The organism is Mucilaginibacter sp., from assembly GCF_035492695.1.
In the GTDB taxonomy this organism is placed as follows: domain Bacteria; phylum Bacteroidota; class Bacteroidia; order Sphingobacteriales; family Sphingobacteriaceae; genus Mucilaginibacter.
Window position 1 is genome coordinate 1 of record NZ_DATJJC010000015.1, and the last position, 115343, is coordinate 115343.

At 44.9% G+C, this 115343-nt stretch carries 108 protein-coding genes, 1 tRNA gene, 1 other RNA gene and 1 pseudogene (1 of these 111 running past the window's edge); 47 read left to right on the plus strand and 64 right to left on the minus strand.

The genetic code is table 11. The features are described 5' to 3' along the window. The 5 genes from VL525_RS09815 to VL525_RS09835 all read right to left on the minus strand — a co-directional run. The coding region (locus VL525_RS09815; RefSeq protein ID WP_325386321.1) for a hypothetical protein at positions 1-113 on the minus strand (113 nt) is incomplete at its 3' end. Between the two features lie 249 nt (positions 114-362). Further along, positions 363-730, minus strand: a transfer-messenger RNA (tmRNA) gene (ssrA, locus tag VL525_RS09820). Positions 731-821: 91 nt separating this feature from the next. Further along, complete coding sequence (locus tag VL525_RS09825; RefSeq protein ID WP_325385916.1) at positions 822-2051, minus strand: pyridoxal phosphate-dependent aminotransferase; 1230 nt, start codon at positions 2049-2051, stop codon at positions 822-824. Between the two features lie 69 nt (positions 2052-2120). After that, positions 2121-2552: a DUF1801 domain-containing protein gene (locus tag VL525_RS09830; RefSeq protein ID WP_325385918.1), complete on the minus strand. Its 432-nt coding sequence runs from the start codon at positions 2550-2552 to the stop codon at positions 2121-2123. Positions 2553-2770: 218 nt separating this feature from the next. Then, positions 2771-3187, minus strand: coding sequence for a DUF1573 domain-containing protein (locus tag VL525_RS09835; RefSeq protein WP_325385920.1), 417 nt, complete (start codon positions 3185-3187; stop codon positions 2771-2773). Between the two features lie 137 nt (positions 3188-3324). Here VL525_RS09835 and VL525_RS09840 point away from each other — a divergent pair, with 137 nt between their 5' ends. From VL525_RS09840 to VL525_RS09850, 3 genes are all read left to right on the plus strand, one after another. Continuing rightward, on the plus strand, positions 3325-5757 hold the full coding sequence (locus VL525_RS09840; RefSeq protein ID WP_325385922.1) for an alpha-ketoacid dehydrogenase subunit alpha/beta: 2433 nt from the start codon (positions 3325-3327) through the stop codon (positions 5755-5757). A gap of 100 nt (positions 5758-5857) precedes the next feature. Continuing rightward, on the plus strand, positions 5858-6436 hold the full coding sequence (locus tag VL525_RS09845; RefSeq protein WP_325385924.1) for a nitroreductase: 579 nt from the start codon (positions 5858-5860) through the stop codon (positions 6434-6436). A gap of 186 nt (positions 6437-6622) precedes the next feature. Then, a complete protein-coding gene (locus VL525_RS09850) occupies positions 6623-7462 on the plus strand; it encodes a murein L,D-transpeptidase catalytic domain family protein (RefSeq protein ID WP_325385926.1) in 840 nt (279 codons plus the stop codon). 78 nt (positions 7463-7540) lie between these two features. Here the strand turns inward: VL525_RS09850 and VL525_RS09855 are convergent, their stop codons facing one another. Beyond that, the gene (locus VL525_RS09855; protein WP_325385928.1) at positions 7541-9139 is read right to left on the minus strand and encodes a L,D-transpeptidase family protein; all 1599 of its coding nucleotides are present in this window, start codon (positions 9137-9139) and stop codon (positions 7541-7543) included. Between the two features lie 127 nt (positions 9140-9266). On the opposite strand from VL525_RS09855, the gene VL525_RS09860 reads away from it, so the two are divergent. Beyond that, the gene (locus VL525_RS09860) at positions 9267-9779 is read left to right on the plus strand and encodes a DinB family protein (RefSeq protein ID WP_325385930.1); all 513 of its coding nucleotides are present in this window, start codon (positions 9267-9269) and stop codon (positions 9777-9779) included. Positions 9780-9816: 37 nt separating this feature from the next. Next, entirely contained in the window at positions 9817-12594 is a 2778-nt protein-coding gene (locus VL525_RS09865) for a hypothetical protein (protein ID WP_325385932.1), read from the plus strand. On the opposite strand, the gene VL525_RS09870 is transcribed toward VL525_RS09865, so the two are convergent. The 9 genes from VL525_RS09870 to VL525_RS09910 all read right to left on the minus strand — a co-directional run bounded on the left by VL525_RS09870 (position 12586) and on the right by VL525_RS09910 (position 21330). Further along, positions 12586-13227, minus strand: coding sequence for an HAD family hydrolase (locus tag VL525_RS09870; RefSeq protein ID WP_325385934.1), 642 nt, complete (start codon positions 13225-13227; stop codon positions 12586-12588). The two genes, VL525_RS09865 and VL525_RS09870, sit on opposite strands and share 9 nt — an antisense overlap. Next, positions 13227-14459, minus strand: a complete 1233-nt coding sequence (locus VL525_RS09875; protein WP_325385936.1) for an MFS transporter — start codon at positions 14457-14459, stop codon at positions 13227-13229. Before VL525_RS09875 ends, VL525_RS09870 begins: the two co-directional genes overlap by 1 nt. 122 nt (positions 14460-14581) lie before the next feature. Beyond that, on the minus strand, positions 14582-15685 hold the full coding sequence (gene aroC / locus VL525_RS09880) for a chorismate synthase (RefSeq protein WP_325385938.1): 1104 nt from the start codon (positions 15683-15685) through the stop codon (positions 14582-14584). A 147-nt stretch (positions 15686-15832) separates the two neighbouring features. Beyond that, positions 15833-17119, minus strand: coding sequence for a 3-phosphoshikimate 1-carboxyvinyltransferase (gene aroA / locus VL525_RS09885; protein ID WP_325385940.1), 1287 nt, complete (start codon positions 17117-17119; stop codon positions 15833-15835). Between the two features lie 5 nt (positions 17120-17124). Beyond that, positions 17125-18249 (minus strand): chorismate mutase, encoded by a 1125-nt coding sequence (locus tag VL525_RS09890; RefSeq protein ID WP_325385942.1) that lies wholly within the window; start codon positions 18247-18249, stop codon positions 17125-17127. A 119-nt stretch (positions 18250-18368) separates the two neighbouring features. After that, on the minus strand, positions 18369-19289 hold the full coding sequence (locus VL525_RS09895) for a prephenate dehydratase (protein ID WP_325385944.1): 921 nt from the start codon (positions 19287-19289) through the stop codon (positions 18369-18371). 312 nt (positions 19290-19601) lie between these two features. Further along, positions 19602-20060: a DinB family protein gene (locus VL525_RS09900; protein ID WP_325385946.1), complete on the minus strand. Its 459-nt coding sequence runs from the start codon at positions 20058-20060 to the stop codon at positions 19602-19604. A gap of 2 nt (positions 20061-20062) precedes the next feature. Beyond that, complete coding sequence (gene aroB / locus VL525_RS09905; RefSeq protein WP_325385948.1) at positions 20063-21124, minus strand: 3-dehydroquinate synthase; 1062 nt, start codon at positions 21122-21124, stop codon at positions 20063-20065. After that, complete coding sequence (locus tag VL525_RS09910) at positions 21124-21330, minus strand: RNA-binding S4 domain-containing protein (protein ID WP_325385950.1); 207 nt, start codon at positions 21328-21330, stop codon at positions 21124-21126. Before VL525_RS09910 ends, aroB begins: the two co-directional genes overlap by 1 nt. 67 nt (positions 21331-21397) lie before the next feature. Between VL525_RS09910 and VL525_RS09915 the strand changes: the two genes are divergently transcribed. Beyond that, positions 21398-22600, plus strand: a complete 1203-nt coding sequence (locus VL525_RS09915; RefSeq protein WP_325385952.1) for a proline dehydrogenase family protein — start codon at positions 21398-21400, stop codon at positions 22598-22600. On the opposite strand, the gene VL525_RS09920 is transcribed toward VL525_RS09915, so the two are convergent. Together VL525_RS09920 and VL525_RS09925 are read right to left on the minus strand one after the other, a co-directional pair. Then, positions 22597-23076, minus strand: coding sequence for a DinB family protein (locus VL525_RS09920; RefSeq protein ID WP_325385954.1), 480 nt, complete (start codon positions 23074-23076; stop codon positions 22597-22599). The genes VL525_RS09915 and VL525_RS09920 overlap by 4 nt on opposite strands. Further along, positions 23076-23708, minus strand: coding sequence for an HAD family phosphatase (locus tag VL525_RS09925; protein ID WP_325385956.1), 633 nt, complete (start codon positions 23706-23708; stop codon positions 23076-23078). Before VL525_RS09925 ends, VL525_RS09920 begins: the two co-directional genes overlap by 1 nt. Before the next feature lie 112 nt (positions 23709-23820). Between VL525_RS09925 and VL525_RS09930 the strand changes: the two genes are divergently transcribed. Both VL525_RS09930 and VL525_RS09935 read left to right on the plus strand, forming a co-directional pair. Continuing rightward, complete coding sequence (locus VL525_RS09930) at positions 23821-24861, plus strand: YncE family protein (RefSeq protein ID WP_325385958.1); 1041 nt, start codon at positions 23821-23823, stop codon at positions 24859-24861. 194 nt (positions 24862-25055) lie between these two features. Further along, positions 25056-25129 (plus strand) — tRNA-Ile (locus VL525_RS09935). A gap of 221 nt (positions 25130-25350) precedes the next feature. Here VL525_RS09935 and VL525_RS09940 read toward each other — a convergent pair. Continuing rightward, on the minus strand, positions 25351-25716 hold the full coding sequence (locus VL525_RS09940) for a helix-turn-helix domain-containing protein (RefSeq protein ID WP_325385960.1): 366 nt from the start codon (positions 25714-25716) through the stop codon (positions 25351-25353). Between the two features lie 130 nt (positions 25717-25846). Here VL525_RS09940 and VL525_RS09945 point away from each other — a divergent pair, with 130 nt between their 5' ends. Together VL525_RS09945 and VL525_RS09950 are read left to right on the plus strand one after the other, a co-directional pair. Then, positions 25847-26221: a DoxX family protein gene (locus tag VL525_RS09945; protein ID WP_325385962.1), complete on the plus strand. Its 375-nt coding sequence runs from the start codon at positions 25847-25849 to the stop codon at positions 26219-26221. Positions 26222-26224: 3 nt separating this feature from the next. Next, positions 26225-26875 carry a DsbA family oxidoreductase gene (locus VL525_RS09950; protein ID WP_325385964.1) on the plus strand — a complete coding sequence of 217 codons (651 nt, stop codon included), beginning with the start codon at positions 26225-26227 and terminating at the stop codon, positions 26873-26875. Positions 26876-27207: 332 nt separating this feature from the next. On the opposite strand, the gene VL525_RS09955 is transcribed toward VL525_RS09950, so the two are convergent. Beyond that, entirely contained in the window at positions 27208-27657 is a 450-nt protein-coding gene (locus VL525_RS09955; protein ID WP_325385966.1) for a GNAT family N-acetyltransferase, read from the minus strand. Between the two features lie 77 nt (positions 27658-27734). Next, entirely contained in the window at positions 27735-28739 is a 1005-nt protein-coding gene (locus VL525_RS09960; protein ID WP_325385968.1) for an SMP-30/gluconolactonase/LRE family protein, read from the minus strand. Positions 28740-28898: 159 nt separating this feature from the next. Between VL525_RS09960 and VL525_RS09965 the strand changes: the two genes are divergently transcribed. From VL525_RS09965 to VL525_RS22875, 4 genes are all read left to right on the plus strand, one after another. Beyond that, complete coding sequence (locus VL525_RS09965) at positions 28899-29228, plus strand: Bor/Iss family lipoprotein (RefSeq protein WP_325385970.1); 330 nt, start codon at positions 28899-28901, stop codon at positions 29226-29228. Positions 29229-29239: 11 nt separating this feature from the next. Then, entirely contained in the window at positions 29240-30763 is a 1524-nt protein-coding gene (locus tag VL525_RS09970; protein ID WP_325385972.1) for an FAD-binding protein, read from the plus strand. Then, on the plus strand, positions 30736-32070 hold the full coding sequence (locus VL525_RS09975) for a hypothetical protein (RefSeq protein ID WP_325385974.1): 1335 nt from the start codon (positions 30736-30738) through the stop codon (positions 32068-32070). Before VL525_RS09970 ends, VL525_RS09975 begins: the two co-directional genes overlap by 28 nt. A 286-nt stretch (positions 32071-32356) precedes the next feature. After that, complete coding sequence (locus VL525_RS22875; RefSeq protein WP_325385976.1) at positions 32357-32878, plus strand: PRC-barrel domain-containing protein; 522 nt, start codon at positions 32357-32359, stop codon at positions 32876-32878. A 54-nt stretch (positions 32879-32932) separates the two neighbouring features. Here VL525_RS22875 and VL525_RS09985 read toward each other — a convergent pair whose 3' ends face one another. The 6 genes from VL525_RS09985 to VL525_RS10010 form a co-directional block, all read right to left on the minus strand. Continuing rightward, positions 32933-33586 carry a hypothetical protein gene (locus VL525_RS09985; RefSeq protein ID WP_325385978.1) on the minus strand — a complete coding sequence of 218 codons (654 nt, stop codon included), beginning with the start codon at positions 33584-33586 and terminating at the stop codon, positions 32933-32935. 47 nt (positions 33587-33633) lie between these two features. Then, positions 33634-35097 (minus strand): flavin monoamine oxidase family protein, encoded by a 1464-nt coding sequence (locus VL525_RS09990; protein WP_325385980.1) that lies wholly within the window; start codon positions 35095-35097, stop codon positions 33634-33636. Between the two features lie 48 nt (positions 35098-35145). Then, positions 35146-36753: a Na+/H+ antiporter gene (locus VL525_RS09995; RefSeq protein ID WP_325385982.1), complete on the minus strand. Its 1608-nt coding sequence runs from the start codon at positions 36751-36753 to the stop codon at positions 35146-35148. Positions 36754-36797: 44 nt separating this feature from the next. Further along, positions 36798-37985 carry a metallophosphoesterase gene (locus VL525_RS10000; protein WP_325385984.1) on the minus strand — a complete coding sequence of 396 codons (1188 nt, stop codon included), beginning with the start codon at positions 37983-37985 and terminating at the stop codon, positions 36798-36800. A 468-nt stretch (positions 37986-38453) separates the two neighbouring features. Continuing rightward, positions 38454-39365: a hypothetical protein gene (locus VL525_RS10005; protein ID WP_325385986.1), complete on the minus strand. Its 912-nt coding sequence runs from the start codon at positions 39363-39365 to the stop codon at positions 38454-38456. Continuing rightward, positions 39365-39805 (minus strand): DM13 domain-containing protein, encoded by a 441-nt coding sequence (locus VL525_RS10010; protein ID WP_325385988.1) that lies wholly within the window; start codon positions 39803-39805, stop codon positions 39365-39367. Before VL525_RS10010 ends, VL525_RS10005 begins: the two co-directional genes overlap by 1 nt. A gap of 225 nt (positions 39806-40030) precedes the next feature. Between VL525_RS10010 and VL525_RS10015 the strand changes: the two genes are divergently transcribed. Further along, on the plus strand, positions 40031-40387 hold the full coding sequence (locus VL525_RS10015) for a response regulator (protein ID WP_325385990.1): 357 nt from the start codon (positions 40031-40033) through the stop codon (positions 40385-40387). Positions 40388-40391: 4 nt separating this feature from the next. Here the strand turns inward: VL525_RS10015 and VL525_RS10020 are convergent, their stop codons facing one another. The 7 genes and pseudogenes from VL525_RS10020 to VL525_RS10045 all read right to left on the minus strand — a co-directional run bounded on the left by VL525_RS10020 (position 40392) and on the right by VL525_RS10045 (position 48519). Continuing rightward, positions 40392-42755 carry an ABC transporter permease gene (locus VL525_RS10020; RefSeq protein WP_325385991.1) on the minus strand — a complete coding sequence of 788 codons (2364 nt, stop codon included), beginning with the start codon at positions 42753-42755 and terminating at the stop codon, positions 40392-40394. A gap of 438 nt (positions 42756-43193) precedes the next feature. Further along, on the minus strand, positions 43194-43820 hold the full coding sequence (locus VL525_RS22825; protein WP_414684751.1) for a prolyl oligopeptidase family serine peptidase: 627 nt from the start codon (positions 43818-43820) through the stop codon (positions 43194-43196). A 300-nt stretch (positions 43821-44120) separates the two neighbouring features. Further along, positions 44121-45533: pseudogene (locus VL525_RS22830) on the minus strand (DPP IV N-terminal domain-containing protein); the annotation flags it as partial. Positions 45534-45806: 273 nt separating this feature from the next. Further along, entirely contained in the window at positions 45807-46202 is a 396-nt protein-coding gene (locus tag VL525_RS10030) for a VOC family protein (protein WP_325385995.1), read from the minus strand. Between the two features lie 102 nt (positions 46203-46304). Further along, positions 46305-47669: an alpha-amylase family glycosyl hydrolase gene (locus VL525_RS10035; RefSeq protein ID WP_325385997.1), complete on the minus strand. Its 1365-nt coding sequence runs from the start codon at positions 47667-47669 to the stop codon at positions 46305-46307. A 71-nt stretch (positions 47670-47740) separates the two neighbouring features. Further along, complete coding sequence (locus tag VL525_RS10040) at positions 47741-48172, minus strand: SRPBCC domain-containing protein (RefSeq protein WP_325385999.1); 432 nt, start codon at positions 48170-48172, stop codon at positions 47741-47743. Continuing rightward, complete coding sequence (locus VL525_RS10045) at positions 48169-48519, minus strand: metalloregulator ArsR/SmtB family transcription factor (RefSeq protein WP_325386001.1); 351 nt, start codon at positions 48517-48519, stop codon at positions 48169-48171. The genes VL525_RS10040 and VL525_RS10045 overlap by 4 nt, the downstream gene beginning before the upstream one ends. A 172-nt stretch (positions 48520-48691) precedes the next feature. Between VL525_RS10045 and VL525_RS10050 the strand changes: the two genes are divergently transcribed. The 6 genes from VL525_RS10050 (at position 48692) to VL525_RS10075 (ending at position 56091) form a co-directional block, all read left to right on the plus strand. Further along, positions 48692-49228, plus strand: a complete 537-nt coding sequence (locus VL525_RS10050) for a hypothetical protein (RefSeq protein ID WP_325386003.1) — start codon at positions 48692-48694, stop codon at positions 49226-49228. Positions 49229-49298: 70 nt separating this feature from the next. Continuing rightward, positions 49299-49523, plus strand: a complete 225-nt coding sequence (locus VL525_RS10055) for a VF530 family protein (RefSeq protein ID WP_325386005.1) — start codon at positions 49299-49301, stop codon at positions 49521-49523. Between the two features lie 98 nt (positions 49524-49621). Further along, complete coding sequence (locus tag VL525_RS10060) at positions 49622-51340, plus strand: GMC family oxidoreductase (RefSeq protein WP_325386007.1); 1719 nt, start codon at positions 49622-49624, stop codon at positions 51338-51340. A gap of 327 nt (positions 51341-51667) precedes the next feature. Next, on the plus strand, positions 51668-52786 hold the full coding sequence (locus VL525_RS10065; RefSeq protein WP_325386009.1) for a hypothetical protein: 1119 nt from the start codon (positions 51668-51670) through the stop codon (positions 52784-52786). Between the two features lie 2 nt (positions 52787-52788). Further along, entirely contained in the window at positions 52789-54015 is a 1227-nt protein-coding gene (locus VL525_RS10070) for a S8 family peptidase (protein ID WP_325386011.1), read from the plus strand. A gap of 27 nt (positions 54016-54042) precedes the next feature. Further along, positions 54043-56091: a hypothetical protein gene (locus VL525_RS10075; protein WP_325386013.1), complete on the plus strand. Its 2049-nt coding sequence runs from the start codon at positions 54043-54045 to the stop codon at positions 56089-56091. On the opposite strand, the gene VL525_RS10080 is transcribed toward VL525_RS10075, so the two are convergent. Both VL525_RS10080 and VL525_RS10085 read right to left on the minus strand, forming a co-directional pair. After that, entirely contained in the window at positions 56088-56312 is a 225-nt protein-coding gene (locus VL525_RS10080; protein ID WP_325386015.1) for a CDGSH iron-sulfur domain-containing protein, read from the minus strand. The two genes, VL525_RS10075 and VL525_RS10080, sit on opposite strands and share 4 nt — an antisense overlap. A gap of 122 nt (positions 56313-56434) precedes the next feature. After that, entirely contained in the window at positions 56435-57784 is a 1350-nt protein-coding gene (locus tag VL525_RS10085) for a Gfo/Idh/MocA family protein (RefSeq protein WP_325386017.1), read from the minus strand. Positions 57785-57905: 121 nt separating this feature from the next. On the opposite strand from VL525_RS10085, the gene VL525_RS10090 reads away from it, so the two are divergent. Both VL525_RS10090 and VL525_RS10095 read left to right on the plus strand, forming a co-directional pair. Then, complete coding sequence (locus tag VL525_RS10090; RefSeq protein WP_325386019.1) at positions 57906-58550, plus strand: carbohydrate-binding family 9-like protein; 645 nt, start codon at positions 57906-57908, stop codon at positions 58548-58550. 228 nt (positions 58551-58778) lie between these two features. Beyond that, complete coding sequence (locus VL525_RS10095; RefSeq protein ID WP_325386021.1) at positions 58779-59891, plus strand: DUF5009 domain-containing protein; 1113 nt, start codon at positions 58779-58781, stop codon at positions 59889-59891. 289 nt (positions 59892-60180) lie between these two features. Here the strand turns inward: VL525_RS10095 and VL525_RS10100 are convergent, their stop codons facing one another. Continuing rightward, positions 60181-60780 (minus strand): GNAT family protein, encoded by a 600-nt coding sequence (locus VL525_RS10100; protein ID WP_325386023.1) that lies wholly within the window; start codon positions 60778-60780, stop codon positions 60181-60183. 134 nt (positions 60781-60914) lie between these two features. On the opposite strand from VL525_RS10100, the gene VL525_RS10105 reads away from it, so the two are divergent. Together VL525_RS10105 and VL525_RS10110 are read left to right on the plus strand one after the other, a co-directional pair. Continuing rightward, on the plus strand, positions 60915-62675 hold the full coding sequence (locus tag VL525_RS10105) for an ABC transporter ATP-binding protein (RefSeq protein WP_325386025.1): 1761 nt from the start codon (positions 60915-60917) through the stop codon (positions 62673-62675). Continuing rightward, positions 62656-64416, plus strand: coding sequence for an ABC transporter ATP-binding protein (locus VL525_RS10110; protein ID WP_325386026.1), 1761 nt, complete (start codon positions 62656-62658; stop codon positions 64414-64416). Before VL525_RS10105 ends, VL525_RS10110 begins: the two co-directional genes overlap by 20 nt. 202 nt (positions 64417-64618) lie before the next feature. Here the strand turns inward: VL525_RS10110 and VL525_RS10115 are convergent, their stop codons facing one another. Next, on the minus strand, positions 64619-65806 hold the full coding sequence (locus tag VL525_RS10115) for a Gfo/Idh/MocA family oxidoreductase (RefSeq protein ID WP_325386028.1): 1188 nt from the start codon (positions 65804-65806) through the stop codon (positions 64619-64621). 123 nt (positions 65807-65929) lie between these two features. Next, a complete protein-coding gene (locus VL525_RS10120) occupies positions 65930-66766 on the minus strand; it encodes a phytanoyl-CoA dioxygenase family protein (RefSeq protein WP_325386030.1) in 837 nt (278 codons plus the stop codon). Between the two features lie 167 nt (positions 66767-66933). Between VL525_RS10120 and VL525_RS10125 the strand changes: the two genes are divergently transcribed. Next, positions 66934-67638: an NUDIX hydrolase gene (locus VL525_RS10125; protein WP_325386032.1), complete on the plus strand. Its 705-nt coding sequence runs from the start codon at positions 66934-66936 to the stop codon at positions 67636-67638. Position 67639: 1 nt separating this feature from the next. Here the strand turns inward: VL525_RS10125 and VL525_RS10130 are convergent, their stop codons facing one another. After that, on the minus strand, positions 67640-69781 hold the full coding sequence (locus tag VL525_RS10130; RefSeq protein WP_325386034.1) for a sensor histidine kinase: 2142 nt from the start codon (positions 69779-69781) through the stop codon (positions 67640-67642). 126 nt (positions 69782-69907) lie between these two features. Here VL525_RS10130 and VL525_RS10135 point away from each other — a divergent pair, with 126 nt between their 5' ends. Continuing rightward, the gene (locus tag VL525_RS10135; RefSeq protein WP_325386036.1) at positions 69908-70357 is read left to right on the plus strand and encodes a response regulator; all 450 of its coding nucleotides are present in this window, start codon (positions 69908-69910) and stop codon (positions 70355-70357) included. A gap of 166 nt (positions 70358-70523) precedes the next feature. Then, on the plus strand, positions 70524-71540 hold the full coding sequence (locus tag VL525_RS10140) for a type IX secretion system membrane protein PorP/SprF (RefSeq protein ID WP_325386038.1): 1017 nt from the start codon (positions 70524-70526) through the stop codon (positions 71538-71540). Between the two features lie 13 nt (positions 71541-71553). Here the strand turns inward: VL525_RS10140 and rpoN are convergent, their stop codons facing one another. Continuing rightward, positions 71554-73029, minus strand: a complete 1476-nt coding sequence (gene rpoN, locus VL525_RS10145; RefSeq protein ID WP_325386040.1) for an RNA polymerase factor sigma-54 — start codon at positions 73027-73029, stop codon at positions 71554-71556. Positions 73030-73227: 198 nt separating this feature from the next. Between rpoN and mscL the strand changes: the two genes are divergently transcribed. After that, a complete protein-coding gene (gene mscL / locus VL525_RS10150) occupies positions 73228-73641 on the plus strand; it encodes a large-conductance mechanosensitive channel protein MscL (protein WP_325386042.1) in 414 nt (137 codons plus the stop codon). A gap of 544 nt (positions 73642-74185) precedes the next feature. On the opposite strand, the gene VL525_RS10155 is transcribed toward mscL, so the two are convergent. Then, complete coding sequence (locus tag VL525_RS10155) at positions 74186-75058, minus strand: ChaN family lipoprotein (RefSeq protein WP_325386044.1); 873 nt, start codon at positions 75056-75058, stop codon at positions 74186-74188. A gap of 157 nt (positions 75059-75215) precedes the next feature. Here VL525_RS10155 and rpmH point away from each other — a divergent pair, with 157 nt between their 5' ends. From rpmH to tsaB, 4 genes are all read left to right on the plus strand, one after another. Next, positions 75216-75374, plus strand: a complete 159-nt coding sequence (gene rpmH, locus VL525_RS10160) for a 50S ribosomal protein L34 (RefSeq protein WP_325386046.1) — start codon at positions 75216-75218, stop codon at positions 75372-75374. Positions 75375-75425: 51 nt separating this feature from the next. After that, the gene (locus VL525_RS10165; protein WP_325386048.1) at positions 75426-75818 is read left to right on the plus strand and encodes a ribonuclease P protein component; all 393 of its coding nucleotides are present in this window, start codon (positions 75426-75428) and stop codon (positions 75816-75818) included. After that, positions 75815-76057: a membrane protein insertion efficiency factor YidD gene (gene yidD, locus VL525_RS10170; protein ID WP_325386050.1), complete on the plus strand. Its 243-nt coding sequence runs from the start codon at positions 75815-75817 to the stop codon at positions 76055-76057. Before VL525_RS10165 ends, yidD begins: the two co-directional genes overlap by 4 nt. 97 nt (positions 76058-76154) lie before the next feature. Further along, a complete protein-coding gene (tsaB, locus tag VL525_RS10175) occupies positions 76155-76844 on the plus strand; it encodes a tRNA (adenosine(37)-N6)-threonylcarbamoyltransferase complex dimerization subunit type 1 TsaB (RefSeq protein ID WP_325386052.1) in 690 nt (229 codons plus the stop codon). On the opposite strand, the gene VL525_RS10180 is transcribed toward tsaB, so the two are convergent. Both VL525_RS10180 and VL525_RS10185 read right to left on the minus strand, forming a co-directional pair. Continuing rightward, a complete protein-coding gene (locus VL525_RS10180) occupies positions 76828-78252 on the minus strand; it encodes a DUF5723 family protein (protein WP_325386054.1) in 1425 nt (474 codons plus the stop codon). The genes tsaB and VL525_RS10180 overlap by 17 nt on opposite strands. Positions 78253-78398: 146 nt before the next feature. Continuing rightward, positions 78399-79994, minus strand: a complete 1596-nt coding sequence (locus VL525_RS10185; RefSeq protein WP_325386056.1) for a hypothetical protein — start codon at positions 79992-79994, stop codon at positions 78399-78401. A gap of 85 nt (positions 79995-80079) precedes the next feature. Between VL525_RS10185 and VL525_RS10190 the strand changes: the two genes are divergently transcribed. The 3 genes from VL525_RS10190 to VL525_RS10200 all read left to right on the plus strand — a co-directional run bounded on the left by VL525_RS10190 (position 80080) and on the right by VL525_RS10200 (position 83710). After that, the gene (locus VL525_RS10190) at positions 80080-80463 is read left to right on the plus strand and encodes a DUF423 domain-containing protein (protein ID WP_325386058.1); all 384 of its coding nucleotides are present in this window, start codon (positions 80080-80082) and stop codon (positions 80461-80463) included. A gap of 3 nt (positions 80464-80466) precedes the next feature. Beyond that, positions 80467-82953, plus strand: a complete 2487-nt coding sequence (priA, locus tag VL525_RS10195; protein ID WP_325386060.1) for a replication restart helicase PriA — start codon at positions 80467-80469, stop codon at positions 82951-82953. A gap of 100 nt (positions 82954-83053) precedes the next feature. Continuing rightward, positions 83054-83710, plus strand: coding sequence for a protein-L-isoaspartate(D-aspartate) O-methyltransferase (locus VL525_RS10200; protein ID WP_325386062.1), 657 nt, complete (start codon positions 83054-83056; stop codon positions 83708-83710). 65 nt (positions 83711-83775) lie between these two features. Here the strand turns inward: VL525_RS10200 and smpB are convergent, their stop codons facing one another. The 3 genes from smpB to VL525_RS10215 are packed head-to-tail and all read right to left on the minus strand — an operon-like array spanning position 83776 to position 86790. Further along, a complete protein-coding gene (smpB, locus tag VL525_RS10205) occupies positions 83776-84225 on the minus strand; it encodes an SsrA-binding protein SmpB (RefSeq protein WP_325386064.1) in 450 nt (149 codons plus the stop codon). 19 nt (positions 84226-84244) lie between these two features. Continuing rightward, positions 84245-86143, minus strand: a complete 1899-nt coding sequence (locus tag VL525_RS10210; RefSeq protein ID WP_325386066.1) for an Nramp family divalent metal transporter — start codon at positions 86141-86143, stop codon at positions 84245-84247. Then, on the minus strand, positions 86140-86790 hold the full coding sequence (locus VL525_RS10215) for a metal-dependent transcriptional regulator (protein ID WP_325386068.1): 651 nt from the start codon (positions 86788-86790) through the stop codon (positions 86140-86142). Before VL525_RS10215 ends, VL525_RS10210 begins: the two co-directional genes overlap by 4 nt. A 123-nt stretch (positions 86791-86913) precedes the next feature. Here VL525_RS10215 and VL525_RS10220 point away from each other — a divergent pair, with 123 nt between their 5' ends. Further along, complete coding sequence (locus VL525_RS10220) at positions 86914-87384, plus strand: Lrp/AsnC family transcriptional regulator (protein ID WP_325386070.1); 471 nt, start codon at positions 86914-86916, stop codon at positions 87382-87384. 68 nt (positions 87385-87452) lie between these two features. Here VL525_RS10220 and ung read toward each other — a convergent pair whose 3' ends face one another. Then, positions 87453-88130 carry a uracil-DNA glycosylase gene (ung, locus tag VL525_RS10225; RefSeq protein ID WP_325386072.1) on the minus strand — a complete coding sequence of 226 codons (678 nt, stop codon included), beginning with the start codon at positions 88128-88130 and terminating at the stop codon, positions 87453-87455. 74 nt (positions 88131-88204) lie between these two features. Between ung and VL525_RS10230 the strand changes: the two genes are divergently transcribed. Continuing rightward, a complete protein-coding gene (locus tag VL525_RS10230) occupies positions 88205-88756 on the plus strand; it encodes a DUF2892 domain-containing protein (protein WP_325386074.1) in 552 nt (183 codons plus the stop codon). Between the two features lie 37 nt (positions 88757-88793). On the opposite strand, the gene VL525_RS10235 is transcribed toward VL525_RS10230, so the two are convergent. From VL525_RS10235 to VL525_RS10265, 7 genes are all read right to left on the minus strand, one after another. Then, positions 88794-89006, minus strand: a complete 213-nt coding sequence (locus VL525_RS10235) for a hypothetical protein (RefSeq protein ID WP_325386076.1) — start codon at positions 89004-89006, stop codon at positions 88794-88796. A 161-nt stretch (positions 89007-89167) separates the two neighbouring features. After that, entirely contained in the window at positions 89168-90889 is a 1722-nt protein-coding gene (gene lysS / locus VL525_RS10240) for a lysine--tRNA ligase (protein ID WP_325386078.1), read from the minus strand. Positions 90890-91006: 117 nt separating this feature from the next. Further along, complete coding sequence (locus VL525_RS10245) at positions 91007-91948, minus strand: hypothetical protein (protein WP_325386080.1); 942 nt, start codon at positions 91946-91948, stop codon at positions 91007-91009. Between the two features lie 33 nt (positions 91949-91981). After that, the gene (locus VL525_RS10250) at positions 91982-93898 is read right to left on the minus strand and encodes a long-chain fatty acid--CoA ligase (protein WP_325386082.1); all 1917 of its coding nucleotides are present in this window, start codon (positions 93896-93898) and stop codon (positions 91982-91984) included. Positions 93899-94006: 108 nt separating this feature from the next. Further along, the gene (locus VL525_RS10255) at positions 94007-94333 is read right to left on the minus strand and encodes an iron-sulfur cluster assembly accessory protein (protein WP_325386084.1); all 327 of its coding nucleotides are present in this window, start codon (positions 94331-94333) and stop codon (positions 94007-94009) included. Positions 94334-94404: 71 nt separating this feature from the next. Next, on the minus strand, positions 94405-94818 hold the full coding sequence (gene iscU, locus VL525_RS10260) for a Fe-S cluster assembly scaffold IscU (RefSeq protein WP_325386086.1): 414 nt from the start codon (positions 94816-94818) through the stop codon (positions 94405-94407). A 105-nt stretch (positions 94819-94923) separates the two neighbouring features. After that, positions 94924-96135 (minus strand): IscS subfamily cysteine desulfurase, encoded by a 1212-nt coding sequence (locus VL525_RS10265; protein WP_325386088.1) that lies wholly within the window; start codon positions 96133-96135, stop codon positions 94924-94926. 105 nt (positions 96136-96240) lie between these two features. Here VL525_RS10265 and mce point away from each other — a divergent pair, with 105 nt between their 5' ends. Beyond that, positions 96241-96642 (plus strand): methylmalonyl-CoA epimerase, encoded by a 402-nt coding sequence (gene mce, locus VL525_RS10270; RefSeq protein ID WP_325386090.1) that lies wholly within the window; start codon positions 96241-96243, stop codon positions 96640-96642. A gap of 10 nt (positions 96643-96652) precedes the next feature. Here mce and VL525_RS10275 read toward each other — a convergent pair whose 3' ends face one another. Both VL525_RS10275 and VL525_RS10280 read right to left on the minus strand, forming a co-directional pair. Further along, the gene (locus tag VL525_RS10275) at positions 96653-97741 is read right to left on the minus strand and encodes an SBBP repeat-containing protein (protein ID WP_325386092.1); all 1089 of its coding nucleotides are present in this window, start codon (positions 97739-97741) and stop codon (positions 96653-96655) included. Positions 97742-97808: 67 nt separating this feature from the next. Beyond that, on the minus strand, positions 97809-98777 hold the full coding sequence (locus VL525_RS10280) for an ion channel (RefSeq protein WP_325386096.1): 969 nt from the start codon (positions 98775-98777) through the stop codon (positions 97809-97811). A gap of 286 nt (positions 98778-99063) precedes the next feature. On the opposite strand from VL525_RS10280, the gene trpD reads away from it, so the two are divergent. The 4 genes from trpD (at position 99064) to trpA (ending at position 102712) form a co-directional block, all read left to right on the plus strand. Beyond that, positions 99064-100056, plus strand: a complete 993-nt coding sequence (gene trpD, locus VL525_RS10285) for an anthranilate phosphoribosyltransferase (RefSeq protein ID WP_325386098.1) — start codon at positions 99064-99066, stop codon at positions 100054-100056. A gap of 3 nt (positions 100057-100059) precedes the next feature. Continuing rightward, positions 100060-100674 (plus strand): phosphoribosylanthranilate isomerase, encoded by a 615-nt coding sequence (locus VL525_RS10290; RefSeq protein ID WP_325386100.1) that lies wholly within the window; start codon positions 100060-100062, stop codon positions 100672-100674. Next, positions 100671-101852, plus strand: a complete 1182-nt coding sequence (gene trpB, locus VL525_RS10295; protein ID WP_325386102.1) for a tryptophan synthase subunit beta — start codon at positions 100671-100673, stop codon at positions 101850-101852. The genes VL525_RS10290 and trpB overlap by 4 nt, the downstream gene beginning before the upstream one ends. Before the next feature lie 89 nt (positions 101853-101941). Then, positions 101942-102712: a tryptophan synthase subunit alpha gene (gene trpA / locus VL525_RS10300; RefSeq protein ID WP_325386104.1), complete on the plus strand. Its 771-nt coding sequence runs from the start codon at positions 101942-101944 to the stop codon at positions 102710-102712. Here trpA and VL525_RS10305 read toward each other — a convergent pair. The 4 genes from VL525_RS10305 to sucC all read right to left on the minus strand — a co-directional run bounded on the left by VL525_RS10305 (position 102709) and on the right by sucC (position 105844). Next, positions 102709-103134 (minus strand): hypothetical protein, encoded by a 426-nt coding sequence (locus VL525_RS10305; protein ID WP_325386106.1) that lies wholly within the window; start codon positions 103132-103134, stop codon positions 102709-102711. The genes trpA and VL525_RS10305 overlap by 4 nt on opposite strands. Positions 103135-103171: 37 nt before the next feature. Next, the gene (locus tag VL525_RS10310) at positions 103172-103792 is read right to left on the minus strand and encodes an L-threonylcarbamoyladenylate synthase (protein WP_325386108.1); all 621 of its coding nucleotides are present in this window, start codon (positions 103790-103792) and stop codon (positions 103172-103174) included. 121 nt (positions 103793-103913) lie between these two features. Further along, a complete protein-coding gene (locus tag VL525_RS10315) occupies positions 103914-104450 on the minus strand; it encodes a YceI family protein (RefSeq protein ID WP_325386110.1) in 537 nt (178 codons plus the stop codon). Between the two features lie 200 nt (positions 104451-104650). Continuing rightward, positions 104651-105844 carry an ADP-forming succinate--CoA ligase subunit beta gene (gene sucC / locus VL525_RS10320; RefSeq protein WP_325386112.1) on the minus strand — a complete coding sequence of 398 codons (1194 nt, stop codon included), beginning with the start codon at positions 105842-105844 and terminating at the stop codon, positions 104651-104653. Between the two features lie 135 nt (positions 105845-105979). Here sucC and VL525_RS10325 point away from each other — a divergent pair, with 135 nt between their 5' ends. From VL525_RS10325 to VL525_RS10340, 4 genes are all read left to right on the plus strand, one after another. Continuing rightward, entirely contained in the window at positions 105980-106630 is a 651-nt protein-coding gene (locus VL525_RS10325; protein WP_325386114.1) for an ABC transporter ATP-binding protein, read from the plus strand. An 8-nt stretch (positions 106631-106638) separates the two neighbouring features. After that, the gene (locus VL525_RS10330; RefSeq protein WP_325386116.1) at positions 106639-106935 is read left to right on the plus strand and encodes a hypothetical protein; all 297 of its coding nucleotides are present in this window, start codon (positions 106639-106641) and stop codon (positions 106933-106935) included. Beyond that, positions 106932-107540 carry an HAD family hydrolase gene (locus VL525_RS10335; RefSeq protein ID WP_325386118.1) on the plus strand — a complete coding sequence of 203 codons (609 nt, stop codon included), beginning with the start codon at positions 106932-106934 and terminating at the stop codon, positions 107538-107540. The genes VL525_RS10330 and VL525_RS10335 overlap by 4 nt, the downstream gene beginning before the upstream one ends. 80 nt (positions 107541-107620) lie before the next feature. Then, on the plus strand, positions 107621-109192 hold the full coding sequence (locus VL525_RS10340) for a S41 family peptidase (RefSeq protein ID WP_325386120.1): 1572 nt from the start codon (positions 107621-107623) through the stop codon (positions 109190-109192). A 61-nt stretch (positions 109193-109253) separates the two neighbouring features. Here VL525_RS10340 and smc read toward each other — a convergent pair whose 3' ends face one another. The 4 genes from smc to VL525_RS10360 all read right to left on the minus strand — a co-directional run. Then, the gene (gene smc, locus VL525_RS10345; RefSeq protein ID WP_325386122.1) at positions 109254-112790 is read right to left on the minus strand and encodes a chromosome segregation protein SMC; all 3537 of its coding nucleotides are present in this window, start codon (positions 112788-112790) and stop codon (positions 109254-109256) included. An 84-nt stretch (positions 112791-112874) separates the two neighbouring features. After that, positions 112875-113660 (minus strand): PhzF family phenazine biosynthesis protein, encoded by a 786-nt coding sequence (locus VL525_RS10350; protein WP_325386124.1) that lies wholly within the window; start codon positions 113658-113660, stop codon positions 112875-112877. Between the two features lie 6 nt (positions 113661-113666). Further along, positions 113667-114326: an ATP-binding cassette domain-containing protein gene (locus tag VL525_RS10355; protein ID WP_325386126.1), complete on the minus strand. Its 660-nt coding sequence runs from the start codon at positions 114324-114326 to the stop codon at positions 113667-113669. Between the two features lie 359 nt (positions 114327-114685). After that, on the minus strand, positions 114686-115343 hold the 3' portion of the coding sequence (locus VL525_RS10360) for a gliding motility-associated C-terminal domain-containing protein (RefSeq protein ID WP_325386128.1). The gene runs 1322 nt beyond the window's last position; the window shows 658 of its 1980 coding nt (coding positions 1323-1980); its start codon lies off the right edge, out of view; the stop codon is at positions 114686-114688.

Genomic DNA, 115343 nt, shown 5'->3' on the forward strand with positions numbered 1-115343 from the left:
GTAGTTTCGGAACGTTTACCGTTTACGGTAATACGTAGATAAATCGGCACCAGGCCGGCTTGATAGTTTTTTGGCTTTTTTAAATAAAAAAGCAAGCTGAAATTAGTTTTCATAATGTTTTAAGCATTAAAAAGTGAAACAAAATTAAGCTTGCAATCACATCTGTACAAGATGTTCAAAATTTGAACATATTGATTATCAAATAGATATGTCGTTTTGGTGAGTAAGGAACTTTTAAAACTTACTCACCGAATTACGCTCCTTTTTATTGCGAATTGGTGAATAATATAGCCATTTGACTAAAAAACAAAAGCCTGCAATCATTTGATTTGCAGGCTTTTAGTCTGTTTTAACATTGAACTTAGTGGAGCCGGAGGGATTCGAACCCTCGTCCAAACATGGTATAAGGTAAGCTTTCTACATGCTTAGCCCTGTTAGGTTGTCGGGAAGGGGAAGGTCAGTGGCTCACCTGTACCGTCTTCCTTAGGTGCTTTATCTTACCCGCTTATCGCACCGCCAGCGGGCCAGTTCCATTTTTCGATGCCCCGGTTGCCGGTCCAATGAAACGGAGAACCGGCGGGACAAAGGCTATGCTAATTCTAAATTAGGCAGCCAAGGCGTAGTTATTTTCGCCATTTGTAAGTTTGAGCGTTCAGATTATAGCGCTAATTCACCCAACGCGCTGCATGCTTACCTACTTATCTCCATCCTGTCAATTCCGGTCGACCCCATTATTGGAGTTGGCAGTTTTGAGTTGCCAGTTTGCAGTTAAGGTTACAAATTTACTTAAATAATGCCAACTACGCACTGAAAACCGCGAACTATTTACTGCTCACTGCTAACTGTGAACTGCCTACTGTTCTTCCCGGGTAAACTTTCAAGGCTTCGTCCAAACAAGCCATCGCTTTCTCCAGGTCTTCGTTATTCAATACGTAAGCCATACGCACTTCGTTTTGCCCTGCGCCGGGCGTACTGTAAAACCCGGTTGCCGGCGCCATCATTACGGTTTGATTATTATAGCTGAAATCCTCCAGCATCCATTGGCAAAACTTATCGGCGTTGTCTATCGGCAGTTGCGCCACCACATAGAAAGCGCCGCCCGGGTTAGGGCAAAAAACACCTTCCATTTTATTCAGCGCACTTACCAAAGTATCCCGGCGATGGGTATATTCCTTATTTACAGCTTCGAAATAACTGTCTGGAGTATCTACTGCAGCAGCGCCGGCAATTTGCTCTACCATACCCGGGCTAAGCCTTGCCTGGGCAAATTTCAGCCCGGCATTCCATATCTCCTTGTTTTTGGTTATCAGGCAGCCCAGCCGTGCACCGCAGGCGCTGTAACGCTTGCTTACCGTGTCCATCACTACCACATTCTGTTCCAGGCCATCCAGGTGCATCGGTGATATGAATGACCGCCCATCATAACAAAACTCGCGATATGCCTCGTCCGAGAATATATAAAGATCATGCTTCAGCGCCAGTTCCTTTAGCTCATCCAGCTCTTCTTTCGAATACAGGTAACCCGTCGGGTTATTCGGGTTGCAGATGATGATGGCTTTGGTCCGGTCCGTTATCAGCTTTTCAAATTCGCTGATAGGGGGGAGCGCAAACCCGTTTTCGATATAGGAAAGGATAGGTTTTACCACGATATCGCTCTGGCAGGCAAACCCGTTATAGTTGGCATAAAATGGTTCGGGAATGATCACCTCGTCACCCGGGTCTAGGCAAGTCATCATGGCTATGGTAATAGCTTCGGAACCGCCGGTGGTTACCAGGATGTTATCAGGCGTAATATTATAGCCCAGTTTATTGTAGTATTCGGTTAGTTTTTTACGATAAACCAAAGTGCCTTCCGAAGCCGTGTAGGCCCAAACCTTAAAGTCGATGTTTTTGATGGCATTCAGCATACCTTCAGGTGTCTCAATATCCGGCTGACCAATATTAAGATGGTACACTTTTTTACCGTCCAGCTTAGCCTTATCGGCAAACGGCGTTAGCTTACGTATAGGCGAGGCCGGCATGTGCAGCCCCTTTTTTGAAATTTTTGGCATGCTGCAAAATTAGTAAAGATATTTTGAAGTCTGCCTTTTTGCAGAAGGGTTAATCTAACAGTCAGCGTTTTAATTTCCACCGGTGATCTTCACCCCGTCTTGTATCGCATTTTCCAGCACATCGACGTTTATATCTTTTAAACTTTTGAACTTAATGCAATACCCTGTCACGCTGGCTTTGCCCAGTTCTTTTCCATAGGTTTGGGCTAAGTATGTTTTATCGGGGATACCAAGAACATAAACAGAGATGCCGGTTGTGTTGGCACTCAGCCCTATTTGGAAAAACTCCCTGGTTTTCCCATCAGCATATTTTATTGTGTATGAACCATAACCAGCATTAGGGTTGCTAACAACTTTGCCTTCGCTGTTTTTTCCATCTTCAAACCATAATTTACATCCGGGCAGCGCTTGCAATATGCGTTTGTGTAATGCCTGCATATCGATGCGCTTTGGCTCAGGCTGACTGTTAATATAGGTTTCGATTTGTTGTTGTGCATCCATATTGCATATTGATGTATAGGTTACTTATCGTGTCTTTTCGAATTTCGCTATATTTTTAATCATACCCTAACACTTTTTTGAGTTCGTCATTCAAAATCGGGCATCATCTGCAATTGATCAGCAACTGCTCAAAAATAAAAAGAGCCCCGGTTACCCGAAGCTCTGTAAATATTCTTTTCAAATACCATCTTTTCAGAATGGTTAGGTCCTCCAGCCCCTTAATTGGTGCCCGTACCTGTCGTCGCTTTCGCGATAACTTCGCCCACGATATTCAAATATTTTTCGGGCGTTTTCGCATTCGATTTTACGACAATGGTTTTATTGAACGGCATTGCTGCTGCAGCGTTGTAAGTGATCTTGATAACCCCTTTTTCACCGGGCTTTACCGGTGTCTTAGTGTAATCAGCTATCGTACAGCCACATGTTGGTCGCACTTCGGCTAAAATGAGCGGTGCGGTGCCAACATTGGTAAACACAAACTCGGTAGTAACAGGGGTGCCCTGCGGAATTTTACCAAAATCATGTTTTTCCTCGTTGAATTTAAATTCAGCCTTTTCATTATCTTGCGCCGAAGCGGTACCCGATGTAAGGGCGAAACCCATTACAACGGCACATAGTAATATTAATCTTTTCATATAGTTGTATTGATTATTACAAATATAAAAGGTTTAATGTAAATATAAAACTATTAGTTAAACGACGGGTTTTGTGTGCGGGGTATGACAAATACAAAATAGAATTTTATAATTTTGCCTTCTAATCCAAATATTATATGCCAGAAACTGCAATAAGCACTACCAGCAAATTCAATGCGGCTGAACTCAGTTTTGATGATTTTCAGAAGATCGTTATCAACGATTACCGCATAGGGTACGAAAGCCGTCAGGCCAGTTTACTGGGCAGGCGCGAAGTACTTACAGGTAAGGCGAAATTTGGCATTTTTGGCGATGGTAAAGAGGTTGCGCAACTGGCTATGGCTAAGGCATTTCGGCCGGGTGACTGGCGCGCGGGTTATTACCGCGACCAAACCTTTATGTTTGCTACGGGGATGAGTAACCTGAAGGAATTTTTTGCTCAGTTGTATGCGCATCCTGACATCGAAAAGGATCCTGCTTCGGCAGGGCGACAAATGAATTGCCACTATGCCACCCGCTATGTGAACGACGATGGCACCTGGGCAAACCAGGCTGGGACACTGAACTGCGCGGCTGACATTTCAACCACCGGCGGTCATATGCCCCGCTTGCTTGGTTTGGCTTATGCGTCAAAACTATACCGCCAAAATAAGGAACTGGAATACCTGAAACAGTTTTCTGTCAATGGTAACGAGGTTGCTTTTGGTACCATAGGCAACGGGGCGACCTCGGAGGGCCTGTTTTTTGAAACCTTTAATGCCGCCGGCGTATTGCAGGTACCTATGGCCATTTCCATTTGGGACGATGCTTATGCTATCTCCGTACCGGCCAGTTTGCAAACGACTAAGGAGGACATATCTGAAATATTAAAAGGTTTCCAGCGCGAGCAGGGTACTAACGGCTACGAGATATTTAAAGTGCGCGGATGGGATTATGTGGCCCTTTGCGAAACTTATGAGCGCGCTGTGGAGTTATGCCGGACCGAACATGTGCCGGTGTTGATCCACGTTACTGAAATGACTCAGCCCCAGGGACATTCCACGTCAGGGTCGCATGAACGTTATAAGTCAAAAGCGCGCCTGGGGTGGGAACATGAACACGATTGCCTGCTGCAAATGCGCAGGTGGATGATCGAATCGGCTATAACAACCGAAGAGGAAATGGCCGAACTGGAAGCCGCGGCAAAAAAATATGTTCGCGAATGCCAAAAGGAAGCCTGGAACGACTTGCTGGCTGAGGTAAATATTGAACTGAACCAGGTAGCCGGCCTGATACAGGAACTTGCAAATGAAAGCCTGGCAGGTGATGTGCTTAAAACAATAGTTTCCGAACTAAAATCAGTGGTCGACCCGGGGCGAAAAGATGTAATCGCTGCAGGGCGGAAAGCCTTGCGGCTGACCGTGAAAGAAAAGCTATACGCCAGGCAGGCTTTGATAAACTGGCTTAAACTGGAAGACGATCGGAACAACGAGCGTTTCAACTCAAAACTATTTACCGGCACGCTGCAATCGCCGCTGAATATTCCGGCAGTGCCTGCGCAATATGAAACTGATGCGAAGTCGATTGACGGACGTGAAGTGCTGAATGCTTGTTTCGACGCTAATTTCGAACGGGATAAAAGCATAGTAGCTTTTGGCGAGGATGTAGGCGCCATAGGCGATGTAAACCAGGGGTTCGCCGGGTTGCAAAGTAAGTACGGCGACCTGCGTATTTCAGATACCGGCATACGCGAAGCAACCATTATAGGGCAGGGCGTGGGCCTGGCAATGCGCGGTCTGCGGCCGATCGCCGAGATACAATACCTCGACTACCTTTTATATTCCATAACTGTTTTAAGTGATGACCTGGCAACCCTAAGCTACCGCACACGCGGCGGCCAAAAGGCGCCCGTTATAGTACGCACCCGCGGTCACAGGCTTGAAGGGATATGGCACTCTGGTTCGCCATTGGGTATGATACTGAACTCGATGCGTGGTATGCACATTTGTGTGCCACGAAACATGACACAGGCCGCCGGTTTGTATAATACGCTACTCCGCGGCGACGAGCCGGCTTTGGTGATCGAATCACTGAATGGCTACCGCCTGAAGGAAAAATTGCCGGCCAATGTCGGCGAGTTTACTGTTCCCCTCGGGCATGCTGAAGTATTGCGCGAAGGCGCCGATGTAACAGTGGTATCTTACGGCTCAACCCTCCGTATAGTGCAGGAAGCAGCCGATGAACTGGAAAGCATCGGTATTGACATCGAAGTGATCGACCCTCAAACATTATATCCTTTCGATAGCCAGAAGGTTTGCCTTACTTCGCTAAAGAAAACCAACAAGCTGCTGGTGGTGGATGAGGACGTGCCCGGTGGAGGCTCAGCTTACATTTTGCAAAAGATACTGGAACATCAGCAAGGCTATTATTCACTTGATGCCCAGCCACGCACACTCTCGGCCAAAGAGCACCGCCCGCCGTACGGCACCGACGGAGACTATTTTAGCAAACCATCTGCCGACGATATCGTGGAAGCAGTTTACGCTATTATGCACGAGGCGAACCCCGCGAAATATCCGGAGCTGTATTAATTATTGAATTAGTGATTTAACGAATTATTGATCTTTGTTTCAATAGGGCATTATTTTTCTAATTTCGCCATTCTTTTGAAACACCCTGTTCTTCTTCTCTATGGACAATATTTTCGCTATCATATCCAATATCATCACATCCCGCCGCAGCACCAAGCCGGCCGTGATGAATGGCAAAAAAGCCTCTGACGAACAGGTAAAGTCGTTGTTAGAGTTAGCCGACTGGGCGCCTACCCACGGATACACCGAACCGTGGCGTTTTACGGTTTATTCTAACCCGCCTGCGTTTTGCCACCAGCACGCTGAACTTTATAAGCAAAGCATTGAGCCGGAGAATTTTGCTGAAGGGGTTTACAACAACCTGTATACCCAGGGCGACAAAGCATCTCACATTATTATCGTTACCATGAAGCGCGGCGGTTTGCCCAAAATACCGGTTATTGAAGAAATGGAAGCAGCTGCATGTGCTGTGCAAAATATCCTGCTTGGCGCTACTGCCCTGGGTATGGCCTCGTTCTGGAGTACTGGCGGTATGGCGCTAAGGCCACCGATGAAAGATTTTCTTCATTTGGGCCAGGATGACCACGTAGTTGGGGTTATCTATCTCGGCTATACCGATCAGCATACAGAAGGCAGCAGGAACACGCCTCTTGACGAAAAAATCATTTGGTTCAAATAATTCCCCAACAAAAGCGTTTCTTTTTCGTACAAGCTATTAAACGGGCTAAAGTTAATATTAATGTAAATTAATTAACTAAAAGTTGAAATAATCTTAAATAAAGATTTTGTTTTCTTAGTTAATTTTTTACATTTGTGATAACTGTTGTTTATAACCTGATTAATTACAGCCGGTTAGCCGTTTTAATTGATTAAACGTAAAGCAAAGGAAAAGGAAAAGATGAAGAAACGTTTCTCGTGGGTGACCTGTATCTTGTTACTACTCTCAATTACTATTATTAGCTGGAAGGCTGAATCGATTACCAAACACCGCGACAGAACGCACCTGGTTAAGTTTCACAAAGGCAGATCGGCAAGGGAGCTGTTCTCACAATATGTTGAAGACATTTACAACACAGCAGAGTTACACCAGGCTGGTTTGGATTACAGCGTTTTTCAAAAAGCCATAACCGGCTATTTTAACCTCAAAGCTTCGGACGATGTGCCCCAAACCAGTACGGTGCTTACTATTGTCGACCTGGCAAAATCAAGCACTACCAAACGTATGTGGATAATCGACCTGTTGGATAAGGATCTTTTGTTGCATACCTGGGTTGCCCACGGTAATGGAAGCGGCGATGATATGCCACAATATTTCTCCAATCAGAACGACTCGCATGCCAGCAGCCTTGGTTTTTATATCACCAACGGCATTTACAATGGCAAACACGGCCAGTCGCTTAAACTGGATGGCATGGATGCTGGTTTTAATGATAACGCCCGTTCGCGAGGCATTGTAGTTCACGGCGCAAAGTATGTTTCGGAAGGTACCATCAACGCGCTTGGCCGTTTGGGCAGGAGCGAAGGCTGCCCCGCAGTATCCAGCAAACTCATCAAAAAAGTTATAGCCAATATAAAAGGTAAAACGGTGTTTTTCATCAACGGCAACGACGACTCGTATAACTCAAAGTACCTGGATGAAACGGCTGCGGCCAGGTATGTTTACCCGGGAATAGACGGTAACCAGGCAGAGAACGCGAGTTTGTAATCCGATAGTGAATGGTGAATAGTCAATATTGAGCGGTTATCAATTAATTCACCATTCACTACTAACCATTCACCATCTTCACATATTCCCGTAAAGAAATTTCTTCATGTGGTCGTACAGCACAATATCCTGCCCATACACATCGCGCCTGAATTGAAGTTTGCCATCCTGGTCGGCCCAGCAGGTTACGTAGGTAATATAAACCGGCACCTTTGGCCTTAATCCAATATCCTGCGGGGTAGGGTCATCCTCCTGCATATCTTTGGCTATCAGGTTATAGCGTGTAGTATCGCGAAACAGGCTGTGCGCCAGGTCGAGTGGTTTTTCCAGCCGGACACAGCCGTGGCTTACGGCTCTCATCGAATAATGGAAAGCGTCTTTAGCGGGGGTGTCGTGCAGGTAAACACTGCTGCGGTTATCAAACAGGAATTTGATCTTTCCCAGGGAGTTTTGCTCACCCGGCTGCTGCTTAAACTCGTACTCATCCTTTCTCGGGTCAACTTTTGACCAGTCGATGGTTTCAGGATCTTTTACAAGCTTATCGTTATGGTACACATTGATCCCTTTATTGCTTAGATAATAAGGGTCGTCGGCGGCCTGCACGATGATTTCTTTGGTTGCTATGCTGCGCGGGATGTTCCAAACAGGGTTCACTTCAACGCTATGTATAACGCTGTATAGTAAAGGCGTTTCGTGCGGAAAGGGTTTATCCTCTTTGCAGGTATCGTTATAGTTTTCGAGCGAATTAAGGTATTGTTTGTTGCGCCCCTCGCCAACGCAAACCTTCATACCCAAAACCGATTTTCCGCTGTCCATCACATCTAAATGAAAGTCGGGAATATTCACATAAACGTAACGGCTCTCCGCTGGTTTGTTCTTCCAGCGCAGGCGCTCCATGTTTACCAGCAATATACGGCGGGTTTCTTCTTTACTCATTTTGTTTGCCACGAAACCATCCAGGTAGGCTTTCTGCAGTGCCACGTACTCAGGGCTCTTTGGCTGTATGCTGTCCAGGTAAGCGTGCATATCTTCGATATGAAAAACCCTGCCCATGGAAAGGCTGTCCGGCCTGGCTGTTTTGATAAAATAGCGCGAATAGAGTTTTTTAGGGTTCATAACGCCAAACTGCAGGTCGCCGGAGTAATTGATAAGCGAGTTTGCCAGCGCTATTTCCAGCTTTGCCATAGCATAATACGCTTCGCGGGTGGTTTTTATCGAACTTTTCGCCGCTTTGAAGCGGCTAACCATCGCCGTAAGATGATCGGGCTTAAATAGTTTTGGATCGAGGCCGTGTTCGTTCACCTTCCTGTAGTAGTTCACCATTGTTTCCACATCGCCGTTCCACAGGTGGTTCAGCACGAAGACCGGTTCATACCCATTGGATGCATAATATTGGCTCATAAAGTCGGGGTTCGACATTTTTGAGCGGTTTACAACCAACACTTTTTTAAATACTGCCGCAAACTCCTCAGGGTTAGCATCTTTAAACGCCGGGTTATGGGTGTGCTTATACAGCGCTTGCCCCATTTCGCTGCGTTTCTTTTTACAACTGTTGATAGTGACTATCAAAAAACCGGACAGCAATGCCAATGCGAAGAATAAGGTTTTGGGGGATCGGCCCGGTATTGTCATATATAATATTCTCTCTTTAAGCTTTTGTTGTTCGTTATTAACCATTACAATATAACAATTTTACGGTAATTTTGATGGCAGCAAGTGAACATTTAAGCGGCGCGAATTTAGTTATATTGAATTTGCGCGGAAAGTTTTACCTGTTATTTTTTTATTAAGACATCAGCAACTATTGGAAACAGAAAAGAAACCCGAAGTTTGGTTACGTGGCCCAGTACCGGGTATCCCGGCATTATTGCAGCCCGTTGCCCACACATTGCTGCAATCCCGCGAGGAAGTTAATGCGATGATGGTGGATTTTCCAGAAGTGTTCCTTTGGATAAAACCGTCGGGTATGGCGTGCCCTGCTTTTCATTTGCAGCATCTTGCCGGTGTGCTTGACCGGCTTTTTACCTATGCACGCGGCGAGGCGCTGACCGACGAACAGCGTGGCGACCTGATAACCGAGGGCAAGGAAGCCGCCAATAACCTGGATATGGAGGGGTTGCTCGACCGCTTTAACAAACAGGTTGATAAAGCATTGGCACAACTCGCCGGTACGGACGAGAGCACGCTGACCGAAGTACGCGGAGTAGGGCGTATGCAGATACCGTCCACGGTTATCGGCCTGCTTACACACGCTGCCGAACACACCATGCGGCACACCGGCCAGCTTTTAGTTACAGTTAGAGTTTTGCAAAACTAAAATATTCGTTATCTTAGTTTTATAAACCTGTAATCCTTTGAAAAAGCATCTGTATTTATACAGTTATGTGTTGTCGTACCTGGTGGTGTTTTCGCTCCTTTGTGTGCATATCCGCGCCTTTGCCCAGGCAACGCCTTCACAATCACGATTGGTTACACTGACGGCGCATTCGGATAGCGTCGCCAAAATATCACAAGCCGAAAAGCTCTACCTGCAAACCGATAAGCCGGATTACGTTACAGGGGATACACTCTGGTTCAAAGCTTATATATTCAATGCACCTACTTTTTTACTGTCGGCCCAAAGCGGCATCCTGCATATCGACATCGCCGCCGACAGCAACCGGGTTGTGAAGCAATATATTTTCGCTGTTGGCAGCGGCCTTGGGTGGGGCGATATACCTTTAAACGAAAAAGACTATAAAGCCGGGGACTATACCCTGCGGGCCTACACCAACTGGATGCGTAATTTTTCGGAAGATGTATTTTTTTATCAGCATTTCAGGGTAGCCGGCATCGGTGAAAATAACTGGCTGATCAACAGTAAAATAAGCGTGAATACAACCGCTCACGTACGGGCCCAGCTGCAATTAACAGATGTAAACAAAAACCCTGTCGCCGATTCGTTGCTTCAGTTGAAGATCATTGCGGGTAAAAAGACGCTTTATAAACAAGTCTTAAAAACGGATAACACCGGGCTGCTCGATGTGAATTTTCTGTTGCCGGATAAGGCGGTAAACCCGCAAATACAGATCGAAAACCCGGGTAAAACGCATAAAGCCTTTGTCCCCGTCACAACCGGGGCGACGGGCAACATCGACCTGCAATTTATGCCGGAAAGCGGAAGCCTTATCGCCGGACTGAATACGAAAGTTGCTTTTAAGGGGGTAGGTGAAGACGGAAGAGAAAAAGATGTGACAGGTATGATAGTAGACAAGACGGGTAAACAGGTTGCCTCCTTTGCCTCAACCCATAACGGAATGGGTAGTTTCGAAATGCTTCCAAAGGATGGGGAGACCTATACGGCCCGAATTACCCAGTCACCGGGATTAACAAAAGATTATGCCTTGCCTGTAGTAACATCTTCGGGAACTTCCCTGCACCTTGAAAACCCGATGGACAGTGATTCGATTGAAGTAGCGATTTCTGCAACCGGCGACCTTGCCCGGTCCGGCAATCAATATTTTTTAATAGCGAAAGCAAGGGGAGTAGTATGCTATGCAGCAGCTTTCAATTTCGAAAAGGGAACGATTATAAGGCACCGCATATCCAAAAATTTGTTTCCGTCGGGCATCACGCACTTTATCCTCACTAAATCCGAAGGACAGCCGCTGAACGAGCGGCTTGTTTTTATCGACCATCACGACGGTCTGCACATAGAGATAGAACCGGGACAGGAAACCTATGCACCCAAAGACAGCATCGCCCTGCATCTTAAGATCACTAACACACTTGGCCAACCCGTTTCCGGGAATTTCTCAATGGCAGTAACCGACAACGCCCAGGTAAAAGCAGACACCTCGAACAACATCCTTACCCGGATGCTGCTGACTTCCGATCTGAAGGGATATGTGGAAAATGCGAATTGGTACTTTAAAAATGATACATCGAATTGGGAAGCGCTCGATAACCTGCTGCTTACGCAGGGTTGGGTAAGTTATGAGCCGGTTAACACAGCAATGCCTTTCGCGGCAGAAAAAGAATATACCATAAGCGGGAAAGTAAAGAACGTTCTTGGCGCGGCGCTGAAGAAATCCCCTGTGGTATTGCTTTCTAAATCGCCCGCCATAGTGATGGACACGGTGACAGATAACCAGGGCCGGTTTTTATTTAACAAATTCCCCCGGGTCGATACAGCTATTTTTATCCTACAGGCCCGTACCAGGCACGGTAAAAGTTTTAATGTGAATATTGATATGGATGAGTTTGTGCCGCCTGTTTTTGCCGCGCCAAAAACACCATTGCTAATACCCTGGTATGTGAATGCCGATACCACATGGTTAACGCGGTTTAAGAATACCATCCAAATGCGGCAGCAGGAGTTTAACCCGGGTGGCGGTAAAATGCTGAAGGAAGTAAAGATCGTCGCCAAAAAAACAGTAAAAGGTTCACAAAACCTCAATGGCTCTGGTAATGCTGATATTGTGGTGGATGAAAAAGAACTGGAAGCTGCGGGTAAGAAAACCTGGCTTCAATTGTGCGAAGAAAAAATACCGGGTTTTTATGGAGTTATTGTTCTTGACAAGAATTATAGTCCTGTTTGGGTTTACCGGGTAAATTATAAGAATGTTGTCCTTGTTGTTAACGGCGTAATGTTATCACGTGTTTTGCCGCCGGGTTACCGGATTAAAGACTTCCTGAATGTCCATAATGCTGAAGATATTAAAGGTATTGAAGTAAACGCATCGCCCAAATACGTCGGAAATTATATGAGGAGATTTTATCCTTCTGATATTATAGATCCTGATATGCTGGCCTTTGTCGAGATCACTACGCGGTCGGGCGACTTTAAAATGGAATTCACCCCCGGAACTTACTTGTGTAAGCCACTTGCCCTAAGCTGGCCCAGGCAATTTTATAAGCCGAAATACAAGTTGAACGATACATCACGCATGGCCGATCTGCGGTCAACTATAGACTGGGAGCCTAATATCCACACTGATACCCAAGGTGAAGCAACCGTTACTTTTTACGCTGGGACCGAGCCACGTACCTATACCATTATTGCCGAGGGAACGGATATGAACGGTAATATAGGTACGGTGAGGCGAAAATTGACTATTGTAAAGCGGGAAGCTAGTGCCAAATCAAAATAAGCTAAGCACGTTCAGCGCATCTTTTAAATTGTTGGAACGATGGGTAGATGCTTCCCCGTGATATCTGCCCGTTGGGTCAAATAAAAAAGTATCGATACCCAAACTTAAAGCTGCTTTGATCTCCGAGTCCGGGTCGTCGCCAATGATCAGCAGGTCCTGCGGTGTGTAACCATATTTCTCCATGATTCCGGCAAACACGTCCTTTTTGGTTTTATTGCTCACATCCGGGTCCACGACGACAATCTCCGTGAAATCATTTTCGATCCCCAATTGCCGCACCTTGCTGTATTGTAATTTCAGATACCCGGTTGTTACCAGGTATTTGTCGAACGATATTTTCCTCAGGTGATGATAGTCGTCAAATGGCCGCATCGGTTCGTTGTAGGTCATGTTACGCAGCACTCCGGTCATTTCATTACGAATATCCTCATCCAAACCATATTTATCGGCGATGTACTGGAATGGCCGGCGGGTCATTTCTTCTTTAATTTTGCTTACAGCATCGTTATCGGTTTGATTGATGGAGTGCGCGTTTTGGTCGAGCACGGCAAACAGGCCGTTAAACAAGTTACCCGCGATAGAGTTCACCGGGTAAATGGTATTGTCAAGATCAAATATGACAGCTTTTTTCATCAGAATACAGTTTCTTCAAGGGGTACGAGCTTGTTTTTGAAATTTGTACGGTAAAGCAATATACATCCGGCAGAAGCGCACAGGCATATTCCGCCGGTTATCCACCAAAGTAAATCAAAGCTCACGAATGATATCGCCAGACCGCCTATTATGGGAGCCATTATCTGGGCTATCGACCAGGCGGTTGTGTATAAGGCCGCATAGCTTCCGCGGTTACCCGATGTGGTGCGCATGATCCAGAACGTATTCATGAACGGCATGGCTAACATTTCGCCAATGGTTATAAAAAACAATACGATGAGCGCCGAATATTTTGCTGAAGGTAAAAAATTCTGCAACACAAAAGCCAGGCCTACAAATAACACGCCTACGCAAATATAATTCAGCGGGTGCCTTTTATTTTCGAGACTATGAACGATGACCATTTCAAACATCACGATAAGTAAACCATTGATGCCCATTAATAAACCGATGTATGATTCATTAAAATGCCATTGCGTTTTGTAAAACAAAGGCTGCATGGTAAATATCTGAAAAAAACAAGTCGCAAATAAAATAACCAGGACTATAAATGCGATGTAAATACGATCCTTATGTGCGGGATCACTTACGGTATTGAAAGTATTTTTTATCGTTTTGGCTATTGTAGATGCCGGGATCAGCTTCAATAAAAGTAATGCGGCTAAAATATTGGTAAAGCCGTCCACCCAAAACAATATATGATAATTGATACCCGCCAAAAGACCGCCTATCATGCCGCCGAATATCCAGCCCAGGTTAACAGCGAGGCGGTTGAGCGAATTGGAGCGAGTTTTATTCTCGGGAGTACTGTAATGCACTATTGCCGCTGAATTAGCCGGCCGGAACGACTCGTTACACATACTCAGGATGAACGAACAAATTGCAACTGAAAGGAACGTGTTTTGAAACCCCAGTAAAATAAATAACACGCCTCCCGAAAGCAACGCAAATATCTGGACATAGTAGAACCCCCGCTTATCTGTAATTTTGCCGCCGATCAAAGCCCCCAATATTGATCCGCCACCGAAAAAACCCATGATGTAACCGGCTTGCGGAAGGGTAAAATGAAGCACTTTATGGCAATAGATCGTCATAAAAGGTACCACCATAGTGCCGCTGCGATTGATCAGCATCACCAGGCACAGGTACCAGCTATTACGTGAAAGGCCGCTGTATGCTTTTTTGTATAATTGGATTGGCGAGGAAAGCATCTGTCAAATATATTGAATGATGTGCAGATGCGGGGATATGCCAATGTGCAGATCAGAAAATGATATTAGATTTACCAAGTTCCCAAAACTTTGCAAATCTGACCTGCCCGAACCTTTAACCTTTATCCTTTTACCTCAACAAAGGAATTCCTATTCCGCAGCCAATGATCTGCAATAACCAGGGCAGCCATCGCTTCTACAATTGGAACTGCGCGGGGTACCACACATGGGTCGTGGCGACCTTTGCCTGAAATTTCGGCTTCGTTGCCCTGGCTGTCGACCGTGGGCTGGCTTTGCATAATGGTTGCCACGGGTTTAAATGCTACCCTGAATTCGATAGGCATGCCATTGCTGATACCGCCCTGTATGCCACCCGAAAAATTGGTGCGGGTCATGATCTCGTTGTTACTGTTTTTGACGAACAGGTCGTTATGTTCCGAACCATTCATCTCGCTGCCTTCGAAACCTGAGCCGTATTCAAAACCATGTACCGCGTTAATGCTTAGCATGGCTTTACCAAGATCGGCATGCAGCTTATCGAAAACCGGTTCGCCAAGCCCCACGGGACAGTTTTTAATAAAGCAGGTTACCTTGCCGCCAACGGTGTCGCCGCTTTTCCTGACAGCATCGATATGGGCTATCATTTCTTCGGCTGTCGCCGGATCGGCGCAACGGACAATGTTCTTTTCGCGCTCATCAATAAACTCCTGCGCGTTATTGATCTCGATATTCGGCGCATTAATGCGCCCAACGCTGCTTACATGGGCTACGATGTCGATCCCTTGTGTTTTCAAGAGTAGCTTGGCAATTGCACCTGCAGCCACACGGGCCGCAGTTTCCCTTGCTGATGACCGCCCGCCACCACGATGGTCGCGGATGCCATATTTGGTCAGGTAGGTATAATCAGCATGGGATGGACGAAACACATCTACATTATGCGAATAGTCTTTGGAACGCTGATCCTCATTGGGTATCAGCATAGCTATCGGCGTGCCGGTTGTCTTTCCTTCAAACACGCCTGAAAGGATCTGCACCGTGTCGCTTTCCTTACGCTGCGTGGTGATTTTAGACTGACCCGGGCGACGTTTATCCAATTCGGATTGAATGTATTCCAGGTCGACAGGTAGCTGCGCCGGACAGCCGTCGATGATGACGCCAATGGCTTCGCCGTGTGATTCGCCGAAAGTGGTTATCCTGAATAATTGCCCGAATGAGTTGCCTGCCATTGTATTTTAGATGTGCAAATATGCGTATGTGCAAATGTGCAGATAAATAGTTTATTAATTAAGCGCGTCGGCTGTCATGCCGAGGCTCTCGAAGCATGTTGGTGAGGCCTTTGCGCTCATACTTCGAGAGCCTCAGTATGACATCCCTTATTTATTTTGTTGTAATACCTCAAATCCCATTATTTGTAAATCTTCCCAAAACGCCGGATATGATTTCTCTACTACCATGTAATCTTCCACCTCAACTTCCGGCACTACCAGGGCCAGCGGCGCAAATGCCATAGCCATGCGGTGATCGTCGTAAGTGTCGATCTGTATTTTAGCAGGGGTGTGCCTTTCGCTGCAATCCAGCTTATACGCCTGGCCTTTTTCGATGAGTTTTACACCTATTTTCGCCAATTCATTTTGCAATGCAGCTATGCGATCGGTTTCCTTGATCTTCAAAGTTTCCAGTCCGGTAAAAGTCGCGTCATGCCCTAAAGCTGCGCACACAACAATAACGGTTTGAGCCAGGTCGGGGCATGATTTCATGTCGAATATCTTGCGGCTTAACGGCTTGTTTTCCTTTTTTAAATGAACACCACCATCCTTAAACTGCGACGTGATACCAAAGTTCGCCATAATCTCGGTGATCACACTGTCGCCCTGCAAACTGTAAGCGGTTAACCCGGGTAGAAAAAGCTCAGCTTCATCAGCCAAAGCAGCTATCGCATACCAGTAGGATGCAGCGCTCCAGTCGGGTTCAACATAAAGTGTTGTTTCCTTAAAATCCTGCTTCGCGATATGTATGCTGTTCCCATCCCATTGATGCTGTATACCCGCCTGCTGCAACATGGCCAGGGTCATTTCGACATAGGGCCTCGAAGTTAGTTCACCTTCAATTTGCAAAGTCAGGCCCAAGGGTAATTGCGAAGCGATGAGTAACAGCGCTGTAATATATTGGCTGCTGATATCACCTTTGATGCTGATCGTGCCTGTTTTCTGCTCAAAACCACCCTTAATGCGGAGAGGAGGGAAACCATCATTTTCGGCATATCCAATATCAGCTCCGATCTCTCGCAACGCGTTCACCAAAATACCGATTGGCCTTTGCTTCATCCGTTCGCTGCCGGTGAGTATCACTTCTTCATCCTGCAAGGTGAAGTATGCCGTCAGGAAACGCATAGCAGTTCCCGCGGGACCTATGTTTACAAGTCTTAAGTCTTGAGTCTTGAGTCCCGAGTTTTCATGCTGACTTAAGACTTTAGACTTTGGACTCAGGACTTCCAACAGAGTCACGGTATCCGCCGCATCCGAAATATTCTCCACCTTCACTTTGCCGCCGCTTAAAGCTTCAATAACGAGCGCACGGTTGCACTCGCTTTTAGAGCCTGTAAGCTGGATAGTGCCGTTAACAGACTTACCTTTTTTAGTAAGGATGATGTTTTGCTTCATCGGTATTATGCGTGCGTCAGTTTTTCCTGCGGCTGACCCTGTTGACCCTTGTTCATGATCTCGGTTTGTTTGCGGATAGATTCGCTGTGGATCAGTTCCAGTAATTTTTCAGCAAATTCGGGGCTCAGGTTCAGCGCTTTTGCATAAGCAATGCGTTTGTTCAGTATCTCGTCCCAGCGGTTAACCTGTAAAATGGTAATATCATTTTCTTTTTTGTAGTTACCTATCTTCTCCACAATTTTCATACGCTCGGCCATTTTTTGGAATACCACATCGTCTAACTTGTCTATCTGGCTGCGCAATTCTGCCAGTGCATCCTTTACCGCACCCTGCAGTTCAGGCTTACGTAAGGTCAACCGGTCAATGATCTCAACCAGTGCAGCAGGGGTAACCTGTTGTTTGGCATCGGTCCAGGCAACGCTTGGGTCTATGTGCGACTCGATCATTAATCCCTGCATATCAAGGTCTAAGGCTTTTTGAGCAACGTAGCCCAACAGTTCGCGGTTACCGCAAATGTGGCTCGGGTCGCATATGATCGGCAGGTTTGGCGCGTGTGTTTTCAGGTTGATGGCAAGGTCCCACATCGGTTCGTTACGGAAAGCCGATTTTTCATGCGATGAAAACCCGCGGTGTATGGCAACAAGCTTGGTGATACCGGCACCGTTGATACGCTCCAAAGCACCTATCCAAAGCGACAGGTCAGGATTTACGGGGTTTTTTACCATTACAGGCACATCAACACCCTTCAAAGCGTCAGCAATTTCCTGTACGGTAAAAGGGTTAACTGTAGAACGGGCGCCTACCCAAAGGATATCGACGCCTGCTTTCAGGGCTTCTTCAACGTGTTTTGCGTTAGCAACTTCAACGGCAGTTGGCAGGCCGGTTTCTTCTTTAGCGCGTTTCAACCATTCCAGGCCAATACTGCCAATACCCTCAAACTCACCCGGGCGGGTACGGGGCTTCCAGATACCTGCACGCAGGGCGGTTACGCGGCCTGTTTGCGCCAGTAAATGCGCGGTAGCTACCAATTGTTCTTCTGTTTCAGCACTGCAGGGACCTGCTATCAGCAGCGGCTCAGATTTCGCTTGTATCCACGATTCAAGCGGCTGTATGTTTAGTTCAAGTTTCATATCGTTTTGTTAGTCCGGAAGTCGGAAAGTCCGCAAGTCCGGAAGTTGTTTTTTCTGTGTGTAGTTAATTTACCTGTTAATTATCTTCCGGACTTTCCGGCTTATGCGGACTTCCGGACTTATTTTACTATCTTCTTAACATTAATGTATTTCCGTGTGATCTTTTCCTGCGCGCGAAACTTTTGCTCGCGTTCGTTCTGCACATATTCATCTTCGTGGCGCTGGTATTCGCCCAGGATATTAAAGTTGTGGGTATATTTCAGTACCTGTCGGATGGCGGCATCGTACTGTTTCGTATTGTCCCACTCTATATCTACATAAAAATTATACTCGTTACGCTTACCCAAAACCGGCATCGACTGTATCTTGCTCATGTTGATGCTTTGTTCGGCGAATATCTGCAGCACTTTGGCTAGCGCACCTACCTGGTTGCTTACCTGGAAACACAATGAAGCTTTATCAATATCCTTTTTTTCTACATTTTCGTGGTGCGTCAGTATCAGGAAACGGGTAAAATTCTTTTTGTTCGATTCGATACGGCGCTCCATGATATCCAGTCCGTAAAGTTTGGCGGCCAGTGTATTGGCTATCGCGACAGTATCCGTCAATTCTTCCTCCCTGATGCGTTTTGCGCAGGCGGCGGTGTCGCTGCTTTCCACCACTTTCAGGTGCGGGTATTCGTCAAAAAAATCGATGCACTGGCGTATGGCTATGGGGTGAGAGGTTACATATTTCACATCCTCAAACTTAACGCCCGGCAAAGCCAATAAGTGCAATTGGATAGGCAGGTACACTTCGCCCACAACCGGGAAGTTATAGCTCATCATCAGCGAGTAGTTGGGTAGTATGCTACCGGCAATGCTATTCTCGATAGCCATTACCACATAATCTGCTTCCTTGTTTTGCAGCGCTTCGAAAGTTTGTTTGAACGACGAGCACTCAATAGTTTGAATATCCTCGCCGAAGTGAATAAAAGCGGCTTCCTCGTGGAACGAGGCCCGAATGCCCTGAATGGCTACTCTTGGTTTTTTATCCTTCATAAACCCTTTTATGCAAAAAGTCCCGGTTTTTGGCCGGGACTTTTTAGTTTTTTCTTATATGTTCTTTACGCATATTAGTCCCGGCTCTTACTGTTAAAGTAAAAGTAGTAACCATAAAAATATGCGCTGTTAAACTTCATCGTTTTGTTCTATGCTGTAAATGTACACGAAAAAAATGTTCTGTCAATAGAAAATTTTATTTTTTTGAAAAAATGAGGGTTGAACAGAATAATATTTGCCGAATCGCACCATCGGATGTGTCCTCACAGCCGGTTAGCGGATTGCCTGTGAGGACACAGGCAACGGATAATATCAACCCTTAGCCAATTTAAATATCGTAAACAAATGATGTGCCTCGTGCAGCAGGAAAAACTCCGTCCATTCGGTAATGGTGAGCGTGCCGTATTTGGGATGGGTGCCTTGCAGCAGCAGGTCGTCATCGGGCAGGTTGGTTATAAGTTCCAGTATCTGCCTGCGGTTGCCTATTAGCTTCCGGTTCAGTTCGATCAATGGTAATTCACGCGCCTGTAGAAAATCGGGCTCGTCATCGGCGCGGTAAGCGTTGAATGCCGGCGTACCGCCTTTCAGCATCTGGTGAACACGGCCTATAAATACGTGCTGATAGATTACTAAATGCGCAATATTGTCCTTAATGCTCCATTTGCCTGGTTCGGGCTGATGGTTCAGCCGCTTCTCATCAAGATGATTAACGATCTCGGACAATGCGAGGTGCTGTGATTTGAGCCGGCAAATAAGTGATGAATAAAGCATGGTTACAAGGATGAATAATAGGCTAAACCTGCGTAAAGTTCCTCTTCTGTACACACATTATCAATACGGCATTGTCCTATTTTGTCTAATAACGAGCAATTGATCTTCCCGTTTTGGTTCTTCTTGTCCTTCAGCATTATATTAAACAGACTTTCGTAGCACGATTCGTCTATTTCATACCGCGGATATAAACCGCTGATGATCTCTGCTATCTCATCCAGTTCTTCTTCTTTCAGCCCGGTTTTCATAACGGATAGTTTCGACTCGCATATCATACCGATAGCTATAGCCTCGCCGTGGGTAAGCGGGTTAGGATCGTTCATCAGCGAATAGGTCTCGACAGCGTGACCGATAGTATGGCCGAAATTGAGGCTTTTACGGATGCCTTTTTCGTGCGGGTCCTCTATCACCACTTTATTCTTGATCGCTACCGAATGATGAACTAATTCGGCAGACGGGTTTTGCAGGTCGCTGTACTTCAATTTGTTCCAGTATCCCGCATCAGCTATCAGGCCATGTTTTAACATCTCGGCCAGGCCGGAAAGTACCTGTCGGGCTGGCAACGTATTCAGGAATGAATGCTCAATAAATACCGCTTTTGGCTGGGTGAAAGTACCAATGATATTTTTAATATTTTCCAGGTCGATGCCTGTTTTGCCGCCTACCGAAGCATCAACCTGCGATAGCAGGGTAGTAGGTACATGCACAAAGTCGATACCGCGTTTATAGGTTGAAGCCGCAAAACCGCCAAGGTCGCTGATAACGCCGCCACCCAGGTTTATCATTAAACTTTGCCTGTCTGCGCCAAAGTCGATCAGCATTTTCCATACACCAACGCAAAAATCAATATTCTTGCTTTCCTCGCCAGCGTTGATCTCGATAATGTCGAAATTATCCATTTTCCCGATACGCTGCTGTACAATGGGTAGGCAATGTTTGCCGGTATTCTCGTCGGTCAGGATAAAGAAACGTGAATAATTACCTTGCCGGATAAAATTCTCCAGTTCGGTTAGCGGTTCGTTAAAATATATAGGGTAGCTTATGCTTTGTAGCGTATTCATCATTATATAGCTTTGATCTTTTGCCCGCGGAATTCAACCAGGTCGCCTTTTCTCACTTTAAGGCGCTTGCGGTAATCCACTTCGCCATTATACTTTACTTCGCCCTCGTCAACTACAATTTGCGCCTCGCCGCCGGTTTGTACCAGGTTGGCCGCTTTTAGCAACTGTATCATAGGTATAAAGTCACCTTCTATTTTGAACTCGATCATCGGTCGGCAAAAATAAACTATTCAAAGGATAATGAGTTATTTGCTTTGCATTTTCTAATTTTGCGCCATGCTCAATAATGAAACTGTTGCCGGTCCTGGTAAGGGGGCCCTGTCTTTTGAAAACACCGAGATCGCTTTCCGCCATTCATCCGATACTGACCTGAAACGAGCCTACTGGCTTTTCAGGATAATCAATGTTAATTTCCTGGTAAAAATTGGTCCACCGATAACCAATTTTGCAATGAGTATTGGCCTGCCTATAAAGAGCCTGATCAAAGCTACCATATTTAAACATTTCTGCGGCGGAGAGACCATTGACGAATGTGATAACACCATCAAAAACCTCGCTAAAGGGGGAGTAGGGACTATATTGGACTATTCCGTTGAGGGCGAAGATGATGAAGAGGTGTTTGATCATACCCGCGATGAGATCATACTGACGATCAAACGCGCCACCGGCGATAAAGCAGTCCCTATCACGGTATTCAAAGCAACCGGAGTGGTGCGCTTTGGTTTATTGGAGAAATTGGACACAGGCGCGGAGCTAAGCACAGCCGAGGAAGCTGAATGGAAAAAAGCACAGGCAAGGGTGTTGGCCATATGCACCAAAGCTTATGAAACCGGGGTGCCGGTGATGATAGATGCCGAGGAAACCTGGATACAAAAGACCATCGACCTGCTGGCGATGAATATGATGCGAAAATTCAACAAGGATAAGGCCATTGTTTACAATACTTACCAGCTTTATCGCCACGACAAATTAAAGTCGTTAAAAGACGACTACAACGTTGCGGTAACCGAGGACTTTATTTTAGGTGCGAAACTGGTGCGCGGCGCGTATATGGAAAAGGAGCGAAAACGCGCTGCCGAAATGGGTTACGAATGCCTTATACAGCCTGATAAACAGTCTGCCGACCGCGACTATGACGCTGCCGTACACTTTTGTATTGATAACGTAGAGAAGGTTGCCCTTGTGGCCGGCACGCACAACGAGCATAGCTGCCGTGTGCTGGCCGACCTGCTGAACGAAAAGGAAGTATCGCACAACCATCCCCATGTCTACTTTTCGCAACTACTGGGCATGAGCGACAACCTGAGTTTTAACCTGGCCGACGCAGGTTATAATGTTGTTAAATACGTGCCTTATGGGCCTGTTAAGGCGGTGCTGCCGTATCTCTTCAGGCGTGCTCAGGAAAATACCTCTATCGCCGGGCAAATGGGGCGGGAGTTGGGGTTAATATTAAAGGAAAGAAAAAGGAGACAGCTTTAAAACCTTATTGCATCTGTATCTACGGGTGTATAGCCCAGCAATCGGCTCATGGTTACTATCTGCCCCTTATGGTGAAACTCGTGCGTGACGGCCTGCGTGTAAAGCTGCAGCGGGCTCAGTGTCATGGGAAAGCCGCGATGTTTGACAATAGCAGTAAAGGACTCTTCAAAATTGCCTTTATATTTCTCCAGGAACTCTGCCACTATGCTATCAACCTTTTTAAATAATACTCTTATTTCGTCAAGGGTTTTAACATCCCCCGTTTTATAAAATGAAATGTTCTTGTCAAGCCCGAAATTATTGATCCAGCTTAGGTAAGTGTTCACATTATGCACCAGCAGATCGGCAATACTCGAATTATTGAAAACATCGACTTGTTTAAAAACATCGGCAGGGGACATACTTTCGCAATAGATAAACAAAGCATTCCTTGCGCCTTTTATCTCTTCGTATTGTGAGGTCAGCAGTGTACTCATTACAGTAGTCCTTCTCTTTTTATAAAGTCTTGAACTGTATCAGGCGCTGTCATCAGGAAGGTTTGGATGCCCAGGGCTTTGGCAGGTTCCAGGTTAGCAGCGATGTCGTCTATAAACAAGGTTTCTTCTGCCACAAGGCCATTCTCGTTCAAAACCTTTTCAAAGAATGCCGAGTCGGGTTTTCTTAATCCAACAAAATGGGAGTAATAGGTTTTTTCGAACAAGTGATCGTTATTTTCAAACCCGAACTCTTCCTTTAGATAATCCATGATATACCCGTAATGTATCGGGTTGATGTTACTCAGCAAAAAGGTGCGGTATTTTTTGTTCAGTTCGGCCAGTACATCATGCGTGCCTTCGTCTACGCCCAAAAGCAGGCTGTTCCAGGCGGCATCAATTTCTTCATCAGTAATTCCCTCCTTACCCGATCTCTCCCTGATAAATTCCCGGAATTCGGCAGGGGAGATGAGGCCCTTGTCGAACTGATCAAAAATAGGGTGTTGTACACCGTGACTGAAAAAGGCATCTGGGCCGCTAATGGCTATAGATTCCCATCCTTCTTTTAATTTTTGAAAATCGAGCAGGAAGATCACGTTGCCGTAATCAAAGATGATGTTTTTGATGTTTTGCATAGGCAAATATGCAGATTAGTCGGCAGGTGCGCAATCCCGGGGGCCTGGTTAAACATTCTACAATATTATTTCAGAATCTATATTTAACATAGCATAAAAAAAACCTCGAACAATGGATTTATTAAAAAGATATGCCGCAGCGCTGGCGGTCGTTGGCATTGCAGCTACTATTCCCTGCAACAGTTGGGCACAGAAAACCACCGGGTTTAAAGTGCTGAATGATTATAAGATCGCCAGTCCGGGCGGGTGGGACTATATTTTAGTGGATGGCGCCAATAAGCGCATTTACGTATCGCACGGAACACAGGTAAATGTCCTGAGCACAACCGGCGATTCGGTGGGCTATATCCCTAAAACCCCAGGGGTGCACGGCATTGCGCTTGTGCCCGCATTGGGCAAAGGTTATACCAGCAACGGGCGAAGCAACTCGATAACAGTATTTGATATGAAAACGCTGGCAACAAAGGGTGAAATAGCACTGCCGGCAAAGAACCCCGATGCGATTTTTTATGATGATTTTTCTAAAAAGATCATTACGTGTAACGGCGGAAGTCATGATTTGAGTTTTGTAGACCCGGTTACTGAAAAAGTTGTAGCCACGGTTCAGTTAGGAGAAAAATTAGAGACGGCAGTATCCGACGGGAAGGGTAAAATATTTGTTAACGGCGAAGATAACAGTGTTGTTCACGTTGTCGACGCTACCAGTTTTAAAGAAATTACAACTTATAAAATCGATGGCGGGTCGTCGCCATCTGGCTTGGGTATCGACCGCAAGACCAACCGTTTGTTTATCGCCTGTGGCGACAGTAAAACATTGGTTGTCATGAACGCTTCCAACGGAAAAACAGTGGCTAAGTTCCCGGCAGGTCGTACAGACGGGTTGGTATTTGACCCTGAATTAAAAATGATCTACGTATCGAACGGTGAGGGTAATATCACTGTGGTTCGGGAGAATGGCGCCGACAAATTTGAGTTTATCGAAAACATACCGACTGAAGCCGGCGCGCGGACCATCGGTATCGACCTGGTAACCCATCATTTGTATTTGCCGACAGCCAAATTTGGACCTGCGCCAGCGGCAACAACGGACAATCCAAGGCCCCGCCCCCGGATGGAGCCAGGCTCGTTTCATGTGATAGAGGTTGGGCAATAAGGTTTTTATACATGGTTGAAGAGTTGTAAAGTTGAGGAATCACCGGCTTGTTGACAGGTGATCCCACTTTTTATAGCCATCAAATCAAAACATTACAACTTTTCGGCCTTAAAACCTTCTAACTTCAAAAATTCGTTTTTGAAATACCGCTGTGAATCCGTAATATTGCAGCCGAAAATTTAAAGACATTTTCAGCGCCTATAGCTCAGTCGGTTAGAGTAGAAGACTCATAATCTTTTGGTCCCTGGTTCGAGCCCAGGTGGGCGCACTTGGTTTGACATTTAATGCAAAGCCGGAACCGGCGGGGAAAGATTTCTCCGCCGGTTTTTTTATGATTATTTTCTCGACGTCGTGGAAGTAAAGACATTTTTAATATCCATGTTTCTATGGCATACCAGCCAGGAAGTATTATTGGCGCAGACTAACACAATTCGCTTTTTATCTAACAGCAACTTAGTTGTCGTCCAGTATGCATAACAGATCACCCCATCAGCTTTCCTTTTTAAATAGGAATTTTCGATGCGTAACTCCCCAGGTTGAAATAGCGGTAATCACCCCGCTTAAAGTTTTACCATGTTCCGTTAACTCGTATTCCACCGTGATCGGTTTTGTAGGCATCATGGTTCTGGCTACTATTTGATTTTGTTCCAATTCCTGTAACTCTTTAGAAAGCATTTTAGCCGCAATACCATCTATTCCACGCAGCAGATCCATAAAGCGTACCTTACCGTATAGCAGCAGCCATCCAATGATCTGAATTTTCCATTTACCGGACAGCAAGATCATTGTATCCTTTATCGCGATCAGTTGCTCTTTACACTCAGGCACTTCCATGGCCGGCTTTTTTGCATTCATATCATTCAAAATTACTGTAATGCTTTATTAATAGCTAATTAGTTTCCTAAAGGAAACCAGTTTCTAAAAGGTAACAGATAACAATTGTAAATTTTAATCAAAATAATTTTGTGCCATAAATATTTGAATAATGCAAAAAGAAAAAAGAATTTATTGGATAGTGACCATTATCGCCATGGCGCTGATCGTACTGCCATCCTATTTTGCCCCGAAGGCATATTTAATAGCGTCCATACACCGGCTTGGCTTCCCGGCTTACTTTGGTCTGGAATTAGACATCTGTAAGATTGTTGGCGCGGTAATTATCCTCATCCCCGCCATACCCTTTATGTTCAAAGAATGGGCTTATGTCGCATTCGCAATATTGCTGCTTTCCGCAAGCCTGGGGCACTGGCTCGCTGATGGGCCTGCAAAAGGTATGGCGCCGCTCATTCCGTTTGCAATTCTGTGTGTATCCTATTATTATTTCAGAAAACTAAACTATCCGGTGACCGCAAAACTATAAAACATGAAAGTAGAGATCTGGAGCGATGTGATGTGCCCGTTTTGCTATATCGGCAAAAGGAATTTTGAGGCTGCACTGGCGGAATTTCCTGACAGGGGCAATATAGAGGTGGAATGGAAGAGTTTCCAACTTGACCCTGCCATCCCTGAAGTGCCGCAGCATCAGGAAAATATATACCAGTTTGTGGCTGCACGGAAAGGGATCAGCTATGAGCGGTCAGTTGCTATGCATGGACACGTAGCGAAAATGGCTAAGGATGCGGGTCTTGACTATCATTTCGATAAAATGCTCGCCACTAATTCGCTGAAAGCACATCGGCTTATCCAGATGGCAAAGACAAAAGGATTAGGAGAAAAAGCTGAAGAGTGCCTGTTTTATGCCTACTTCACAGAGGGCAAGAATCTTTCTGATGATGCGGTTTTAACAGAACTGGGGAATAATATAGGCCTGACGAATGCTGAGGTAAAAGAAGCCCTTACCAACCCTGTTTTTCAACATCAGGTGGAAGCAGACGGAACGGAAGCATCCAGGCTGGGGGCAAAAGGGGTTCCTTTCTTTGTGATCGACCGCAAGTATGCTATTGCCGGCGCTCAGCCCGGTGCTGAAATGCTCAAAGTACTGCAAACTGCTTATGCGAATGGAAGCGGGCGGTAATGGCTGTGCACTAGCTAATCAATATAAATACAGGGGCATAAATATAAAAAAACAATAGCCATTATCCGTGCTGGCCTATGAATTTCAAAGACAGGACCCTTAATCAATCTGCTTTATGTAATTGGTGCAAATGTTGCTCATTTGGGTTCATCAAAATCCTTCAGCAAGTTCGCGAGAAGCCGCGCATCATCCAAAAAAATGGAGCGAAAGTTGCACATTCAGGCGCACGAAAGCGGATAACGAGAGTTATTCGCTTTTTTTGTTTAGATTAATGATGTGCCTGTGGACTTACTGAAAGCCAATATGTGTATTTCAGCATAGCAGAATTCGGTTCAAAAATTCAGCACGTGGCTTGCTTTCGGGGTGGATACCCTTTGGAAACCCAGGGTTTCATAGAATTTGGCCGCAGCGGGATTATCCGTATATAGCCGCAAGACGGTAAAATGTCGTTTGGCTTCGTCAATAATAGTTCTCATTAATACCGAGGCATAACCTTCCCGACGGTGAGCCTCCTGCACATATAAATGACGGATACGCCCAATATTTTCATCACCTGCGTAAGGGTCGTGATTAAGGCCGCCAATGGCGATCAGATCGGTTGCTAAAACCAACCCCCATAATCTCTCGCCCGGTTTTGAAAATTTATTTGCTCCGCTGTTCCAGTCATCGATCGTCCGATGTATGAAATCATACCCGCCTGCCTTCGATTCCTTCAATAAATGATGAACGAGGAAAAAGTTCTGATCAGAAAATTCTATTAGTTGGGGATTATCCGGTGACACCTCCAAATTTAAAAAATAATAAATGCGGTATATCGCAAATGTAGATTGTGTGTTAGCCGGATAAAATACTTAAATACTCACCGCAGGTCGATCTTCAGTACCCTGTGATTGGAAGTTACATAAATCGTTTTCTCATCGGCAGAAAAAGCAATGTTCGAAGCCAGGTCGTTGATCAGCATTTTCCCAAGTAATTTTCCATGCAGATCAAAAACCCAAATGCCACCCGGCCCGGTGGCGAATACGCGGCCCTGCTTATCTATTTTCATGCCGTCGGGCATACCTTCAGCAGTTTTGGAAGCGGCCATAGCGCTGTAAAATATTCTGCCATTGGTGAGCAACCCTTTCTTATCCAGGTCGTAAGCGTACCAGTAAGGCTTTTTTGGATCGGAATTGGCTATCAGTATAGTTTTTCCACCCGGGAAAAAGGCGATGCCATTTGGCCGGGTAAGCGTATCGGTAAGCAGGGTTACCTTCCCGCTGCCGGCAATACGGTAAACTCCCTGGTATGGCGCTTCCTTTAAAGGGTCGTCCACATTTTTTTCAAGTCCATACGGAGGGTCTGTAAAGTAAATATCACCATTGCTCAAAAAAGCCAGGTCGTTGGGGCTGTCAAATTTTTTGCCTGCGTATCCTTTTGCTATTTTAATGAATTTGGGCTTGGGCTTATCCAATGGTGCATCCATTATCGATACTGCCCGGTCGCCGTCCTGGCATATCACCAGTTGCCCTTTGGTATTTAACCCCAAACCATTCGAGCCTAATTCGCCTCCCCTCGGGATATTGCCGGTATAGCCGGATGGACTTAAGTAAATTTCTTTGCCCTTCTTTGCGGTCCATTTATAGATCACGTTCTTTTTGACGTCAGAGAAAATGAACATCTTGTATTTCTCTACCCATACCGGCCCTTCGCTCCACAGAAAGCCGTCGGCTAATATTTTAGCTTTTGCATTTTTACTGACGACGGCTCCGAATTGCGGATCGAATTGCTGCAGCGTCATCAAGGGCTTTGCCGTTTGGGCATGGCAAATTGTGAAGCCTGTCAGCAGACAGATCAGGAGCCCTGTTAAACATCTACTTCTCATCGCAGGTTAAATTGGTCTTGGTGACCGAAGTTAATCAATTGGCTGCAAAAAGCGTAAAAATACGCACCATATAGGGGGTTTTCACTATATTGAATATCAGTTGATTGTGTCTAAATTTAACTTATAGTATTCACAAAGTTTAATTAACTCTAAAATTCTATGAGATCACAACTTTCCGCATTCTTTATTGCCTTGTCGCTTACTGTAATGATGAGCAGTTGCTATACTGCCCGTGTAGCGACCCACGCGCAGGCCGGCACCGAAACTTCGGGGCAAACCGTTCATTTCTTTTTGTGGGGCGTAATACAAAGCCCTAAACGGGTGACCACGCCGATATGTGATTCGCTGGGCGCGAATGGTATGGCCGAAGTGACCGCGAAAAACAACTTTGGTTATTCGCTGATAACCGTGGTTACACTGGGTATCTGGAGCCCGACACGCCTGGAATGGAAATGCGCCAAACCATGCAGAAAAGTAGGTGACTTGTAAAATTTACCGCTATGAAAGTGATTAAAACAGGTGATAAAACCTGGGAGAACCGCCACGAGACCTTTGTTGAAAATATTAAGGACCTCTATGAGTTGGGTAACGACCCTGTAATGAACGCGCTGGATAGTTATAATGATGCAACCAAAGGCTACCAGGCTTTGATTGCGGAAGCAATTGCCAGCCAGACACCCTTGCGCGCACTGGGTGGGGGATGGTCGTGGATGAAGATAGCTACCGTAACCGATGGCATTATACTGGATACTAAACCGCTTAATACGGTGTTCAATATCAGCGCAAACAGTGTTTCGCCTGATTACAGCGGCGATCCGGCGAACCTGTTGTTCGCGCAAAGCGGGAATGGCATTTGGGAGTTAAACCAATATCTCGAACCACTCGACCGGTCGTTAAAAACTTCAGGCGCCAGTAACGGGCAAACCATAGCCGGGGTGTTGGGGACCGGCACGCATGGCTCGGCTTTTGATTTTGGCGCTACGCCCGAATTTGTGATGGGCCTGCACCTGATCGTTGGTCCAAACCGGCATGTGTATCTTGAGCGTGCATCGGCGCCTGTGGTTTCCGATTCTTTTATCCAGCGGTTTCAGACCGAATTGATAAGAGATGACGAATTATTCAACGCTGCACTGGTAAGTTTCGGCAGTTTTGGCATTATACATGGGGTTATGATCGAAACGGAAGAAAAGTTTTTGCTGGAATCCTACATGACAAGGATCAATTACGATGATTCGCTAAAAGCCATTATGCAGACGCTTGATTTCAGCAACAATACCACTCCGCCGCTGCCATGCGGCAACGAACGCCCTTTTCATTTTTCGGTTTTGCTGAACCCTTATGATATGGAACATGGGGCCTTTGTGACCGCGATGTACAAACGCCCATACAGGCCCAATTACCAGGCACCTGTTGACAATGCTTCAGGCATAGGCCCGGGCGACGATGCTGCAGCCATTATGAGTGCCATCATTAAGTTGTTCCCCAACCTTAATTCGACGCTGGTGAATACGGTCATCAAATCCAGCCTGACACTTTTTGAAAAGCAATTCGGTACACATGCGCAGATATTTGATAATACAACGCTGCGCGGAAAGTTGTTGAGCGCAGCGGTAAGTTTTTCTGCGGAAAACGCCCCTCGCGTGGCTGACCTGATGCTGAATATTAATAATGAGATCGGGCCGTTCACCGGCATTTTTTCGTTTAGATTTGTAAAACGGTCGACGGCTACACTCGGATTTACCAGGTTTGAACGCTCATGCGTGATGGAACTTGATGCACCGTTTTCGGATACGACCTATGGTTTCTATACCAAAGTTTGGAAAACGCTGGAAGACGAGGGTATACCATTTACCTTTCATTGGGGAAAAGTAAATGAGCTAACGCCGGAAAGACTGGCGAACATGTATGGCGACGGGATAGATAGATGGATAGCCGCCCGCAATAAACTATTAGATGCCGATACCATAAAAGTGTTTAACAATCCGCTTTTAGCACAATGGGGTTTAGACAAGACATTGCCATAAAAATAACCGGTTCTATTGCTTTATTGGTTGGGCTGGGTATTACTCTCCCGGCCGGAGCGCAATCCTCGCAACCGGTTATTGCCGAATTAAAAGCAATAAACGCCAAAATAACCGATACGCCATGTGGCGCGCGACAGGGGGCACTCGTTTCGAACAAGGCAATGAATATTTTCCTGTCAAATAAAGTCAGCTCGTATTTATCGGACGGCACCGACCTGTCCCTTTATAAAAACTACGTATTGCTGAACGCAGCCGAGGGGAGCATTGCTATTGACCATAACTTTCGCCAGCCGGTTGAAGGGGATGAATTGGTGCGTTCGTTTTTTGTGCTGGGTGCACGGGCAAATATCGCCAATGCTTATTCGGTCAGGTTCTCCAATAAATATAATGACAACCGGCTCGGTTTTTTAGTGCAGCACACCTGGATGGGCAGGCCGGCAATACATTATGAGTGCGGCAGCCAGAAAATGGCTATGGACGCACAGCGGGCGATAATATTGCATAGCCTGGAGACAACTTACCAACGCGAGACGGGTGATTTTGAACGCGGACTTGATTCGCTTAAACAAAACGAAGTACCGGGACAGGATATGAAGGCACTGAAGGATAAACTGCGGAAGAACTTTTATGCGGCTCTCAGGGACGAATACATAGAGAAATTCTCGGAGGCACAATCCAGTACGCTGATCAACTCCAATAATTTTAATTTAATAACAGATAACTGGACGAGTGTTGGCGTATATGTGCCGGTTATTACCCAAAAGTTTATGGTGAGCGCCGATATAAATTCGGCGGCAGCTAAGCGGCAGAACTATCCATTGGAACTGTCGCTAACACATACCCGTTTTTGGGAAAGTAACAAATTTGGCCGTTTGTTTTTTACGCTTAATGGAAAGGTGATCATTAATAATTCTGTTCAAAGCGGGTTATTGTACCATGCCGATGCCTTTGGAGAAACAAGCGTTGCAGCAAACGCATTATTCCTGGATAAAGGCAATCTGTTCATTGGTTCGTATAAAAACTTTGTAACACCAACGGCATCCGCCAAAGTGGCCTGGCTGCCACTTACCTCTCATTTCGGGCTGAGTTTCCGTATCGAAAAAAACTTTGGCGATTATCACGCATGGAACGCAATCGTGGGCGTACCGATAGTCCTGATCGATAAGAACGAGGTACCCGCAATTACTTTTGAGGCGCAGATCCTTTTTTCAGACATGGCCAATTCCATCAAAAGCACCGCGCTGCCGTACAATAGAACCGCGATAGGATTTACTGTAGGCATTCCGTTTAGTAAGATCGTTTACTAACCCCACCGCCATAAAATTCTAAAAATCAAAAACTAATCGTGATTCGCTTGTTTATTCAATAACCAATCGATCAAATTATGGCCCATTTAGAAGTAAAACCAAAACGGAGCAGTAATTGGTGGCTCTGGCTGGTTCTAGTCATCATTATTATCATAGCGGTAGCATTTATATACCAGCGCCAATATGGCGGGTTACCGGCGACAACAACTACGACAGATTCAACACGGACTGTTAGCGACTCGACGGCAAGCCCGGCGAAGTAATTGTTAATCTTAATTTATACACTATGACAACGCATGAAAAAGTAGCAACCCGCCTGGAAGAACTCCACGGAAGCGGATATGAGATAACCGACGGACAGCCTGATATAACCGGATGGAACATACGCACGCGCAGCGGCCGGAAGGCTGGAGAAGTAGATGATCTTCTGTTCGACCCGGATAGCGGAAAGGTCCGCTATATTGTGGCCGACCTGGATAATAATGAACTCAAACTGGAGGAAGACAGGAAAGTTCTCATCCCGATAGGTATTGCCGAGCTTTACACTAAAGCTGCGCACAGGAAACGGCACCTTGATCCGGCTTTTGATGCTTATGATCCGGCAACTGACGGCAATGTTGTTTATATTCCCACAATAAGCGCCCAACAGCTCGACTCGCTTCCACTATACGAGAAGGGCCATTTATCAAGACATACAGAAATAGCCATCCGGAAAATTCTGGAACCGGCGGACGCCGCCTCGAGAGAAGAAGACGAATTTTACCGCCACCGGCATTTCAATGAAGATCATTTTTATGATCGTGATTAATAGTAATGAATGGTCATAAAAACAGAGAGCGGCTAAACCTTTGGCCGCTTTTTTTTATTTGACTATGATAATTTCCCTGTCATAACCCGTCAGGTGTTTTTCCGTCGTATTTTTAATACCGTGGTCGGTGTAACTTGCTGTCAGGATGAAAGTGCCCTTTTTGTTTGCGGGCAGGCGAATAATGCCTGGCGTTGCGTCATAGTAACTGATATTCGGATCGGCTGCATTTTTGAATATCCATTGGATAGCGCTTCTGATTTCCTTCCCAGCCAACTCGGGATGCGATGGCATTTTTTCGCGAAGACCCCAAATTCCTGCAGAGCCGTCCTTCACCCGTTTTACCAGCGAATCGCTGTTAGCTTTAGCAGGCGGATAACGTCTGCAAATCTCCAATAACGACGGGCCAATGGATTTTCCGCTAAAGTCGTGGCAATTGAAGCAATTGGAACTTCGCATCACGGCCAGTCCGGGTGCGTCGTTAAAGGGTTTATTCAGCATGGCTGAGACCTTTGTTTTATCTTTTACGTATTGCAGTTCCAGCACTATTTCTTTGAGATTGATCTCATCGTATTTGGTATCGCCGTCTTCCTTGTCGGCCACACTTACCTGGTAGCTTACCTGCGCCCCCGGACTAAACTCAGCATTGTTTGCGGGCGTGACGATCTTAACAACCGGCGCATGGTTTTGTGGCTGCTGCCGGTATGACATGACGGCCAAAGTAAGCGGGATAAACAAAAGAAAGTACCGCCGCGACTTCATACCTTGTTGATCTCCTGAGCCGCACGCTGCGCCGAGCGGATACACGATTCCATACCACGGCTCATATTATCGGCGTAAGTTCCGGCAAAATAAATGCGTCGCTCGGGCAGCATAATTTGCGGCCAGAATTTGTGCATTTCACCTATTGGGAAAGGTTCCATCTCGCAAACGGGTGCATAGCGGTCCTTCGACCAGTCGATTGTCAATGCTTGTTCTATGGTGTCTTTTTTGCCGGGATATACTTCCCTGAAAGCCGCCAGTACCCTTTGCGGCGAAACGCCGCTTGGCCCAAACGCTTTTAAGATGATACGGCTGGTATCTACGTGATTGGTTTCCTGCCAGATAGAATAAATATCGGGATGTTCAAATTCCATGTTGACGCTTTGATAACCATCATCCAGCCAAAATTTATTTGCCGCCTCAAATACAAAGAACGGGTGCGAGGAATAGGCCAGGTTATCAACCACATATTGTTTGGCTGCCGAAAGGGGAGGCGTTACCGGGATATTCCTGAAAACCGGCAATGTAATGCAGTTGACCAGGAAATCGGCGCTCATTTGCTTTTCCTGCCCCGCGCCGTACGACTTATAGGTAACGGTTACGCCCTGCGCATTGTGCTGTATTGCGGTAATTGGGTTATTCAGTTTTAGTTTATTACCTAATCGTTTGGCAAAAGCTATCGGTAACTGTTCGTTGCCGCCTTTTAAATGAAAGGTTTCTCCTTCGGATAAGGGTATGCCGCGCGAATACATAAGCGATAATCGCCACAAATAATAAAGCGCCGATGTGCCTTTACCTCCCATCACACCCAGTGCGGCAAGCGATGCCCCTTCCTTTTTATAAATATCAGCTATCGGCACCTTGTCCAGGTCATCATAACCTACTCCGAAAGGTTGGTACGGGTCGGTGAACTTATCGGTGTAGTGCTTTACGTAAAGATCATTCAAACCGTAAAATGAGTTTTTTGACAGGAACTGAACTTCCTTTTCGTTAAATCCCATTTTTGTCAGCACTGCCGGATCCCTCAATTGTTCAGCGGTATAAAATTTCCCGCCGATCATTTTAAGGGCATTCTTGTCGTAAGCATGTTCCGAGCCTTCGGCATTTGGATAGGGGATAGCTTCCAGCCTGAACTCGTTGATATACTCAAAAAACTTCTCGTAGCCTGGTTTGGTGATATGGTCGGCGCCAAAATCGGCATATAACCCGTCCGACAAGCCATCGCGCCCGGTAAAAACATGCCCGCCGTACCTTCCCGAAGCTTCCAGTACCGTCACGTCGTGCCCGGCTTTCATCAGTTCGTAAGCACAACACAAGCCGGTTATGCCCGCGCCTGCAACAATAATTTTTTTAGGAGATGAAATCTTTTTCGCAGCAAAGGCCAGACCCGGCGCAAGGGCCGCACCTGCGCCTGCCACAAGTGTTGTTTTAATAAATTCGCGTCGTTTGATCCTGGGCATTGGCAGAAGGGTTTTGATGCAATATAGGATTTTTGACGATTTTAGGAGCTATTCTGCATCCTCTTCCAGCCGCTCTTCTTCCAGGTCGAGCCGCCGTTCTATCAGGCGGATGATATCGTCGTCATAATGGTCCTTACGCCGAAATGTATGGAGTTCACGCCGCTGATGTTCGGTAACCTGCACCATTATCTTTTTGTAATGTTTGGTGAGTTTGCCCAGGATACCCCGCTTATCATCCTGTGTATCCGCATCCCTATACAGGTCGCTTTTGCATTCCAGCAGGTCGAGCCTGTTTTTCAGCAGCGTGTTCTTTTTGATGTCATCGGCATAGTTTTCCTTCATAAAGCCGATAGCTTCTTTTTGCAACTGGATCTCGATCTCCACTATCTGCTGCTCGTCGGTCTTAGCTTCTGAAAAATATTCAGGTTTCACTTTGCGAACGATCCAGGGCAGCGCCAGGCCCTGGCCTACAAGGGTGATGACGATGGCAACAAAGGTGATGAACAGGATAAGGTTGCGATAAGGGAATACCTGCCCGTTGGATAAAGTAAGGGGGATTGCCAGCGCCGATGCCAATGATACGACGCCCCGCATACCTGCCCATCCAACAATGAAGGGGTTTCGCCACCCTGGCTTACTTTGTGCAACGGTGATGTAGCGGCTGATGAACGTAGTGAATATCCCCGAAAACCAGCCTGCCGCCATACGGACAATGATGATGACAAAGGTGATAATAAGGGCGATCTTAAGCGCCCCGGCAACAGACATGCTGCTGATACCTTGCATAATTACCGGTAGCTGTAACCCTATGAGAAAGAACAGCACAGCATTGAGAATAAACACAATGGCCGGCCAAATGGCATTGGACTTAAGGCGGCTGCTATGCGAAAATACAAAGTGATTCTGGTAGGAAATATACAAGCCGCCGCTTACTACCGCAAGCACGCCCGATGAATGCAAACCTTCCGCAGTGAGGTAAATAAGATAGGGCAGCACAAAAGACAGGGCAACGTCGAGGTTGGCCGTGGTGGGCATCCATTTGTAAATGGCATAAAATATCAACCCGAAAACAAGGCCGATGACGACGCCCGATACACTGACAAATATAAAGCCGGTAACCGCCTGGTGAAATGCAAAATTGCTGGAACTGATAGCTATAAGCGCAAACCGGAAAATGGTTAAGCTGGTAGCGTCGTTGAGCAGGCTTTCGCCTTCCAGTATCGAGACGATAGCTTTTGGCATACGGATATACCTGAGCACCGCAGAGGCAGCTGCAGCGTCGGGAGGGGAGATGATGGCGCCGAGCAGGAAACCTTCGGCCCAGGTAAGTCCCGGGATGAGCCAGCGGGCAACAACTGCGACCGCTGTTGCGGTAAGCAATACGAAACCAATGGCCATTACGGTAACGATACGCCGCCATTTCCAAAGGGCTTTTAACGAGATATTCTGCGCCGCATCATAGAGTATAGGGGGCAGGATGATGAGGAATACCAGGTCGGGATCTATTGGTATGACGGGTACCCAGGGTAAAAACCCCAGCAGCAAGCCCGCCAGCGCCAGGAAAATGGGGTAGGCGATGCGCAGCTTACGCGCAACAACAGCAAGTAACGATACCGAAAAAATGAGCCCAAGGCATAATAATAGTATTTCGTGCATGCACAAGTTTACCGAAATGTCTCCAAAAAACCTTGCTGATAGTGTTAATCCGCAGTAGTTTTTTTCAGGGTAATGACGGTTATCTCGGGCCAGATGCCCAGCCTGCCCTTAAAACCCAGGAAGCCGAATCCGCGGTTGACGTAAAGATACTTCCCTTTCTTTTCGTAAAGCCCCGCCCATTGCGGGTACATGTATTTTACCGGGCTCCATTGAAAGCCAAACAGTTCGATACCAAACTGCATGCCATGTGTATGCCCCGCCAGGGCAAGGTTGATGTGCTTTTCGTGCTCCAGCGTTTTCGCTTCCCAGTGCGAGGGGTCGTGCGACATTAGTATTTTAAAGTCATCATCTGCCACGTTCGTAGTAGCATCTCCCAGGCTGCCGTATTTATGGAAGCCGCCCTTGCCCCAGTTCTCTACGCCGATGAGTTTGATAGCCTCGCCGTCTTTATCTATCGCGACCGATTCGTTCAGCAATAATTTAAAACCGATATCCTTGTGCACCGCCTTTAGTGCCTTTAAGTTAGCAGTTTTAGCGGCGTCGCTTTCCCAGCGGGTATAGTCGCCGTAATCGTGGTTGCCTAATACGGAATATTTACCATAGGGCGCTTGCAGTTTGGCGAAAGTATCCTTCCACGGGTCCATTTCGCTGGCTTTGTTGTTTACCAGGTCGCCGGTGAAAAGGATCATATCGCTATTTTGCTTGTTCACCAGGTTAATTCCTTTTTCTACGCCTTTTTTGCTGGTAAAACTGCCGGCATGAATATCCGACAACTGCGTTAAGGTAAAGCCGTCGAAGGCGTCCGGCAGATCGGGGAATTTCAAAGTAATACGATGCACCTTGTAGCGATGGCGCCCGCCTGTCATACCGTACATCAAACTGAAGAACGGAACAGCCGCAACAAGCATCGCCAGTTCGCTCACCCATGTGCTTCGTGGCGGGAAATGCCTGAACAGCCGGGTTATGTCCTCTGTCAGCAAAACCGGGAGCGCAAATATTTTCGGCACAAACACCAGTAAGGTCAGGGCCATCAGCGCTGCGATAAGGCTTTGAGCCCGTTCGCCGGCCCTGCGTCGTGTAACGAGGTAAGCAAAGCCGAATGCGATAAGCAAGTCAACGAGCCAATAAGCGGATAAAATAAATTCGTTTGAAGTGAGGGTCCTTACGGCCTGGAAAAAATAGATATCGCTGGCGATCCATGCCAGCAAAATAAATGGTAGTCTGCGTTTCATCTACCTACTAAAGACGTATGAAGGGCAAAAAGATTTTAAAAGTTTCATTATCCCCATAAGGCTGCTTCGCACTATTCAAATTATGGTGTACCGAAACCGTTAATGAATGTTCACGGGCAGGCGCGTTTCAAGACATTTTAGGACGGAATAAGCCTATAATGAGCGTATTGTATTTTACACGAAGGGTCAAATCCTGCCCATTTTTGCACTTTTCGTGAACACCTGTGAAATTAAGTTCTTATTATCAGCCTGTTAAATATGGCCAACTTCTGAAGCAAAACAGCCATAAAAATCAAAAAAACCCATTTAAAGCATAACTGGACGCTTTTATAACCACTTCAGGCAAAATATTGCTGTTTATTCGCTCTTAGTGTATCGGTGTTTTGTGAGTTTTCGTATTTGTGTTTTTTGCTTCGTGTATCGGTTTTGCCGGCTTGCATCAGCAGGATAAGATGGGCGCGGAACAAGCTACCAGGCAATGGAATATTGCACGTTAATGACCAGGTCCCGTGTCAACCCGTCAGGGCGTATCTTGCGAACCGCGAAAGGTGTAGCGGCTATCAGCTCGAGCGCGCTTTTGTTTTTGAAGGTTTTTACGGCAGTGAGCGCGCCGTTGATGGTTATCCCTTTTGAACCAGTGATACCCTGTCTTTGGCCCAACCTGTCCTCATACGAGTCGGTGCCCAGGTGGTACACACCCAATACGTTTGGCTTCAGGCTGAAATCATTAAACCTGATATAATAGCCAACACGGGCCAATACATCGCTGTTGCGCCTGAAGTTGCTGGTAGGGGCAAACTTAGCGGCACGCGGATCGGTATAGTCATCGGGGAAAAACGTGCTTTTGTTATGCTGATAAACGGGTACCTGCACACCGGCATCAAATTCCCACTTTTGATGAACGATATAGTTGATACCGCCGATGAGATCATAAGAGCCTATACTTGACTGGTAATCCAGCGAAAGCGGCTTACCGGCACGATTTTTATCGTTAGATGTTGTCAGCGGTATTTTAACGCCGCCAATGAAATTCAGGGAGTTCCCCGAGTTTGTTTTGGATGAGTAGGTTGCGCTTCCATACACATCTCCGGCGTCAAATACGCTGCCCAAAAAACCTGTGGCGTAAGTGGCAGTTATTTTCGTTGAATAAGAAAAATGTTCGTTGGACTTCACACCATACTCCAGGTAAGGGTTTATCGTGCTGGTGCTGCCTTCGCCCAGTCCGTAGCTGCTCCCGATGCTTAAAGTATGGTGGGCGGGGCTTTCGGTATAGTTTTTCAACACGCCAAGACTGCAAAAACCTGCGTCGCTGCAGCCCTGCGAAAAGCCCTGCGTTATTGCCAACGCCGACAGTATTAGCGTAAATAGATACTTCATCATCAATTCGATAATTTGGCATAGCCGTACAACGACCTGTATTGCTCGCAGTAAATAAGCACATACTGGTAATCGTTGATATTGACTGACGACGGAACATCATACAACTGGTCGCCCATAGTCGATCTGAGCGAACCCAGGCTAACGAAATTGATGGGGTTGATCTCCTTGCTCAGGTAAACCTTCAATGCGGGACCGTTTGACGACTTGAAATCAATCAGCGCCACCTCGTACAGGCCGTTGGTAGAATATATTTTGACATTGCCCGAAACCCCCTCCGAGGCCGACCGGCTGATAAAGCCGCCGCCATCTTTTTCCAGTGTGGATAAAGTGGTGTCCACTTTTTCTTCTAATTTTACGGTAGGAGCCAGCGTTGGTGCGCTGTCTTTTTTGCACGAGGCAAACGCCATTGCCAGCAAAATAAGGGCTGCATAATATCTCATAACTGATCTCGTTTTATTGCTTGGTCGGCCGGCGGCGAAAAACCTTACATAAAAGGGTTATTTAAATGATATTAACAGTGGTTACAGGCATAAGCACCGCATAAAAGGCCGGGACGCAAACTTAACCGGTTATTTTTTGTATAAAAATCGTTAACAGGTAAAACTTTAATCCCTAAGCGGGGTTGCTAATTAAAATATTTATTTTTCTGCCCCCTGATACTATTTATGCGAAAAAAAATATTAATCGTAGACGATGATCATGATATCCTGGAAGTATTGCAGCATATTGCTGTATCCCAGGGCGTTGAGTCGGTAGCAAAAGATTCGCATGTTACGCTTGCTGAGATAGAAGAGCTCGATCCGTCGCTTATCCTGCTCGACCATATGCTGCCCATTATTTCTGGCGGCGATATTTGCCGGCAGGTAAAAAGCCATCCCTCCATTCAGCACATCCCGGTAATACTAATTTCGGCGGTGGTCAATCTTTCCCAACTGGCTGACATGTGCGGCGCCGACAATTTCATTCCAAAGCCTTTTGACCTGGAGGAATTGACAAATATGATCAGATCATACGTGGGTTAACGTACTAATCCCTTCTCAAACTATCTGCAGGGTTTGCCTGCGCCGCTTTAAAGGACTGAAAACTAACCGTTGCAAAAGCAATGACGATAGTGCCGGTAGCTGCCGATGCCAATGTCCACCAGGGCAAGTTGTGCCGGTAAGCAAAGCCCTGCAGCCATTGATGCATCACCCACCAGGCTAACGGCGAGGCAATAAATATGGCTATCAAAACCAGCCTGATGAAATCTTTTGAGAGCAACGCAACTAATGCAGACACATCGGCCCCCAAAACTTTGCGAATGCTTATTTCGCGCCGGCGCTGTTCGGCCGCATAAGCAGCCAGTGCAAATAAACCCAGGCAGGCAATGCCAAGCGCCACGACCGTAAAAATTAAAAAGAGCTTCCCCATCCGCTGCTCGTTATTGTACAAGGCATTAAAATCGTCGTCCATAAACGAGTATTCAAATTGCTGCCCGGGCACCAACATTTTCCATTTGCTTTCGATCCGGTCCATCAATGCAGGTAAATTACCCGGCTGCAGCTTTACGCTTAGCGAAGCCATCCAGTCGGACGCCATAACCATGGCCAGCGGCGTCACGTTATCGCGCAGCGAAGAAAAGTTGAAGTCCTTTACCACGCCGATAATATGATAGCGGTTATTTACCAGTTCCGTTGGGTCGCCTTTATAGCCTAATTTTTTTGCCGCGGTTTCGTTGAGGATCATGGCAGATGAATCCGATAGTACCTGTTCCGAGAAATTCCGGCCTTCCGCCAGCTGCATACCCATAGTGTTCAGGTAATTTTCGTCGACGGTCCAGAATTCGGCTTGTGCCGATCTATCTGACCCGAGGCTAAGTTGATTTGGCCAGCGATTGACCCCCGTAGGCAAGAAACTGCTTAACGAGGCGTTAATTACTCCAGGCAACTGCTTCACTTCCCGCCTTAGCGTATTAGGATTAGTTGCAGCGTTCGCATTTTTTATCACCAATACCTGGCTGCGGTTAAAGCCAAGGTTTTTATTTCGTATATAATTCAGCTGGTTATAAACAACCAGCGTGCCTGTGATAAGGAAAATGGATATGGAGAATTGGAAAACCACTAAAAAACTGCGGAATGCATTATCGCTGAAACCTGGCGATAATTTACCATTTAATACGCTGATGGGTTGAAACGAAGACAAGAAGAATGCCGGGTAAGCACCGGCTAATATACCCACCACAAACACAATCGCCATTAGCGACGGTATAAGCCAACGAAAAATTTGCGCCGACACGGCGATATCCTTGCCCGATAATTGATTGAACGTGGGCAGCAATGCCCAGGCCAGCAATATAGCTATGATGGATGATGCAAGCGTTACCAGCATAGACTCGGATAAAAACTGCGCGACCAGGTAGCCGCGGGGCGAACCTAATACTTTGCGCACACCCACCTCGCGTGCACGGTTGGCCGACCGGGCAGTAGACAGGTTCATGAAATTGACGCAGGCCAGCACCAGCACGAAAGCGGCGATGATTGAAAATATGTAGATATACTGGATATCGCCATTGGCACCTAATTCGCGTTGCCGGTTTGATCCCAGGTGAATATCTGTCAGCGGTGTCAGGCTGAGCCTGATAAAATTGCCGCCCGCTGAAAACTTATCATAACTAAAGCTGCCGGTATTCATGTGCCGGCGTGTCAGGCCGTCGAAACGTGATTCAAGCCGCTTAACATCCGCGCTCGGTTTAACCAAAATGTAGGTATTAAAGCTAAACCCCATCCAGTTATGATTTTGATTAGCATCCAGCGCAAGAAAAAAATCGGCCCTGAAATGCGACTGTGCGGGCATGTCCTCAATAACTCCGGTTATTTTATGCAGACTGCTTTCATTATTGACAGAGATAAGCGTCTTCCCGATAACATTAGTGGTGTTAAAATATTTTTTAGCGGCCGATTCTGAGATCACGATAGCATTCGGGTCTTTTAAAGCAGTTTCAGGATCGCCCGAAAGCATAGGCAGGGTGAAAATGTCAAATAGGGAACGGTCGCAATAAACCGCCTTGTTTTCTGTAATAACTTCGTTGCCTTTTTTAAACCGCGTGTTAATGGCCAGGGCTATGCGTGCCGACTTTTCGACTTCGGGGAACTCGCTCACCATTGCCTCGCCAACCGGGGGAGCAGTTATGGCAAACTGAGTGGTGCTGCCACCTGTTTTCAGATCGGTGTTTAAGCGATAGATCCTGCCTGCGTTTACGTTATACCTATCATAGCTTAACTCATCGAACACATAAAGAGCGATAAGTAAACAAATGGCCAGGCCCGATGCTAATCCCAAAATATTGATGAGGGTAAAGCCTTTGTTTTTGGCAAGATTGCGGAAAGCCGTTTTAAGGATGTTTTTTATCATGATGCTGTCGGTTGAAAGGAGCGAATAGCTAAAGTTAAAACTAGTTATTTAGTTTTAAAAGAGGCTTTCAAAATATATGTGTTTAACGCAACAAAGTCAACTCCGCTGTTCCGCTGTCCGAAGCTTGTAACTTCGGACGAATATGTATGTAGTCTGAAGACTACAGCATACGAATTCGAAGTCAGAGACTTCGAACAGCTGGGAATTAGGAAAAGAATTGATTCAACTGGAAATAGTGTAGGCTTGAGAATGTAAAATATTTTCTATTAAAAGCGAAAAAATTATGGTTAACCCTGAATGTAATTAACTAATTGATAATCAATTAATTAATTAAAAAAGCCGTCAAATTGTGTTAACCATGTTAACCCTGCCAAATCCACAAAAAAGCGGCCAGCATTACGCCGGCCGCTTCAACAAACAAATCAATCAAACAATATTTTATTCGCCGCGGGTTGCATTACGCGGGTCGGGCTTTGCATGCAGTTGGTATTCATGCGGCGCTTCTGCGCCCATCAGGTTCTTTACAAAATAATCCCACCGGCGACGCATCATATATGGCGAGAATTGGCCATAGCCATGCGGACTGTTCGGGAATACGATCAGGTCGTAGTCCTTATTAGCTTTCTCAAGTGCATCTATCACCAGTAGCGTATTTTCGGGCGGCACATTATCGTCCATCAGGCCGTGGGCCAGCAGCAGTTTGCCTTTCAGGTTCCTGGCGTAGTTCTCGTTTGCCTGCGCATCGTAGTCCGAGTTGGTAACAAGGCCGTCGTAGCGCTCGCCCCAATCGTCCTCGTAGTTACGGTTATCGTGGTTGCCTGATTCAGATATGCCCACTTTAAAGAAATCGGGGTACCTGAACATCGCACATGCGGTGGCAAAACCGCCGCCAGAATGCCCCCAGATACCCACTTTATTGGTATCGATATAAGCATATTTCTGCGCCAGCTGGCGGATACCCGCAACCTGGTCGGGCAGGGTATTTTCGGCCATGTTGCCATAGCTCATATCGTGGAAGCTTTTGGAACGAAGGGGGTTGCTGGTGCCTTCAATTTGTACCACCACAAAGCCAAGCTCGGTAAGCGCATTACAATCGCCCCTTGAGGCTGCAAACGACCAGTTACCCACACTGCCGCCCTGCGGACCCGGGTATATATAATCAATGATCGGGTATTTTTTGTTCGGGTCGGCGTTGGCAGGGGTAAACAGCAGGCCATAAATATCTGTTTTGCCGTCGTGCGCCTTAACCGAGAAGGGGATAGGGGCGTGCCAGCCGGTGGCGGTAAGTCGCGAAACATCTGCTTTTTCAAGCGTTGTCAGCATCTTCCCGTTCATATCGCGCACTACGGAAACCGGCGGAACATCGGGCTGCGAGTAGGTATCCACAAAATAATTTTCATCAGGCGAAAACGAAATTTGGTGATTGCCGGCATCGGGGGTAAGGTCAACCAGGTGTTTGCCATCAAAACCGATCTTGCAAAAATGGGTAAAATAAGGGTTTACCTTGTCCATGCCATCGGCATCAAAATACAATTCCCGTTTCTTTTCGTCTACCTTAACCAGGCGGGTAACTACCCAGTCGCCTTTGGTGACCTGGTTCTTTACTTTACCTGTAGTGGCATCATACAAATACAGGTGCCCCCAGTTATCGCGTTCCGAAAACCAGATGATCTCGTTCGATTTTGGCAGGTAGCGCCAGTTGATGGCCCCCCATCCCGATTCGTATTGTGTTTTTACGGTTTCCTCAAATACTTCGCGTACCGAACCTGTAGCCGCATCCGCAATGCGGAATTTCTCCTGCTTATGGTCGCGCGATGTGGAAACAAAGGCCAGCTTGCTGCCGTCTTCACTCCAATCGTTATCGTCGAAAGTGCCGCTGCTGGCTATGTCGTCGCTCAGCGTGGCCCGGTGCGGGTCGGCCGGCACCTGCAATTTGATCACTTTCGGGTTATCCACCTCAATGATCACACGTTCTACCATAGGGATAACCTTATCGCCGGGCAGGGGGTATTTCCATGCCTTCAAAACAGGGTGCCCTACGTTGGTGCTCACCAGGTACATATCGCCAACCTGGCGTTGGTCGTCTTTAAAAGTTGCTATCTTTTTTGAATCGGGCGACCACCGCAGTACGGCGCCGTCGCTGTGCTTCCAACCGGCGTTATCAGTAGCGTAGCCGTAATCTTTCGATCCATCGGTAGTAAGCTGGGTTGTTTTACCGGTGGCTACATCTTTTACCCATAAGTTCCAGTCCTTAATAAACGCTGTTTTTTTGCCATCGGGCGATGGCACCTCCAGCCCGCCGCCCCTGCGCCGCCCGCGCGTTTCCCCTGCGTTGCTTTTCAAAGATTTTGAGTCGTCCTTGGTGCAGGTGTAACCGGCCAGGTCGCATTTCCATTGCTGGCCATCGGCACGAAAGATCACTGACTTATAATCGGGCGAGAAACTAATGCTTTGAAAAGGCAGCATAGCTGCAGTGTATTGCTTGCCGGTAGCCGCAGAAAGTGAAGCCGCCAGCTTTGCATGATCGAACGCCGCCGCGCGGGTTTTCTTTGCAGGATCCACCAATACGAATTCGCTGCCATCGGCGGTCAGTACCCTGTACCAGAACTTGTCGCCCGGCAGCCAGTTGGGCCTTACCGATGCATGGTCGATATAAGGCTCGGTTCCGTAGTTAAGGCGGCTTTCTGCCCGTTCGTAGTCTTTGGTGGTTGTAGCGGTTTGCGCGTTTACCGTTAAGACACACGCCAGCGGTATGGCGGTGAGGAAAAGTTTATTCATCGCAATTCAGTTAATATTGAAAAACAATATTGCGCAAAATAGATGGGCTTAGCAAGAAGCTATTGTAACAGCTTTGTTGTAAGGGAGTTTAGTCAGAAGTCTTGAGTCGGGAGTCTTAAGGAGTATTTGTCTGAACTGGAATTTATGGAATTCTTGAATGGACAAAATTCTGCAAATTCTCTAATTCTGTAAATTCCAGTTCAGACAGTAGAATGGTGCATGAAAGGGATCGCTCCGTCACCTAATCACTAATCGCCAATCACCATCCCCCAATCACTTATCCTTCGTCATCACCCCGATGATATTCCCAGCCGGGTCGGAAAGCCAGGCGATATCGGGGCCATAGCCGTTGCCTCTCATAATGCCTTTTTCATCAGTTTTCATATCGCCCCAGTCGTATTGTTCAAATGTCACGCCGCGCGCTATCAGTTCGTCAACAGCTTTTTCCAGGTCGTCGACAGGAAAGTTGAGTACGGTAAACGTGGCAGGCTTATGATCGTCTTTCGGATAAACCATAATAGGGTTATTGCCGGTAGTATGTATCTGCAGCATATCGATGCCAACATTAATTGTTTTTACTTCCAACCCGAGCGTGTTCTGGTAAAAATCTTTAGCCTTTTCAATATCATCGACTGAAAAACTGCTGAATGCTTTGCTGTCCTTTAACATAGGTTTTGTTTTTTGGTGTATATATAATACAAAGTTAGCCAGCCTATGTTCCTGGAAAAAGGGCGGAAAACGACAATAATAAGGTGCTTTTATGCCAGTTCGTTAATATTGATAGATAACGTAGCCCCAGGGTTCAAGTTTCCACTCTTTATCCGAAAGAGGCTCCTTGTTATACATAAACACGTTATAGGGATTGCCATAAAGCGACTTGTCCTTCACGCTGATGGTCTGCTCTTTTGCCGACAGGTTCAGGATGATCAGTACCTTTTTACCTGCCTTTTCGCGAACGTAAGCGTATACGGCTTTAGGGTCGCCGGCATCTACTTTCGCGAACGATGCATCGGATGAAAGCGCTACATCATTTTTGCGCAGGTTAAGCAGTGTTCTGTAAAATTTGGCCCTCGCGAAATTCTTGAAACCCATCGGGTCTTTATCGAAGAATTTGATGGCACGCAATACCGGCTCTTCCTGCCCGCTGTAAACTAAGGGCACGCTGTGATAGAATGTCTGCGAGAATACAGCGAACGGAGCATGCGACGCGCCCGGGAACACACCAAAATCGGCTTTGTTCCAGCTGTTTTCGTCGTGGTTGCTGGTAAAGCCCAGCTCGAGGCCGTTCTTCGGGTATTCCTTATCGTATTTGGCTTTAATGCTGTCCAGCGCAAATGCCGGAGCGGCGCCTTTCGCCACATCTATCATTTTATGAAACATATCCCACGAGTAGGTAGCGTCAAAGCCGCTACGGTGTAAGTAGTCTTTATCGCCCTCGGCTAACATAAACAGGTTGCGGCCTTTGCGCAGCTGGCTGATACATCTTTTCCAGAAACTTTCCGGTACGTTCCAGGCCACATCGCAGCGGAAACCGTCAATATTTGTTTTCACGAGCCAAAATTTCATCGCGTTGATCATGCTGTCCTGCATCACTATGTTTTTATAATCCAGCTGGCGGGTGTCGTCCCAGCCGTAGGGAATAACGGCCTTACCATTCTTATCTTTTACATAAAAATCGGGGTGTTTTTTAAGCCAGTAATGGTCGGCGCCCGTATGGTTAGGCACCCAGTCAATGATCACCTTCATGCCTTTGGCATGTATCTGGTTCACTACCTGTTTAAAATCATTAAAGTCCCCAAATTCGGGATTGATGGTGGTATAGTTTGAAACCGCATAATAGCTGCCAAGCGAACCCTTGCGGTCAACTTTGCTTATGGGATTTATCGGCATAAACCATATCGTTTGCACGCCCATTTGCTTCAGCCGGTCAAGGTTTTTGGCGAACGCCTTAAAAGTGCCTTCTTTGGTGTATTGACGAACGTTGACCTCGTAAATATTACCCTGCATTATCCACGCCGGATGCCCGTCGATGGTTTTTGGCGCTTGCGCAAAAGAGCAGGTACATATAAATGATAAGCAACTCAGCAGTACAAGCATTGAAATGCCCCTGCGTGTTTTAGTTCCCTTAAAATGCATGTTAATTTAGATTTGAATCGAAATTAAGCATTTAGATATAAAAAACACGCAGAGACACTTAACTAATAGTTTTAACGCTCATTCTCAACAAATTCCCTGATCGATGTGCCTATGATATAGGTCCACCCTGCGCTGAAGCTTTCCCTTGCAAAATCCTTATTGCCGGTCGGGAAGGTTTCCAGTCCTTCATGCGTCAGCTTTAGCCTTGTCGCACTACCTTCGGCAAACAGCTCAAAGGTAACAAACGAATTACCGGGATAATCCCGGTAACGCCAGCTATATTGCAGCGTTTTACCGGGCTCCACTTTGGTTACCTTGCATAAATGCACATAGGTTTTCTCCTCACTGCCGCCATTAAAGGTAAACTCAAATCCCACTTCCGGCCTGAATTCAGTAATATCAAAATACCATTGCTTCATTTTGTCCCTGTCGGTAATCGCTTCCCAAACTTTTTGTGGCGAAGCATTAAGTGTACGCTCAATTACAAATGGTTCTGCTTTCATTTTTTCTTATTTTTAGTTGGTTTGATCTTCTCGTTCGCTGCGGCGTCCGTCGCTAAAAAATCTTCCAGCGCGTCCAGTTTCTGATTCCAGAATACGCGGTACTGCTCAACCCATTGCGCCACCTCATTAAGCTTCTGAAGTTTTGCCTCGCAGTATCTTTCCCTGCCAACTTGTTTTATAGTAATGAGTCCGCATTGGGTCAGTATTTTGATATGTTTTGATATCGCGGGCCTGCTCACATCAAACTGATCGGCAACAGCATTCAGGTTCATCGACCTGTTGGCTATCACGTTAATTATCTGCCGGCGGGTAGGGTCGGCTATCGCCTGGAATACATCTCTTCTCATTTTTTGGCTATTTGTAACCGTTCGGTTTCAAATATAGATGTAACCATTTGGTTACGCAAGTTTATTTTTAATTATTGTTATACCTGGCTTGCTTATAACGTATCTGTTGTTAATAAAAGATTAGCTACATTAGCATAGCTAATTCTTATCACACAGTCAATTGAAAAACCTTATGGAAAAGTCGTTTATTTACCTTTTTGCATGTTTGTTAATGTGCACGCTTTGGTTATCATGTGGCAAAACCCAGGTCAGCCCCGTAAAAAAGTCAAATAAAATAGGTGTTACAGATACCGCCAACCAGGGTAATGTAATCCCGAGTCCGGATATTGATTCAGCTGATATGCTGGGCACATGGAAATGGAGTGCGCAATACGACCTGGGTAACCCGCTCGGCGATGTATTAACACCTGCAAATACCGGCATACAGGAAACGCTGACGATTGACGCCAGCCACAACTGGACACAAACGCAAAATGGCATAGCTGTCAATTCAGGAAAATACCGGTTTGGTGTCATGATGCCTCCTTCGGGCTGGCCGGTGGCATTTCTAACCTTGAGCAATAAATCAGATCCCAATGCCCAAACTTATGATACACTGGATTTTACCAAAGGATTTTCAGGGTCGTTCGCAGTATCAAAAGACTCGCTAGTATTTTACGGCGTTTATGGGCAATCTAATACGGTGACGCAAAGGGTGTACACGCGTTAGAAACTGCGAATTATTATTGAAATTTGCAGGAATTACTTTCCGGCAAACCCGGGAATGTAGCCGCAACGTTATGACAGATCAAAAACAGGCAAATAACCCGCTGCACGGTAAGACTTTAGAAACAGTATTGACTGCCCTGGTAGATAAGTATGGCTGGCCCGAATTGGCTTACCGTATCCGCATTAATTGCTTTTTGACGGACCCAAGCATTTCCTCGAGTTTAAAATTCCTGCGGAAAACGCCATGGGCACGGAAAAAAGTAGAGGACCTGTACGTAGCCGCTTTTGCGAAATAAATCGCCGGCTTCACACGCCGCTTTTCTATAAAATCAATAACCTTTCGTATTTTATAGAAAAACATCTAAATTGAACTCACCAATTTTAATACTAAGTTATGGTGAACATCAATTCAAAAGGTGCGGAACAAAATACCTATGACGCTATTGTGATCGGTTCGGGCATCAGCGGCGGCTGGACTGCAAAAGAGCTATGTGATAACGGGTTAAAAACGCTTGTCCTCGAACGCGGACGAAACGTTGTACACCTGAAAGACTACCCGACCGCGCTGAAAAATCCCTGGGATTTTCCGCACCGCACTTACGAGCCGCTCTCTGTTTCAAAGGAAAACCCGATAGTGGAAAGATGTTACGCATTTAATGAGACCAGCCAGCATTTTTTTGTAAAAGATAAAGAACACCCCTATGTGCAGGAGAAGCCGTTCGACTGGATACGCGGTTACCAGGTAGGGGGCAAGTCGCTGCTTTGGGCACGGCAAACCCAGCGCTGGAGCAAATACGATTTTGAAGGACCCGGCCGCGACGGTTTCGCTGTGGACTGGCCGATACGCTATGATGATATAGCTCCGTGGTACAGTCATGTCGAAAAGTTTGCGGGCATAGCTGGCAATCACGACGGGTTGGAAACTTTGCCTGATGGTGAATTTTTACCCGCCTGGGAAATGAACGCGGTTGAAAAAGATATGACCGCACGCATTAACGGTCATTACAAAGGCAGCCGGAATGTGATCATTGGCCGGTGTGCGCACCTCACCAAACCGAACGAGATACACAAGCAGCAAGGGCGCGGCCAGTGCCAGGCGCGCAGTTTGTGCGAGCGCGGTTGCCCTTTCGGCGGATATTTTAGTTCCAATGCCTCCACTATCCCCTGGGCATTAAAGACAGGGAACCTTACTTTAAGACCTGATTCGGTTGTGCATTCTATCATTTACGATGAAAAGAAAGGCAAGGCAACAGGTGTTAGGGTAATAGACGCCCATACCAAAGAAGCCACCGAATATTACGCGAAGATCATTTTTGTGAATGGTGCCACCATGAACAGCAACCTGATCATGCTGAACTCTACCTCGTCGCGTTTCCCCAACGGCCTGGGTAACGACAGCGGCGTGCTTGGTAAATATGTGGCGTTCCATAACTATCGCGGCAATGTTTACGCCACAATGGATGGCTATCTTGATTCGTATTATTACGGTCGCCGGCCCACAGCTATTATGATGCCCAACTTCCGGAATGTTCAAAAGCAGGAGATGGATTTTCGCCGCGGCTATATGACATTTTACTCGGTGGTAAGGACCGGTTGGGGACATGAAACCGACGGACCGCAATTAGGCGCACAATTCAAAGAAAATATTGCCGAACCAGGGCAATGGGTTGTTTATACCCAAATGCAGGGCGAAACTATCCCGAAAGAAACCAACCACGTAAGCCTGAGTACGGATGAAAAAGACCAGTGGGGTATACCGCTGCTCAAAACTTCAGTTGCCTACGATGATAATGATGTGAAAAGCATGAAGGATTTTATGGCCCAGGCATCGGAAATGTTGGATATAGCAGGCTGTAAAAATATCAATACGCACGATACCAACCAGGCGCCCGGCCTTGATATTCACGAAATGGGCGGTGTACGCATGGGCAGGGACCCCAAAACATCGATCCTTAACAACTGGAACCAGGTACACAGTTGCCCGAACGTTTTCGTGACCGATGGTTCGTGCATGGTGTCTACCAGTACACAAAACCCGTCTTTAACCTTTATGGCGATTACGGCCCGCGCCGCAAACCACGCTGTGGAGGAGTTGAAGAAAGGGAATGTATAAAAAGTTATAATAGGGCACGTTGATGGTGCCATATCTTAATTATAGAGCTTTATGGGTCGCCCGGGCCATTGTTTTTGCCATTCTTCTTTTGGTTGAGCTTTTCTTTATAATTAATTCCGCCAAATCCACCTAAAATACCCCTGTTTTTAGTGTTAAAGTGCGTAAAAACCACAAGCAAATACCGTGAAAACACGCTGGTTGAATTGATTAGCTATAACTAAATTCACTTTAATTAAAATTGTTTAATTAACTGGAAAGCAGTTGATTGGAACAGGCCCGGGTTACGCCGAAAACGGGATGAAAGAGTAGGCGATAAATTTAGCAGATATGTTTGACAGTTCAGTTCTCAATGTTGTGATCGGGCTTATTTTTATATTTCTGATTTATAGCCTTTTCGCAACCGCCGTCCAGGAAGCCATTTCGAGTATACTTCAACGCAGGGGAGGCACCTTATACCGGGGTGTGGTTAGTATGCTAACGGATACACCCGCGCAAGGCAGCTTTTTTTCGCGCGTGTGGGCTTATATTACGTCGTGGTCTGTTTGGCAATGGGCCAGGGCGCTATTCAAAAAACCAGAGATCAATACCTTATATCAAATATTCTACCATCACCCCATAATTAAAAATTATGGCGAAAATGCGTTATACAATAAACCCGCTTACCTGACGTCCGAAAACTTCGCTTCGATCCTGGTCGAAACCATAAAAAACCTTGAATCGGCTAACGAGATAAAACCTGCCGATTTTAAAATGATACAGGACGCCATAGTAAAGTACAGCAATCTGCCTGCAGAGCTGCAGGAAAATTTCCCTGGCTGGACTCAGCCGGCTATCGCTTATATCGATTGCGAAACTTTTAAAATACTAAATTTTCATTTAAACGAAGCAGCCGGCGACCTGGATGTTTTTAAAGCAAGGCTTGAAAAATGGTTTGACGACAGTATGGCGCGTGTGAGCGGGTGGTATAAAAGAAACACCCAAACCTGGCTCTTCATCATTGGCTTTTTCCTGGCGATGATCCTAAATATTGACAGTATCCAAATAACCAAATACCTGTCAAGAAATAAAGAAATAGCCGCAAAACTGGCTGATATGGGCACAGCCGTTGCTGCCAATACACACTACAAGGATTCTGTAATAACTGCCGAAATATTCAAAGAAGTAAAGGCTCAAAAAGATTCGGTAAATACCTTGCTGGGCCTGGGATGGAAATATAAAAGTGATCACCCTACTGACGAAATCCTCACAGTATTAAAAGGAACATTCGCAACTTCATGGACCAATTTCTTCGGCATATTTATTTCGGCCATTGCCATTAGCCTTGGGGCTCCGTTTTGGTTTGATCTGCTGAACAAATTTGTCAATATACGGGCATCGGGAAAAACCGTTAAGTCGAGCGGCAGTACCACGAAAACCAATAAGTCAGACGATAATACCGACGGATAGTCATGGCAATCAACGTCAAGATCAGGATCGCAATTTATATCCGGCGAGGACCGGGTAAAAGCTTTGACCCGCCAATAGGCAGGATAACGCCGAGCGGCGCCATAGTCGTAATGGATGGCAAGGAAGAGGGTGAATCGTGGAAGGGGATAAATACCTGGTATTTCAAAATCAACAACAAAGGCACTAAACAGTATTATTGGGGAGGGGGGATAGAAGTATCAGACGGCGAAGAGGAAGCCGTTAATGGTGATAATGATCTTGATGCGAATGCTCAGAATGATGCGGGTAATGAAGAGGAAGCGGAAAATTTGCCGGGCCCTAATGCAGGCGTCTTGGATGAAGGAATTGATTTGCAAACTGATGCTGCCAGCTCACCCGTAACGTACAGTTGGGAAATCACCGACTACGGAATCGATAAGTTATGGGAACAGTCAAAAGGGGCGGGAGTGAAGGTGGCGGTAATTGACACTGGCTTAAATTACAACCATACCAACATCAGGAATAAAAAAAATATTGAATATTTAAACTTATCCACCGGTTCCACAAATCGCGAGGATTGTTTGGATACTAACGGCCACGGAACCCATTGCGCAGGAGTGATTTGCGCACAAGGCCCTGATGTTTACGGCATAGCACCAGACGCGGATCTGTTGGTCATCAAAGCAACCGATGACGGGGATATGCAATGCAAAGACCTGGCGAATGCTATTATTAAAGCGGTTGATTTAAGGGCCAACATAATTTCGGTAAGCTATAGCTTTCTTAACCGGGAGGCGGATATTGAATTGTTAAAAACAGCTGCACAACATGCAAGCGACAACAATGTATTGATAGTTGCCTCTACCGGGGATTCGGGGCCTGTTGTAACAAAACCAACCTTTCCGGCTTCGTATCCCTTCAGTGCCGGCGTTGGGGCCAGCGACCAAAATAAAAGCCTTTGGACCGGAACGACCATAAATCCTGACATCGATATTTTAGCGCCCGGGGTTAATGTTGTTTTGATTGGACCAGGTGATGCCGGAAAAACTGCGGACAGCGGCACCAGTTATTCAACCCCTTACGTGGCAGGCGTCGTCGCATTACTTATGGCGGCATCGGGCAAGCCGCCCATCGACATTGCTGATGAGTTGAAACAAAGTGCGGATAGCCGGGATGGCATACGCGATCAGTTACAGCAACTTTATACCGAACCGGACCTGATAGTGCCCATTGGCGTCATCAAACCATAATTCAGAAAAAACTAATCCATCAACCTCATGAAAAAATATTTAGTAATCACGGCTTTTTTGACATTGGCTTTTAATTGTCTATATGCCCAAAGCGCATATTACGATGCTCTTAAACTACGAAGCCTGATCGTAACGGATAACAAAGGCAGGCACTTTAATACGAAACCAGACTCATTGTTGAAGGCCGGCAATATTTTATTCAACTATATGAAACTGGATAAAAAGATTGATTCAATCAATTGGCATGTTATCCATGACGAATTTACATCGGATCCGAATTTTAATCCTTTTCTGACACCTTTGATTCCTAATAGTCCCAATAGTGGTAATGAGCCTAAATCTTCCGGCACAAGTTTATCGCTTCAAAGCATCGGTAATCTTGATGTTACCAACTTTGCTGACGGCCTGGCGAAATTCCTGGTTAAACGGACAAAGCAGGAACTGGCCACCGCTTTTTTCGAACGGTTTAAAGACAAGCTCGACAGCATAAAACAGCTTAGGATACTCTTTCCTACAACTTACAGGGCGTTGAGCGCAATTGACCAGGAAATTTATAATTACGCAGCCTATGTCGACTTGTTGAGGGAGTCGTTTCAGAAAGATCTCGCCATGATCCTGCCTAACTTTGCCCTTCTTGTTCAGGATCCGAGTATGCAGCCGGTGTTTAAAGCGCTGCCATACCTGAAAACCATTATGTTAGATGGTTTATTTCTTATAAACGAATTTAACGAAGGGAAGCACCCGGGCGAAGCATTTCATGATTATATCGCTGAAAGGGCCGACACTACGCTCAATTTAATAAACAAAAACATATACCCCTCGTTACAGATCCTTGATATTTTCTCTCAATCACTAAGGTCTGGCGCGAAGGATAAATATTGGATCAGTGCCGATTCACTTAAGCTCCTGTTTAAAGATAAAATAACGTTTCAGATATACATGGGCCTGGTTTACCAGCAATTGACCAATAAGGACATTGTTTTTTATGACAAAGAAGGGAAAATGGTGGATTTTAAAGCCTTCCTTACAAAACATGCAGCCGAGATTGTACAAGACGAAGAACGTTATAATAGTTACCTGTCCGACTTGATACAAAAAGCGAATGAAGCGGATAAATATTTTATCGTTATCAAGCAATTGATTCAAAAAGGACAGGACAAGCCTACTTACCAGGACTATTACAGTTTATATAATTCAGCCCTTACTCTTTTTGAACAGTTACTGCCAACGCCCACATTGTTGAACCTGAAAACCAATATCACAATGAATGTTATTGACAGGAATGAGGATAAAGTTCACAAGTATTTGTCTGTAGCCCATTCGTTAGGCAATATTTATGTAGATATCTACGAAAAACAGTACCCGTCGGCGGTGATTGAAGCCAGCACGATTTTGGATCTGCTGCCCGGCAACCCTTCAAATCTTAGCCAGCTTTATATCAAGTACGGGAATTTCGCGTCAGTATTGGCCAAGGCGCAAAATAGCGATGAAGTTGAGGAAGCTATTGAAGCAGTCGCCATGCCCGCAGGAAGCTCGACGGTGAAAAGGGAGTCGGAATTTAATGTATCCCTTAACGCCTATGTAGGGCCGTATTTGGGATATGAGAAAATACATGGTATTGATGCCAAAAAGATGGGTGCATTTGGCGTAACAGCGCCAGTGGGTATTGCCGTTAGCTGGGGGCATCGTTTATTGTTTTTCCCTACGGGAAATTCGAAATGGTCAACCTCATTATTTGTATCCCTTATTGATATTGGTGCGCTTACTTCTTATCGGTTTAGCTCAGCCGGTTCAAAGGTTGGTACCGACAGCACAGCACAGGTGGCGCAGGTGCCCAGGATACAGTTAAAAGATATTATTAGCCCTGGCGCATTTGTATCTATAGGCATACCGCGAACACCAATTTCGTTCTCAGGAGGATTTCAACTCGCCCCTAACTTCCGCAATGTGAGCTTGAGTACCAATAACACGGTTATAAATGGCTATGGCGACAATAAGCTTTATACAAGATGGTCATTCTCCATATTAGTGGATATTCCCTTGTTAAACTTTTACACCAAAGACAGAAATCCTTAAACTTTTTTTGGCGGCAGATCAAAAGCTGTTGCATCGTGTTCAAAATGACCCTTGTGCGATCCGTCGCAGAAGGGTTTATTTTGTGATAAGCCGCAGCGGCAGATGGACACGATAGTGCGGCCCTGCAGGCCGTATACATTACCCTGCGCGTCCACTATTTCAAAGTCGCCGTCTACCTTAACTGATCCGTTGCTGTTTATTGTCAATTTTGTTGTTGCCATGCGGCGAAGATAGGCAGAAAGCTCAAAGCATAAAGACCAAAGCTTTTTTTGTGGAAAAAACGAGCTGCGGCCTGTGCGACACCTTCCCCTGTAATCAGGGGAAGGAGGAGGATAGGGTTCGCTCAAAACCCGCTGTCATCTATGGCAAAGTTGTTTTTACGCTCCTTCCATTTACCATTGGTAAAATCAGGGAACTGCTGCGGCATGTTGCCTTCGGCGAGTGATTTTTCCGACAGTGGGGTAATGACGCTCATCGTAACCGAATCATAAACATCGATAGGGGTAGGGCCCTTCTTTTTCACCGCTTCAACAAAAGCATTAAATACAAACCAGTCCATCCCGCCATGGCCCGCGCCGGCAGCGTCGTTGGCGTATTTTTTCCATAGCGGGTGATCGTATTTATCAAACCATTCTTTAGCCGGGTCCCACTGGTCTTCTTTTTTGGATTGATTTTCGATATAAACCGACTCATTCACATCCATCCAGATGCCTTTGGTACCCTGTACACGAAATCCTAACGAGTATGGCCGCGGCAAATGCGTATCATGACTTAACATTACCGTTTCGCCGTTGGCGCAGTTGATCATCGTGGTAACTACGTCGCCGTTTTTAAAGTTGATCTTTGCCGTGGGGCTGCCGGGGGCCAGTTCTTCTACGTAAGCATTCAGGCCCCTCGATTTGCTGGCAAAAGAAACAAGATTGGTGAACCTGTTGCCACGCGTAATATTGGCATAATGCATTACCGGCCCTGCGCCGTGGGTAGGGTAGATATCGCCATTGCGGTCGATGTTGAATTGCGTGCGCCATTGCGCTTCGCTGAATGCTTTCGGGCCAAATTCAACACCCTTACCGCCGTATGGCTTGCCGTCGTTAAACAATACATCCCGTAAATTATGCTGGTATCCGCCCTCCAGGTGGACGATCTCGCCAAACAAGCCTTGCCGCACCATATTTAATGCAGCCATTACATCGCGGCGGTAGCAAACATTTTCTAAAGTCATATAAGGGATACCCGTTTTCTCTGATGTTTTGACAATATCCCAATGGTCGTCGAGTGACAGGCCCGCTACTACTTCGCAGCCCACGTATTTGCCCGCCTTCATGGCATCAATGGCCTGCGGATGGTGGAACTGCCAGGGCGTAGCGATAATAACCGCATCAATATCCTTTCGGTCGAGCAAACCTTTGTAGGCATCCAGCCCGCCGGTATATTCTTTTGGCAGCGGTTTGCCCGCTTTTTTGAATTGCTGGCGGCAATATTGCAGCGAACTTTCCTGTGTATCACAAATCGCGACGATCTCGACATCGTCCCTTAACAATCCCTCACCTATATGGCTGCGGCCGCGTAACCCGACGCCGATATAACCCAGTCTGACCTTTTCTGAACTTGCTGCGAAAAGCGAACCCGAGGGAAGTAGGGTAATGCCGGCTGTGGCCAGCGCGCCCTGTTTAATAAATTCTCTGCGATACATGATTTATTCGTTTTTTTTGGTTTAACTTTAGTTATGCTAAGTTAGAGAAATAATTCTTTGTGTGTGCGGACACAATTTAGCATCTGTCAACCAATTTTTAACATCTAATCTAAAACCTCAAGTGCGATCGCTGCAGATTCCTCTGTTACCTTCTCTCGGTAAGGGTATTATTTTGCATGATATTTCGCTGATGCTCGGTAACCAGCATCACCCTATCGATTTTGTGCCCTGGCCCGAATTTCCGGATAAGCCCAAAGTCTCGTTTGCCATAGGCCATTGCCATGACCATATCTATATCAAATACGACGTGACCGAAAAAGAAGTACTGGCACGATATAAGCATATTAATGACCCGGTGTATAAAGACAGCTGCGTGGAGTTTTTTATCGCTTTCGACGAGGAAGATGCCTATTACAATATCGAATTCAACCGGCTTGGTACCTGCCTTGGCCGTTATGGAACCGAACGGGAAAACCGCGCCGAACTGCCTGCGGACGTATTGCGGACCATAAAATACGACCGCACATTAAAACAGGTTGTTGAAAATGATGAGCCCGTTATCAACTGGACGCTAACCGTATCGGTGCCGATATCGGTGTTTGTTTTTCATCATCTCGCCACTATTCAGCAAAAGAACGTCAAAATGAATTTCTACAAATGCGGCGACGACCTTACTCATCCGCATTACCTGGCCTGGAATAACATCATTGCCCCTGAGCCCAATTTTCATTTGCCCAAATTTTTCGGGCAAGTGGAGTTTTTGTAAGGGATTACACGCCGGATGTTCGGCTAAAGCATTTTCGCCCTTGTTATTTTGTCCGCCCCATAAATGGGACGGCAATTTAATGGATAATTATAGCCTGGGCCGACTTAGCCATTGCCGTTGGCTTCAGCCAACGGGTAAAAATAATTCACATCCGGCTTTAGGCAAATTCCGGAATATTCGTCATTAAGTTTTAACTTTATAACACAACCAGTTAACCCAACCTCACAAATGGAAAGCATCATCCCACAAAAAACAGGGCGCCTGTTATCGCTCGACGTCATGCGCGGCCTTATTATGATATTTTTAGCCGGCGAGGCATGCTCAGTTTATGAGTCGTTGCGGGAGCTGCATGTTGGCGGTGTTTTCGATACAATACTCCTCCAGTTCGATCACCACCCCTGGCACGGCCTGCGTTTGTGGGACCTGATACAACCCGCCTTTATGCTGATGGCAGGGACGGGCATGTATATTTCTTATGCGCATAAACGGGAAAAAGGGATCACCTGGGCGCAAAATTTCAGGCATGTAGCCCTCCGTGCGCTCAAACTGTTTATCCTGGGTACGGCTGTGCAGTGCTTTTACAAGGGGCATTTGGTTTGGGAACTATGGAATGTGCTTACGCAACTATCGGTAACAACGCTTATCGCTTATTTCATCATTAACCGGTCCTATACTTTTCAAATTGTTGTTTCGGCCCTGTTGCTTATTTTGACCGAAGTGTTATACCGCAATATTTTGATGAACGGCTTTGATACGCCTTTTGTGGAATATCACAATTTTGGCGCCTACATGGATACCGTGCTGATGGGTAAGATCAATTTTGACGGATGGGTAACCATCAATATTATACCTACTGCGGCGCATACCATTTGGGGGGTGCTGGCAGGTAAATTGCTGATCTCGCGCAGGACCTCGAAACAGAAGATACAATACCTGGTTATGGCCGGCGTGATAGGGCTTATATTAGGTTTTGGATTAGATAAAATGCATATCACGCCCATTATCAAACGCATCGCCACCAGTTCCTTTACCCTTGCTTCGGGCGGATGGGTATTCCTGCTGATGGCTTTTCTTTACTGGGTGATAGACGTAAAAAAGATAAACAAATATGCCTGGATAGCCGTGGTGGTGGGCATGAACTCTATTTTTATTTATTACTTTTTCAATACCGTAGGTTATCAATGGTTTAATGGGGCGGTGGCCATTTTTGTGAAGGGCTTTGCCGGGCTCGCCGGTATAGCGCCGAAAGCTTTGGCGGTGCTATCTGCTTTGGTAACCTGGGTGCTGGAATGGGGGCTATGTTACTGGCTGGCGAAAAGGAAGATATTTGTGAAGTTGTAGCAGTCTGAACAGGGATTTTCAGTATTAAAGAATTTGAAGAATTAGGTGAACGGTACTGATTAAAATTCAGGTAATTCATAAACTCTAAAAATTCGAATTTAAACTAAAAGCAGCACAGAAAATTCTTTAATTTCAAAATTTATATTTTATAATGATTTTATAATCAAAATTTTAGCTAACTTAACTGAAGTTTTTGTTTATAAAAATGGCATTCTATAAATTTGAGCATTATCAGCACCCCGTCAACGGATATTGGTAAACAAAAAGACTTTAGACACACGACTCCTGACTATAGCCTGCGGAGCAAGTTTTCTTTCACCCCGCCTTCCCATTCCTCTTTCAAAATGCTGAGCACAATGGAGTCGCGCCGGCCGCCGGCTTCCAGCCACATGTTGCTGCGCAGGATACCCTCAACGGTACAACCTATGCTCTTCATAGCGGCAATGCTGCGCTCGTTACGCGCGTCGGCACGAAACTCTACACGGTACATGCCCAACTCTTCAAACGCAAATTGCAGCAACAGGAATTTACAGTGTTTATTCAGCCCTGTACCGCGAAACTTTTCGCCATACCAGGTGTAGCCCAGCTGCAGCATGGCGTTGCCGGGTTGTATGTCGTAAAAGCGGGTGCTTCCGGCATATTGGCCGGTGGTTTTATCAAATACGATAAAGGCATATTCCCTTCCCTCGGCGCGGTTGGTAAGGGCGGTATTGATGTAGGCCCGCATCCGTTCCTCCCCGTGCGCACTAATGCCCGAATATTTCCAGGTGTCCTGTTCGTTCATAGCGTAAGGGAGAAGGAATTCGATATCCGATTCTTCAAGCGGTCGCAGCAAAACGCGGTCATCTTCGAGGATGTACCCGGCTTCACGGTCAAATTTTTGTGGCATGGTCTAAAATGTTTTAACGCGTTGTTCGTCTGCCTTAGTGTGGCCCTGCAATTATAATTGATTTTATGCACGACCATAGCTGTGCATCGTTATTTTTGCTTAAGTGACATTAAAATAACAATAAAATACCACTGATGTCTGACAACCAAAAACCGAAAGAAAAGAAACCAGGAATATTTAGCCTGTTAAAACCATACCGGTTATTAGTGATCTTGCTGATCCTGTTCGCTGTATTCAGCAACAGTGTCAACTTATGGCTGCCAAAGATCATTTCGCACGGGATCGACGGGTATATCCATAGCCTGATGACCAGGGTACATTTCGAACTTAACCCGACGATGACCAAATTTTTGTCGGCCATTGCGTTCATTTTTGTTTTCTCGTACCTGCAAAGCGTCATCCAAACCTATACGTCCGAAAAGGTAGCGCGCGATCTGCGTACGCGGCTTTCCGACAAAATATCGCGACAGAGCAATGCCTTTATAGCCGAGGTAAATCCATCCAAACTGTTAACCAACCTTACGGCAGATGTGGATTCGATCAAGCTTTTCGTATCCCAGGCGCTGGTATCCATCATATCGTCGGTATTTCTTATCGTCGGCGCAAGCGTAATGCTGCTTACCATCAACTGGAAACTGGCGCTTTGTGTTATTGCCATTATCCCTATTATCGGCATCACCTTTGCGGTGGTGCTGAAGAAGGTGCGGGCGCTTTTTGTTGAAAGCCGGGCAGTTATTGACTGGCTGAATAAAGTAATCAACGAAAGTATTTTGGGTTCGGCGCTTATTCGTGTTATCAATTCGCAGCAACTGGAATTCGATAAGTTCCTGAAAGCAAATACTAAAGCAAAAGATTACGGCCTTGCCATCCTTCGGCTTTTTGCCGGACTTATCCCCGTTATCACTTTTACCGCCAATGCAGCCACATTAAGCATACTGGTTTTGGGAGGGCATTTTATAATCAATCATACCATGTCCCTTGGCGATTTTGCGGCGTTCAATAGCTACCTGGTCATACTCATATTCCCGATCATCATGATCGGTTTTATGAGCAACATTATCGCTCAGGCGCAGGCGTCGTTCGGGCGCATTACCGGTGTGCTGGATGCTCCTGATACCGTGGAAACCGGCACGGTAAAAGAATCTTTGCGCGGCGATATCGAACTGAAAAACGTAAATGTAGTCTATGGACAGAAACCAGCTTTAAAGAATATTTCCCTATCGGTAAAAGCCGGGTCGAAGATCGCTATCATTGGCCCGACGGCGGCCGGGAAAACGCAGCTATTGTACTTGTTGACCAATTTGATCAAACCCAATTCGGGCGAGATTTTGTTTGATGGCAGGAGTATCAATGATTACAATAGCGAATCGTTCCACAGCCAGGTGGGTTTTGTCTTCCAGGATAGCATTATTTTTAATATGAGCATCCGTGAGAACATCGCCTTCAGCGATACGGTGACCGATGAATCGCTGCAAAAGGCGATCGACACTGCCGAATTGCATGAGTTTGTCGACTCATTCCCCGAAAAGCTGAGCACTATAGTTTCCGAACGCGGTGCAAGCCTTTCCGGCGGGCAAAAGCAGCGTATCATGCTGGCGCGAGCTCTTGCGCTGGATCCCAAAGTTTTGTTACTCGACGACTTTACCGCCAGGGTGGACGGCAATACCGAAAAGAAAATACTGGAAAACGTGCAGAAAAATTACCCGGGATTAACATTAATATCTGTAACGCAAAAGATAGCCTCGGTAGGGCATTACGACCAGATCATCCTGCTGATGGAGGGTGAAATAATAGCCAGCGGAAAACACGATGAGCTAATGCAAACCAGCACTGAATACGTGCAGATATACGATTCACAACAAAGCACCAGCAATTATGAATTACGATCTAAATAAATTTTCAAAGGAACAGGAAAAGACATCGACCCTGGGAGCTTTGAAAAAGCTGCTGGAGTTTATATCGCACGAAAAGAAAAACCTGTGGCTGGCGTTCCTGGCTATACTCATCAATGCCTCGGTGAACCTTTTTGGTCCGCTGATGATAGGGCACGCTATTGATAAGTATGTGATACCAGGCAATTATCACGGTGTGTTGGTAATTGCAGGCGTGCTGCTGGCTATGTATGTGTGCGGTTTGGTAGCCAGCTACCTGCAAACCATGCTGATGGGTGGCGTAGGCCAGCGGATGCTTTATACGTTGCGTAATGCCATTTTTAACAAATTGCAGCAACTGCCGGTGGCATTCTTCAATCAAAATAAAGCCGGCGACCTGATATCGAGGGTTAATAACGATACCGATAAGATCAATACCTTTTTCAGCCAGTCGCTGATGCAGTTTGTAAGCAACCTGGCTATTATGGTTGGCGCCGGCATATTTTTGTTGAGCATTAACCCCGAACTGGGTGCGGCCACTATCGCCCCTGCGGCGCTGGCGTGGATATTTACCAGGATATTATCGCCATGGGTTAAACGGAAGAACGCCGTCAATTTAAAAAGCACAGGAGGAATGAGCGCCGAAATACAGGAAAGCCTGAATAACTTTAAGGTGATCATCGCTTTTAACCGGCGCGATTATTTTCGCAAGCGTTTTGACGAAGCAAACAAGGAGAACTATGCAACATCTATAAGGGCCGGTATTGCCAATAATATTTTCCTACCGTTTTATACCTTGCTTGCCGGCGCTGCGCAATTAATTGTCCTGGCCTTTGGTATTTACCTGATCTCTAAAGGGCAGTTTAGTGTCGGTTTGCTGGTAAGTTACTTGTCGTACTCCAATAGTTTCTACAACCCGTTAAGGCAGCTGGCTACCTTGTGGGCAACTTTCCAGACAGCCATGGCCGGATGGGACCGTATCTCGAACATCCTCTCGCTGGAAACTAACCTCACCACTGTTGAAAGCGACATAACAACCGGATCAGACGCGCTGCTTGAATTTAGGAACGTGCATTTTGCATACCCCGGCGGCGGCGAAATACTACACAACATCAACTTTAAAATGGAGCGTGGTAAAACTTACGCCCTGGTAGGACCTACAGGCGGCGGTAAAACCACGACGGCCTCGCTGATAGCCCGGCTATATGACCCAACCGAAGGGACGATATTGCTGGACGGTAAAGATATTCGTTCATACGAACCGGATGAACGGACTAAAAAGATCGGCTTTATTTTGCAGGAGCCATTCCTTTTCACCGGTACCGTAAGGGATAATATCCTGTATAGCAACGAAGAATATCAAAACCTGACCAATGAACAGATAGAAGAAGAGCTGAAAGGGGCAAACCTGCAAAGCCTGCTTGATATTTTCGACAAGGGATTGGATACCCCGGTTTTATCGTCGGGCGATAGCGCCAGCCTGGGCCAAAAACAACTGATAGCCTTTATGCGTGCCGTTTTACGCAACCCAGAAATATTGATACTGGACGAAGCGACCGCCAATATCGACACCATAACCGAGCAGTTGTTGAGTGATATCCTGGCCAACCTGCCGGAATCAACCACGCGCGTTATCATTGCACACCGCCTGAATACTATTGAGAATGCGGATGAAATATACTTTGTTAACTCAGGCGAAGTGATTGCTGCCGGATCATTAGATCATGCAATCGATATGCTGCTGCAGGGGAAACGTGTTAGTTAACTGGTGATTAGTTGATTAGTGATTAGGTAGTTCGAAAGCCTGCATAAGTTCGAAACTTAAATTATGGATTAGACTTACGAAGTTTTTAAAACTTCGTAAGTCTAAATCTTATATTGGGTGTCACCCTGAGGCACTCAAAGGGTGAGCGTAAAGGCCTTTACCCGCATGTTTCGAGAACCTCAACAAGACACCCTTCACGGAATCACAGATCTCTCCGCACCACCTCACCCGTTGCCTTATTTTTTAATATCAGCTTCTTCTCACCGTTAGGTAATACTTCTTCCTTGATCAGGTAGTAGGTATCATCGTATGAGGCAAACTCGTGGCCTTCGGTTACGTCGGTACGGCCGCGCCAGTCGTCTATTTGTACAGGCTCCCAATTGCGCGATTTGGCCGATTTGTAGGCAGCATCAATGATACAATTCACCACATAGCCATCGTAAAAGTTTTCTGAAGGTTCACGCTTTTGGTCGATGGCGTCAAACATATCAGTGAACATATGATTGTAACCCAGCTCGTTTACTTCGTCGCCTACAGGGAACAGCCAGCCGCTGGATGATTCGGCTTTTTCGGCCACGTAATTATTACCCTTGCCCGTGCTGAACATATCGAAACCAGTCCGCAGGAAATTATTGAGCCAGATGGTGCCTTCGCTGCCCATAACCTCGTCGCGCAGGTCCATACCACCGCGGAAACACCAGCTCACTTCAAACTGACCGATGGTGCCGTTAGCGTATTTTACCCAGCCCAATGCATGATCCTCTGCCGCGATAGGGTGTACCTGCGTGGCTGCCCAGCACATTACCTCCACAGGTTTTATATCCTTGCCAATAAAATTCCGCGATATTTCGATACAATGGCAACCCAGATCGACAATAGCGCCGCCACCGGATTGCTCCAGGTTCCAGAACCAATCGCTATGCGGACCGGGGTGCGTTTCCCTTGATTTTGCCCAAAGCACCCGGCCAATACTGCCGGCCTTAACACTGGCTAACGATTTCAGGAATTTTGGGGTGTAGCACAAATCCTCTAAATAACCACCCATCACACCAGCTTTTTCCACCATTTCCATCATTTGCTTGGCTTCGGCTCCGGTGCGGCCCAAGGGCTTGGTACAAAGCACATGCTTGCCCGCTTTAGCGCAAGCCTCAACAGCGGCCAAATGCAGCTCGTTCGATAAAGCGATCACTACCACATCTACCTCGGGATTACCCACTACTTCATCCAAATTATTACTGAAATGGGGCAAACCATAATCTTTGGCAAATTTTTCGGCCCTTTCTGCCGAGCGTGAATAGACGCTTACCAAAATGTCTTTTCTGCGTTGTGCTGCAAGCGAGTCAGCATAAAAACGGGCTATAAAGCCCGAACCAAGCATGGCGATTTTCATATTTATTTTGTTGTAATGTTTGAAAGTTAAAATGTTGTAATGTTTTTTGTTGTAATGTTCGAAAGCTGAAATGTTATAATGTCCGAATAGAGCGCCAACTTCAACTTTCCAACTTTCCAACCGTCAGACCTCTTTTTCCCACCCGGTCTCTTTCAATGCCGGGTCGTTTTCCTTTTTCAGGAAATCGTTATCTGATAATGAAGCCGCGTCCCATTGCAATATTGCCTCGTCGGGTACTACATTAACCGGGGTCTTCCACGACGTCGATGTCTCATTATAAGCTAAATTAGATTGCGAACAATAACACGAAATAATGGACCATCGCGGATGATCGGATAAGTTCGCTTCGGAACGGTGCAACAGGTTGCTATGAAAAAATAAGGCATCGCCCGGCTGCAGTTCGCAATATACCAGTTCCATTGTTTTGAGGGCGTTGTTAACCATGGTCATATCTGCACCTACCTGTTCGCCCGAAAAACCATGATTTACCCTGCCCAACTTGTGCGAACCTTTGATAACCTGCAGGCAGCCGTTCGCTTTATTGGCGGCCGTAAGAGCCACCATAACACTGATTAGCTGATCGGGAAACATGAACTGGTTCTTATACCAGTACCCGTAATCCTGGTGCCATTCCCAGGCACCACCCACTTTAGGTTCCTTCTGCATCAGCTTGGAATGAAAATGACAAACAGGCGAACCATTATCCAACAATTCATCTACCGACTCAACCATGCGTTTGGCTCGCGTCAGGTAACCAAATACATCATTCCCCGGCGTAAACCATAACGATAATTTGGTTTTCTTGCCGGAAAGATCGTTCAGGTCCAGTGCGTTTTTGCGCATAGCATCATCTTCAAGCGCGGTCTTGTATAACTTGTCAGTCTCTGCCTGCGAGCAAAAACCCTTCACCAGCAGGAACCCGTCGCGTTCATAAGCGGCTTTCTGTTCAGCATTCATCATTTTTACAGGTATTAATAGGTTTGCCCGATAAAGCTATAACATTCATCGTTTATTTATCAAACCTTTGTTAAAATTGTTTTAACCGAAATAGTTATTAAAATCGTATCAATAATTATTAATTTTTTATTACTCCCATTTTATTTTTATTCTTGTAACAGAATAATATTATGCAAAGATATACCGGCCAGAAACGCATCCTTGTTGCAGTAGATTGTATCATATTTGGTTTTGATGGCTGGAATTTAAAATTGCTTGTCGTTCAGCGTGCGATGGACCCTGAAAGAGATAAGTGGAGTTTAATGGGCGGTTTCATCCAGCCCTCCGAATCGCCTGACGACGCAGCCAACAGGGTTTTAGAACACCGTACAGGTTTGAAAAATGTTTACATGGATCAGTTCCATGTATTTGGTAAGCCCGATCGTGACCCGGTTGAAAGAACGCTCTCCATAGCATACTATGCGCTGATCGATATTCACCAGTATGAAAAGCAGATCAACGATGAGTTCCACCCCGAGTGGTTTCTTTTGGATGAACTGCCCGAACTGATATTTGATCACACCGAAATGGTAAAGCTGGCCCTGCGCCAATTGCGCTATAAGGCTGCTTTACACCCGATATTATTCCAGCTGCTTCCCGAAAAGTTTACGATACCGCAATTGCAGGCGCTGTACGAAGGCGTTTATCAAACTAAGTTTGATGACCGTAATTTCAGTCGTAAACTGCTATCGACCGGGCTGCTCATCAAATTACCTGAAAAGGACAAGCTTTCGTCAAAAAAAGGAGCGTTCTATTACCAGCTTGATCAATCGCATTACAAGGAGAACTTTGAGTCCTTCCTTAACCTGGTGCCAAATCCGGATAAGTTTTTCTGATTTATTCTAAATTTTTGGGTAGTGTTATGGTAATCGATGTTCCTGCGCCGGGTTCAGATTGCACATTGATGGTGCCGTGATGGTCCTCGATGATCCCAAATACGATTGACAGGCCAAGGCCGGTGCCTTCCCCAACATTTTTTGTTGTAAAAAAAGGTTCAAATATCCGCTGACGGACCTCTTCGCTCATACCAACGCCTGTATCGGTTATATCTATTACTATATTATCAGGATGATCGGTTGTAGTGATAATGATGCTTTCCTGATCCTGGTGCGGTTTTTCCTTTATCGCCTGGATACTGTTATTGATCAGGTTCATAAAAACCTGGTTTATCTTGCCGGGGTAACAGTTTAACAAAGGCAATTTGTTCAGTACAGGTTTTATTTCTATGTTATAGGGAATTGTACTTCGTAGAAGTATAAGTGTACTCAGAATTGATTTGTTGATGTCAGCCGGCTTTAGTACCAGTTCATCAGTACGGCTGAAGGTACGAAGGCTTTGCACGATCTCTGTTGTCCGATTTGCACCTTCTTCAATTCCGTCGAGTAGCGTTAATATTTCTTCCCTGATAAAATCGAGATCTGTATTTTGATTTTGTGCAATGGCTGCTTTCAATAATTCTTTTTGATCGGGGTGGGCGCCGGCATCCTTGTATTTGTCTATTAAAGCAAACAGTTCGAGAAAATCGAGCCGTAAGGGCTTGACGTTCGAGCTTACGAAGTTTATCGGGTTGTTTATCTCGTGCGCAACGCCTGCAGTTAACTGGCCGAGAGAGGCCATTTTCTCTGTCTCAACCAGTTTCATCTGTGTCGATTTGAGGTTCTCGATGATGGTTGACAGTTCCTGGTTTGTTTTTATCAACTGGTTAGTGCGCGCATTAACCTCTGTTTCAAGCAGTATATTTTGCTGTGTTATCAGTTTTTCGTTTTCCTTTGCTATAGTGAGAGATAACAACTGTGTTTCGGTGGTTTGTCTCCTGTAAAAATTGATCTTTTCGGCTAACGATATCGAAAACAGGATCAGCTGAAGGATCGAGCTATAGATAATGATATTGGCGGTAAAGCTATTATGAACGATAAAGCCCCTGTTGCGGGCGATAGAGATAAGCACCGTTATAAAGAATAAACCGAAACCTATCATAAAATATTTAGCAGGCTTATACCCTTTAACATACAACACACTGCCAATGCTGAGCAGGGCAATAGACATAAAGCTGGCAGAAATCGTTATCAGGTCGTATGCAAAAGGTATTTTGCCAATGATAATGGCAAGCAATGCAACTGTATACAAGCCAAATAAAATATAATAATACCTGAAATAGGAACCGAGTTTGGATTTTAGCTGCAGGAATTCGGCAGCAAATAATAATACCGAATAACCAAAACACACCCTGATGACCGGGATGAAATAACTGTTTATCAATGTTTTTTCACTGATGAAAAAGTTTACTCCGTAGCCCCGCAGTAAAACCTGCGATATGCCTAAAAAAATGATATAGGCTACATAGTAAACATAGCTTTTATCTCCAACCATAACAAATAGCACCAGGTTGTAAAGTGCCATCACCAGTACTATGCCTATAAAACCGCCTACCATCAAGTTCTCGTAGTCAGCATTTTTGAAATAGGTGTTGGCGCTGTTAACCTCGATGGGAACTGTGCCGGAAGCATTGCTTTTTATTCTTAGATATAAGGTTCGTGTCGAGTCGGGCAGAATAATACAATTAATGAAAGTGTTATTTTGCTTAAGCAATTTTGAATCGCGGTCGGGTACTGCAGACGAAAAGTGGATCATTTTGCCGTTAGGCGAATCGGCTAAGTAAAGGTCAAAGTTGTCAATAACACTGGCTCCTATGGTGATAGGTACAAATGCCCGGGTAGTTTTATTGTGAAGTACAAATTTTAGCCATATTGTAGATTTCGCATATTGTATTGCCGGTAACGAGCTGCCAGCCGGGTGAAAACCGGGATTATTAACGGCATCATTGATCTTATAAAGCCCCGATGGATCATCAAGCTGGGAAAAATATTTGCTTGTTAAAAGTTTTTTTTCGTTTTCGCGGATAGTTAATGTATCGGCCTGGAATGCAAAAAGAGAACTATTTTGTAGCAAGAGATATATTATTAGCAATATTTTTTTCATTTTTACGATTTGCTTTACCAGCGGCGATGCTGTAAACACTATAAAATTGCGCAGAAAATTAAACTTTCAAGAATTTATCGTGTTAAAATAGCTGTCTGTAGATACTCTCAAAATAAAATATAGTTTATGTCGTTCGGAGTGCTGTATGTTGATGATGAGATAAATAATCTCAATAGCTTTAAAGCTGCGTTCCGGCGCGATTTTAATATTCATGTTGCACAGTCGGCCCGCGAGGGTCGCAAGATACTTGATACTAACGAAATAGGCGTCATCATAACCGATCAGCGTATGCCGGGGATGACAGGTATTGAATTCCTGGAGTCGATCCTAACCGTTTACCCGGACACGATAAGAATATTGCTTACAGGTTTTTCTGATATGAATGCTGTGATGGATGCTATAAACAGGGGACAGGTTTATAAATACCTGGTAAAACCGTGGCAAAACGATGAGCTTAAATTATACATCCAGAATGCGTTGGAAATATACCAGCTGCGTAAGGAAAATAAAGAGTTGGCACATAAATTACAACTCGCCAACATCGAACTGGAGATGCTGCACAGATCCCGTTCATAAACAAATAAATTTACACAAGGCAACTATTATTTTGCGCAATAAGTAATTAATTATGACCTAATTGTCGGTTTGTACGTAAACAGGGCAATAATTATATTTAAATTGGTATCTTAACAGGCCTGAATCTAAAAAGAGAAGTCTGTGGCAGGTGACCTATAATATCGGAATGAAGCGATCTTTACTCGTATTTTTTGTTTCTGCATTAACCCTTCAGTTTGCTATTGCGCAGCAAAAGCCGCAATACACGCAATACGTATTAAACAATATGCTTGTCAATCCGGCCGTAACCGGTATCGAGAATTATATCGGTATAAAAACAGGTTACCGAAGCCAGTGGACGGGTTTACAGGGGGCACCGGTAACCAGTTATATCACTGGCAGCATACCATTTGGGTCTGACTTTGTTGGGGGAGACGCCGCCGCATTATCGGGCGGTAACGAAGCCAACCCTTATAGCCGCCTTTATACCCAAAACTACGAAGCTTCGGCCCCGCATCATGGATTAGGGTTTATGGTGGTTTCGGACCAGGCCGGGCCAATTAGTACATCCAATCTTGATCTGACATACGCATACCATCTTGGTTTAACAAGCACCTTTAACCTGGCTGTAGGAGTGGAGGCAGGTATGAACCACATCAGCCTGAATACTTCTGAACTCATCCTGGAAAATCCGCTCGACCCCGCCATCGCGAATGGTAGTAACAGCCAATGGAAGCCCGACCTTGGAGTAGGTGTTTGGGGCTATTCATCCAATTATTTTTTTGGTGTATCGGCTCTGCAATTATTATCACAGAACCAATATTTCAGTACAAAAAGCTCGGTTAACCAGGCAAAAACGGTACCGCAGTTCCTTGTTTCGGGCGGATTTAAGGTATTTCTGACCGACGATGTTACCTTGTTGCCATCAACACTGGTCAAGTTCATCAAACCTTTGCCGGTAACTTACGACGTAAATATGAAATTGGCATTCAGAGATCGTTTTTGGATTGGCGGCGCCTACCGTAACGGTGATGCAGTTGCAGGTATGTTCGGGCTAAATATCAGTTCGCTTATCAATATCAGCTATTCTTACGATTACACCACTTCTGCCTTACGGACAGTAAGTAATGGCACACACGAGATCGTGATCGGCATTATGCTTAACAACCGGGACCATTTGATAGCTCCGGCACATTCATTTTAATAAATCAGGATTTTTATAGTTCTTTCCTCAGTCTTGCAACCGGGATATTCATCTGTTCGCGGTATTTGGCTACGGTGCGGCGGGCAATGTTATAGCCTTTTTCTTTGAGTATTTCGGTAAGCCTTTCGTCAGCAAGCGGGTGGCGTTTGTCCTCAGCGCCGATGTTTTCTTCCAGTATTTTCTTCACCTCCTTGTTAGATACTTCCTCACCGCTTTCCATCTGAATTGCCTCAGAGAAGAATGATTTCAACAAAAAAGTACCAAATTCAGTTTGAACGTATTTGGAGTTCGCTACACGCGATACAGTTGAAATATCCATGCCTATTCTGTCGGCGATATCTTTCAATATCATCGGTTTCAGGTTTTTGTCATCACCCGTCAGGAAGAACTCGTATTGATACTGCATAATGGCATTCATGGTCTTTAGAAGCGTTTGCTGCCGCTGTTTGATGGCATCAATAAACCATTTGGCCGAATCCAGTTTCTGTTTTACAAACTGAACAGCTTCTTTTAGTTTTTTATCCCGCTGGGATGCCTTATCATAATGCTCAAACATTTCCTGGTACGAGCGGCTTACGCGAAGCTCGGGCGCATTCTTTGAATTTAATGTCAATACCAGGAAGCCATCATTATTGGTGATATGAAAATCGGGTATTACCTGCATTTGCTTGGTATTTACCTCATTCGAATCGCCGGGCTTTGGGTTTAGTTTTAATATTTCAGATATAACTGCCCGCAATTCCTGCGAGGTCATACTTAACGATTTTTCCAGCTTATCGTAGTGTTTCCGGGTAAATTCGTCAAGGTAATTCTCCACCACCTGCATGGCTTTCCTTATCACCGGATCGTTCTGGTCTTTTTTTCTTAACTGTATCAACAAGCATTCCTGCAGGCTGCGGGCGCCAACACCCGGCGGATCGAACGACTGGATAACTTTCAGCATATCCTCCACTTCATCATCGTCGGCAAATATGTTCTGCGAGAATGCCAGGTCATCTGTAAGCGAAGTGATAGACCTGCGCAGGTAACCATCATCATCCAGACTGCCAATGATCTGCTGACCTATCCTGAAGTCTTTATCCGGTAATGGAACAAGGTCGAGCTGAGCCTGCAGATTCTCGAAAAACGAACTTTGTACAGCTATTGGTATCTCCTTGCGGTCGTCATCGTCGTCGCCGTTCTGGTCGTATCTCGAACCATATTCATTCAGGTTATCTTCCTGCAGGTAATCGTCTATATTAAACTCGTCGGCCGGCCCCTGTTCTTCATCGCCATTATAGCTATCTTCTTCAGGGTCCCGATCAGGATATTGTTCTTCGGGCTCGTTCAAATTTGTTAAACTCAGGTCTTCAAGCGCCGGGTTTTCCTCCAACTCCTCTTTAATACGGGTGTCGAGGGAAACGGTAGGCACCTGCAGCAATTTTATAAATTGAATTTGCTGAGGCGAAAGCTTTTGTAAAAGTTTCTGTTGAAGATTTTGTTTTAACATAAATTGTATCAGCCCAAAAATACATCAATTAACCATAAACCCGAAAAAATTAACTCTTTTGATAATTTGGAGCCCCCCTTTAAACGGAATTAAACGGTAAGTGTTTAAGAAAAATGACGGGAAGCATTTTAAACGTCATTTCACTTTGTATATTTATTCAACTTTAACGAAAACTTCAAACTCAAAACAACCTCACTTATGGCTATTGTAAAAGAATTTAAGGAATTTGCGATGCGCGGCAACGTGGTCGATCTGGCGGTCGGCGTTATCATTGGCGCAGCTTTTGGTAAGATCGTTACGTCGTTGGTTAATGACGTTATTATGCCACCGATAGGTTATATTACAGGTGGTATCGATTTCAAAAATTTAAAGCTTTTTATCCGACACGCCGACCCGGCCAATAAAATCACCGAGGTGGCTGTTAATTATGGTAATTTCATCAATACCCTGATCGAGTTCCTGATCGTGGCATTCTGTATTTTTATGGTAGTAAAAGCAATAAACTCGTTGAAAAAACCTGAAGACACTCCCGCTCCCGCACCTGATCCGGGTCCAACAAAAGAAGAAGTATTGCTGACCGAGATCAGAGATTTGCTGGCGAAAGGCAAATAAAAAGAATGTCGAATGCAAAAAAACTTTTATCGACGTTTCTATTAATACTGTTTCTTATTGCAGGATGCTATGGCGTAATATTCGAATCCTATAAATATGGGTATCTATATGGGATAGTTCCTTACGTGCTTATATTTCTTCCTTTTGTGGTTTTATGTGGCTTATGGTTAGACTTAAGCGGCAAAACAAGGTGGATAGAATGGAGAAAGGCGCTGATAATGTTGATGGCATTGTGCGGAATATATTGGGCTTTAACCACGGTGAAATACCAGTATTATAATAATCAATTGAAAGATCACGGTGTGCCGGTTAATGCTTTAATAGTCGGATTTGCTAAATCATCTACAAGGAATACAACATTTCATTATGCCGTATTTACCTACACTTACAACAAGAGAGATTACTTGCAAAAAATAAGAAACAATGACGATTTTTTCAGAATTGGTGATAGCATAAACATGATATGCTCATCTGACGATCCGGAAATATTTAGGATTCTCACGGTGAAACACCGCTATCAGAAAATATTGTATCGATTTAGATATTAATACGTCTTTGGCAATTTCGGATCAGTAAGGATAATGTAATCATTGTCCTTACTGTATTTATTCCAGTCGGGATTGTCAAAACTATCATCCGAAAAGCAGGCGATATTGACGATTTTTGCTTTTGCGTAGTATTTTTTCAGTTGGGCAGCAGTGCCCAGTTTCTCCTGGCTGTGAAATCCGCCGTTCACCTGGAAAACTTTATAGCCGCGATGCTTTTTAAGGAACCGCGCTATCGACCAGCCCATGGTGGCATCCCAAACATTTTGCGCCTGGTACATTTGCATATTGCCCATTGCGCCGTGGCCGCCCATTATTTCAAGGAATTTGTCGTAATAGGCGCCGGTAGCGGTGTCAATAGGCAGGGGCGCCAGCCATGCTTTGCCCGTTTTGTCCAGTTTGTCAAGGCTGGTCAGCCCCATCCGGTTCACCATGTTAACATAACGCGCCGGCGCATTGGCAGCTACTACGGGTATCTGACTGGTTTTGGCAAATTCTATCATCGGGCGGTAATCCTTATAATTTTTCCAGGCACGGCCCTCGGTCGTAAAATTCTTTTCGCGTATTAATCCGGCTAAATATTCATTCAATACGTTCTGGCAGTCGGTTTCAAACATTTCCATACTGAGCGCGGTTTTGCCGGGAAACTTGGCTGCAAGTTTTTTAAATAACAGCGATTCCAGCACATGGCAGGTGGAATCGTTGTGCTCCTCGCCGAAGAAAAGAACATCGGCTTTGTCCATACCGGCTGTAATGTCATCAGCTGAAACCAGTTTTTGCTGACTGGTGCTATAAATTTTATAGTGCTGTTCTTCCTGGCAAAGAGCCAGAAGAGGTAACCATAGGAACACTAAAGCAGCTAAATATTTCATAATAGTGGGGACTTTATTAATGCACCTGAAAAAATAATGCAACAATATACCAAAACAACACCTCATTTAACAAATAGTACAATTCTATTTGATAAGTATAAAAAAAGCACTAAATTTGCGCTCTTGTTTTAAAACACGACGAATAGAATAAATAGCGATGAAAAGAACGTTTCAGCCTTCTCAAAGAAAAAGAAGAAATAAGCACGGTTTCCGTGAGCGTATGGCAACTGCTAATGGCAGAAGAGTATTGGCAGCCAGAAGAGCAAAAGGCAGAAAGAGATTAACTGTTTCTGACGAGCGCTCGCACAAAGCATAATTGCTTGTCCACAGGCTCCGACCGGTTATTGCTTTAAATTGCAGTTGAGGTATGAGCAAAATATACAGCTTTACAAAAGAAGAACGGTTATGTAATAAAAGGCTCATCGATGAGCTTTTTCATAATGGTTCTTCTTTTTTATGTTACCCCTTCAAGGTTTCATGGATGGCCGCAAGCCAGCCGCAGGAATTCCCCGCGCAAGTATTGTTCTCGGTACCAAAAAAAAGATTCAAAAGCGCCGTCGACCGCAATTTGCTCAAAAGACGCATGCGCGAAGCATACCGTCTGAACAAACAACAGTACTTATACTCATCGCTTGACGCCAGGGAGAAACAAATCGTTTTTTCAGTGGGTTATATCGGAAAGGAAATTAACGACTATGATCTCATCCATAAAAAGATGCTGAAACTTTTAACAGGGCTAGCAGAACTTAGCGCCAAATGATGCTGATAATAGAAATATTTAAGACAGTTATTGGCTGGATATTTTTATTACTGATAAAAATTTATCAATATTTTATTTCGCCGCTTACCGGTGCTTCATGTCGTTATACTCCTACCTGTTCGCAGTATGGAGTGGAGGCAATAAAGAAATATGGGGCCTTTAAAGGCGGATGGTTAACTATAAAACGGATAGCCAGTTGCAACCCTTGGGGTGGGCATGGACATGATCCGGTACCATAAATTAGTCATTAGTCGGAAGTCTTAAGCACTTAGTCTTTTAATGAAGATATATGACTTAAGACTCAGGACTCAGGACTCAGGACTCAAGACTTAAAAAATGATACTTCAAATAGAAACAGCCACAACAGTTTGTTCGGTAGCCCTATCGAAAAATGGTCGCGTTTTGGCCTTTAAGGAAGCTGACCAGCGAAATATCCATGCTGAAAAGATTACGATCTTCGTCGAAGAAGTGTTGAAGGATGCAGGCAAAACTTTTAATGATATTGAAGCCATAGCCGTAAGCAGTGGGCCCGGTTCTTATACCGGTTTGCGTATTGGTGTTTCCGCCGCAAAAGGCTTAAGTTTTGCGCTCGATAAACCACTTATCGCTGTTGAAACTTTGGAAACTATGGCTTATGGACTCATAGCCGAGAAATCCTTTGGTGATGATATATTACTTTGCCCGATGATAGATGCGCGGCGCATGGAAGTATATACGGCTGTGTTTGATAGCCGGGGGAGTAGAATAGTACCGACATCAGCCGAAATAATCGATGGTAATAGCTTTAGCGATCTGCTATCAAAACATAAGATCATATTTTTTGGCGATGGGGCAGAAAAATGCCGCGAGGTACTGGCTGTTCATCCGAATGCCGAAATAGTTGGCGACTTCACCAATTCTGCAAAATATCTCACTAAAAGAGCCGCTGAAAAATACTTAGCAGGGGATTTTGAAGATGTGGCGTATTTTGAGCCGTATTATTTGAAGGATTTTATAGCAGGTAAACGCCCTACTGATAAGTCTTGAACAACCTGTTATAAAGGCGTCCCAGAAACCCTTTTTCGCCCATAGGTATGGTGCTGGCATTTAAAGGATGCTCTATAACCGGGCCAAATTTAAGCGAGAAGCCCAAAAAGAAACTGGCCCCGGTAAATGAATTGTTACTGTACGACGAATAACCGCGAATAGCGCTTGCCAACGCTGCCGACTTTAACAATCTATCAGTACCTATGAAAAATTCCCCGTTATAAGATTTGATCATAAATTGGGTGCCCAGGTTGAACAGGTTCATATCATCATAGCTTGCAGTTAAGCTAAAATGATAATTCTTGTATTGAAAATGGTTTACAAGTGCCCCGGTATAATCTGTATAATATAACGCTTTTGACACCACAACCGTTGGGGAGTATTTGATAGAGTGGTCGTCATTTACCCAATAGGATTTGGTGGCGCTTAGCTCAAACAATGCATTCGTTGGCGTCGTAAACGATTGAAACACTCTTTTACTTCTGAGTATGTTGTTAACGTGATTGAAAATACTATCCTCGCGGTGCGGTGTGGTAACACCATTGATGGTTTCTGTGCCGTTAAAATTAGATACGCCCGACTCGCTATACCAGTGGATAAAGCCAAGGTCTTTGATATTACCTTGTATCGTTACGTTGTCTTCCGTTCGGTAAGATGCGCCAAGGCTGATCTGTGCACCCGGGCTGCGGGTTGTAGGTAAAAAGCTCCTGCTATCGAAATTACCCGGGCCTTTACTTTGGTAATATTTGCCTTTTAAGGCAATTATTGCAGCATCGTTTTCATTGTCGAAATTAATGTGCGACTGATAGATGTCTACCTTATTATAGTCTATCCCAAATAAAACGCCCAGTTTTACACCGATGGCAAGCCGATTTGTTACTTTTTCGCGATATGAAAAGCCTATCGAATTGTATATCTGGTAATAATAATGATCATTAAAGATATCATTGTAAGTACTATTGGCAAAAGCGCCGGGTCCGTTGAATACCGCAATGGATTCATCGGAAAAATATCCCCTGCCTTCTAATTTTGTTTGCGCAAAAAAACCAAGTTCGACATCTCCCTTCAGGCTCGAAAACATTTTGAACATGATCAGGTACGCATTTCCGCTGATATTTGCGCGGTTGAATTTGTTATTACCGATCTCGAGGCCACTGTTATTGTATTTCCCTCCAAATGCCCTGTCCACAAGGGTGGATTGCGCATCACCTGTTAAGGTAAAGCCTGCATTGAAATTCGGAACAAAAAAGTTGAAGGCGTACATTTTACTTGTATCCGGAACAAACGCCCGTTGCGAGGGGTTTTCAAACGAATCAAATAAAGTTCCGGTATTGTATTGTGAAAACTGTTGCGAGAACCCCTTAGCTGCTAACAAAAAGAAACAAAAGACAAGTAAAAACTTCTTCATTATAAGTATCTCAGGGGCTATATGTTAGTTAAAGCGTTTTAAAGATAAACTTCAAAAACTAATTTTATACTAAAAATTAAAAATTAGCAACTATAGGCTTTAAACGGAATTTTAGGTGTTGGGTTGTGTGGATACAGCAGATTTTTTTAAAATGCGCCTTTTATTGAGGCTGTATCGGTGTTTAAGCGCATGCAAAAGTTGGTGTAAAAACTTTTGTCGGACGATGAAAGTTGCCACGAAGCACCATAGAAGTTTTTCCAGCCTGGGTTAGCCTGGTCAAAACTTTCGTAAAAAGATAATTTCATGTCCTGTTTGAATAATTGTGCGGCGTTTTTGAATTGGATGAAAAATGAAACATTACTACTCTCGGCCAGCAGATTGTTGAAATCATTATAGCCATTGGTTTTTACCAGGAATTTCCTGTTGACGTAGGTGTCTGTATAGCTAACTATTTCGGATGTACTATTCGTTAGTATCAGGTAGTTATCCAGCACTTTAAAATAAGGCTTTTTAAACTGGCTGAAAGCTTCACCAAGCAATATCTGCGGTACATTGTCGTAGGTAAACTGCCCCGTGTTATCAGAGCTCATTTTGCAGGTATTGGTAAGCAGGCTCAAAAGTTTTGAGCCATCTTTTAACTGCACTATGCCTATTTTTTCGTGGTAATGCGTGGTTACCACGGCAAATTCGTTCCCGAGTAACCTGGGGAATTCTTTTTGTAACGAAATACCAGTCTCTTTCCTGATCTTGCTCAGAATGTCACCTCTTTGAGCGCTAAAATCACTTTTCGATTCAAGGTCGGCTAATTCGGATTCAAATTTCAAAGGATCAGATACCGAAAAGTTTGTAAAATAGGCAGTGGTAGAAGGAAATAGCTCTTTCAGGTGGTTGGCAACGGGCTGCTGGCCGCCAAAGAGGCCAAGATAGCCTTCCGACCCGCTATTCTCAGCTTCGCTTGTTCCGTTAAATATTAGCGCGTCACCTTTAAAGTTTAGGCTAAGTGCTGCTAATCCCGGAAACTGACGGAAATTTTTGACGATGTCATAGTTTTTACTTAAAAACACCTGTTCAACCAAAGGGGTAAGCGCGCGGTAGTTCAAATACAGGTTCGCAAGCGAATTGGATCGCTGCTGATCCGGAAGCAGCACAAACGATTGCTTTTCTCTGCGATAGTCGTAATTTGCACAATGGGTGATGATATCTTTCGAAAAACTCCCGGAAAGGCAGTAGTCATCTTTATTGATCACATAGAACCTTTTTTTTAGGTCGTTCAAATAAATAATATAACCCGGTCTGCCATCAAATTCCGTCGGTGTTATCAACATGCCGTTTTTGGGTTGTTTTGATAACTGTTCTAATACAGCCTCACTGAACTCCTTTGAAGCCGATACTGTTAGCAGAAAATCAATTGAATTATTTTTCTGCGGGTGAAGCGAAACAAAAATATCTTGTCCGCTAAAATATTTTTTGAGCACGGGGTTTTGAAGCAATAGCTGCTGCAACGCAGTTAACTCATCCTGGTTATCCTGCCCAAGCAAATTGCCAAAAAGCTTGCTGCCGGCGAAAATGTCATAAAACTCCTTATCGTTGTTGAATTCGAATATCAGCGAGGCATCATTCGGAATGGTTCGCATAGCCAGGTTGGCATATTTGCCTGATGTGTTAAGGTGGCGAAAGTAAACGACCGTTACCAATGCTGTGGCGGCGAAAAGCAGGATGGTAATAATGATTAGTCGTTTCATGGAATTCAGATCACACAAAGGTAGATTTTTGCCTGCCACCCGTAAAGTAATACTTTCAAATGGTAACTTAGCACTTTATATACCGATGAACAGGAAAATTGTTATTACAGCTGCTATCTTGGGAATGTTCGGGGTTATAGCAGGCGCCTTTGCCGCCCACGGCTTAAAACCAAAACTAACAGCTTATCAATTGGAGGTGTGGCACACCGCGGTACAATACCAGTTTTATCATGTTTTTGCACTGCTGTTCCTTTCTTTATTGCCTGCCGACCGTAAGTTTACAGGTACTGCATATTGGCTGTTCACGTTAGGCATAGTATTCTTTTCAGGTTCACTGTACCTGCTTGCTTGCCAGGATCTGCTGAACTTGCATATTGCTAATATAATTGGCCCTGTAACCCCGTTGGGCGGACTACTGTTCATAGGCGGTTGGGCAGCAATGGCCCTGGGAGCCTCCAGAGATAAATAAAATATGCTGGAGTTTGCCGATATACAGCATACCGACAGGGAGACCTTATTTGTGGAGGTCATCCTGCCTTTGGCTATATCCAAAAACTATACCTATAGGGTGCCTTTTCAATTGAACAATTCGGTTGCAGTCGGCAAAAGGGTAGTGGTGCAATTCGGCAAAAGTAAGTTGTATACTGCTATTATTGCCTCAGTTGGCAACCAGGCGCCGGAAAAATATGAGGCTAAATACCTGCTCGATATTTTAGATGACAGGCCCGTAGTAACCGGAAAGCAGCTGCAATTTTGGCAATGGCTTGCCGATTACTACCTGTGTAATATGGGTGAAGTGATGAATGCCGCCTTGCCGTCGGCCTTAAAGCTGGCCAGTGAAACCAAAATAGAACTGAACAAAGACTTCCAGGTTGATAAAAGCACCTTGCACGATAAGGAGTTCCTGATAACCGAGGCGCTTGAAATTCAAAATGAATTAACCGTCGGCGATATTGTAAAATTGCTTGGGCAAAAAACCGTAATGCCGATACTGAAGTCGATGTTCGAAAAGAACATCATCAATATTTCGGAAGAAGTAAGCGAACGTTACAAACCACGCAGGAAAACTTTCCTTACGCTAAACCCTGCCTACAACGATCCGGATAACCTGCGCGAACTTTTTCCCATCCTCGAAAAGCGCGCCCCTAAACAAGCGGATGCGTTACTGGCTTATATCAAACTGGCAAGAACACAGAAGACAATCTCAAAAAATGAACTCATAGAAGAAAGCGGGGCTGGTGATGCGAGCATCAGGTCGCTCATCGAAAAGGAAGTATTTATTGCTGAGGAAAAGAATGTAAGCCGCTTGTATTTTGACGAGGATGAGTTCTCGGATAATTTTCAATTAAGTGATTCCCAGGAAGAAGTATTAAGAGACATAAAGAATCAGTTTAATGAAAAGGATGTCGTGCTGCTGCATGGGGTTACTTCATCGGGCAAAACCCAGCTTTATATCCGGTTGATAGAAGAGGTAATTAATTCAGGAAAGCAGGTACTTTACCTATTGCCCGAGATCGCTTTAACTACCCACATTATCGAACGGCTGCGGCAATATTTCGGTAGTAGCATTGGTGTCTATCATTCCCGGTTTAATGACAATGAACGTGTCGAAGTTTGGCAAAAGGTGCTGAATCATGAATATAAAGTGATTCTTGGTGCGCGTTCGTCTGTTTTCCTGCCGTTTGCGGACCTGGGATTGATCATCGTGGACGAAGAACACGAGACCTCCTATAAACAGTTCGATCCGGCCCCGCGGTATAACGCACGCGACGCTGCGATCTATCTTGCTAATACTTATCATGGTAAAGTGTTGCTGGGTTCAGCTACGCCTTCGTTTGAATCGTATTACAACGCACGAATGCATAAGTACGGTTTCGCTGAATTGGCCGAACGCTTTGGCGGAGTTGAATTACCCAAAACAGAAGTAGTAAGCATTACCGAAGAGCTGAAAAAGAAAACCATGCAGTCGCATTTTACCAGTGTACTGATGGATGATATAAAGACTGCACTGGCTAATAAAGAGCAGGTGATTCTATTTCAGAATCGCCGCGGATATGCACCGCTGCTGATGTGCAAAGTGTGCGCTTATACACCCAAATGCATCAACTGTGATGTAAGCCTGACCTATCATAAAAGCAGCGGCAAATTGCATTGCCATTATTGCGGCTATAAGGAGGAAGCGCCATCCATTTGCCCGGCATGCGGCTCGACTCACCTGGAATATAAAGGTTTTGGTACGGAGAAGGTGGAGGATGAATTAAGTATCCTGCTGCCCGAAGCCCGGATAGCCCGCATGGACCTGGATACCACACGTTCAAGGAATTCTTTACAAAATATCCTGAACGACCTGGAAGAGAAAAAGATAGATATTTTGGTGGGCACTCAAATGGTAGCTAAGGGCCTGGACTTTTCAGACGTGACTGTGATCGGTATCATCAACGCTGATAGTTTATTAAAGTACCCCGACTATCATGCCAACGAGCGAAGCTTCCAGATGCTGGCGCAGGTAAGCGGCAGGGCCGGGCGAAGAGGAAAACAGGGTAAAGTAGTAATTCAAACTTACGACCCCAATCACCGGGTTATCAAACAGGTGATCGAAAACGATTACAAGGATCTGTATTTCACCGAAATGGAGGAGAGGAAAAGTTTTAAATACCCGCCTTTTTATCGCATTATCAATTTAGATATCAAACATAAGAGCCAGGATATACTGTTTAACCAGGCCGAGTACCTGGCAACAGAGCTGCGCAAAAACTTCGGCGACCGTGTCATCGGGCCCGAATACCCGCTGGTCAGCCGCATCCGCAATTACTATATCAAATCCATTATGCTCAAATTCGAGCGGGATGTGGAGTCCATCAACCGTGCTAAAGCTATTATCAAAGATGTGATCACTCAATTTCAAACAACTAAATTGAGCAAGGGGAGTGTTGTCCAGGCTGATGTTGATCCAATATGATCTTTTTGTCATTCTGAACGCAGTGAAGAATCTAATACCGGACTAATAGTTCTAAACATTCCTGTTCATACTGCATAAATCGTGCTAACTTTGTTGGCAAATGGCATATAAGTTCATAGACAATTACCGTGAAAAAGGCGCCCGCAAACGGTTGGTGGAGATATTAGAGAAAAAGGGCATCGAGGACAAGCAAATACTAAAAGCCATTGGTAAAGTTCCGCGTCATTTCTTTTTTGATGAAACTTTCTGGAACCAGGCTTACAAGGACATCGCTTTCCCGATAGGCGAGGAACAGACGATTTCACAACCTTACACTGTAGCCTATCAAACGCAGTTGCTGCATATCAAAAAGGGAGATAAGGTGCTGGAGATCGGTACAGGTTCAGGTTACCAGGCTTGCATACTAATGGAGCTTGGCGCCGATGTATATACTATAGAACGGCAGGAAAAATTATACCAACGCACTATACAGGTATTGCCTTACATGGGTTATAAGCCTAAATTCTTTTTAGGCGATGGCTCCCGGGGCATAAAAGAACATGCTCCCTATGATAAGATCATCGTAACCGCAGGCGCGCCCACTGTACCCGAAGAGCTATTAAAACAACTTAAAATTGGCGGTATCCTGGTAATACCGGTAGGTGATGAGGACAAACAGCAAATGGTGACGGTACTTAAAACAGCTGAAAATGATTACGAAAAACACGTGCTGGATACCTTCAGATTTGTGCCGCTGGTAGGGGATAAGGCCTGGTGATCAGTTTGCAGCTTGCCGTCGGCAGTTTGCAGCAATCCACCATCATGCTAACTCATAACTGCCAACTATCTTTTCATCGCTCTTTCCATCTCTACCTTAGTATCGCGTTCTTTCAAACTTTCGCGTTTATCGTAGGTTTTCTTGCCTTGTGCCAGGCCGATCTCTAATTTAGCAAAGCCACGTTCGCTTATAAATAAGGCCAATGGAACAATGGTCAGGCCTTTCTCCTCGCCACGAGTTTGCAGTTTTTTCAGCTCCTTTTTATTTAGCAATAACACCCGGTCGCGTTTGGCTTCGTGGTTGTAGAACGATCCGTACGAATATTCGGAGATATGCAGGTTGCGAACATATAACTGGCTATCGATAAAAGTACAAAAGGCATCATTCAGATTGGCCTTGCCCTCACGGATCGATTTTATTTCGGTGCCAAGTAATTTTATACCGGCAGTGTATTTGTCCAGTATGGCGTACTCAAAATAGGCGCGTTTGTTTTTTATGTAGATATCCTGGCTCATCGCAGTGCAAATATGCGAATTATTGCGGTTTTACCACCAATACCGGGATATTAACCTTATGGCGAACGGAGTTTACGGTGGTTCCGAATATCAGGTCTTTAAGCGCTTTATGCCCGTGCGACCCCATCACCAGGAATTCAATTTGCTCATCTTTCACAATTTGAGCGATGGATTTTGCCGGTCTGCCGAAACCGATCTTACTTTCGGCATGGTAACCCAATTCTTGCATGGAAGCGACGTATTTTTCCAGGTTATCCACATCGCTTTGCGTTTCATGGTCCATGGTGTCTGTTCCGTAATAGCGTGCGCCGGCTGTTTCAACTATGTGTATCAATTTGTAACGCGCTTTTTTCCCTCCCTGCATAATAGCATGCCTGATGCAGTCCTTGTCGTTTTTTGAAAAATCAATGGTAATGCCTATTGTTTTATAGGTTATCGGCGCAAGGTCGGTAATTGCTGTAGCTAAACCATGTGGCACCTGTGCAGGCATATCTTTATGTTTAAACAATAAAGGTCTCAAAAATACATATACTAACAACACGCCAACTGCTATTGTAATGGGTACCACCAAGCCGTAAATTAAAAATCCTGATTGCGGATAAGCTGCGGCCCAGTCTTTTAACTGATCTATCACCAGTTTTGCATTCAAACCCAATATCAGCAGGGCGCATCCCCAGGCTAATATTTTTACCCAGGTATTTATGGAGAATTGTCCCATCCGCTTGCGGTCCGAAACGAAATGGATAAGCGGTATTACCGCGAACCCTAATTGCAAACTTAGCACAACCTGGCTCAGGATAATGAGTTTTCCCAAACCTTCCTCGCCAAAATAGATAATGGTGAACATCGCCGGAACGATTGCCAGCAAGCGTGTAAGCAGTCGCCGCAGCCAGGGCTCGATACGAAGGTTGATATGCCCTTCCATAATGATCTGCCCGGCTAATGTCCCTGTAACCGTCGAACTTTGCCCCGATGCGATCAATGCTATCGCGAACAGAGTGGGAGCCACCTTGCCGAATATATGTTCCAGTAATTTATATGCGTCTTTTATCTCGGCGACCTCAAAATATCCGTTCCTGAAAAATGCACCGGCAGCTAATATTAATATGGCCGCATTTACGAAGAATGCCAGGTTCAGCGCAATGGTTGTATCGAACAGGTTGAACCTGATCGCAGTTCTGATACCCTCGTCGGTCTTGGTTATCCGCCGGGTTTGCACAAGCGACGAATGCAGGTACAAATTATGGGGCATTACCGTCGCCCCAATTATACCAATAGTGATATACAGCATTTGCTGCGTTGCATGATCGGATTTAAAAAGGTTCGACGGGATAAACCCTTTCGCTATCTCTTTAATTTCGGGTTGTACAATGAACATCTCCACCAGGAACGATACACCAATTATAAATATCATGGAGATGATGAATCCTTCCAGTTTACGCATGCCGCGGTTCATTAAAAACAGCATCAGGATGGTATCGGTTAGCGTAAGTGACACTCCCCATATCAGCGGCAGGTTGAAAAGCAGCTTCAGGCCGATGGCCATACCGATGATCTCGGCAAGATCGCAGGCTATAATGGCCACTTGCGCCAAAATATAAAGGCAAAAGTTAGCGAACCGTGGATAGGAGTTTTTTGAGGCCTGCGCCAAGTCGAGCCCCCGGACAATACCTAACCTGGCGGCTAATGACTGGAGCAGTAACGCCATAAGGTTAGAAACGAACAGAACCCATATCAGTTTATACCCGAACGCACTGCCGCCGGCAATATCAGTCGCCCAATTGCCCGGGTCCATATAGCCCACACTGATAAGGTATGCCGGACCGATGAAAGCAAGCATCCGTCGCCAGCCGGTTTTATTTTCAGTAGCGATAGAGCTATGAACGTTGCTTAATGATTGACCATGTTCGCTACTCATAAAGCTGCCAGCAAATTATTGGCTACCTCGCGGCTGATGTGGACCTTATTACCGTCCACCGCGAGGATCACCGAGTGATCGTAGGTGTTTATTTCAGTTATTTTTATTTTCTTTCCGATGATCAGCTGCATTTTTTCCAGGTATTGCAGGAAGGCCGCCGAATGTTCACGGACTCCTGATATTATTCCCACGCTATCAACGCCAAGCGACGAAACAGGTTTTAATTCGTGCGCTTTAAATTTACCATGCCGGTCGGGTATTGGGTCACCGTGCGGATCGTATTTTGGATGCCCCATAAATTCGTCCAGCCGGTCGACCAGCTCTCTGGACGAGATATGTTCCAGTTCTTCCGCCACATCGTGCACTTCGTCCCACTTAAAATTAAGTTTCTCCACCAGGAAATATTCCCAAAGCCGGTGTTTGCGGATAATACTTAATGCGATCTTTTCACCGGCTGGCGTGAGGGTTACGCCCTGGTATTTGGTGTAATTGATCAGTTCTTTTTCAGCCAGTTTTTTCAGCATATCTGTTACCGATGCGGCCTTAGTACTTAGCGAACCGGCGATCTGGTTTGTGCTGACGCTTTCCGACTGGATGGAAAGATGGTAAATGGCCTTTAAATAATTCTCTTCTGTGAATGTATTCATTTAAGCAAATCTAATAAAAAATTTAGATTAGTCTAAAAAAATATATAAAATTTATTTCGGTCTAAATTGTTTTAAAAGAAATTTTATTCTGTTGATTAAGGAAAAACTATATTTGTACCCATCATGGCTGCCGAACTCGACAAAATAGACCTGCAGATACTTAGAATTTTACAGGAAAACGGAAGGATAACCAATTTGCAGTTATCTAATGAAATTGGCTTATCTCCTGCACCCACCCTGGAGCGCGTTAGAAAACTGGAAAATGCAGAGTATATCAAAAGTTATCACGCACTGGTGGATGAGGAAAAACTGGGCCTGGGTATTAAGACTTTCATTCAGGTTTCGCTTGATTTTCACAAGAATAACACCATCCAGGTATTTTTGGACGAGATACAAAAGATCAAGGAAGTTACCGAATGCCACCATGTTACCGGTCAGTGCGATTTCCTGCTGAAGGTATATGTGAAGGACATCAAATCTTACGAACAACTTATCATGGAAAAGATCAGCCGCATCCCTGTGGTGAAAACCTTCCAAACCATGATGATCATGTCGACCAGCAAGAAAGAGCCGATAGTGCCGCTGGAATACTAATTGTTGATTTACTGAATTATTGAATGACTGAATATCAATAATTCGATAATTCAATCATTTAGTAATTGTTAATGTATCTGCCAGTCAATAGGTTTTCTGCCTTCCTTTTTTAAGATTTCGTTCGTTTTTGAAAATGGCTTTGAGCCAAAAAAACCCCTGTCGGCCGAAAATGGTGACGGATGCGGAGATTTGATGATGAAGTGTTTGGACTTATCGATCAGTTCGGCCTTAGCTTGGGCGTAAGCTCCCCACAGGATGAAAACGATCCCTTCTTTTTTGTCGGATATAGTCTTGATCACCTGGTCGGTAAATTCCTCCCACCCTTTTTTCTGGTGCGAAGCCGGGCTGCTGTCCCTGACAGTTAGTGTTGCATTGAGTAATAACACGCCTTGTTCAGCCCATTCTGTCAGGTCGCCGTGATTTGGGATAGTAAACCCCGGTATATCCGTAACAAGTTCCTTATAAATATTTTTCAGAGATGGTGGAGGACTGATTCCCTTTTGCACAGAAAAGGATAAACCGTGCGCCTGGTTTACACCATGATAAGGGTCCTGCCCAAGTATCACCACTTTCAGATCATCAAAAGGTGTTTGTTTAAATGCATTGAAAATATCGGTTCCTTTTGGATATATTTTATAACCCGCGTCCTTTTCCTGCTTAAGAAAAGCTTTGAGTTTGATCATATAATCTTTCTCAAATTCTTTGTGTAAAACTTTCAGCCAGGATGCTTCCAGATCAATCGCCATAAATATTTATACAGATGTTGGTTAAGACTACAAATAAACGGATATTTGCAATCTATTTTACAGTACATAAAATTATGTCAAATCTTGTTCGGCTTATTATTGCCTGCGTTGTTGCCGGAGCAGGTGTTACCCTTTGTGGCTTTGGTTTTTGGGGATGGGGAATATCGGTGTTTTTTATCGGGGGACTTATCCTGCTCACTTATTTCTTTAATGAAAATATGATCATAGCGCAGTTTTACCTGCGCAAAGAGAATTCGGAAAAAGCCGACCAATGGCTGGGAAAGATAACCGACTACGAAAAACAATTAAACAAAAACCAGCACGGCTACTATAACCTGTTGCTTGGTTTGATGGAATCACGAAAAGCGCCGTTAAAGTCAGAGAAATTTTTTAAGAAGGCCTTATCTCTGGGCATGAAAATGTCGCATAATATAGCATTGGCTAAATTGAGCCTGGCAGGTATAGCGATGGCTAAACGCAACAAACGTGAAGCACAGATGTACTTATCGGAAGCAAGTAAGGATGATAAAAATAAGCTGCTGGCCGACCAGATAAAAATGATGAAGGCCCAGATGGTACAAATGGATAAACAGCAGGCAGTACGCGGCGGATACCGCCAGTATTAAGTAAAAAAATAGGCTTTAAAAAGATGATTTTTAAAGCCTATTTCTCTTCTATAAAGCTGTAATAGTCCGGTTCAGATGATGAGTTCAACCTCGCCGGTACATATTTCTCAGCGGCCGGCAGGTGATCTTCCGAGGGATTCGCCACCTCAACTATTTTCAGTAAGCTTCTTATAAACGACAGGTCGAAAGTACTCCTGTTTAATTTGATAAGGTATTCGTTCTCAGTTATTTCTAATATCGAGTTAGTCATAATGTTTGCATAACTTGTGTAATTATAAAGTTATACAGACATTTTGATGCTAAAGTTTTATCAATTTTATGATTTTATTAACAAATTGTTAAGTAGATTATGGTTAATGGCTCATAGTTTATAGCAAAACTGCCATTTTACCATGATCTACGGGCCATAAGCTAATTAAACCAAGCCATCACCACTTCCTTTGACGGCATCGGAATGTCCAGCTTTAATTTTTTGCGCATACCGCCCATGTCATTATAAACCTTGTTTGGGTTGGCGGCTTTCAATTCTTCGACTGTATTAAAGCCCATTTTATTCAAAACAGGTACCCATTCGGCAAGCACGCCTATATTAATAAAATCATCAGCCGTGGCCACCCTCGCCTTCTTTTCGGGCCGCATTTGCGGGAAGAACAATACTTCCTGTATGGTGTGCTGGTTGGTTAGCAGCATCACCAAACGGTCTATACCGATACCCAGGCCCGATGTTGGCGGCATGCCGTATTCCAAAGCACGTAGAAAATCTTCGTCCATGGCCATGGCTTCTTCGTCGCCGCGACCGGCTAATGTCAATTGTTCTTCAAATCTTTCACGCTGATCTATAGGGTCGTTTAATTCCGAATAAGCATTTGCTATTTCCTTACCATTTACAAACAATTCAAACCGTTCAACCAAACCATCCTTGCTGCGGTGCTTTTTGGCCAACGGTGTCATTTCGATGGGGTAGTCGGTGATATAGGTTGGCTGTATCAGGTTAGCCTCCACTTTGGCGCCGAATATCTCGTCGATCAATTTGCCCTTGCCCATGGTGGCATCGGTTTCAATGCCGAGGTCCTTACAGGTATTTAATAAACCTGCCTCATCCATCGCCGAAACATCGATTCCGGTATATTTCTGGATCGACTCGTACATGGATAACCTTTCGTATGGCCCGGCAAAGCTGATCTCGTTATTTCCTACCTGCACAACAGGCACGCCATGTACGGCGCGTGTTACTTCTTCCAGGCAATTTTCCACCATCTCCATCATCCAGATATAGTCCTTATAGGCTACATAAATCTCCATTGAGGTAAACTCCGGGTTGTGTGTGCGGTCCATACCCTCGTTACGGAACATCTTGCCGAATTCATAAACCCCATCAAACCCGGCTACGATCAACCGTTTAAGGTACAATTCATTGGCGATACGGAGAAACAACTCCATATCCAGCGTATTGTGATGCGTTTTGAATGGCCTTGCCGCTGCGCCGCCATGTACAGGCTGCAGAATAGGCGTTTCCACCTCCATCCAGCCTTGTTTATTGAAGTAATCGCGCATAGTGCTGATCACTTTGGAGCGGTTAATAAATATCTGCTTAAACTCCGGGTTAACAGTAAGGTCGACATAACGCTGGCGGTAGCGCATTTCAGGATCTGTAAAGCCATCATGAATAGTCCCATCCTCTTCGCGCTTAACCACCGGCAATGGCTTTAACGATTTCGACAGAACGATGAGCTCACTAACATGCACGGATACTTCGCCGGTTTGGGTTATAAAAGCATAACCTTTAACGCCGATATAGTCGCCAATGTCCAGAAGCTTTTTGAACACCGTATTGTACATCGTTTTATCCTCACTGGGGCAGATATCATCGCGTTTCAGGTAAATCTGGATGCGCCCGGTTGAATCCTGTAGTTCGGCAAACGAGGCGCTGCCCATAATGCGGCGGGTCATGATGCGGCCGGCCAATACTACATTTTGATAGTTGCCGGCGTTGGCATTAAAATTATCCAATATATCCTGCGCAAAAGCAGTTATATTAAAAGCCTCGGCCGGGTAGGGGTTGATGCCCAAAGCACGAAGCTGTTGTAACGATTCGCGGCGTAAAATTTCCTGTTCGGATAGTGCAATACTCATGTATAAAACGGTGTTTCAATAAGGTTGCAAAAATAGCGTTTTTTAGTTAGAGAAACAGCCTGCCTGTTGGTTTCTTTGGAGGATAATGAACGGGTACCAGAAAGGCTTTGCGGGAAATCAATATACCACCGGAAATTCATAAAACCCGTCCAGTATCTTTTTTAATCCCGATCCGTCCCTGTTGATGCGGTAGATGCCAAACAGGCCGTAAGGGTAATCGGTATAGGACAAATAGATCGCCATACCATCATATGACCACGATGCGCCCAATATGGAGTTGGGCGTATTATTGTCGTAGGTAACGATCTTTTTTGAGTTCTTGCCGTCCGCATCACAAGTATACAGGCCGGTGCTGGTATCATACAATATTTTCCCAGCGTCGCGGGATATTCCCAAAAACTCCACGTCGGGTACCACTAAAGTAAGATTGTTGCCGTCCGGATCAACCGAGTAGATCCCCACGTGATGATGATCGCCGATGGCGTTGAAATATATTTTGCCATTGGCTCCCCAATGGATATTGGCTACCGCACCGTCATCGTTTGCAAAAAAAGTAAGGCGTTGCTCTGAAGTGCCACTTGCGCTGGCTACGTACACATCATAGTCATAAAGGCTGTCTACTTGTGCTTTGCCGTAGGATATTTGTTTGCCATCGGGTGAGAATGAGCCGTAATCGGCACGGTGCCCCTGGATGATAGTCCTGAAATTTCCTCCGGGAACGTCAATAATACACAAACTGCGGTCGCTATCGTCCTTGTTGCCGCGGGTATAAATAACCTTTGTACCGTCAAACGACCATGAGCCGCGATAGCTGTAATGGTCCGATTCAAATGGCGTTACTGCCGTGATACCAGTTCCGTCCAGCTTGGCATAGTATAGTGTGGTGTAGGCACTTGGGGCATTAGAATGACCGTTATTAAATTCCTCGTCGGCAGTAAACAGAACATAGGTTCCGAATGATGTCTGGGGAGTTTCGGGGATAACCTTTTTGTCCTTATGGCATGAAAATAAGGCACTTAATAAAATTATCAGCACTAAATACTTCAAATTTTTATACATAGCGCTTTTTCTTTAATATTTTTTCGCTATAGCCTAGTCTGCCTCTGCTTCCTGCAAATACATTTGGTCAATAGCGTCGGCATATTTCTTTTCTATCACCTTTCTTTTGGCCTTCATGGTTGGTGTTACTTCCCCATCATCCATACTGAAAGGTGTACGTTTAACTTTAAAGTTTTTTATTCGCTCAAACTTGGCAAGTTCGTTTGAAAGTCGCTTAATATCCTGGCCTATCCAATCGATGATCTCCTTCTCCTCGATAAACATTACGGGCTGTTCGAAAAACTCGTTGCTTAGGTTAAAAGTTTCCTGCAATATTTCCCGGGCTGGTACCACAATAGCTGTTATATATTCGCGCTTGTCGCCCACCAGGAATACCTGTTCTATTTTCGAACTCTTTAAATAAGTATTCTCTACCGGGGTAGGATAGATGTTTTTACCATAAGCATTTACCAGCATATTTTTGAGACGGTCGGTGATTTGCAGGTTGCCTTTAAAAAAACGGCCAATATCACCGGTATGAAACCAGCCATCCGGGTCGATAACGGTTGCCGTTTCTTGTGGTTTGTTCCAATAACCTTTCATTACACAATGTCCGCGCACAATGATCTCTCCTTCTTCCGACTGAAAATCCTCCTTGAAAGTATTATGGGTTTGAACGGTGTAAATCTCTTTGGTGTCAACATTCTGAATACCCACTTCTATCCGTGGAATAATTCGGCCAACCGTGCCATAAATCACCCGTTCGTTTTCGGTAACGGCCATTACCGGCGAGGTCTCTGTCAACCCAAAACCTTCTAATACTTTAATGCCCAGGTCGCCAAAAAATTCACCAATATTTTTAGGTAACGCGCCTCCGCCGGATATCAGGAATTTCAGTCTGCCGCCAGTGCGCTCTTTTATTTTGCTGAATACCAGTTTTTCGGCAATTTTTTGTTGCTGCCTAAGTACAATGTTTGGCTTTTTGCCACTTTCCAGCACCAACCTGTGTTTGCGGCCAATACCAAGCGCCCAAAGGAATATCCTGGTTTTTGCGCCGCCCGCCGAAGTCCCGTTCTTCATTGCCCGGTCGTGTATCCGTTCCAGTAAGCGTGGTACGCAGCACATGATGGTAGGCTTAACTTCGCCCATGTTTTTGGCCAGCAGGTCAAGACTTTGCGAGAATGCAATGGTGCAACCTTCAAACAGGCAAATATGATAGGTGGCGGTGCGCTCAAAAACGTGCGAAAGCGGTAAAAACGAAAGGAACTTGTCTGTTTTCTCCAGCACCTGTATTTGTTCCAGGCTGGCCCGTACATTTTCTGTCAGGTTGAAATGGGTTAACATTACACCCTTGGGAGTACCGGTTGTGCCTGATGTATAAATAAGGCAGGACAGGTCTGACGGCAGGATAGCTTCACGGGCACTGTTGATGGCCGGCCGATATTGTTCCACTATCTTACGTCCCTCTTCTATAATACCATTTATACAGGTAATGCCCGGGTTGAATTTGTTGCCCCGGTCGGCATATTTTTCCATTTCATCAAAGCCGAGGATGATCCGGATAAGGTCGGGGCAGTTGTTGGCAACCCGGTATACCTTCCTCATCAGAAAAGGCGTGCCAACAAGAATAGTTTTTGCGCCCGAGTCATTCAGTATATATTCTATTTCCGTTTCTGAAAGGGTGGGATAGATGGAAGTGTTAACAGCTCCTATTTGTTGCAGCGCCTGGTCGTAATAAACATAATCCGGACCGTTGTCAATGAGCAGGGCCAGGCGGTCGCCTTTTTTTACGCCAATTTCCAGGAACCAGGCCGATATGGCATCAATTTTTTCAATGGCCTCTTTGTAAGAAATTTCAACCCAGTCTTCTTTTACTTTATGAACAAGGAATGGATGCGTTTCGGGATGGATATTCGCGACAACATTGCGTATCAAGTCAGGTACGGTCTTTCGCTCAGCTACAGAACTCATTAAAATTTATAATTGATTACAAGGATAAATATATTAAAAAATGATTACACCGATATGCTTTTCAGAACATCGGTGTAATCAAAAATAAATCGGTGTAATCCGAAAATATTATACTGAGAAACTCTCGCCGCATCCGCAGGTGCGCGATGCGTTCGGGTTGTGGAAGTTAAAACCTTTGCCATTTAAGCCATCGCTAAAATCAAGCTCGGTGCCGGCAAGGTAAAGGAACGATTTCATATCAAGCGCCATACGGATACCTCTATCCTCGAAAAACTGATCGCCTTTTTTTTCTTCGTTATCAAAATCAAGATTGTATGATAACCCCGAGCAACCACCACCCTTCACCGATACACGAAGGAAATAGGAGGCATCAAGCCCCGCATCCTGCATCAGGTGATCTATCTTACTTTTTGCTTTATCAGTTATAGTTACCATTGTAGTCAATTGTCAATAGTGAATGGGGAGTAAATGGCAATTCACCATTCATTACTCACTATTCACCAATTTTAGTGGTGTGCTTTTTCCGCTTCTATTGGAGCCATGCCATTTTTAACGCGGTAATCGTTAATAGCTGCCTTGATAGCATCTTCTGCCAACACCGAGCAGTGAATTTTTACCGGCGGCAATGCCAGTTCTTCAACAATATCCATATTGTCAATTTTCATCGCATCGTCTATCGACTTGCCTTTAAGCCACTCGGTAGCTAATGATGAAGAGGCAATAGCCGAACCGCAGCCAAATGTTTTGAACTTAGCATCGGTGATCACGTTATTGTCATCAACCTGGATCTGCAGGCGCATTACGTCGCCGCACTCAGGTGCTCCTACCAAACCTGTGCCCACTTTTGCACTGCTCTTGTCCAAAGTGCCCACGTTGCGGGGGTTTGTGTAGTGATCGATTACTTTATCTGAATAAGCCATAGCTTTAAATTATTGAAATAGTGATTTAATGAATTATTTGAATCTGCATCCAAAACCCGTTGTTATTTATATTGAAACTACATCTGCACATTCGCACATCTGTAATTAATGTTCCGCCCACTCTATTTTGCTCAGATCCACGCCTTCCTTAAACATTTCCCAAAGCGGTGAAAGTTCGCGCAGGTGCAATACGGATTTCCTGGTGACTTCAATAGCGTAATCGACTTCTTCTTCGGTAGTAAACCTTCCCAAACCAAAACGTATCGAAGAGTGTGCCAGGTCGTCCGACAGGCCCAAGCTTTTTAATACATACGATGGTTCAAGCGAAGCTGATGTACATGCAGACCCTGACGATACTGCCAGGTCCTTCATGGCCATCATCAAACCTTCACCTTCCACATATTTAAAGGATATATTAGCGACATGTGGTAAGCGATGTTCCTGGTTCCCATTTACATAGCTTTCTTCCAATACGGTTAACTCTGCCTGTAATCTATCACGTAATGCGGATAAACGTTTTGCTTCGCTTTCCATTTCCTGTGCGCATAATTCGCATGCCTTACCAAAACCTACAATACCCGGTACATTTAAAGTACCCGAGCGCATACCGCGCTCGTGACCGCCACCGTCCATTTGGGCGGTAACTTTTACCCTTGGTCCTTTACGGCGAACGTATAATGCACCTACACCTTTAGGCCCATATATTTTATGCGCCGAAAAAGCCAGCAGATCAATACCATCTGCGTTTACATCAACTGGTATTTTACCTACTGCCTGCGTAGCATCTGTCATAAATAAGGCGCCGGATTTATGTGCAATGGCAGCTATCTCTTTTACTGGCTGTATTACGCCTATTTCGTTGTTGCCATACATAATAGATACCAGGATGGTTTCCGGTGTCATAGCTGCTTCCAATTCAGCCAGGTCGATCATGCCATCTTCCTTAACACCAAGGTAAGTTACCCTTCCGCCAAGTTTCTCAACATGGTGGCAGGTATCTAAAACCGCCTTATGTTCGGTAACTACAGTAATAATGTGATTGCCTTTTTCCTTATACATTTCAAAAACACCCTTGATAGCCAGGTTGTCCGCTTCGGTGGCGCCGGAAGTAAAAATTATCTCTTTTTCGTTTGCACCTATCAATTTGGCCACTTGCTCGCGGGCGTAGTCAACGGCTTCTTCAGCTACCCATCCAAACGCATGATTGCGGCTGGCGGCATTGCCGAATTTTTGATTGAAATAAGGCAACATTGCATCCAGTACCCGTGGGTCCATGGGTGTCGTTGCATTATTATCGAGGTATATTGGCAGATCCATATCGTAATTTTATTAACAATACAAAGATACGCAAAGTTTTTATTTATAATCATTCAAAACAAAGGGGAATAATCAGAAAAACGTAATTATTTGCAATATTTGGGAATGAGAAAGATCGAGCACATCGGGATTGCCGTCAATAGTATAGCCGATGCAGGCAAGATATATGAAGTGCTATTGAACACTTCCGTGTATAAAATTGAAGATGTTGAATCCGAGGGAGTTAAAACGGCATTCTTAAAATCAGGCCCAAATAAAATAGAATTGCTTGAATCTTCTTCGCCGGATAGCCCCATCACCAAATTTATCGAAAAAAGGGGAGAGGGCATTCATCATATAGCCTTTGACGTTGAGGATATTGAAGCCGAAATGGCACGTCTGAAGGGCTTAGGTTTTGTCCTTTTAAATGACAAACCTAAATCCGGCGCAGATAATAAACTAGTATGTTTCGTCCATCCAAAAAGCGTTAATGGCGTCTTGATAGAGCTTTGCCAGGAGATTAAATAATAACTTCTCCTTATAATCCGCTTGCCTGTGCGATAAGGTTATTGCCCGAATCGGCTATATATACAGTATATGATGCTGTGTTGACGGCAACGCCGTTCGGACGTACAACCGATAATGGCCCGGGTGTTCCAACGTTCCTGTTATATTCAACAATGTTATAGCCTTTCGTGTAGGCGGCTATATCAAATCCGCTAATTCCGGTAACATTTCCTTCGGGGGTTATTTTGCTGACATGTCCGCCAAAAGCTTCGGTGACGTACAAGTTTCCATTTGTTCCCATAGTGATAGCATCAGGAAAATTAAAGCTCGCCAGGGTGCCGGCCCCGTTGAAAGATGTTGCATGACCGCTGCCCGCAAAGGTACTTACCATTCCCGACGCTTCTATTTTCCTTACCAGGTTGTTTCCGGCATCGGCTACGTATAAATTACCCGCTGCATCTAAAGCAAGTCCCTGCGGAATATTGAAAGTGGCATTTGCGCCCATACCATTTGCATTTCCCAGGGCAATTTTTCCGGCAAGGGTTGAAACGGTCCCATCCGGTGTTATCCTTCTGATCAGATCGTTGCCTGTATCTGACACATATATATTCCCATTTTTATCTACTGCGATGCCCTGTGGGAAATTAAAACTCGCAGCGGTGCCTTTCCCATCAGCATGTCCAATGTTTCCGCTGCCTGCCAGGGTTGAAACCGTGCCGTCTGGTGTTATTTTCCTGATCAGGTTATTTGCGGCATCTGCAACGTAGATCGTATTGGACGCGTCAATAAAAAGCGCTTCCGGCAAATTAAAGCTGGCTAAAGCACCCTTGCCATCGGCCGCCCCAACAGAACCGCTGCCTGCAATAAGAGTAACGTCGCCTGTCGCAGTTATCATTTTTATGGTATTGGTAGCAACATCCGCTATATATAAATTCCCGTTGGCCCCAATCATCATCCCCGTTGTTGGATATTGAGCCGCGTGGTTGCCGGCATTATAAACTATGGCGGGATTTGTATCTGCATTGGAAGGAGCAGGGCTTTGCTTATTAGAGCAACCGGCAAGACCGATCAAAGCTGCAACAGCAAATGAGTTAAAGACAAATTTAATGGTTGATTTCATAGCGAATAAGGTTAGCAAATCAGGGATATGTATAAAGATAAGTATAATAAAACAAATTATCAACTATTTAATTAGTTTTTTGAACAGCCGGCAAATCTACATTTGTAAAATCGCCTATCTTGCTCAAGTCCAATACTATACGCCCATCTTCATCCCGGTCAAAGGTGGGCTTGAATTTGGCCCCCCAAACCAGGTCGCTATGCTGGTAGGATGTCCGCGAATGAACGGTTTGTGAGAAGGTGTCGTCAAATGCTTTTAGCAGCACCGCAAATGTCGCCTGCGATTTTTGAAGGTCATCCGGTGTCATGTCCTTCAGCGGGCTTTTGTCATTCAACGGATGGACAACTGTCCAGTTAAGAGTCAAAATACTTACATTTCTTCGCTCAAGTTCAAGCTGGTAAAACCGACGCATGATCTTGCCGCCTACATCTTCGTTAAACGAAAAGATAACTTCTATATCCAGGTCTATGAGTGTATTTCTACGCAGGTTGGCCAGGCGAAACATTAATCCATGGTGATCTTCCATATAAGGGGCTACCAATAGGTTGCCGCTGTAAGTGATCTTAGCCGATGGCCTCGAAAAACGCCCGTAAAGCAACCCGGTAGCTAAAGCAAACGCTAACAGGCCCATCATCGATTCGAGAGCAGCTACGCTGTTTGTCGCCATTCCTTTCGGACTGATGTGCCCATAACCAACCGTTGAAATGGTTTGTGCCGAGAAAAAGAAGGCATCCCAAAAATGCTCAAATGTATTTGTGCCTTCGGCGCCATTGAGGTACTGTACCCCTATCGCTAAATAGATAGAAGCAAATACAATATTGATAGCCAGGTAACAGGCAAGTATAAGCAGCCAGAATTTACCCCATTTCATGGTTATCAGCTTATGATAATTATCGTAAGGCCTGAAAACCGGCAGACCGACGCGTTTGACATTGACAGAACCATCCTGTTTGATCAGTGGCTGACTTTTGATAACCGGCTGTGAACCAAAACCGAGGTCGTCTTCGGGATTATATTTTTGTTTTTTGATGGGCATTTCTGAATTATTGGTTGATTAAGCTGGACTATGTTGATTAAATTGGTTCAGAAATTAACTAAATCAACTCAATAAACCACTTAACCTAATCAACTTACACCAAAAATATCATTCCCCTTGCTTTTAGTAAAAACTATTTCCATATTTGTGCCATAACAATGAAAAATACATTAAACAACAACTGGTGGTGGCTTAACGAGTAATCGTAAGGCAGTCCTGTTTTTGTTTGAAAAAAATATATGCAGAGGGTTGCCGCAAGGCAACCCTTTTTTTATGCTCAATTAACATGAAAGCAATACTTAACCACCTTTTTGAAAATAAGACATTCACCCGTGAGCAGTCAAGGGAGATACTGACCAATATTGCGAAAGGGCAGTACAACAATTCGCAAATGGCTGCTTTTATGACAGCTTATTGCATGCGCAGTATCACTGTGGACGAATTGGAAGGTTTCCGTGATGCGATGCTTGATTTGTGCTTGGAAGCTAATCTCGGCACCAATGACGTGGTGGACCTTTGTGGCACCGGCGGCGACGGAAAGGATACTTTTAATATATCTACCCTAGCATCGTTCGTTGTTGCCGGGGCAGGATACAAAGTCGCCAAGCATGGTAATTACGGCGTTTCGTCTGGCTGCGGATCGTCCAACGTTATCGAGTTTCTTGGATACCAGTTCACCAACGATACAGATCACCTGAAGAAAAATATAGATAAGGCCAATATTTGTTTCCTGCACGCGCCGCTGTTTCATCCGGCTATGAAAACCGTTGCGCCCATACGCCGCGAACTGGGTGTGAAAACCTTCTTTAATATGCTCGGGCCGATGGTGAACCCCGCAAAACCGAAAAATCAGATGGTAGGCGTATTTAGTTTGGAACTGGCGCGGATGTATGCCTACCTCTACCAGAAATCAGATGTAAAATATACCATTCTGAATGCTTTGGACGGTTATGACGAAGTTTCGCTTACCGGCGACTTTAAAACATTCTCCGCTGAAGGCGAAAAGATAAATACAATAGAAGCTCTTGGATTTGAAAAGCTTAAACCATACGAAATAATGGGCGGAAGTACTGTTAAAGATTCAGCTAATATATTTATGAGTGTTTTGAATAATGAATCGACACCGGCACAAGCGAATGTGGTTTTATGCAATGCGGCCATCGCTATACGGACAATAAACCCAGATAAAACATTCGGCGACTGTTTTTATGAGGCCGAGGAGTCCCTGTTGAATAAAAAGGCTTTGAAAAGCTTTAATAGTTTAATTAGCAGTAATTAAGTGATGAAGATAAAAGTTTGCGGTTTAAAACATCCTGACAATATCAGCGCAGTGGCGGCATTGCGGCCCGATTACGTGGGTTTTATATGCTATGCGCCATCGCCAAGATATGCGTCCGAACTTGAGGGTGAAGTATTAGCCACCCTGTCCGAAAATATTTATAAAACAGCAGTGCTTGTAAATGAAGATGAAGAAGTTATCTCCAAACTTATCGATAACTATAACTTTGACGCCATACAATTACACGGCAATGAAAGTCCGGAGTTTTGCGCTTTGTTTAAAGACAAGGTAACCGTTATAAAAGCTTTTGGGCTCGATGATAGTTTTGATTTTGCCAAATTGGACAAGTACAACGGGTCGGTTGATTATTTACTGTTCGATACAAAAACAGCTAAACATGGCGGTTCCGGACAAACCTTTGACTGGAAATTACTGGATAACTATAAGATGAATATCCCCTTTTTCTTAAGCGGCGGCTTGAGTTTGGAGAACCTGGACGAGGTAAAGGCAATCAGTCATCCTCAATTTTATGGCGTCGACCTTAACAGCAGGTTTGAACTGGAGCCCGGTTTAAAGGATATTGATAAATTAAAAAAGGCATTTGAACTATTAAAATGAAATACGGAGTAAACGAGCAGGGCTATTATGGCGATTTCGGCGGGGCATATATCCCTGAAATGCTGTATCCCAACGTCGAGGAATTGCGGCAGCAATATTTAACTATTCTGAATGACCCCGATTTTAAGGCGGAATATGACCAGTTACTGCGCGATTATGTGGGCCGGCCATCGCCTTTATATCACGCCAAAAGATATTCGAAAAAATATGGGGCGAACATATTTTTCAAGCGCGAGGACCTGAACCACACCGGTTCGCATAAGATCAATAATGCCATTGGGCAGATACTGCTTGCTATTCGTTTGGGTAAAAAGCGCATAATTGCCGAAACCGGCGCCGGGCAGCATGGCGTAGCAACTGCAACGGTTTGCGCACTGAAAGGCATAGAATGTGTCGTGTACATGGGAGAAGTGGATATGGAACGCCAGGCCCCAAATGTTGCCCGCATGAAAATGCTTGGCACTAAGGTGGTTCCCGCCACATCGGGAAGTAAAACTTTAAAGGATGCGACCAACGAAGCCATGCGCGACTGGATAAATAACCCGGTAGATACGCATTATATTATAGGCTCGGTGGTGGGACCGTATCCCTATCCTGAAATGGTGGCACAGTTTCAATCCATCATTTCTGAGGAGGCAAAAAAACAGCTGTTAGAAAGAACCGGCAATGAACTTCCCCAATATGTAATGGCCTGTGTGGGTGGCGGAAGTAACGCCATGGGAATGTTCTATCATTTCCTGGATGATGAATCTGTAAAGCTGATAGCTGTAGAAGCGGCAGGGCAAGGGGTAGACAGCGGGCATTCGGCAGCGACAACGTTTTTAGGCCGCGAAGGCGTGCTTCATGGCAGCCGAACCATCCTGATGCAGACCGACGACGGGCAGGTGGTTGAGCCTTATTCTATCTCAGCTGGTTTGGATTATCCGGGTATAGGGCCGCAGCATGCGCACCTGTACAAGATCAAACGTGCCCAGTATGTAAGCGCTACTGATGATGAGGCCTTGCAGGCAGGCCTGTTATGTTGCCAATTGGAAGGTATAATACCAGCCATTGAAACAGCGCACGCGTTGGCGCACCTTGAAAAAATGAAATTCAACCAGACCGATAACATAGTGATCTGTATTTCGGGCAGGGGAGATAAAGATCTGAATACGTATATAAAACATTTCGGATATTAGACGCCTCTAAATCTCCGCCGGTAGCGGAGACTTTTATATTAAACGAAATTACAAGCCCCTTTCTACCGGAGAGGGGTGGGATGAGGCTCATGAACCGACTAAATAAACTTTTCGACTCAAAAAAAGAAAATCTTTTATCCATTTACTTTACCGCCGGTTACCCCGGGCTGAATACCACTGTTGCTATTGCAGAAGCCCTGGAAAAGGCGGGTGTTGATTTTTTGGAGATCGGTTTCCCATATTCCGACCCGGTTGCGGATGGGCCAACCATTCAGCACAGTTCACAAGTAGCCTTGGAAAATGGTATGAACCTGAACAGGCTTTTTGGCGAGCTGAAAAATATCAGGAAGCGTGTCAGCATGCCTATCTTGTTAATGGGTTATGTAAACCCGATGGTGCAATACGGCGTAGAGCGTTTCTGTAAAAAAGCGGCTGAGGTAGGCGTCGACGGTGTTATCGTACCCGACTTGCCCATGTATGAATATGAAAACCTTTACGCCCAAAGCTTTAAGGATAACAACCTCAGCAATATTTTCCTGGTTACACCTCAAACATCGGAAGAACGCATACATAAGATCGACGGCCTGAGCGATAGCTTTATTTACCTGCTGTCATCGTCATCCATTACCGGCAAAAACCTGCAGGTTTCCAATTTGATAGAGGATTATTATAAGCGCGTTAAATTGATGCAGTTGAAGAACCCGGCCATAATCGGCTTTGGTATCTCCAATACAGAAACATTTAACAAGGCTTGTGAATATGCGCGCGGGGCTATTGTAGGCAGCGCTTTCGTCAAGTTTTTAGGAACTGAAAATTACCTGGAAAGAATACCGGAATTTGTTAGATCTATACGGCCTTAATCTGCCGCAAATATCATCGGATTTTGCGCTCTTGCGACTTTTTTGAATTGCATTATGGCGGTTGTGCCAGTCGGAAAGAAAAACAGCTCTTGCTCAACTCCGTTTTCTGTGTAGCTTATCTGCCATCTTTTTCTGAGGCTTGAATAACTGGCTACAGGCTCTATGCGGCTGATGTCCTTTAACCGGATTATCTTTTCAGTTTTCCTGTTCGTCATAAACAGGAACGATTCATCATAAGAAATATTAAGCGGCGCCATGTAGATGGTATAAATGCTGTAAGGCACCAAAAGCAGCATCAGCACAAATAGCAAAGCCGCGACGATGACAGGTAGCGCCGCCCACGAAAAAAATGTGATAACGGGCACCACGGCTATTATTATTTTTTCGGGAATTAAATTGCTGGATAATTGCGCTCTGAACAAGACCGGATATTTTTGGCAAACATAGCCAAAATCTTTGTTACAGATATAATTCCAGTTCGCCTTTACCCTCGCGCAATACTTCCGGCTCACCAGAGGTACAATCAACTACTGTTGATGCAATATTTCCACCATAACCTCCGTCGATGACGATATCTACAAGGTCCTGGTATTTTTCGTAGATCAATTCAGGGTCGGTCGAATATTCCATCACTTCATCATCATCGTGGATAGAAGTAGATACAATAGGGTTACCCAATTGCTTTACGATCTCCCGTGCGATATCGTTATCAGGCACACGTATGCCGACTGTTTTTTTATTTAGGCTTAAAAGCTTAGGTACGTTATGGCTTGCATTAAAGATAAAAGTGAATGGTCCCGGCAAGGCCTTTTTTAGCATCCGGAAAATGGTATTATCTATCGGTTTGGTATAATCTGATATATGGCTTAGGTCATAGCAAATGAACGACAGGTTTGCTTTCTCGGGTTTGATACGCCTGATCTGGCAAATACGCTCTATCGCTTTTTGATTGGTAATATCACATCCCAGGCCATATACGGTATCGGTAGGGTAGATGATGATACCACCTTTACGCAGCATATCCACTACCTGCTCAATAGCTTTAGGGTTTGGGTTTTCGGGATATATTTTGATCAGCATATTGGTTTAGCAAATATACCTTTAGATAGTTTTAAAAAAAGAAAAAGCCACGTGCAAATGCAAATGGCTTCGTATTCCTCATCGAAATCCGAAATCGACAATTCGATATCCGAAATTCAGATTACGCTTGTTTCGCAAGCTGGATATTAATATGAAGTTTGATGTCTTCACCAACTACAATAGCGCCTGCTTCGGTCACACCATCCCAGGTAAGGCCAAATTCCTTGCGGTTGATTTTACCTGTGATCTCGAAACCTGCCTTTGTGTTGCCGTAAAAGTCGGTTGCTGATCCGCCATATTCCACATTTAGGACTACCGGTTTGGTTACATCCTTAACGGTCAGGTCGCCTTTTAATTCAAATTCGTCATCACCTGTTTTGGTAAACGAGGTGGAAGCGAATTTAATATGAGGATACTGTTCTGCATTAAAAAACTCGGGTCCTTTCAAATGCTCGTCGCGGTGAGTTTGTGTGGTATCTATACTGTTTATATCCAGCGAAAAATTGATCTTCGCATCGCTGAAATCATCATTTTCAGTTTCTACTGTTCCTTCAAAGCTTTTGAAGAAACCAGTTACTGTCGAAATAACAAGGTGTTTTACCTTAAATTGTACTTCTGAGTGCATTGGGTCAATAACCCATTTTGTTACGTTTGCCATAGCTTATAATTGTTTTATTGTAAATCTTAAACAAAGATATAAATATATGTTTAAACATCTATTATCATTTTGTTAAGATTACATTTTGTCGACAAAACATGTAGACATTAACATTCCAATGATACATTTGTTCGAGAGATTCAACAAAAAAGCCCGTTATAAACGGGCTAATATTTCTTGACTAATCTCAAATCACTGACTTACAAGGCCAGAACTTCTTTTACACGCTCTGCCGCTTCTTTAAGCAGGATAGCAGAGTAAACTTTTAATCCTGAATTATCGATCAGTGCTTTCGCTTCTTCGGCATTGGTGCCCTGTAAGCGGACAATGATAGGCACGTTGATATTGCCTAATTCCTGGTAAGCATCAATAACACCCTGTGCAACACGGTCGCAACGTACGATGCCGCCGAATATATTGATCAAAATTGCCTTTACTTTAGGATCTTCCAGTATAATATTAAATGCGGCTTTCACAGTCTCCGCATTAGCCGTACCGCCAACATCGAGGAAATTGGCAGGTTCGCCGCCGGCAAGTTTAATGATGTCCATAGTGGCCATGGCCAAGCCTGCACCGTTTACCATACAACCTACGTTACCATCAAGTTTCACGTAGTTCAGGTTTGATTTGCTTGCTTCTACTTCGGTTGGGTCCTCTTCGGCCAGATCGCGTAGCGCAGCAAAATCAGGGTGACGGAACAGACCGTTATCATCAAGGTTCACCTTTGCATCTACCGCCAAAATTTTATTGTCCGATGTTTTCAGAACGGGGTTGATCTCGAATAATGAAGAATCGGTAGCATCATAAGCTTTATAAAGTGCGCTTACAAATTTTACCATATCCTTAAACGCTTCCCCGGTCAGGTTAAGGTTAAATGCTATCTTACGGGCCTGGAATGGCTGCAAACCTACTTTTGGGTCAATTTCTTCCTTAAATATTAAATGCGGGGTATGCTCGGCAACGTGTTCGATGTCCATACCACCTTCAGTTGAATACATCACGATGTTTCGCCCTTTTGCGCGATCGAGCAAGACACTGATATAAAACTCTTTGGTTTCGCTTTCGCCGGGATAATAAACATCCTGTGCAACAAGTACCTTATTTACCTTTTTACCCTCCGGGCCGGTTTGGGGGGTTACCAGTTGCATTCCCAGGATATTGCCGGCTTTTTCCTTTACCTCATCCAGGTTTTTAGCCAGTTTAACACCGCCGCCTTTTCCGCGACCACCGGCATGTATCTGCGCCTTTATAACTACCCAGCTCGAATTTAGATCTTCTTTTAGTTTTTTAGCGGCTGCGACAGCCTGTTCAACAGTGTCGGCAACAATGCCTTCCTGAACTCGTACGCCAAAGCTTTTTAAAATAGCCTTGCCCTGGTATTCGTGAATATTCATATGGTGAGTAGAATTTGGGGCAAATCTACAATTTTGTTTCACAAATTCAGCGGGCTTAGCATGGTCTTCAGCGATTAGTTTTCAATAATGCCAACTAATTTCCAATCTCTACTCAGTATTCACTAATTTAGCCCCATGCTCAGGGCTCATGCTATCCATAAAACATACGGACAACTGCAAATACTTAAAGGTGTCGATCTTGAAGTTAAAAAAGGCGAAATAGTGACTATTCTCGGTGCGTCCGGTGCGGGCAAGAGTACCTTGCTGAATATTCTTGGCACACTTGATAAACCTGATTCGGGGCATGTTGTCATCGGCAATACTAATGTAAGCAGCCTGAATAATAAAGACCTCAGCACATTCAGGAATCATAAGATCGGTTTTGTTTTCCAGTTCCATCACCTGCTTGTTGAGTTTAATGCAATGGAGAATGTTTGCATCCCCGCATTAATATCTGGTGAATCGAGAAGCAATGCCGAAAAGAAAGCGCGAAAACTGCTTGATATTTTAGGTCTTTCGGAGAGGCTGACCCATAAACCAAGCCAGCTTTCGGGTGGCGAGCAGCAAAGGGTGGCCGTGGCAAGGGCGCTGATCAATGACCCGTCTATCATTTTTGCCGATGAGCCCTCGGGTAACCTTGATTCGACCAATGCCGGGGAACTGCACAGCTTGTTCAAAAGGCTTCGCGATGAGTTCGATCAAACTTTTGTGATCGTTACGCACAATGAGCACCTTGCCGGGCTTTCTGACAGGAAGGTGCTGATGAAGGATGGTTTAATTGTTTAATGATTTTAATGTATACGTTAATTACAGCAGCGAATTCTTCTGAAGCATATGCGCTGAAAAATACATTGACCGCCGCTGATGTTTTATTAGGTGATTATCTCGAACTGCCGGAAATATTGATCAGGTCGGGCAAAATAATTAAACTGCCCGATCCGGCAGACGCCAGTTACGCTCACCGTATGTTAACCTTGTGCCTCGACAAAAATATTAAAGCAATATATCCTTTACGCCGGCACGAGATAGACCTATTGTTAAATTCAAGACAGTTGTTTAGTGAATACGGTATTAATATTTTTTCCGAATGATACGGTACGCTGATATTGATGCACGTAAGGATGCCTTTGTTTTTGAGCTGGATGACGTGCTGTATCCCGCAAAAGATTATTGGTACCAGGTATATTACCTGTTTGCCAGCTTTTTGGAATATACCGAAATGATAGACGCTAAAGAAGCAACCAACAATATGACCGGTACGTACTCGTCAGAAGGGAAGGAGCATGTATTTGATAATTTGAAGAAAAAGCTTAACCTTGACGAAAAATACCGGGCTAATTTTAATCACTTAAGTAACACGGCAAAACTTCCGCTGAAACTTTTGTTGTTTCGGAGCATGCTGGAGCTGTTGCAGGAAGTTGTGATGGACCGTAAAAAAATATTTATTGTGACCAACGGCAATCCCGGACAGCAATTGAATAAAATAAAACAGGTGGAATGGAATGGTCTTGAACCTTATCTTACCTGTTATTTTGCAAACGAACTGGTTCCAAAGCCCGAAACGGACTGTATTGACCTGTTAATAAAAGAGCATAATTTGCAGCGCAGAAATATAGTAATGATAGGTGCAGATGATACGGATGAGCAGTGTGCTGAAGCCTCTGGAATAGATTTTATAAAACTAACCGGGCTTTAAAAAGTCTGTCTATAACATATTATCGTATATTTCGTTTAAATCAAGATATTTTCAAAAGATATATTTATATTCAAACCAATATGAAAAAAACTATTTACTCAATTTTTATACTTTCTGTAGTGCTGTTTGCAGCGTGCAAAAGCAATAAGAAAGTCAATCCGACGCCTGATGTTACAGGTCCCGATGCGCCGGGTACCACCCTTGATAAGATCAAGGATTCGATCTTTTTATATGCAAAAGAAGATTACTTGTGGTATAAATCGCTGCCAGATTACGCCACGTTTAAACCCAGGACGTTTACCGGTGGCGATGACATCACTGCCTTGCAAAATGAAGTGGACGCATTATCACAAATAGCGATAAATCCAAATACCAGTCAGCCTTACGAATATTATTCACCTGCGCCGGGCGAATCAAAATATTCGTTTATTGACGACGGAACAGTTTCGGGCGAATTAAACGGTGTTATAGGAGATTTTGGCTTTGCACCGTTGTATAACGATATTAATGACCTCAGGATAAAGTTTGTCTATCCAGGCTCACCGGCAGATCTGGCTGGCATAAAGCGTGGTTACCAGATCACTAAAATAAATGGCCGGACGTCGTTATCGTACGATGCACCAGGCTATGGCGATGGAAGCAGCGCGAATTTAAATTTTGTGATAAACGCTTACTCTAACAGTAACACCATTTCGATGGACTTGATGAAGCCCGATGGTACAACGCTTACGGTGACTAACCTTGGGGTAGCTAATTATACGGTTAACCCTGTGTTAACCTATAAGACATTTGATCAGGGTAACGGGCACGTTGTAGGGTATATCGTATTCAACAGTTTTACATCTCCATCGAATGCAAGCCCGCAGCTTAATGCGGCATTCAATTATTTTACGGCGCAAAATGTAACCGATCTTGTCGTCGATTTGCGTTACAACGGCGGCGGCTACGTAGCTACGGCCGAATACCTTGACAACCTGATAGTGCCCAGCGGTAAATCCGGAAGTTTGATGTATAATACTTACTATAACGACATATTGACCGGGAATAAGGAAGTGCTGCTCAAAAACCAATGGCGGAAGGACCAATCTTCCGGGCAGGACTATAATTATGCACAGTTTGACTATTCGGTAGCGGGAAATGCAGTGAATTTTGCTAAACAAGGGTCGTTAAATGTGAACCGCGTGTTTTTCATCGTAACGGGTTCTACAGCGTCAGCAAGTGAACTGACGATCAATAACCTTCGTCCCAATATGGACGTGCAATTTATCGGCAGAACCAGTTATGGTAAACCAGTTGGTTTCTTTGATATAGATATTAATAAATATCAATTGTATATCCCGGAGTTTTCAACGAAAAACTCTGCCGGCCAGGGTGATTATTATGCGGGCTTTACTCCCGGGAGTTCAAGCTATCCGGGTGTTCAGGACTACGACGACGTTTCCAAGGATTTCGGCGACCCTACCGAAGGCTTACTGGCCCATGCGCTTAACTATGTCAAGACGGGCACTTATTCAGTAAAGGGAACCACGATACAAAGCCTTGCTGCCAACCAAAGGACACTTTCTATAGAAGCTCAAGGCCTGGCAGGTAAACAACTCGAAAAACACAAGTTTACCGGGATGATATTTGGTAAAAAGCTTAAGATGAGATAAATAAGTTTACAGGTACAAACTTTCGAAAGCCGGGGACGATAACTGTTTCCGGCTTTTTTACTTAATCCGCCAGTTCCCTTAAGTCGACGGGCACAACTCTCGAAACACCCTGCTCAACCATTGTTACGCCGTATATCACATCAGTGCTGGCGATGGTTCTTTTGTTGTGGGACACGATAATGAATTGTGACTGGCTGGAAAAATCACGTATAATATTATTGAACTTATCAATGTTTGTATCGTCCAGCGGAGCATCCACTTCATCAAAAATACAGAAGGGAGCAGGCTTCAACAGGTAAAGCGAAAACAGGATGGCGGTGGCGGTCAGCGTTTTTTCGCCACCAGAAAGCTGGTTGATGGACAGCGGGCGCTTACCTTTTGGCCGGGCTATAATGTCGATGTCCGACTCCAACGGATTTTCCGGTTCAGTCAGTATCAGGTCGCACGAGTCTTCTTCGTTAAATAGCGACCGGAAAACTTTTATAAAATTCTCCCGTACATTCCCGAACGCTTGCATAAACTTTTCACGAGCGGTATCGTCTATTTCCTTTATAGTTTCCAACAAAGATGCTTTCGCCTCGCTCAGGTCCTTCTTTTGTGCCTGTATAAACTCATAGCGGGTATTCATCTCGTTATAAGCATCTACCGCCAGCGGGTTTATCGGCCCAAAATCGTCGAGCTGTCTTTTTAACTTTTCAGTTTTATCGCGCAGTTCGCCTTCGTTCTCGCCGGCAGGTGGCTCTGCATCCAACAACTCCTGTATATCAATATTAAATTCAACCGAAAGTCGCTCTTTTAACGCATTTAGCTCCAGCTTCAGGCTGTTTCGTTCGTCCTTAAGCTCATTTTCAACTACTTCAAATTGCTCCTTTTTTCGCCTTAACGCCGATATAATATTTTCGGTCTCCGTTATTTCGTTCCTCCACGCATAATATTCCTGCTCGGCCTGATGGGTCGCCTTCTCCAGTTCTTCCTTTTGCTGGTACATTTCCATCAGGTCCTCATCGGAGTGATCGGACTGTGCCAGGTTTTCAGTTATGGCGAGTTTTACCTTTTCCAATTCAGCGCTGTTCTGATCGATGCGGCTTTCCAGGCTTTCCTTTTGGGTCTCCCGGTATTCCATATCCTTAACTAATCCGGACACTTTATTTTGCTGCTGATGAAAACGAATGTTTTCCTGGTTGTAAGTGTTGGACTGGACGGTGGCTGTTTCGTTCAGTTCGTTAAATGTTAGCTGTTTTTGGGCTAAAAGCGCCCCTTTTTCTTCCTTTTGTGTCTTTAATCCGACTAATTCGGGCTGCAAACGGAGCATTTCTTCTTTAATACTGGCAATCTTTTCGGCTATGTCTGCTTTGCGGTTCAGGCTGTTCTCGATAAATGCCTGGTATTGCTCCTGGCGGGTTTTTACGGTGATCAGTTCCGTGTTTAGCCTGTTAAGATCGTCATGCAATTGCTTTATCTGCTCGCTTTTGCCAAGCATTTTCAGTGTCGATAGCTTGCTTTGAAGATCACTGTAACGATTTTTTTGCTCGTTGATCTTGTTTTCAACCGACCTGATCTCTTTTGCCAGGTTATCCAGGTTCCGGGCACGGCCTATGCGCTTACCTTCGAACAAGCCAACCGAGCCCCCGGCCATGGTCAATTTTGATTTATTGAATTTTCCGCTTTTACCTATTAAAACCACGTCTTCGTGCAACAAAGTACTGTTAAGGTCCTTTTCTGTTGAATCGTTAACCAGGTAAACGTTTTTAAGCAGATGGTTGCAAAGGTTTCTGTAGCGAGGCTCAACTTCGATAACGTCCAAAGCAGCAACTGCACCTTCAATCAATGCTGCCGCTGGTGTTTGATTTTTGTAGTTATTTAATATAAAAAATTGCGCTCTTCCCTGCGAGGAGTTACTCAAGAGATTAATAGCCGCTATGGCTTCATCGTAATCTTCAACGACGTAGTAATTCATCAAAGGCTCAAGGTAGTTTTCAATAGCCACCCGGTATTCCTCGCGGCAAAAAAGTACGTCGCTAAACAAAGGAGCATTCTTTGCCCAGCCGGTTGTTTTCTTCAGGAACCGGATCGATTCCGGAAAGCCTTCCAGGTTATCAACCATGCTTTTGGTCAGGTTGTACTCGTTTTGTTTGGCGTCAAGTTTGCGGCTCTCTTTAACTATGGTTTCCTTGATCTCCTCCGATTCAATCTCCGTTTCTTTTATCTGCAGCTGTAACTGATCTTCTAACCCGGTCATCATTTGCAATTCCTTATCCATCGAGTCCGACCTGTATTGCAATTCGGCCACAGCCTGGTTAAAGTGCGATAACTCGGTTTCCTTGTTGGATGTATCCTCCAAATTTCGCTGACCTTCCTGTTCAAGCGCCTGTTGCTGTATTTGCAATATATCTAAGTGCTTTTCAGCCTTATATATTTCGTTTTGCAAAGTGTTATTCGCAGTATTGATCTCATTTAGTTCGGCTCGCGCAGAATTTTGCTGTGCCCTTAATTCGTCTACAGATTCCTTAAGTTCACCAACGGTCAGCTGCACCCTTTGCAGATTTTCGTCTTCCAGTAACTTTTCTTCAGCGAGCCTTTTGATGTTGTACAGCACATGATTCAATTGGTTACGGTCGCGCTCCAATTCGCCGCTCAGGCGCGATTCCTTGTCCTGTTGAAATTTTAGCTGTTCGTTTTTTATCTTCTTTTCATTTTCGTAAGCCCTGATCTTTCCAACAAAATCGTTGGTGGCCTTTTGCTGTGCTGCCAGGTTCTTTTCCTTTACAAGGCTGTCGGTTTTTTGCTGTTGCAACAATGCTTCGGTATTGTCAATTTGTGTTACAATAGCCAGTTTTTCATCATGCTGTTTCTGTTCCTGTTCCTCGATTTTTTTCAGCGATTCGCTAAAAGTGATAATACGGAAAGAAGCCAGCATAATGCTGAGGTTTTTGTACTGTTCCTTCAATCTGTAATAGCGCTCTGTTTTTTTAGCCTGGTTCTCCAGCGTTTTGAGGTTTTTCTCGATCTCGGACAACAGGTCTTCAACACGTTCCAGGTCAGCTTCTGTATCCTTTAGCTTGTTAAAAGTTTGTTTTTTGCGAAGCTTATATTTTGATATACCCGAAGCTTCTTCGAAAAGATTGCGTCTCGAACCTTCCTTGTTGGCGATGATCTCATCGATCATCTTTAACTCGATGATAGAGTAGGAGTCGGCCCCGATACCAGTATCCAGGAAAAGATCGGTGATATCCTTTAAGCGGCACTGCACATCGTTAAGCCAATACTCGCTTTCGCCGGCCCTGTACAATTTACGGGTTATAGTAACCTGCGAAAATTCGGTTGGAAGAATGTTTTTAGTGTTATCGAAACTGAGGGAAACCTCTGCGAGATTCGCAGCCTTGCGGCCTTTGGTGCCATTGAAAATGATGTTTTCCATCTTTTCACTCCGCAACATGCGTGTGCTCTGCTCGCCAAGTACCCAGCGAATGGAATCCACCACATTGGATTTGCCGCAGCCGTTAGGCCCGACGATAGCCGTAACACCCTCATTAAAGTTGATGGTTACCTTATCGCCAAAGCTTTTAAATCCCTTGATCTCTAACTTACTGAGCTGCATTTTATGGGTTTAAAGCTTAAAGCACGATGCTGAAAGCTTCCTGGTTCGATTATAATTTTATGCTTTGAGTTTTCCGCTTCAATCCTAAACAAAAATCTCTCCTTTTAAATAGGTAACGGCATTGCCGCTCATCAATACCCTGTCACCTTTCAATTCGCACCATAATTCACCTTTGCGGGCAGATAGCTGGTAAGCGTGTAATGTGCTCTTTCCAAGTTTGTCGGCCCAATAGGGGATTAGATTGCAATGCGCTGACCCGGTAACAGGATCCTCCGGTATACCTGCACCGGGGGCGAAAAAGCGTGAAACAAAATCCGATTTTTGGCCGCGGGCAGTTACGATAAAACCTACTGTGTCAAATTTTGAGAGCGCTGAAAAGTCAGGAGCAATATCAAGAATGTCGTCCTCTGTCTCGTATACAACGAAATAATCTCTCGAACGTAATACGGCCACAGGTTCCTTACCGCCCAATGCTTCAACCAATCCGTTTGGTACTTCGATACCTATAGGTGGCCGCGAAGGAAAATCCATAGTATACTTATTGCCATCTTTTTTTACGGTCAGTACTCCTGCTTTTACGGTCTGAAAATTGATCGTGTCTTTTTGGTATCCTAATTCTGTAAATATGATATGGGCCGAAGCAAGTGTTGCGTGCCCGCATAAGTCGATCTCAAATTCAGGAGTAAACCATCTTAGTTTATATCCATCACCTTCAACTACAAAAAAAGCTGTTTCAGCAAGGTTGTTTTCCGTGGCGATTCTCTGCATGGTTTCGTCGGGCAGCCACTCATTTAAGGGGCAAATGGCAGCCGGATTGCCGCCAAACAAACGATTGGTAAAGGCATCAGCCTGGTAAATTGGGATAGTCATTGCAATTTAATTGTTACTGCTAAGATAGTTATAAGTAACCAAATCATCAGGGCTTGTAACAGGTTTTGTGCACCCTTCGGTAATAAGAATAAGCCGGTCGCTAACGTCAATGATATTGTGGTATTGATGATCGGTAACGATAATGCCCTTGTTTTTAGAAACGGCTTTTATAATGCCCTTGAAATAATCTGCCTGTATCGGAGTAACGTGTGTAAATGGCTCGTCCAGTAAAATAAAATTGGACCGGTTGTAAAGGATCATCAGCATTCCGAGTTGCCGTAATTCTCCGCCGGATAGCTGCTCTGTTTTCTTTAGCTTGTGTTCCCGGTAAATATCCAGGTTTGAAAAGTCACTCCAATATTCCGGAGCAACCAGCATCTTAGCCAGGCTGCTGATACGTATCCCTTTAGGTAAATAATTATGCTGTGGTAAATAAGCTATCCTGTTTTTATGGTAACCTTTATCAAGAACCTCATTGTTAATGCTCAAATATTTGTGAGTAGGAGTAAGCAAACCGAAAATAATCTTCAAAAGTGAAGATTTGCCACAGCCATTCCTGCCGAGAATGCCGAGTACCTCGCCCGTTGAGCAATCAAGATAAATATCCTGTAATATTTTACGGCCGTTAAACTCGAGGTCGACACTATCGACAGTTAGTTTAAACATATAAGCGCGATAATTAAGTAAACGAATATGTCGGTTATAAAAGCACTAACAAATATCCATCGCATACTATAGCCGGTGTTCCGGAAATAATAATAATGATTTTTTGAGGTATAGTGATCAAGGCCTAAGGCACCTGAATAACCCAATAGTTTAGCTATGAAAAAGCTTGCAGCATTTATTGGCAGCCCGCCAAATAAAATGAGAATTTGTGCAGCTATGGTACATGCAATGTTGTACCAAAATATTAGCAAGTAAAACTGAATTGTTAAAATGCTTAATCTTTTCAAACGCCGGGCTTTTCCAAACAATGAAACAGATTACAGTTTAAATTATTGTTCAGCATAAGTTAAATGAGCTGATCATCGGACCAATAAAACCCACCCTGATTTTTTTTTCAGGCCACCTTCCTTAAAATCAATAATGTAATAGTAGGTGCCGGCGATAGCCTTGCTGCCCTTATTTGTTCCGTCCCAGGGTTTGCCATAGCCAATGCTGTGAAATATTCGCTGCCCGCCACGGTCGTAAATGTCAATTTGTGCATTCGGGTAATCGTCAATATTTTTGATGTTCCAAATATCATTTACCCCGTCGCTGTTGGGGGTAAAAGTATTGACGATCCCCAGTTTTTTATAAACCCGTACAAAAACACTGCTGGTGCTTATCCCGCAGCCTACGGTCGATTCGACATGAAGCGTATACGTGATATTGGCGGTAGCAGTGGTTACCGGTGTCAGCGACGTAGGGTCATCCAGGTATTCGGCAGGCGTCCAGTAGGCGACGATGTTATCGCCTGATGCCTTCCCATTGAGTTTAGCGGTTTCTCCTTCATTCATGCTGAATGTTTTTCCCGCATCGGCCACCGGGTTCTTGTAAACAGTGACTGTTGAGGTCGCAGATTTGATGTATCCCGGGCATGCGTCATTGCTTATTTCTACCTTGTAAGTTGTCGTTATACCCGGAGTTGCTGTTGGGTTGGCGATATCATCACGGTCGAGGCCGGTTGACGGGTACCACTTA

What these genes read in the sequence shown, in the direction of transcription:
- VL525_RS09825 (WP_325385916.1), bottom strand. Translation starts at nt 2,051, where the DNA reads ATGCCAAAAATTTCAAAAAAGGGGCTGCACATGCCGGCCTCGCCTATA.
- VL525_RS09830 (WP_325385918.1), bottom strand. Translation starts at nt 2,552, where the DNA reads ATGGATGCACAACAACAAATCGAAACCTATATTAACAGTCAGCCTGAG.
- VL525_RS09835 (WP_325385920.1), bottom strand. Translation starts at nt 3,187, where the DNA reads ATGAAAAGATTAATATTACTATGTGCCGTTGTAATGGGTTTCGCCCTT.
- VL525_RS09840 (WP_325385922.1), top strand. Translation starts at nt 3,325, where the DNA reads ATGCCAGAAACTGCAATAAGCACTACCAGCAAATTCAATGCGGCTGAA.
- VL525_RS09845 (WP_325385924.1), top strand. Translation starts at nt 5,858, where the DNA reads ATGGACAATATTTTCGCTATCATATCCAATATCATCACATCCCGCCGC.
- VL525_RS09855 (WP_325385928.1), bottom strand. Translation starts at nt 9,139, where the DNA reads ATGGTTAATAACGAACAACAAAAGCTTAAAGAGAGAATATTATATATG.
- VL525_RS09870 (WP_325385934.1), bottom strand. Translation starts at nt 13,227, where the DNA reads ATGAAAAAAGCTGTCATATTTGATCTTGACAATACCATTTACCCGGTG.
- VL525_RS09875 (WP_325385936.1), bottom strand. Translation starts at nt 14,459, where the DNA reads ATGCTTTCCTCGCCAATCCAATTATACAAAAAAGCATACAGCGGCCTT.
- aroC (WP_325385938.1), bottom strand. Translation starts at nt 15,685, where the DNA reads ATGGCAGGCAACTCATTCGGGCAATTATTCAGGATAACCACTTTCGGC.
- aroA (WP_325385940.1), bottom strand. Translation starts at nt 17,119, where the DNA reads ATGAAGCAAAACATCATCCTTACTAAAAAAGGTAAGTCTGTTAACGGC.
- VL525_RS09890 (WP_325385942.1), bottom strand. Translation starts at nt 18,249, where the DNA reads ATGAAACTTGAACTAAACATACAGCCGCTTGAATCGTGGATACAAGCG.
- VL525_RS09895 (WP_325385944.1), bottom strand. Translation starts at nt 19,289, where the DNA reads ATGAAGGATAAAAAACCAAGAGTAGCCATTCAGGGCATTCGGGCCTCG.
- VL525_RS09900 (WP_325385946.1), bottom strand. Translation starts at nt 20,060, where the DNA reads ATGCTTTATTCATCACTTATTTGCCGGCTCAAATCACAGCACCTCGCA.
- aroB (WP_325385948.1), bottom strand. Translation starts at nt 21,124, where the DNA reads ATGATGAATACGCTACAAAGCATAAGCTACCCTATATATTTTAACGAA.
- VL525_RS09910 (WP_325385950.1), bottom strand. Translation starts at nt 21,330, where the DNA reads ATGATCGAGTTCAAAATAGAAGGTGACTTTATACCTATGATACAGTTG.
- VL525_RS09915 (WP_325385952.1), top strand. Translation starts at nt 21,398, where the DNA reads ATGCTCAATAATGAAACTGTTGCCGGTCCTGGTAAGGGGGCCCTGTCT.
- VL525_RS09920 (WP_325385954.1), bottom strand. Translation starts at nt 23,076, where the DNA reads ATGAGTACACTGCTGACCTCACAATACGAAGAGATAAAAGGCGCAAGG.
- VL525_RS09925 (WP_325385956.1), bottom strand. Translation starts at nt 23,708, where the DNA reads ATGCAAAACATCAAAAACATCATCTTTGATTACGGCAACGTGATCTTC.
- VL525_RS09930 (WP_325385958.1), top strand. Translation starts at nt 23,821, where the DNA reads ATGGATTTATTAAAAAGATATGCCGCAGCGCTGGCGGTCGTTGGCATT.
- VL525_RS09940 (WP_325385960.1), bottom strand. Translation starts at nt 25,716, where the DNA reads ATGAATGCAAAAAAGCCGGCCATGGAAGTGCCTGAGTGTAAAGAGCAA.
- VL525_RS09945 (WP_325385962.1), top strand. Translation starts at nt 25,847, where the DNA reads ATGCAAAAAGAAAAAAGAATTTATTGGATAGTGACCATTATCGCCATG.
- VL525_RS09950 (WP_325385964.1), top strand. Translation starts at nt 26,225, where the DNA reads ATGAAAGTAGAGATCTGGAGCGATGTGATGTGCCCGTTTTGCTATATC.
- VL525_RS09960 (WP_325385968.1), bottom strand. Translation starts at nt 28,739, where the DNA reads ATGAGAAGTAGATGTTTAACAGGGCTCCTGATCTGTCTGCTGACAGGC.
- VL525_RS09965 (WP_325385970.1), top strand. Translation starts at nt 28,899, where the DNA reads ATGAGATCACAACTTTCCGCATTCTTTATTGCCTTGTCGCTTACTGTA.
- VL525_RS09970 (WP_325385972.1), top strand. Translation starts at nt 29,240, where the DNA reads ATGAAAGTGATTAAAACAGGTGATAAAACCTGGGAGAACCGCCACGAG.
- VL525_RS09975 (WP_325385974.1), top strand. Translation starts at nt 30,736, where the DNA reads ATGGGGTTTAGACAAGACATTGCCATAAAAATAACCGGTTCTATTGCT.
- VL525_RS22875 (WP_325385976.1), top strand. Translation starts at nt 32,357, where the DNA reads ATGACAACGCATGAAAAAGTAGCAACCCGCCTGGAAGAACTCCACGGA.
- VL525_RS09985 (WP_325385978.1), bottom strand. Translation starts at nt 33,586, where the DNA reads ATGTCATACCGGCAGCAGCCACAAAACCATGCGCCGGTTGTTAAGATC.
- VL525_RS09990 (WP_325385980.1), bottom strand. Translation starts at nt 35,097, where the DNA reads ATGCCCAGGATCAAACGACGCGAATTTATTAAAACAACACTTGTGGCA.
- VL525_RS09995 (WP_325385982.1), bottom strand. Translation starts at nt 36,753, where the DNA reads ATGCACGAAATACTATTATTATGCCTTGGGCTCATTTTTTCGGTATCG.
- VL525_RS10000 (WP_325385984.1), bottom strand. Translation starts at nt 37,985, where the DNA reads ATGAAACGCAGACTACCATTTATTTTGCTGGCATGGATCGCCAGCGAT.
- VL525_RS10005 (WP_325385986.1), bottom strand. Translation starts at nt 39,365, where the DNA reads ATGATGAAGTATCTATTTACGCTAATACTGTCGGCGTTGGCAATAACG.
- VL525_RS10010 (WP_325385988.1), bottom strand. Translation starts at nt 39,805, where the DNA reads ATGAGATATTATGCAGCCCTTATTTTGCTGGCAATGGCGTTTGCCTCG.
- VL525_RS10015 (WP_325385990.1), top strand. Translation starts at nt 40,031, where the DNA reads ATGCGAAAAAAAATATTAATCGTAGACGATGATCATGATATCCTGGAA.
- VL525_RS10020 (WP_325385991.1), bottom strand. Translation starts at nt 42,755, where the DNA reads ATGATAAAAAACATCCTTAAAACGGCTTTCCGCAATCTTGCCAAAAAC.
- VL525_RS10030 (WP_325385995.1), bottom strand. Translation starts at nt 46,202, where the DNA reads ATGTTAAAGGACAGCAAAGCATTCAGCAGTTTTTCAGTCGATGATATT.
- VL525_RS10035 (WP_325385997.1), bottom strand. Translation starts at nt 47,669, where the DNA reads ATGCATTTTAAGGGAACTAAAACACGCAGGGGCATTTCAATGCTTGTA.
- VL525_RS10040 (WP_325385999.1), bottom strand. Translation starts at nt 48,172, where the DNA reads ATGAAAGCAGAACCATTTGTAATTGAGCGTACACTTAATGCTTCGCCA.
- VL525_RS10045 (WP_325386001.1), bottom strand. Translation starts at nt 48,519, where the DNA reads ATGAGAAGAGATGTATTCCAGGCGATAGCCGACCCTACCCGCCGGCAG.
- VL525_RS10050 (WP_325386003.1), top strand. Translation starts at nt 48,692, where the DNA reads ATGGAAAAGTCGTTTATTTACCTTTTTGCATGTTTGTTAATGTGCACG.
- VL525_RS10055 (WP_325386005.1), top strand. Translation starts at nt 49,299, where the DNA reads ATGACAGATCAAAAACAGGCAAATAACCCGCTGCACGGTAAGACTTTA.
- VL525_RS10060 (WP_325386007.1), top strand. Translation starts at nt 49,622, where the DNA reads ATGGTGAACATCAATTCAAAAGGTGCGGAACAAAATACCTATGACGCT.
- VL525_RS10065 (WP_325386009.1), top strand. Translation starts at nt 51,668, where the DNA reads ATGTTTGACAGTTCAGTTCTCAATGTTGTGATCGGGCTTATTTTTATA.
- VL525_RS10070 (WP_325386011.1), top strand. Translation starts at nt 52,789, where the DNA reads ATGGCAATCAACGTCAAGATCAGGATCGCAATTTATATCCGGCGAGGA.
- VL525_RS10075 (WP_325386013.1), top strand. Translation starts at nt 54,043, where the DNA reads ATGAAAAAATATTTAGTAATCACGGCTTTTTTGACATTGGCTTTTAAT.
- VL525_RS10080 (WP_325386015.1), bottom strand. Translation starts at nt 56,312, where the DNA reads ATGGCAACAACAAAATTGACAATAAACAGCAACGGATCAGTTAAGGTA.
- VL525_RS10085 (WP_325386017.1), bottom strand. Translation starts at nt 57,784, where the DNA reads ATGTATCGCAGAGAATTTATTAAACAGGGCGCGCTGGCCACAGCCGGC.
- VL525_RS10095 (WP_325386021.1), top strand. Translation starts at nt 58,779, where the DNA reads ATGGAAAGCATCATCCCACAAAAAACAGGGCGCCTGTTATCGCTCGAC.
- VL525_RS10100 (WP_325386023.1), bottom strand. Translation starts at nt 60,780, where the DNA reads ATGCCACAAAAATTTGACCGTGAAGCCGGGTACATCCTCGAAGATGAC.
- VL525_RS10105 (WP_325386025.1), top strand. Translation starts at nt 60,915, where the DNA reads ATGTCTGACAACCAAAAACCGAAAGAAAAGAAACCAGGAATATTTAGC.
- VL525_RS10110 (WP_325386026.1), top strand. Translation starts at nt 62,656, where the DNA reads ATGAATTACGATCTAAATAAATTTTCAAAGGAACAGGAAAAGACATCG.
- VL525_RS10115 (WP_325386028.1), bottom strand. Translation starts at nt 65,806, where the DNA reads ATGAAAATCGCCATGCTTGGTTCGGGCTTTATAGCCCGTTTTTATGCT.
- VL525_RS10120 (WP_325386030.1), bottom strand. Translation starts at nt 66,766, where the DNA reads ATGATGAATGCTGAACAGAAAGCCGCTTATGAACGCGACGGGTTCCTG.
- VL525_RS10125 (WP_325386032.1), top strand. Translation starts at nt 66,934, where the DNA reads ATGCAAAGATATACCGGCCAGAAACGCATCCTTGTTGCAGTAGATTGT.
- VL525_RS10130 (WP_325386034.1), bottom strand. Translation starts at nt 69,781, where the DNA reads ATGAAAAAAATATTGCTAATAATATATCTCTTGCTACAAAATAGTTCT.
- VL525_RS10135 (WP_325386036.1), top strand. Translation starts at nt 69,908, where the DNA reads ATGTCGTTCGGAGTGCTGTATGTTGATGATGAGATAAATAATCTCAAT.
- VL525_RS10140 (WP_325386038.1), top strand. Translation starts at nt 70,524, where the DNA reads ATGAAGCGATCTTTACTCGTATTTTTTGTTTCTGCATTAACCCTTCAG.
- rpoN (WP_325386040.1), bottom strand. Translation starts at nt 73,029, where the DNA reads ATGTTAAAACAAAATCTTCAACAGAAACTTTTACAAAAGCTTTCGCCT.
- mscL (WP_325386042.1), top strand. Translation starts at nt 73,228, where the DNA reads ATGGCTATTGTAAAAGAATTTAAGGAATTTGCGATGCGCGGCAACGTG.
- VL525_RS10155 (WP_325386044.1), bottom strand. Translation starts at nt 75,058, where the DNA reads ATGAAATATTTAGCTGCTTTAGTGTTCCTATGGTTACCTCTTCTGGCT.
- rpmH (WP_325386046.1), top strand. Translation starts at nt 75,216, where the DNA reads ATGAAAAGAACGTTTCAGCCTTCTCAAAGAAAAAGAAGAAATAAGCAC.
- VL525_RS10165 (WP_325386048.1), top strand. Translation starts at nt 75,426, where the DNA reads ATGAGCAAAATATACAGCTTTACAAAAGAAGAACGGTTATGTAATAAA.
- yidD (WP_325386050.1), top strand. Translation starts at nt 75,815, where the DNA reads ATGATGCTGATAATAGAAATATTTAAGACAGTTATTGGCTGGATATTT.
- tsaB (WP_325386052.1), top strand. Translation starts at nt 76,155, where the DNA reads ATGATACTTCAAATAGAAACAGCCACAACAGTTTGTTCGGTAGCCCTA.
- VL525_RS10180 (WP_325386054.1), bottom strand. Translation starts at nt 78,252, where the DNA reads ATGAAGAAGTTTTTACTTGTCTTTTGTTTCTTTTTGTTAGCAGCTAAG.
- VL525_RS10185 (WP_325386056.1), bottom strand. Translation starts at nt 79,994, where the DNA reads ATGAAACGACTAATCATTATTACCATCCTGCTTTTCGCCGCCACAGCA.
- VL525_RS10190 (WP_325386058.1), top strand. Translation starts at nt 80,080, where the DNA reads ATGAACAGGAAAATTGTTATTACAGCTGCTATCTTGGGAATGTTCGGG.
- priA (WP_325386060.1), top strand. Translation starts at nt 80,467, where the DNA reads ATGCTGGAGTTTGCCGATATACAGCATACCGACAGGGAGACCTTATTT.
- VL525_RS10200 (WP_325386062.1), top strand. Translation starts at nt 83,054, where the DNA reads ATGGCATATAAGTTCATAGACAATTACCGTGAAAAAGGCGCCCGCAAA.
- smpB (WP_325386064.1), bottom strand. Translation starts at nt 84,225, where the DNA reads ATGAGCCAGGATATCTACATAAAAAACAAACGCGCCTATTTTGAGTAC.
- VL525_RS10210 (WP_325386066.1), bottom strand. Translation starts at nt 86,143, where the DNA reads ATGAGTAGCGAACATGGTCAATCATTAAGCAACGTTCATAGCTCTATC.
- VL525_RS10215 (WP_325386068.1), bottom strand. Translation starts at nt 86,790, where the DNA reads ATGAATACATTCACAGAAGAGAATTATTTAAAGGCCATTTACCATCTT.
- VL525_RS10220 (WP_325386070.1), top strand. Translation starts at nt 86,914, where the DNA reads ATGGCTGCCGAACTCGACAAAATAGACCTGCAGATACTTAGAATTTTA.
- ung (WP_325386072.1), bottom strand. Translation starts at nt 88,130, where the DNA reads ATGGCGATTGATCTGGAAGCATCCTGGCTGAAAGTTTTACACAAAGAA.
- VL525_RS10230 (WP_325386074.1), top strand. Translation starts at nt 88,205, where the DNA reads ATGTCAAATCTTGTTCGGCTTATTATTGCCTGCGTTGTTGCCGGAGCA.
- VL525_RS10235 (WP_325386076.1), bottom strand. Translation starts at nt 89,006, where the DNA reads ATGACTAACTCGATATTAGAAATAACTGAGAACGAATACCTTATCAAA.
- lysS (WP_325386078.1), bottom strand. Translation starts at nt 90,889, where the DNA reads ATGAGTATTGCACTATCCGAACAGGAAATTTTACGCCGCGAATCGTTA.
- VL525_RS10245 (WP_325386080.1), bottom strand. Translation starts at nt 91,948, where the DNA reads ATGTATAAAAATTTGAAGTATTTAGTGCTGATAATTTTATTAAGTGCC.
- VL525_RS10250 (WP_325386082.1), bottom strand. Translation starts at nt 93,898, where the DNA reads ATGAGTTCTGTAGCTGAGCGAAAGACCGTACCTGACTTGATACGCAAT.
- VL525_RS10255 (WP_325386084.1), bottom strand. Translation starts at nt 94,333, where the DNA reads ATGGTAACTATAACTGATAAAGCAAAAAGTAAGATAGATCACCTGATG.
- iscU (WP_325386086.1), bottom strand. Translation starts at nt 94,818, where the DNA reads ATGGCTTATTCAGATAAAGTAATCGATCACTACACAAACCCCCGCAAC.
- VL525_RS10265 (WP_325386088.1), bottom strand. Translation starts at nt 96,135, where the DNA reads ATGGATCTGCCAATATACCTCGATAATAATGCAACGACACCCATGGAC.
- mce (WP_325386090.1), top strand. Translation starts at nt 96,241, where the DNA reads ATGAGAAAGATCGAGCACATCGGGATTGCCGTCAATAGTATAGCCGAT.
- VL525_RS10275 (WP_325386092.1), bottom strand. Translation starts at nt 97,741, where the DNA reads ATGAAATCAACCATTAAATTTGTCTTTAACTCATTTGCTGTTGCAGCT.
- VL525_RS10280 (WP_325386096.1), bottom strand. Translation starts at nt 98,777, where the DNA reads ATGCCCATCAAAAAACAAAAATATAATCCCGAAGACGACCTCGGTTTT.
- trpD (WP_325386098.1), top strand. Translation starts at nt 99,064, where the DNA reads ATGAAAGCAATACTTAACCACCTTTTTGAAAATAAGACATTCACCCGT.
- VL525_RS10290 (WP_325386100.1), top strand. Translation starts at nt 100,060, where the DNA reads ATGAAGATAAAAGTTTGCGGTTTAAAACATCCTGACAATATCAGCGCA.
- trpB (WP_325386102.1), top strand. Translation starts at nt 100,671, where the DNA reads ATGAAATACGGAGTAAACGAGCAGGGCTATTATGGCGATTTCGGCGGG.
- trpA (WP_325386104.1), top strand. Translation starts at nt 101,942, where the DNA reads ATGAACCGACTAAATAAACTTTTCGACTCAAAAAAAGAAAATCTTTTA.
- VL525_RS10310 (WP_325386108.1), bottom strand. Translation starts at nt 103,792, where the DNA reads ATGCTGATCAAAATATATCCCGAAAACCCAAACCCTAAAGCTATTGAG.
- VL525_RS10315 (WP_325386110.1), bottom strand. Translation starts at nt 104,450, where the DNA reads ATGGCAAACGTAACAAAATGGGTTATTGACCCAATGCACTCAGAAGTA.
- sucC (WP_325386112.1), bottom strand. Translation starts at nt 105,844, where the DNA reads ATGAATATTCACGAATACCAGGGCAAGGCTATTTTAAAAAGCTTTGGC.
- VL525_RS10325 (WP_325386114.1), top strand. Translation starts at nt 105,980, where the DNA reads ATGCTCAGGGCTCATGCTATCCATAAAACATACGGACAACTGCAAATA.
- VL525_RS10330 (WP_325386116.1), top strand. Translation starts at nt 106,639, where the DNA reads ATGTATACGTTAATTACAGCAGCGAATTCTTCTGAAGCATATGCGCTG.
- VL525_RS10335 (WP_325386118.1), top strand. Translation starts at nt 106,932, where the DNA reads ATGATACGGTACGCTGATATTGATGCACGTAAGGATGCCTTTGTTTTT.
- VL525_RS10340 (WP_325386120.1), top strand. Translation starts at nt 107,621, where the DNA reads ATGAAAAAAACTATTTACTCAATTTTTATACTTTCTGTAGTGCTGTTT.
- smc (WP_325386122.1), bottom strand. Translation starts at nt 112,790, where the DNA reads ATGCAGCTCAGTAAGTTAGAGATCAAGGGATTTAAAAGCTTTGGCGAT.
- VL525_RS10350 (WP_325386124.1), bottom strand. Translation starts at nt 113,660, where the DNA reads ATGACTATCCCAATTTACCAGGCTGATGCCTTTACCAATCGTTTGTTT.
- VL525_RS10355 (WP_325386126.1), bottom strand. Translation starts at nt 114,326, where the DNA reads ATGTTTAAACTAACTGTCGATAGTGTCGACCTCGAGTTTAACGGCCGT.